Source organism: Micromonospora sp. NPDC050795, assembly GCF_044456785.1.
Taxonomy (GTDB): Bacteria; Actinomycetota; Actinomycetes; order Mycobacteriales; family Micromonosporaceae; genus Micromonospora.
Genome location: NZ_JBITGE010000006.1, coordinates 1 through 111810, shown reverse-complemented (window position 1 = coordinate 111810; position 111810 = coordinate 1). Strand labels below are relative to the sequence as shown.

Below are 111810 nucleotides of genomic sequence, written 5' to 3'. Positions count from 1 at the left end.
AACTCGAGGACGCCGGCTACGTGGAGATCAGCAAGACCCATCGTGGACGGACCCCGACGACCCTGGTCGGGCTCAGCCGGCGAGGTCGGCTGGCGTTCGAGGAGTACACCGAAGCGATCCGCGCCCTGCTCGACCCCACCCCGTCGAAGGAGCAGCCATGACCCTCGCCCGCGCCGACCAGGCCAGCCGCCGGTACGGCGACGTCCTCGCGCTCGACCGTGTCGACCTGGAAGTCGAAGCCGGTGAGCTGGTCGGCCTGCTCGGGCCGAACGGCGCCGGCAAGAGCACCCTGATGAAACTGCTGACGGGCCTGCGCCGCCCCAGCTCGGGGCGGGTCGAGCTGTTCGGGGGCGACCCCCGCGACCCGGCGAGCCGGCGACAGATCGGGGTCACGATGCAGGAGACCGGCCCGCCCAGCACCCTGCGCGTCGGCGAGGTCGTCGACTTCGTCTCCGCGCACTACCCCGACCCGGTGCCCCGGGCGGAGTTGCTCGACCGCTTCGGCCTCGCCGACCTGACCCGACGGCAGACCGGAGGGCTCTCCGGCGGGCAACGCCGCAGGCTGGCGGTGGCGTTGGCGTTCGTCGGCCGGCCCCGGTTGGTGCTGCTCGACGAACCGACCACGGGCCTGGACGTTGCCGCCCGGCGCACCCTCTGGGACGCGATCCGGGCCTTCCACGACGACGGCGGCACCGTGCTGCTGAGCAGTCACTACCTGGAGGAGGTGGAGGCGCTCGCCCACCGGGTGGTGGTCATCGGGCAGGGCCGGGTGCTCGCCGACGACACGGTGGACGCGGTGCGCGGCATCGTGGGCGTACGCCGGGTCAGCCTGGTCGCCGATGACCTGCCCGACCTGCCGGGGGTGGTTCGCACCGAACGGGTCGACGGTCGGCTGCACCTGCTCACCACCGACGCCGACGAACTGGTCCGAGCACTTGTCACGGCCCGGACCCCGTTCACCGACCTGGAGGTACGGCCGACCTCGCTGGAGGAGGCGTTCCTCGCCATCACCAGCGGAGACGCGTCCAGCGAAGACACGCTCGCCGGCACCGACCGTCCCGCCACCGCCGCTGCCGGCGGCTTACCCACCACCGTCTGAGGAGGCGACCGTGCAGCTCGCCCTGGTCCACGCCCGCTACCAGCTCCTGGAGATCATCCGGATTCCGGTGGCCGTCTTCGGCAGCGCGTTCTTCCCGGCCGCCTCCATGATCTTCTTCGTGGTGCCGTTCGCCGGTGACGATCCGGTCGGTGCCACCTACGCCACCGCGTCGATGGTCACCTTCTCGGTGATGAGCGCCAACATCTTCCAGTACGGCGTCGGCGTCGCCGAGGACCGCGACCAGCCCTGGAACCCGTACACCCGGACCCTGCCGACCGGGCCGGCCCCGCGGTTCGCCGGCCGGGTGCTGGCCGGCCTGGCGCTGACCTACCTCTCGCTGATCCCGGTCGTGGTGATCGGCGCGACGCTGACCTCGGCCCAGGTCACGCCGGCGGCGTTCCTGTTGGCTCTCGGGACGGTGGCCGTCATCTCGGTGCCGTTCACGCTGATGGGGCTCGCCATCGGCTACCTGCTGCCGAGCAAGGCGGCGATCGTGGTGGCACAGCTGATCTTCCTGCCGCTGGCGTTCGGCGGCGGACTGCTCTCCGCGCCGGGCGACGCGCCCGGGTTCATCGAGACGATCGCGCCGTACCTGCCGACCCGGGGCGCGGCCGAACTGATGTGGGCGTCGGTGGCCGACTACGACGTGGAACCGCTGGCACTGATCATGCTCGGTGTCTGGGTGGTGCTGCTCGCCGCGCTCGCCGGCTGGGCGTACCGACGGGATGAGGGTCGCCGGTTCAGCTGACGATTCGTCCGTTTCCGCCCCGGGCCGCGGCGGGACGGTGCCAGGATTCCGGCAGGGGGCCGCCGTGGCCGCCGGGCCGAGAGGGGTCTTGACGTGAGCACCGTCCCGCCGGGTACGCCCTGCTGGGCCGACCTGGCCACCCCGGACCTGACCGACGCGCGGCGTTTCTACCCGGAGCTGTTCGGTTGGACCGGCCGGGTCACCCCGGAACCCGAGGCGGGCGGCTACACGGTCTTCCTGCTCGACGGCAAGCCGGTGGCCGGCGCCGGCCCGCCCGCGATCCCGGACCAGATCCCGATCTGGTCCACGTACCTCGCCACCGACGACGCCGAGCTGGTCGCCGGCCGGGTCGAACGGGCCGGCGGGCAGGTCGTCGTACCACCGTTCGAGGTCTTCGACAGGGGCTGGATGGCGGTCTTCGCCGACCCGGCCGGTGCCACGTTCAGCGTCTGGCAGCCACTGGCCATGGCCGGTGCCGAGGTGTTCAACGTGCCCGGTGCGATGAGCTGGAACGAGCTGGTCACCCCCGACCCCGAGGGCGCGAAGGTCTTCTACGAGCTGGTGTTCGGCTGGCAGCCCGACGACCAGGCGGTGGGCGCGATGACGTACACGGGGTGGCGGCTCGGGACGCAGATCGTCGCCGGGATGATGCCGCCGCTGGCCGACGACTTCCCGGCCGACCTGCCCGCGTACTGGACGGTGTACTTCGCGGTGGCCGACGCGGACGCCGCGGCGGCCCGCGCCGCCGAGCTGGGCGGAACGATCCTGGTCCCGCCGCGCGACATCCCCGCGGGCCGCTTCGCCGCCCTCCGCGACCCCCAGGGCGCCCTCTTCTCCGTCATCGACCTGGGCCCCTGACCCAGCGCCCCCCTGCTCAGGGGCGGGTGGGGCGGACGGGGACCACCAGGGGGCCGTGGGCGCCGGGGACCACCCGGACGCTGGCCCGGTAGTGGGTGGCGAGCAGTTCCTCGGTCAGCACCTCGGTCGGAGTTCCGGCGGCCACCACCTGACCGGCGGCGAGCATCACCATCCGGTCGGCGTACTCCCCGGCCAGGGAGAGGTCGTGCATCGTGGCCAGGACGGTCAGGCCGTGCTCCCGGCGCAGCTGGTCGACGAGTTCGAGCACGTCCTGCTGGTGGCCGATGTCGAGCGCGCTGGTCGGCTCGTCGAGCAGCAGCAGCGTCGCGCCCTGGGCGAGCGCGCGGGCGAGGAACACCCGCTGCCGTTCGCCGCCGGAGAGGGTGGCCAGTTCGCGACGGTGGAAGCCGGCGAGGTCCAACCGCCCCAGCACCTCGTGCACGGCGTCGACGTCGGCTGTCGACTCCCGGCCCAGGGTCGGGATGTACGGGGTGCGGCCGAGCAGCACGTAGTCCAGCACCGACATGCCGGGCGGCACCACCGGGGACTGCGCCACAGTGGCCACCACCCGGGCGCGGTCCCGACGGCGCAGCGCGGCGCTCGGCGTACCGAAGAGAGTGATCGCCTTCGGCGCGGGCAGCAGGCCGCCGACGGCGCGCAACAGGGTGGATTTGCCGGCGCCGTTCGGGCCGATCACGGTGACCCACTCGCCGACGGCGACGGTGAGGTCGACGCCGGTCAGGATCGGCGTGCCACCGAGGTCGACGTGCAGCCCGCGCACCTCGACGGCCGGCGTGCCGGCGGCGGGTTCGCGGCTCACGTGAGCGCTCGCCGGGCGGTCCGCAGCACGAGGACGAAGAACGGGCCGCCCAGCAGGGCGGTCACCACTCCGATGGGCAGCTCGGACGGAGCGGCGGCGGTGCGGGCCACCACATCGGTCAGCGCCAGGAACGCGCCGCCGAACAGCAGTGACATCGGCAGGATCACCCGGTAGCTGGACCCGGCGAGCAGCCGGACGGTGTGCGGCACGATGATGCCGACGAAGCCGATCAGGCCGGTCGCGGAGACCGCCGCGGCGGTGCCCAGCGAGGCGGCGGCGATCAACAGGTACCGGGTGCGCTGCGGGTGCAGGCCCAGACTTCTCGCCTCGTCGTCGCCGACCGCGAGGACGTCCAGCTCGCGGCGGTGCAGCAGCACCACCACGGTGGTCAGCGCGGCGTACGGCAGCACCAGCAGCACGTCGTGCCAACCGGCGGTGGCGAGCCGGCCGAGCAACCAGGAGTACACCGGCTGGATGCTGTCGGCGTTGCGTTGCAGGAGGTACGTCTGCCCGGCGGAGAGGAACGCGGAGACCGCCACCCCGGCCAGGATCAGCATGGCCGGTGACCCGCGTCGCCCACCGGCCGCGCCGAGCACGTAGGTCATCGTGACGGCGAGCAGCGAACCGGCGAAGGCGGCCAGCGGAATGGTCATCGGCAACCCGGAGAGCGTGCCCTGCCGGCCGGCGCCGCCGAGGGCGATCGCCGCGGTGACCGCGAGGCCGGCGCCGGCGGCCACCCCGAGCAGGTACGGGTCGGCCAGCGGGTTGCGGAACACGCCCTGGTAGCAACCACCGGCGAGGGCGAGCAGACCGCCGACGAGCAGGCCCAGCACCACCCGGGGCAGGCGCAGCTCGGTGACGATCGCGATCTCACGTTCGGTCAGCCCGCTGTCGAGGTGCACCCCGGGAAACAGGTTGAGCAGCTCGGCGGCGACGCTGCCCGGGGGCAGGCTCACCGGGCCGAGCGACACCCCGACGACGAGCGCGACGAGCACCGCCACCAGGCCCGCGACCAGCCACCGCAGGCGCAGCCCCGCGGGCCGGGCCCCGGACGGCAGCCCGGCGGGCCGGGCCGGAGAACGTGGCTCGGCCCGCGGGGATGACGGCGGCGGCTCGGTCGGCTGACCGGTTGGTGCCGGATCAGACACCTGTCGAGGCCCGGTCACCGACGGACGACGGTCACGCGGGCACCTTGGCGACCGCGTCGATGATGACCCGGAGCAGGTCCACGACCCGTGGGCCCCAGCGGGAGGCGATGTCGTCGTCGAGGGCGACGACCTGGTTGTTCTTCACCGCGGTGAGGCCGGCCCAGCCACTGCGCGCCTTGACGGTGTCGGCGCTCTGCTGGCAGCACTTGGCATCGGCCAGGAAGACGAAGTCCGGGTCGGCCTTGACGATGATCTCCTGGGACAGCTGCGGGTAGCCGAAGTTCTTACCGTCCGCGTCGGCCGGGTCGGCGATGTTGGTCAGGCCGGCCTGGCTGTAGAGCGAGCCGATGAAGGTCTTGCTGGTGGCGCTGTACAGCTCCGGGCCCAGCTCGTGGAAGTAGGTGAGCTTCTCGGCGCGCTGCGGCAGGTCCTTGACCAGCTTGGCGATGTCGTCCTTCATCCGGGTGGCGACGTCGGTGGCCTGGTCGACGTGACCGGTCAGCGTGCCCAGCTCGGTGATCTGCCGGTACGAGTCGTCGAGCGTGACCGCCGCCGGGGTCTGGTACACCGGAATCTTCAGCTTGCCGAGCTGCTCGACGATCTTGTTGCGGTCGTCGGAGAGCACCACCAGGTCAGGGTTCTTGCCGGCGATCGCCTCGGCGTTGGGCTGGAAGGCGGAGAGGTCGGTCTTGGGCGCGTCGGCCGGGTAGTTCGACTGGTCGTCGACGGCGGTCACCTGCGGGCCGGCACCGATCGCGAAGAGCATCTCGGTGGCGGTGGGCGACAACACGACGATCTTCTCGGGGCGCTTGTCGAGGGTGAGCGCGCCGACGGTGACCGGGTACGCGGCAGCAGCGGTGCCGGCGCTCGGCTTGTCGTCGGCCTTCTCGGCGCAGGCGCCGAGGGCGAGCGCGGCGACCGCGAGGGTCGCCGCGAAGATCCGAGGGGTACGTCTGTTCATGGGGGCCTCCTGTCGGTCGAGGAGTGTGGTGCTTCGCCGACAGGGACTTTCGTACGCCCGCCCACGAGGCGCCCTTCCTCGAGAGCGCGTTTCGCGACCGATCCGTAGGCGACCTGGCTCGTCCCCACCGACCGGTGGGGCATCACAGTTGCGGGACAGCGCCGGGATGAGCACCGGCTTCGCTGCGGACTGGTCGCTAAGACGGTAGCGCACCGCCGGGACGTGCCGGATCGATCAAGGGCCGATCAGCGTGGGTCGATCGCAGAGCCCTGGCGCACGAGGGGTTTGTCCCGGATCTGGAGGCTCAGGAGCGGGTGGTGGGGCCCCGCCGGGGCGGGACGGGGCCCCACCCGATCAGGAGGAAGTAATGGTGACGTTGTCCACAGCCGCCTCCACCAGGCTGGCTCCGGACGCGTCCGCCGCCTCGACGAGCACCCGGACCGACTGGCCGGCGTACGGGGTGAGGTTGAGGCTGGCTACCGCCCAGGTTCCGTTACGGTTGCTGGCCATGCCGGCCTGGGTGAGCAGCGCTGTGGTGCCGCCGTTGTGCACCACGCTCACCCGCAGGTAGTCCGCCGACGAGGCGTTCGAGCCGTGCGCCAGGTACCAGGCGAGCGAGAGGGTCAGCGTGCCGGACGACGGCAGGGTCACCGCCGGCGACCGGGCGCTGGTCACTCCGCCGTCCACGTCGTAGTCACCGGCCGCCGAGCCGGCGAGCCGGCCGGTGACCAGGTCGTTGGACCCGGCGTACGGGGTGAGCTGCTTGGCTCCGGAGGACGTGGTCGCCTGGGCGGCGCCCCGCTCGAACGCGCCGAGGGTGGCGGTGTCGGTGCCGGACGGGTTGATGGTCCAGCCGGTGGCGGTCTCGAAGGTGTCCGACCAGACAGTGGTGCCGCCACCGCCGCCGCAGTACTGCGCCTGCTTCCCGATGGCCCGGTACGGGCAGTCGGCGTACTCACTGAGGAGCAGCACCGCGTCCCGGTTGCGCGAGGTCTGCGCCGGGATCACCTCGTCGGGCGGGTAGAAGCCGCCGCCGCCGGACGAGCCCGGGTACATCTCGAAGGTGTACGCCCAGATGTTGTGGGTCGCCCACATCCAGTCGAGGCTGTCTCCGTCGGTGATGTAGAGGTCGCTCGACTGTTCCGGGGTGTAGCCGTTGGTGGCCGCCATCTGCTGACCGATGGTGGCGAAGGTGTTGTACTGGTCCGCGCTCATCCCGGTCGCGGTGTTCGCCGTGGTGTAGCCGTACGGCCAGAGCACCAGCTGCGAGTACGTGTGGAAGTCGATGTTGGCCTTGATCTGCTGCACACCGCCGACGACCCGGCCGTTGACGAAGTTGCGCAGCGCCTGCGTCTCGGGCGCGGAGAACGCCGACGGCCCCCGGTAGGTCTCCGACGAGGTGGTGCCGGACGAGCCGCCGCAGCATCCCCAGTTGTAGGACCAGTTGCGGTTCAGGTCGGTGCCGACGTTGGACGAGCCGCTGTTGGGCTGCCGGTTCTTGCGCCAGGACCGGTACGACCCGGTGGCGATGTCGTACTCGCTGCCGTCCGGGTTGACCGTCGGCACGATCCAGAGCTCCCGGCCGTTGACGATGTTGGTGATCCGGGAGTCGCTGCCGTAGCTGTCGGTGAAGAGGTTGAGCAGGTAGATCGCCATCTCGACGGTCAGGTGCTCACGGGCGTGCTGCTGGGAGTTGAACAGGATCTCCGGCTCGTTCTCGTCGGTGCCGACGTTGTCGGAGATCTTCACGGCCATCAGGTCGCGGCCCTCGTACGACGAACCGATGCTGATCTTGCGGGCGATCGCCGGGTGGTCGGCGACGACCTGGTTCACGACGGCGGTCAGTTCCGCGTAGTCGTGGTAGTTCGAGTCGGCCGGCGGGAAGGCCAGCGCGCCGAAGTCGCCAGCGCCGCGTTCGGCGTTGGGCGGCGGGGCGAGCGGCTCCAACCGGAAGCCGAGCTTGCCGATCGCGGCGGCCTCGGCCGCGGTGGCCGAGATGTGCAGCACGCCGTGTTCGGAGTAGTCGATGGCGGCTCCGGTGCGGGCCACCGCGTTGCGGTCGGCGAGGGTCCGGGGCCCGAGCACCCGGTAGCCGGCGGCGGCCTGCTCGGCGGTGCGGTCCGGTGCCGGTCGGGCGGCGACCGGGCCGGCGGCGACGGTGACGATGCCCAGCCCGGTGACGACAGCGAGCACCAGGACACGGCGGAGGGGGATGGGCGTGCGGAGGGCCATGGACTACCTCCTCGACGGGCGGGAGATCCCGCTCGGTGAAGGACACTTCACCACCTGTCACATGGTCATATCAATATTGATCGTTGCGTTGGCCATCCCAGGCGGATCATCATGGCGGCAATGATTTTCCAGCTATCAACATCTGGCGAAACTTCCCTCCAAGCGGAAAACTGACCAGCGACGATGCCCCCTCGACACCGCGGAGCACCCATGGCCAGACCCCGCCTGTGCGCGGCCGCCCTCGCCGGCGTCACCACGCTCACCCTGCTCACCAGCGCCACACCCGCACTGGCGGCGCACCCGCCCGCCCCCGCCCACGACGAGCAGATCACCTACCAGGACTGGTCCGGGCCCGCCGACTGGCACCGGGGCAGCCAAGCCGGCACCCGCGTCGTGCCCGGCGCCCGATCGGGCGTCACCCTGGCCCGCCCGGCCGGCACCACCGAGTACGCGGACCCGCACACCGGCACCACCCGCACCTGGGAGTACGGCACCTGGACCTCGCCGGTGACCCGGGTCGGGTTCGACGCCACCGAACTGATCGCCTCCTGGAACGCGGAGACGCCCGCCGGCACCTGGATCCAGGTGGAGATGCAGGGCAGCTACACGAGCGGCGACCAGACCCCGTGGTACGTCCTGGGTCGCTGGGCGTCCGGCGACACCGACATCCGGCGGACCAGCGTCAACCGGCAGGGCGACCCCTGGTCGACGATCTGGACCGACACCTTCAGCATCGACGACGCCACCGCCGGGGTGCTGCTGCGGTCGTACCAGCTCAAGCTGACCCTCTACCGCGCTCCCGGGCAGAGCGCCGCCCCGGTGGTCCGGATGCTCGGCGCGATGAGTTCCACGGTGCCGGACCGGTTCACGGTGCCACCGAGCGCCGGACACATCGCCTGGGGCCGGGAACTGCCGGTGCCGCGCTACTCGCAGAACGTGCACTCCGGGCACTACCCCGAGTACGACGGCGGCGGCGAGGCGTGGTGCTCACCCACCTCGACGGAGATGGTCGTCGAGTACTGGGGTCGCCGACCGTCGGCGGCCGACACCTCCTGGGTGGACCCGACCTACCCCGACCCGACCGTCAACCACGCCGCCCGGATGACCTACGACTACGCGTACGACGGCGCGGGCAACTGGCCGTTCAACACCGCGTACGCGGCCAGCTTCCCCGGGCTGGAGGGCCGGGTGACCCGGCTGCACTCGCTGGACGAGCTGGAGCATTTCATCGCCGCCGGCATCCCCGTCGTGACCAGCCAGTCATTCCTCGCCAGTGAGCTGGACGGGGCGAACTACGGCACCTCCGGGCACCTCTTCGTGGTGGTCGGCTTCACCGCCGACGGCGACGTGATCGTCAACGACCCGGCCTCGTCCAGCAACGACGTCGTGCGCAACGTCTACAAGCGTGCGCAGTTCGAGCAGATCTGGCTGCGCACCAAGCGCACCAACGCCAGCGGCGGCGTCTCCGGCGGCTCGGGCGGCATCGCGTACCTGATCAAGCCGATCTCAAAGCCCTGGCCCAAGCTCCCCGGCTCCACCAACTGGTAGGCCCAACCCGGCCGGCCCCACCCCCCGAGCGGTTGATCATGAGGTTATTGCCCGACTACCCGGCGTGTCGTGGCAATAACCTCATGATCAACGCTGGGAGTCGGGGGGCTGGGTGGGGTCGGTGGGGGTCTGGTCTTCGCCGGCCAGGGCGGAACGGAGGCGTTCCTTCTCGGTGCGGCGGCGCTCGGCTGCTTCGGCGATCTCCCCGGCCATCTCGTCCCGCCAACCCCGCAGCAGGAAGAAGGAGAGCGCGGCGGAGAACACCAGCGCCAGCATCAGCTTCAGGAACACGTTCATGTCGACCAGCCAGAGGCCCGCCAGCACGGCGACGAACAGCCCGATCCGGCCCAGCGTGTACTTGAGCGCGGCACTCACCCGCACCACTCCGTTCTCTCCGTCGCCCGCCACTGCCGGCGGGAGGGTCGAGCCGCCCGACGGGCGGTCGCGGTCAGCCGGTCCGGCGGGCCAGCCAGCGGACACCCGGGAACCAGAGGGCCGCGTACGCCACCGTGAACGCCGCCGCCGCCAACGCCCCGGAGAGCAGCGGCGGCAACCCCGCACCCAGACCGGCGATCAGCAACCCCGCGAGCACCCCGACGGCAGCGGCGACCACCGCCGCCACCACCCGGGCCGCGCCGAACTCCCAGGCCCGGAAGTCGTCCCAGAACAGCCAGGCCGGCAGGATCACCGCCAGCCAACCGTTCGTGTGCCCGAAGTCGCCGGCGCCGATCGAGGCGAACGCCCAGTCGAACAACACCAACGCGAGCACGCCGATGACCAGGCCGGCCAGGCACACCCCGAGCAGATCGCCCAGGGTACGGATGCGGCCCTCGGCGTCCCGGCGGGGAAACCCGCTCTGCGGCTCAGGTCCTCGTTGCTCGGTCATCGACTGCGAGGGTACGTGGTGGCTCAGGCCCAGACCTGCTGCGGCTCGGCGCGCCGCTCGGCCAGCGACGGGGCCTTGTCGTACTCCCGGACCACGTTGTAGCGGGTGTCCCGCTCGACGGGCTGGAAGCCGGCGTCCCAGATCAGGTGCAGCAGGTCGTCCCGGTGCATCGTGTTCGGGGTGCCGTACGAGTCGGCGTCGTGGGTGATCTTGTATTCGACGACGGAGCCGTCCAGGTCGTCCACGCCGAAGTTCAGCGAGAGCTGAGCAACCGACAGCCCGTGCATCACCCAGAAGTTCTTCAGGTGCGGCACGTTGTCGAAGAGCAGCCGGGAGACGGCGAACGTCTTCAGCGACTCGGCCGGCGAGGCCATCGTGGTGCGCGCCTGGATCCGGTTGCGGATCTTGCCGTCCGCCGAGTCGACGAAGTCGTGCTGGTAGCGCAGCGGGATGAAGACCGCGAAGCCGCCGGTCTCGTCCTGCAACTCGCGCAGCCGAAGCACGTGGTCGACGCGGTGCCGGGGCTCCTCGATGTGGCCGTACAGCATCGTCGCCGGGGTCTTCATGCCCTTGCTGTGCGCCAGGGCGTGAATGCGCGACCAGTCTTCCCAGTGGCAGGCGTGGTCGACGATGTGCTGTCGGACCTCCCAGTCGAAGATCTCCGCGCCGCCACCGGTCAGCGACTCCAGACCGGCGTCCATCAGCTCGTCGAGGATCTCGTCGGCGCTCAGGCCGCTGATCTTCTCGAACCACTGCACCTCGGTCGCCGTGAAGCACTTGAGCTTGACGTTCGGCAGCGCCGCCTTCAGCTCGCGCAGCACCTTGGGGTAGTAGCGCCAGGGCAGCGTGGGGTGCAGGCCGTTGACGATGTGCAACTCGGTGAGCTGCTCGTCCTCCATCTCCTTGGCCTTGCGGACCGCCTCGTCGATGCGCATCGTGTACGCGTCCTTCTCGCCCGGCTTGCGCTGGAACGAGCAGTACGCACAGGACGCCGAGCAGACGTTCGTCAGGTTGAGGTGCCGGTTGACGTTAAACATCACCCGCTCGCCGTTCAGCTCGGTGCGCTTGTGGTGCGCCAGCCGCCCCAGCCAGGTCAGGTCGTCGCTCTCGTAGAGGGCGACCCCGTCCTCCCGGGTCAGCCGCTCACCGGCGTACACCTTCGCTTCGAGCTCACGCTTGAGTCCGGCGTCCATGGCACGTCCCTTCCACCTGCGGTCCGGATCGAGCGTACGTCGCGACACCGACGGGCCCGGCGGCACGGTCGCTGGCAGCGACCCACCTCACCAGACTCTCAGCCTCCCGTAACCCGACAACACATCGACATGAGTGGCGCGGTGCGGTAGTAACAAGGTGGGGCGGAACACACACACTGGTACCGTCCCGGCGGTCGCGCCCACCGAGCGCGGCGACGAGTGGTTGGACGGGGAGCGGCATGGTCTACAGCGGGCGCGGGCGACGGCAGCGACGACGGAGCCCGGTGATCTCGCCGGTCCTGCGTCCGAAGCTCTGGGCCGCCCTGCTCGGCGCGATCGCCGCAGCCGTGCTGGCCACCCCCGCGTACGCGGAGCCCGGCGTGCCGACCACGGTTCCGGACACGGGTTCGCGCCCGGCGGTCACCGGCTCGCTCCAACTGCCCGGCAGCGCGCCGGTCGCCGGCGTGCCCGCCCCTCCGGTGGTCAACGTTGGCAACGGTCCGCTGGCCACCGCGATCTCCGCCGGCGAGGTCCAGGTCGGGGCGCTCGGCGAGGATTTGCTGGTGAGGCGGCAGAAACGCGTCGACGCGCAGGCGCAGCTCGACGCGGCCGGCAAGGCGCTGGCAACCGCGCAGGACGCCCTGCTCCGGGCCCAGCAGTCGGCCGACACCGCCGCCACCGAGGCCGTCAAGGCCGCCGCCGCGTTGCCGCCGGGCGAGCTCGCCCAGGACATCCGCGGGCTCAGCCGCCTCCAGGCGATCAGCCGTGGCGAGAAGGTCGACGGCGGCACCACCGGCGTGGCCGGGGAGCTGTCCCGGGCCCGCGCGGGCGAGCAGGCCGCGTACCAGAAGCACAGCCAGGCCAAGGATCTGCTGGTCGCCGCCGAGGCGGAGTTCACCGCCGGTGAGACGGCGCTGCGCACCGCCGAGGCGAGCCTGCTCAAGCTGCGCCGGGACAACGCCGCCGCGCTGATCGAGATCGAACGTCAGCAGGAAGCCGCCGAGCAGCAGATCGGCGCCGGCTACGTCTCCAACCAGAGCATCAGCGGCATGGCCGCGCACCCCCGGGCACTGGCCGCGGTCCGGTACGCGCTCGCCCAGCTCGGCGACGACTACAAGTGGTCCGAGGAGGGGCCGAACCAGTTCGACTGCTCCGGCCTGATGTGGGCCGCGTACCGGTCCCCCGGCGCCGACTACTTCGACCTGCCACGGGTCTCCCGCGACCAGTACGCCGCCACCCGGGGCCGTACCGTCCCGCAGAGCGCGCTGCTCCCCGGCGACCTGCTCTTCTTCGCCTCGGGCAGCAGCTGGACGTCGATCCACCACGTCGCCATGTACATCGGCAACGGCAAGATGGTGCAGTCGCCCACCACTGGCGACGTCGTCAAGATCTCGGTCGTCCGCTGGTCCCGGTTGTACGCCGCCACCCGGGTGATCGGCGCGGTGCCGGCACCGGTCGTGACCAACCCGACCCCGCCCGTCTCGACCCCGAAGCCCACCCCGTCGCCGACGAAGACCACCAAGCCGACGCCGACACCGTCGCCGACGAAGACCACCACCCCGAAGCCCACCGAGAGCGCGACGCCCACGCCGACGCCGACGCTGACGACCACCCCGACGCCCACGCCGACCGGCAGCACCACGCCGAAGCCGTCGAGCACTGCGAGCAACCCTCCGACGACAGTGCCCCCGGCAACGACCAGCGCGCCGGCCAGCGCGCCGGCGACGACCACGCCGAAGGCCAGCACGAGCGCGTCGAGCAGTGGCAGCGCGACGGGCAGCCCCAGCGCCACGGGCTGATCCGCCACGACCGGCTCCGGCTGTCCGCTCGGGAAGATCTGTGGCACCGTGACAACCAGGCACATCCGACCCGACGTCACGGGTCCGGGTGCGAGCACGGCGCGGAGGGCGGAAATGGCCGAGCAGAGAGATCCGGCGGAGACTGTCGACCCCGTGGTCGACCAGGCCGGCCCACCAGGGCCTGACACCGTCGACCAGCCCGGCCCACCGGGGCCGGACACCGCCGAGCCGGTGGCTGCCAGCGACGCCAGCCCGGCTGCCACCAGCTCGACAGGCAGCGACACCAGCTCGATGGACGCCGGCTCCGCCGACAGCGACGCCGCCCCGGCGGTCAGCGGTCCGGTCGGCGGTGGCACGGCAGCGGTCGTCGCTGGCGACTCGACCGACGCCGATGACGACGCGGCGGCCGGCGACGAGCGCCAGAGCGCGGCGGCGGCACCGGTACGGGCTCGTGCCAGCGTCGTGACAGCCGGCGCTCTCCGCAGTGACCTGCCGGCCAGCGCTCCGGTCACCGCGACCACCTACCGGGCGACCGGCTCGGCCAGCCCAGCCGACGTGTCGTTGCCGGGCCAGCGCAGCGACTCCTCCGCGCCGGCCCGGGCCAGCGCCACGGTCCCGAGCAGCAGCCGGGGCACTGCCAGCGCCCTGGGCACCCCGGACCGTCGCGAGAGCGCGCCCGCCGTGTATCGAGCCGCGCCGGTGGGTGCCGAGCCGGCCCAACCTCCGACGCCGTCGACTCCGGAGCCGGAGCCGGACCCCACGCCACCCGGCCCCGGGCCGACCCAGCCGTCGCCACCGGAACCGGAGCCCGCGCCGGCCCCGGGTCCGTACCCGCCCGGTCCGGCGCCGACGCCGGGTCCCCGACCGACGCCGCCGCCCGGTCCGGTTCCCCCCGTTCCGGGCCCGCCGTCCCCGCCGCCCTCGCCGATGCCGCCCATCCCCGGCCCGCCGACGCCGCCCGTCCCGAGCCCGCCGCTGCCGCCGCCCGGTCCGCCGGTGCCGGCACCACCGGCCCCGCCCGGCCCGATGCCGGCACCGCCGTTTCCGCCGCCGCCCGCGATGACCGACACGCCCGGCGTACGGGCCAGCGCCTCGGTCTCCGCACCACCGGCCGGGTGGTCGTCCCCCGCCGGGGCGACCCGCCCGACGTCCGGTGCCGGATGGGCCGGTGCAGCCGTCTCCGCGCCGCCGGTGGTGCCCGCACCAGCACTGCCGAGCTGGCCACCGTCCACCGCCGGGGCACCTTCGCCGACCGGGAACGCCGGAAACTCGCGGGTGACCGCGCCACCGAGCGGCCCGCCGGGTGGCTCCGCCGGACGGGACGCTGCCGGCGCCCGTGGTGGACGGCGCGACAACCGCACCGACCTGGCTGGCACCGTCTACGGCAACGGCGAGGGCGCCGGCTTCACCACTGTCGCGATACCCGCCAACGCGGTGGAGACCTCCGGCTCGCTGACCGGGCACATCCTGGCCCAGGGGTGGTCCGACGCGCCGGCCGAGCGGTCCAGTAACGCCCGGGTGATGATCGTCCTGGCCGCCGCTCTGGGGCTGCTGGTGGCGATCAGTGTCATGGTCGTCCTGCTGGCCGGCGACGCCCTGGACGGTCTGGTGGGCAGCGTGCTCAACGGGTGAGCCAGCGAGCGCCGGCGATGGTGAGTCCGCCCACTACGGTCGGTCAGGCGACTGGCGGCTTCGCCAGACCGCCGTACACTGGTTGAGATCACTGACCCGGCGCGCGTGGTGTGCGCCCCTGGGCGATCTTGCGGGCGATCCGGCGGCACAGCCGCGGCAGGCCATCGCGAAGATGCGCCCCGCTCGAAAGGTTTTTGTTGACCACCTCTGCTGACCACAGCACCGTTACGTCCGTTTTCAACTCAGTCCCGGCGGCCGACGCCGCCCGGGAGCAGCTCGACGTCGCCCCGAGCGAGGCCGGCACCCCTGCGGTAGCGACCGCTCAGACCGAGACCGCCGAGCCGATGAGCTTCGCCGTTCTCGGCCTTCCGGAGCAGTTGGTCCGCGCGCTGGCCCAGCAGGGCATCACCAGCCCGTTCGAGATCCAGCGGGCCACCGTTCCGGACGCGCTCGCCGGCCGCGACGTGCTGGGCCGCGGGCAGACCGGGTCGGGCAAGACGCTCGCCTTCGGTCTGCCGATGATCGCCCGGCTGGCCAACCGCAACCGGGCCCGGCCGATGCGTCCGCGCGCCCTGGTCCTGGTGCCCACCCGCGAGCTGGCCATGCAGGTCAACGACGCCCTGGTGCCGTTGGGCAAGTCCGTCGGCATCTTCCTCAAGACGGCCGTCGGCGGCGTTCCCTACGACCGTCAGATCGACGCGCTGCGCCGCGGCGTGGAGATCATCGTGGCCACCCCGGGCCGGCTCGGCGACCTCATCGAGCGGGGCATCTGCCAGCTCGACGACGTCGAGGTGACGGTGCTCGACGAGGCCGACCAGATGGCCGACATGGGCTTCCTGCCCGAGGTGACCGATCTGCTGGCGAAGACGCCCGCGAACGGTCAGCGGCTGCTCTTCTCGGCCACCCTGGACGGTGACGTCGACGCGTTGGTCAAGCGGTTCATGACCGACCCGGTCACCCACTCCACGGCGCCCTCCACCGCCTCGGTGTCCACCATGGACCACCACATGCTGTTGATCCCGCCGCACGAGAAGTTCCCGGTGGCGGCCTCGATCGCCGCCCGGGACGGCCGGACCATGGTCTTCGCCCGCACGCAGCTCGGTGTGGACCGGCTGGTCGAGCAGCTCGCGGCCGTCGGCGTACGCGCCGGTGGGCTGCACGGCGGCAAGACCCAGCGGATGCGCACCAAGACGCTCGCCGAGTTCCGTGAGGGCCGGATGAACGTGCTGGTCGCCACGGACGTGGCGGCGCGAGGCATCCACGTCGACGGGGTCACCCTGGTGCTGCACGTCGACCCGCCGAAGGACCCCAAGGACTACCTGCACCGCGCGGGGCGTACCGCCCGGGCCGGCGAGTCGGGCGCGGTCGCCACGCTGGTGCTGCCCAAGCAGCGCCGTACCACCCTGGCGATGATGGAGAAGGCCGGCGTCGCGCCGGCCGAGACCCGGGTCCGGGTCGGGGACGCGGCGTTGGCCGAGCTGGTCGGCGCCCGCGAGCCCAGCGGCGTCCCGGTCCGCGTCGAGGCGGAGGCCCGGGGCTACGGCGACCGCTCGGGCGGACCGCGCCGGTTCGGTGACCGCCCGCAGGGCGAGCGCCGCTACGGCGACCGGCCCACCGGCGAGCGCCGCTTCGGTGACCGCCCGCAGGGTGACCGGAGCTATGGCGGACGTCCGCAGGGTGACCGGAGCTACAGCGACCGTCCGCAGGGCGAGCGCCGCTTCGGCGACCGGCCCACCGGCGAGCGCCGCTATGGCGACCGCCCGCAGGGTGACCGGAGCTACGGCGGCCGCCCGCAGGGCGAGCGGAGCTACAGCGACCGACCGCAGGGCGAGCGGCGCTTCGGCGACCGGCAGCACAGCGACCGGCCGCAGGGTGACCGGAGCTACGGCGACCGGCCGCAGGGCGAGCGGCGTTACGCCGATCGGGACACCCGGGGGTACGGCGACCGGCCGCAGGGCGAGCGCCGGTACGGCGACCGGCCGCAGTTCGGTGACCGCGACGGTCGGGGCGACCGACCGACCGGCGAGCGGCGCTTCGGCGACCGGCCGCAGGGTGAACGGCGCTTCGGCGACCGGGACGCTCGGGGTGGGTTCCGCCCGGAGAGCCGGGTCCGGGACGACCGGCCCCGCGACGACCGGCCCCGCGAGGACCGCCCGCGTGACGACCGACGCGGTTTCGGCGGGCGACCGGCAGCTCGTACCTACTGACTGATCCACCGAACGCCGTCGTGAAGCCCCGGCTTCGCGGCGGCGTTCGCGCATGCCCTGCCGATACCGAGCGGGTCGCGTAACGTCCGGCTCATGCCGACCATGCCGAAGTCGATCTTCTGGTCCCGTACGGACACCGCCGGCAGCGAGCAGGTTCTGCTCGACGACGGCCACGGGTTGGCGGCCCGGGGCACTCTGCTCGCCGTGGACCCGATCCCGTGGACCGCCCGCTATCAGCTGACCACCACCCCGGACTGGGCCACCACCCGCGTAGAGGTCGAGGCAGAGGGTCTCGGCTGGCTGCGCCGGGTGACCCTGGATCGGGCCGCCGGCCGCTGGCGGGTGACCACCGCCGAGCAGGGCGACCTGGACGCCGCGCTGGTCGCGGCCGGTCATCCCCGGGCCGGTCTGCCGGGTACGGACGACCCGGACCGGCTGGCCGACGCGCTCGACGTCGACCTGAGCGGTTCGCCGCTGTTCAACACCCTGCCGGTCCACCGGCTTCGGATGGCGGCGGAGCCGGCCGATGTGGCGCACCGGATCACGGTTGCCTGGGTGCTGCTGCCCGGCCTGGAGGTGGTGCCGGCCGAGCAGGTCTACACCGGCCGCGGGCCCGGTCGGGTGCGCTTCGCCAGCGGCACCTTCACCGCCGACATCGATCTGGACGACAGCGGCTACGTGGTGCGCTACCCCGGGCTGGCCGAACGAATCGATCCGCGCTGACCAGCGTCGTGGCGGGCCAGGGGCTCGGCCGACCGACCCTGGGTGGGTCAGGCCCCGCTGACGGCCCGGGCTGGCCGGGCTCCGCTGACCGCCTCAGGCGGGCCAGGTCCCACTGGCCAGGAAGCGGTCGATGGTGGCCAGGTGTGGAGCCAGGTCGAGGCCCTGGGCGGCCACCCAGTCGTCGGCGTAGTACGTGTCGGCGTACCGGTCGCCCGGGTCGCAGATCAGGGTGACCACCGAGCCGGTCCGACGCTCGGCGAGCATCGCGGCGATCAGTCCGAACGCGCCCCACAGGTTGGTGCCGGTGGACCCGCCCACCCGGCGGCCGAGCAGCGCCGAGCCGGCGCGCATGGCGGCCAGGGACGCCGCGTCCGACACCTGGACCATCCGGTCCACCACCGAGGGCAGGAACGACGCCTCCACGGTGGGCCGGCCGATCCCTTCGATGCGGGAGCCCTTCCCGGTGCGTACCGACCAGTCGGCGGCCAGCCAGGCCGGGTAGAACGCCGAGTTCTCCGGGTCGACGACGCAGAGCTTGGTGGCGAGCCGGCGGTACCGGGCGTAGCGGCCGATGGTCGCGCTGGTGCCCCCGGTGCCGGCGCCCACCACGACCCAGGCGGGGATCGGGTGCCGCTCCAGCTCCAACTGCGCGTAGATCGACTCGGCGATGTTGTTGTTGCCCCGCCAGTCGGTCGCCCGCTCGGCGTAGGTGAACTGGTCCATGAAGTGCCCGCCGGAGTCCTCGGCGAGCCACCGGGCCTCGACCACCACGCTCGCCGGGTCGTCGACCAGGTGACACCGGCCGCCCTGGAACTCGATCTGCGTGATCTTCTCGGGCGAGGTGGAGGCGGGCATCACCGCGATGAACGGCAGGCCCAGCATCCGGGCGAAGTACGCCTCGGAGACCGCCGTGGAACCCGACGACGCCTCGACGATCGTGGTGCGCGGCCCGATCCAGCCGTTGCAGAGCCCGTAGAGGAACAGTGAACGGGCCAGCCGGTGCTTCAGTGAGCCGGTGGGGTGTGACGACTCGTCCTTGAGGTAGAGGTCGATCCCCCATTCCCTGGGCAGCGGGAACGGCAGCAGGTGGGTGTCGGCGGACCGGTTGGCGTCTGCCTCGACGGCGGCGATCGCCTCGGTCACCCAGGTTCGGCTGGATTCGTCGCACCGGTCGAGATGAGTCACGCTCGGAAACCTAGCAAGCGGGCCGGGGGTGGTCAGCGCGGGTCCGGCGGCGTTGACCTGCGGCGTTGGCGGCGCTGACCGGCACGGCCGGCGGCCCGGACGATCGGGGTGAGTGCGACGGCCAGCCTGGGCAGTGCGTCCAACAGGCGCACCTGCGCTCCCCGCCAGCGGGGCAGGCTGACCACCGGACGTGGCCGGCGGGCCAGCCGGACGGCCCGCGCCGCCACCCGCTGCGCGGTCAGCATCGATCCGGTGAACGAGGCCACGGCCCCCGGGTCGTCCAGCCGGTCGTGCAGCATCGGGGTCCAGATGCCGTCCGGGCAGAGGCAGGAGACGTGCACCCGCCGGTACCCGGCCATCCGTAGGTCGGACAGGGTGCCGAGGCTGAAGGCCAGCAGAGCGTGCTTGCTGGCCGCGTACACCGTCTCGCCGGGGGCGGCGACCAGCCCGGCCAGCGAGACGACGTTGAGCACGTGGCCGTGGCCCTGGGCGCGCATCACGGTCAGCGCGGCGAGGGTGCCGTTCATGGCCCCGTGGGTGTTCACGTCGAGCAGCCGGCGGCGGGTCGCGGCGTCGTGCTCCCACGACGCACCGGTGACCAGGATGCCGGCGTTGTTGACCCAGAGGGCGAGGTCACCCCGGCCTGCCGCGGTCGCGGCGACGGCGGCGCAGGCAGCCTCGTCCCGGACGTCCAGGGCGGCCGACCAGCCGCCGAGCGGCGCGGCGGCGCTCTGGACCGCCACCGGGTCGAGGTCGGTGAGCAGCACCGACCAACCGTCGGTGTGCAGCGCGGTGGCGATGGCACGGCCCAGGCCGCCGGCAGCGCCGGTCACCACGGCCACGGGACGCGCCGGCTGGGTCATCGGCGCACGCTACCGCCGGCCGCCCGGGCGACACCAGGGGTACGCGGCGGTCAGGCCGCGGGCGGGCCGACCGGCTGGGGGCGGTTCTCCCACTTCGTGGAGAGCGCGATGGCGGTACGGGTGGAGGCCACCCCCGGCGTCCGGTTCAATCGCACGATCAACTGCTCCAGCTCGGCGATCGTGCCGACCCGCGCCTTGAGCAGGAACGACTCCACGCCGGCCATGAAGTAGCAGGACTCGATCTCGGGCAGCACCCGCAGCGACTCCAGCATGTCGTCGCTGTCGGCACCGGAGTCCTCGACGATGCCGATCAGCGCCGTGACACCCAACCCGATCGACTCCGGAGCCACGTCCGCGCGGTAGCCCCGGACGACGCCGCTGCCCTCCAGCTTGCCGACCCGCTCGTGCACGGCCGGCGCCGAGAGACCCACCTGACGGGCCAACTCGGCGTACGAGAGGCGGGCGTTGCCGCGCAGCAGGTCGACGAGGCTCAGGTCGATGGCATCCACAGAGAGTCACCTTAACCGCTGACGCGTAACGTGCGGCCTTCAGCACCCGTTGGACTGAGCGGTGAGTCACTGTTCATAAACCGCCGGTCAGGGTCGAGGTAGCACCAGTAACATTACTAACTCCCCACTCAGTGCATTTTTCGCGTTTGGGCGGACAGGCCATGTCCCTGGTGCTGTAATTGCCATACGTCCCTCATGACGGCTCTGGGCTACGCACCAGCCGGGGGCAGTGTGTTCAGCCGGGGGCTTCGTCGACGCGAGGAGGGGGCTGTGGACACTGGAGATCGCCTGCTGACACCGGGTGAGGTCGCCGCGCTGTTTCGGGTAGACCCGAAAACTGTGACGAGATGGGCGGCGGCCGGCCGGATAGGAAGCATCCGGACTCCAGGCGGGCATCGCCGGTTTCGGGAATCCGAGGTGCGAGCCCTGCTTGAGGGGGAGGGCATGCTGGACGAAGTGGATGAGGTCGGTAAGCCACGCAATGTGGGGCCGGCAGCATCCACGGGGCCGGGTCCGGCCAACGCCGGCATGTACTGAACTGGTGCGGACAACGCCACGCGGACCGGACACCAGTCCGGTCCGCGTCCCGCTTCGGCCAACCGCCGGGCGGCAGCACCGCTCGTGCTGAGCAGCACAACCATGCCCAGCGCGAGCGAAACGGCACAGCACGGCCGGGACGGTTCAGCTCCGGGCCGCGCCGAGCTGGCCGGACCACCGCCGGAACAGGGTGTGCGGGACGCCGAGCGCGTCCAGCACCTTGCCGGCCACGAAGTCGACCAGTTGCTGCGCGCTGGCCGCCGCCCCGGCACCGTAGAAGCCGGGGCTGGCCGGCAGCACCACCGCGCCCGCGTCGTGCAGGGCGATGAGGTGTTCCAGGTGGCTGCGGGTCACCGGTGTCTCCCGGGGGACCAGCACCACGGGACGGCGTTCCTTGAGGTTGACCTCGGCGGCACGCTGCAACAGGTCCTTGGAGAGCCCGATCGCGATGCCCGCGCAGGCGGCCGTGCTGGCCGGGACCACTGCCATTCCGCGTACCCGGTAGGAGCCACTGCTCGGCCCGGCGGCCAGGTCGCCGGCCGGCCAGTGCCGCACATCGGCCGCGGTCAGGTCCCGATCCAGCCAGGCGGCGAGGTCCTCGGCCCAGTGCCCGTCACGGAAGGGGCGGCCGGTCTCGTCGAGCACTGTGAGTCGCGCCGCCCGGGACACGATCAGGTCCACCGGCTCGCCCGCGTCGAGCAGTCCGCCGATGACGGCCGCCGCGTACGGCGTGCCGGAGGCACCGGAGACCCCGACCACCCATGGTTCCCGCATGCCCCCAGCCTGCCTGGTCCGGCTGGTCCGCTGGTGGGCACCCCCGTGGTTGGCCCGGTCCGACATGTCGGGCGGGGCACCGGCGCAACCTGTCGACCTGACATGCTGCCGCTGGCGATTCGCACCGGATCCATCTCGAAGAGGAGGCATCGGTGACGACCGGCGAGATCCTCCGGGCGCTGCGTGCCGAATGTCCGATCCCGCCCCGGCTTCCACCACCACACGTCGATCGTGTGCAGGACTGGCTGCTCGATCTGCTGCCCGGGCTCGGCCTTCCACTGGACGACGCCGCGCTGCACCGGCTGTCCCAGGGCGCCTTCGCCCGGTACGCCGCGCGGCTCTACCCGGCGGCGACCGAAGCCGACCTGCGGGTGCTGGCCGCGATGTTCACCTGGTTCTTCCTGGTCGATGACGCCTGCGACGGGCCGGACCGGTTGACGCCGGAGCAGATCCGGGTGCTGCGCAACGGCACCCTGGCGCTCCTGCACGACGGCGCCCGACTGCGGCAGGCGGGGCTGACCGGCCCGCTGCGCCGACTGCTGGTGCTGGCGTGGCGGGAGCCGCGCCGCCGGATGCCGGCACGGTGGCGGCAGCGTTTCGCCGACGCGGTGGCCCGACACCTCGACGGCACCTGGCAGGAGGCCGTCACCAAGGAGGCCGGCCGCCGTCCGAGCGTGGACGAGTACGTCGAGCTACGTCGGTCGACCTCGGCGGCGGAGGTGTCGTACCCGCTCGTGGAGTTCGTCAGCGGCCGGCCGTTGCCCGACCCGGTCTACCACCACCCGCTGCTGCGTCAGATCGCCCGCACCGGCAACGACCTGCTCTCCTGGTACAACGACCTGGCCTCGCTGAAACGGGACCGGGTGACCGCCGGCGGGCACAACCTCGTCCTCGCCATCGAGGCCGAACTGGGCGTTGCGGAGGCGGAGGCGGCCGAGCGGGCTGCCGAGCACTGGCGGGAGGCGATGCGGCGCTTCGTCGCGTTGCGAGCCGCGGTGCCGTCGTTCGGCCCCGCGTTGGACGAGGCGGTCGCCGACCATCTCGACGGGATCGCGAACGCCGTGCGCGGGACCATCGACTGGACCTTCGAGAGCGCCCGTTACCCGGTCAGCACCAGCCCCCCGACCTCAGGGCCGTAGGCCGAGCCGGATCACCAGGTCGAGCAGGGCGAAGAAGAACAGCGCGATGCCGACGAACCCGTTCGCGGTGAAGAACGCCCGGTTGACCTTGCTGAGGTCGGTCGGGGTGACCACCAGGTGCTGGTAGGCGAACGCCACGGCGGTCAGCGCCAGCCCGATCCACCAGAGCCAGCCGAGACCGATGAGCGCACCGAACCAGACGAACAGCGCGAAGGTCACCACGTGCGCGACAGAGGAGGCGTGCAGCGCGAAGCGCCGACCGTACCGGGCGGGCACGCTGTGCACGCCGATCTCCCGGTCGATCTCGGAGTCCTGGCAGGCGTAGATCAGGTCGAAGCCGCCGATCCACAGCCCCACCGCCGCGCCGAGCAGCCAGGCCGGCCCGGACCCGTCCAGGGTGCCGGTGACCGCCAGCCAGGCGCCGACCGGGCCGACCGCCTGGGCGACACCGAGGATGGCGTGCGGCCAGTTGGTGAACCGTTTGGCGTAGGGGTAGACGACCAGCGGCACCACGGCGAGCGGCGCGAGCACCAGGCAGAGCGGGTTGAGCAGGGCGGCGGCGACGAGGAAGACCACGAGTGCGACGGCCGCGCCGGTCCAGGCCGTCCGCACGCTCACCGCTCCGGTGACCAGTTCCCGACCGGCGGTACGCGGGTTCCGCGCGTCGATCTTGCGATCGAGGATCCGGTTGGCGGCCATCGCGAACGTCCGCGCCCCGACCATCGCCACGGTGATCAGCAGCAGGTCGAGCCACCGTACCCGCCCGCCGGACACCTGCATCGCGGCGAGCGCGGAGAGGAACGCGAACGGCAGCGCGAAGACGGAGTGCTCGACGGCGACGAGCTTCAGGAAGGACCTGGTCCGGCCCGGCTTCGCCGCCGGTGCGTCGATGACGGCCATCAGATTCCGTACTCCTTCCAGCGCTTGTCGACCAGGGACGTGACCTCGGGACTCATGCTCATCCCCTCCGGCCAGCCGCGGGTGTAGCCCTCGGTGGGTAGCTTGCGGGTCGCGTCGACGCCCGCCTTGCCGCCCCAGAACTGCTGGTACGACGCGTGGTCGAGGTGGTCCACCGGGCCCTCGGTGAGCAGCAGATCGCGCGAGTAGTCGACGTTGCCGAAGGCGCGGAAGGCCACCTCGTTGTAGTCGTGCACGTCGCAGTCCTCGTCGACGATCACGATCAACTTGGTCAGCGACATCATGTGTGCGCCCCAGATCGCGTTCATCACCTTCTGGGCATGCTTCGGGTAGCGCTTACGGATCGACACGATCGCGCAGTTGTGGAAGACCCCGGCGGCGGGCAGGTTGTAATCGACTATGTCCGGGATCAGGAAGCGCAACAGTGGTGCGAAGATCCGCTCGGTGGCCTTGCCGAGGCCGTGGTCCTCCTGCGGCGGCTGCGACGTGACGATCGAGTGGTAGACGGGGTTGCGCTGCATTGTCATCGCTTCGATGTGCATCACCGGGAACGGCTCGACCGGCGTGTAGAAGCCGGTGTGGTCGCCGAATGGCCCCTCCGGCAGTCGCTCGCCCGGCTCGATGTAACCCTCCAGCACGATCTGCGCGTGCGCCGGCACCTGCAGCGGCACGGTCAGGCAGTCGACCATCTCCACCCGCTCGCCGCTCAGGAAACCGGCGAACAGGTACTCGTCGATGTCCGCGGGCAGTGGTGCGCTGGCCGAGTAGGCGACTGCGGGGTCGGCACCGATGGCGATCGCGACCGGCAGGCGCTGCCCGAGCCGCTCGGCGACCGCGTGATGCGCCGTGGAGTTCTTGTGGATCTGCCAGTGCATGCCGATGGTGTTGTGCGAGTGCTGCTGGAGGCGGTAGAGCCCGAGGTTGCGCTTGCCCGTCTCGGGGTGCTTGGTGTGGGTCAGCCCGAAGTTGTGGAAGATCCCGCCGTCGCCCGGCCAGACCTGCAGCCCGGGCAACCGGTTGAGGTCGACGTCGTCGCCGCGGTAGACCACCTGCTGGCAGGGGGCCGTCTTGACCTTCTTCGGCGGCATGGACTTGAGCTGCATGACCTTGCCGAGCCCGCCCATCATGCCCGAGAAGCCCTGTGGCAGTTCCGGCTTGAGCATCTCGCCGATCCGCGCGCCGATCTCGTCGAGGTTCTCCACCCCGAGTGCCATCGCCATCCGCTTCTCGGTGCCGAACAGGTTGATCGCCACCGGCATCTCGCCCCGGGTCGGACGCTCGAAGAGCAGCGCCGGGCCGCCGGCCCGCACCGTGCGGGTGACCACCTCGCTGATCTCCAGAGTCGGGTCGACCGGGACGTCGACCCGGCGCAACTCCCCCGCGCGCTCCAGCGCCGCGAGGAAGTCCTTGAGATCGGTGTACGGGAAGCCACGAGCCGCCATGTCGCCCAGTCTCCCGCACCGGCTCCCGAACGGCCCAAGCCGGGTGCTGTGACGCTCGCGATCGCCCCCTGCCAGCGGCGGGCGGCGGGCGGCGCGCCTAGATCGACTCGGCTTTCAGGAAGTCGCGGTGTCCCAGGCCGCCGGACACCGCGACTTTAAGGAAGGCGAGTGGATCAACCGGCAGGACCCGAACCTCGCGGGCATGGCGGCCGGTTGAGCGGGTAGCCCGGCGGACGGACGGCGGGCGGAGGCGGCGATGGGCGTGGAACGGGTTCCGGCGGGGTTCACCGAGCAACGGGCACGGGTCGGCCAGATCACCATGAACTACGTCCGTGGGGGCGCCGGCCCGCCGCTGGTGCTGCTGCACGGGTACCCGCAGTGCTGGTACATGTGGCGGCACCTACTGCCCGAGTTGGGGCGCTCCTTCGACGTGGTCGCGCCCGACCTGCGCGGCTTCGGGGGCAGCGACGCCCCGGACGGCGGGTACGACAAGAAGACGGTCGCCGCCGACCTGCACGGACTACTCGACCAGCTCGGCCTGGTCAGTGACCTTCGACTGGTCGGGCATGACCTGGGGACCATGGTGGCGTACGCGTACGCCGCCGCCCATCCGCAGCGGGTGAGCCGGCTGGCGCTCACCGAGGCGCCGATCCCCGACGAGAGCATCTACACGTTCCCCGCGCTCACCTCGGCCGGGCCCGGGGTGTGGAACTTCGGCTACTTCTCACTCGGCAACGGGCTTCCGGAGGCACTGGTCGACGGGCGGGAGTCGCTCTGGGTGGACAGGTTCACCGACGCGCTGATGGTGCGCAAGGGCAGCATCAGCGCGCCCGACATCGAGGAGTTCGCCAGCCATCTGCGCGCCCCGGCGCATCTGCGGGCCAGCTTCGCCTACTTCCGGGCGTTCGAGCAGGACATCGCGGACAACGCCGCGTACCGGGGCACGAAGCTGACCATGCCGGTGCTGGCCGTCGGGGCGGCGGCCAGCCTCGGCGGGCAGGTCGCCGAGCAGGTCCGCCGGTACGCCGACTCGGTGCGCGGCGAGGTGATCCAGGACTGCGGGCACTGGCTGTACGAGGAGCGCCCGGACGAGATGCTCGCCCTGCTGCGCGACTTCCTCCAGGCGTCCTGAGCAGGGGGCCGGAGGTGTCCGCAGGGGTCAGAGGTCAGGCGGCGGGCGTCCAGGCGTGGGCGGCCAGTGGCGGGTCGAGCGGTGCCCGGGTGAGCCGGTTGGCGAAGGCGGACATGGTGTACGCGCCGACGCCGAGCACCACGTCCAGCGCGTGCCGGGGCTGGTAGCCGGCGGCCAGGAAATCGCTCAGTTCGTCGTCCGGAACTGCGCCCCGGTGGTCGAGCACGGCCAGTGTGAACCGACGCAGCGCCTCCAGGCGTGGTTCGGGTAGCGCCGAGCCGGCACGCAGCGCGGTGATCAGTTCGGCGGTCGCGCCGAGTTGGGTGAGCTTGCCGCTGTGCAGGGCGACGCAAAAATGGCATTCGTGCCTGGTGGAGACCGTCAGGATGACCACCTCCCGCTCCAGCGGGGCGAGGTCGGTCTGCTCGAAGCCCACGCTGGCGGTGAGGAAGCCGGTGAGCAACTGCGGCGAGTCGGCCATCAGGGCCACCGGCGTGGGCAGCCAGCCGAACCGGCCGCGTACGCCCTCGATGGCTCGTCGGGCTGCGGGGGGCGCGGTCTCGGCGGTGTGAGCGGTGAAGACGGGCACGGTTACCTACCTTCCACAGTGCATTACGATAGTCAACGTGGTTGACGAAATAGTAAACATGGTTGTCGAAGATGGCAACCGCTGATCCCGCGCGCCCCGGCTTCGCGCTACCGCTGCTGCTGTTGGCCGGCTTCCGGACGCTCATCGACGACCTGCACGCCGAACTGGCTCGGCAGGGGCACCCGGAGCTGCGACCGCTGCACGGCTTCGTGCTCCAGGCCGTCGGCGCGGACGGCACCACGGCCACCGAGCTGGGCCAGCGGCTGGGCATCTCCAAGCAGGCCGCCGGCAAGACCGTCGACCGGTTGGTGGCCGTCGGCTACCTGGAGCGGGTCGACGACCCGTCCGACGCCCGACGGCGGCTGGTCCGGGTGACCCCGCGCGGTGCCGACGGGTTACGCCGCTCGGCCGAAATCTTCGACCGGCTGCGAGCACAGTGGACCGAGACGCTCGGCCCGGAACGGGTCACCGCGATGGAAGACGACCTCGGCACGATGGCCTCGGCCAACTGGTTCCGACTCGACGTGCCCGGCTGGTTCGGCGGCTGACCCCAGTTGCTGCGCAGGCATGAGCCGGTGGCGGGTCGGGACCGGATCGACGCCGTTTCGCCGAGGTGGCGGTTGCCGGGCGACCGTGCCGGATGCGGTGCAGCCTGCGGTTGCCCGGTTCAGCGAAAGGTCAGTGGGTGCGGGCCAGCTCGACGAAGGCCCGCCACGCGGCCGGGGTGAAGGTCAGCAGGTGGCCGTCGCGGTCCTTGGAATCGCGGACGTGCACCCGGCCGGGCAGGTTGTCGGCGACCTCGACGCACGCGCCACTGTTGTTGCCGCTTCGGGTGGACTTGTGCCAGCGGGCTCCGGTCAGATCCATGGCTTCACGATCTCCTCGAGCAGGTCGATCGACTGCTGCCGGGGCAGCGCGTCACTGCGCAGACTCTCCCACCTTCCGAGCAGGGTCGCCACCTCGAAGATGTCGTCCACGGCGGTGCCGCCGGTCTGGTTGTCGAGGAAGCCGAGCCAACTGCCGTCGGCGGTGCGGCCGAGGATGAACGGCCCGAAGAGGCCGGCGTGCAGGCCCACACCCTGCGGCAGCACGTGCACCCTGATGTGCGGGCGGCGGGCGCACGCCACCAGGTGCCGGAGCTGCTCGGCCAGCACCCCGGCGCACCCCTCCGCGAAGCGCCGCAGCGCGGCCTCGTCGATCACGGCGGTGAGCTGCGGTGGGTGCTCCCGGTCGAGGATCGTCTGCCGCTCCAGCCGGGCCGCCACCAACTCCTCCACCCGGTCGGCGGTCAGCCCGAGGTCGAGCCGGAACACCGCACGGGCGTAGTCGGCGGTCTGCAACAGCCCGGGAACCATCGTCGCTTCGAAGCAGCGCAGCTGGGTGGCGACCCGCTCGACCTCCAGCCAGGGGCGGAACCAGACCGGCTCGCCGTCGCGCCGACCCAGCTCGCGGAGCGAGGTCAGCAGGCCGCCGGTGTCGAGCACCTCGTCGGCCCGGGTCAGGTACGCCTCGTTGGGCGCCGTGTGCCCCAACTCGACGGCCGACACCATGGACGGCGAGTAGTGCGCGCGTCTGCCGTACTCCTCCTGAGTCAGCCCGGCCGCGAGCCGGGACCGCCGGAGCTGCTCCCGGATCAGCGCCGCCGTGGACACCATTGTGGTCACCGCACCCCACCTTCCGCCGCGATTGCCGGGTCATGCGACCCATCCGCCGCACGGTAGCGAGCGCCTGACGCTGTGTCATGCCGTGACGCGCATATCGCGGTAACGCGAGCTACGACCCGGCCCGACCGCCCGGCTCAGCCGCCGCCGCCGAGAGATCCACTCGGGTTTCAGGAGGTCGCGGCATCCCGGGCCGCACGACACCCCGACTTCCTGAACGCCGAGTGGATCAACGGCCGAAACCATCGATCGAAAACTGTCGCAGGTGATCTCTAAGATCATGAATGCCGCTCGGGGCCGGAGGGATCGATCCTGGCTTCTTCCGACCGGCTCATCCCTCACCAAGGAGATCCATGAGATCTGTGCACGTTGCGCGTGGCAGGCTCTTGCGCGGCCTGACCGCGCTGGTCGTGGGCACCGCAGGGGTCGCTGTGGCGGCGGGCCCGGCCGCGGCCCAGGACGACCCCGGCTGGGTCGACGGCTCGCTGGGTGACGTCACCCTCGGCGGCCCCGGCGCTCCCGGCCGCACGGTGCCGCTGACAGTGAGCAGCACCGGCGCCAGCCAGCCCCGGGTGACCATCGACCTGACCGGCCTGGCCGGCGTGGCCACCGCCGGCTTCCCCGACTACTGCGTCACCCAGGGCACCTCGGTGACCTGCCCGATGCCGCCGACGGCCATCGACGAGTTCGGCACGCTCACCGGCACCGTGCCGGTGGTGTTCCGGCCCGCGCCCGGCGCGGTCGACGGCGCGACCGGCACCCTCGATTACACGGCGCTCGGTGAGCAGACCGAGGCGTACACGCAGCAGGCGACTGTCACCGTGCGGTCCGGCCCCGACCTGCTCGACACGGTCAACGAATACCTGACCGGCGTCGAGGTGGACGACAACCTCGCCGTACCGGTGTCCGTGATCAACGCCGGTGACCAGCCGGCGGTGGACCTGCGACTCACGCTCCGCTTCCCGGTGGGCCTGGTTCCGCCCAGCTATCGCAACTGCCGATACGGCACCAACCAGTCGCTCGCCACAGTGGTGGTCTGCACCGTGCGGGGCACGTTCGCGCCCGGCCAACTCCACGAGCTGCGGGGTGGGCTCGGCACCACGGTCGGCCCAGCGACGCTCGGCAGCAAGCGGATCACCCAGGTCGTAGAGCCGCTGGCCAGTGCCGGGCCGCTCCCGAGCGGCGTGAAGCTCAAGAGCCGCGACGCCGACCGGGCGCTGCGGCTACGGCCGGTGGGCGCAGCGCTCGACGTGATCCCGGTCGAGGCGACCCGAGCCGACGGCCAGACATACCTGCGCGGGGTGTACGGCGCCTTCGACATCGTCGCCGAGGGCGCAGCCGTCACCGGAGCTGTCGGGGACACCGTGCGGGTCACCGTGGGCCTGCGCAACAGCGGTCCGGGCGTGCCGGACGGCAGCATCTCCGGCGAGAGCGTCGGGGGCTTCCTCTTCACCCCACCCGCCGGGGTCACCGTGCTGGCCACCCCGTCGGGTTGCTGGCTGAACGGTGACGAGGAGGAGCACGAGACCGTCCCGGCAACCTGGTACTGCAACGGGCCGGGGTCGGTCTTCCCCGCTGGCACGACTCACGCGGTCGGGTTCGACCTGCGGATCGACAGCCTGTCGGGGGCCCCCGGCGAGGTCCAGCCGTTCCAGAGCTACCCCCGGGTAGACGACGACCCGAGCAACGACATCGCCCCGGTCACGGTGAGCTGACCGAGGCACGGAGAACGATGCGGGCCGGTCACTGACGAATCCGTGACCGGCCCGCGCTCCACGTCCAGGTCAGTCCAGCCCGCCGTACGAGTGCAGGCCGGTGAAGAAGATGTTCACGCCGAACAGGTTCATCAGCACGGTGAGGAAGCCGAGCACCGCGATCCAGGTGGCCACGTTGCGCTTCACGCTGGGCGTCGCGCGGGCGTGCAGGTAGCCGGCGTACACCACCCAGGAGATGAACGCCCAGGTCTCCTTCGGGTCCCAGCCCCACGGCCGACCCCAGGCCGCCTCGGCCCAGATGGCACCGGCGATCACCGCGAAGGTGAAGATCGGGAACGCGAAGGCGTGCAACGCGAAGGTCAGCCGCTCCAGGCCGGCCGCACCGGGCAGCCGCTTGGCCAGGATGTACGGGAAGCTCCGCTTGCCCTGCTCGTACCCGCTGCGCATCAGGAAGCCGACCGCCGGCACCACGCCGAGCAGGAAGATGCCGGACGCGAAGACGATCGTCGAGACGTGGATGATGAACCAGTACGAGTTCAGTGCCGGGACCAGTGGCACGATCGGCACGTACAGCACCAGCTCGGCGGTGGCGACCAGCAGCACCATCACCAGCGTGAGGAAGAGCCCGAGCTTGCGCAGCGACGGCCGCTTCCAGAGCACCACCAGCCAGGCGGCCACCCCGATGAACGTCACGGTGAGCACGAACTCGTACATGTTGCCCCACGGCATCCGGTCCGCGGCGAGCCCACGGGTGACCAGTGCCCCCAGGTGCAGCGCGGCGGCGACCGCGGTGGCGCCCACCCCGATCAGGCCCGCGAGCCGGGCCCGCCCGGCCGAGCGGTCGACCGTCGGTGGCGAAGGGACCGGCGCGGACGGCGTCGGGACGCCACCGGCACCTACCAACTCGCGCGCCGGAGCCGCCGTGGCGACCCGGGTACGGGCGTTGCCCAGCGCGTACTCGACGGCGTGGCCGATCATCGCGACCAGGTACGCCAGGATCGCGAATGTCACCAGATTGTCGGAGAGTGCGGACATCACTCGGCTCCTTCTCGCACGCCGGCCCGGTCAGCGGAGTCAGCGCCAGCACCAGCCCGTTCGGCACCGCTGACGGCGGCGACCAGCTGGGTGAACTCGTCGGCGAACCCTGGATAGTCGGTACGCGGCAACCCACCGACCTCCATCAAGCTACTACCGCTCGTCGGAGATCCGTTCCCGGGGTCGGCCGGCACCACCCGGAAGAACACCCGGCGGCGCTTTCCGAACAGCGAACCCATCAGCCCGACCAGCAGGACGCCGCAGCTGACCAGCAGCATCGTCGAGCCGGGATCGTGCCGGACGGAGAGGGTGACGTACCGCTCGGTGCCCAGGAACTCGACTGTCGTGCCGTCGTCCAGCTTCCAGGTCTCACCCTTGCGGAGCAGTTTGGTGCCGACCTCCTTGACCTTGCCGGCCCGCACCTGCCGCTGGTCGAGCTGGTAGACCGAGCCGGGGATACCGGCGTCGAGGCCGAGGTTGCCGCGGTAGGCGACCAGGTTCAGCGCAGGGTTGCGCTCGGTCGGGTACTGCGAGCGGACGAACGGCGCCTGCTCGGGCGCGGTGGGCAGGTAGATGCCGGTGAACGCCATCTGCAGATCGGGTGCGCGCTGGCCGGTCGCCGGGTCGACGTTCGCGTCCGGGAAGGCCGCCAGCCCCTCGCTGGTCAGGCCCATGTCGCCGGTGGTCAGGAACGGCTCGTCACTGATCTGGCTGTTGCCGAACCGGTCGGTGTAGCGGATCACCGGGGCGTACCCGTGGCCGAGCAGGTAGACGCTGGCGTCGTTCAGGCGCAGCGGCGAGTTCACCGAGAAGTCGGCGCTGCGGGTCGGCTCGTCCGGACCGTTGACGGTCACCCTGGCGTTGAAGAACTCCGGCTGGCCGGACGCCAGGAACCGGGCCTGGAAGTCGTCCAGCCGCAGGCAGAAGCCGGGCAGGTCGGCGCTGTCCACCTGGGGGCCGAGCTTCGCCTCGGCGTACTGCTGGCGGGTGTTGCAGAACGCGTTGTCCGCGCCGGCCACCAGCAGCCGGTTGCCGCTCCAGCCGTACCAGGAGCCGAGCGCCACCCCGATCAGCACCGCGATCAGCGAGGTGTGGAACAGCAGGTTGCCGGTCTCCTTGAGGTAGCCCTTCTCGGCGGAGACCTCGTCGCCGCGCACCTCGACGCGCCAGCGCCGCTTGCGCAGTACCTCCGCGATCGCCGCCGCCCCACCGGGCGGGGCGGGCAGCACGGTGTGCTGCGGCAGCCGGGCCATCCGCTTCGGCGCGGCCGGCGGACGGGATCGCAGCGTGCGGACGTGGTCGCGCAGCCGGGGCGTGATGCAGCCGATCAGGGAGGTGAACAGCAGCAGGTAGATCGCGGAGAACCAGACCGACCCGAAGACCTCGAACGCGCCGATCCGGTCCAGTCGGGGGGCCCAGTCCGGGTGGTCGACGAAGTACTCGTTGACCTTCTCCGGGCTGATTCCGCGCTGCGGCAGCACCGAGCCGGGAATGGCGGCGATCGCGAGCAGGAAGAGCAGGATCAGCGCCGTACGCATGCTGGTGAGCTGCCGCCACGAGTTGCGCAGCAGGGCCAGCAGCCGGTTCGGCCGGCGGCGTGGCGCGGGCGCCGCGGTTTCCGGTCGGTCGTCGACGACCGTCATCAGATGCTCACCTCGCCCACCCCGACGGTGGTCTGCAGCCAGATCACGAAGCTCTGCCATCCGCCGGTGACCAGGGCCAGACCGATCAGGATGAGCAGGGCGCCGCCGACCCGGGTGACCCAGCGGCTGTTGCGCCGGACGGCGCGGAAGACCCCGAGCAGGCGTTCGAAGCCCAGCCCGAAGACGATGAACGGTATCCCCAACCCGAGGCAGTACGCCACGGCGAGCACCACGGCCCGGTCGCTCTGGCCGCTGGCGGTGGCCATGCCCATCACCGCGCCGAGGGTGGGGCCGGTGCAGGGCACCCAACTGAGCGCGAAGACCGCCCCGAAGACCGGTGCGCCGAGCAGCCCGGCGGACGGCAACCGGGAGATCCGGAACTCGCGTTGCAGGGCCGGGATCATCCCGAGGTAGCTCAACCCCGCCACGATGACCAGCAGGCCGACGCCGATCTGCAACTCGCGCTTGTAGTCGAAGAACACCCGACCGATGCTGGCGAAGAGGATCGCGGTGGCCACGAAGACGACTGTGAAGCCGCCGATGAAGAGCAGCGTCCCGGCGAGCACCCGGCCCTTGACCGCGCCGACCCGCGCGACCCGTTCCTTGACCGCGACACCCCCGCCGGCCGGCGCGGAATCGGCCTGCGGTCGCCGGCCCTCCAAGTCCGCGCCGGCCAGACCGGTCACGTACGACAGGTAACCGGGGACGAGCGGAAGAACGCAGGGAGATAGGAAGCTGACCAGGCCGGCGAGCGCCGCCGCGCCGATGGCGAGCAGCAGCGGCCCGCTGAGGGCCAACTCCCGGAAGGTCTCGCCCATCAGTTCGGCGCCGGCTTCTCGGCGGCGACCCGTTCGACGATCGGCCGTAGCTCGTCCCTGGTCGTGGCGCGACGGATGACCGCGGCGATCCGGCCGTCGCGGTCGAGGACCACCGTGGCCGGTGTGGAATTGGGCGGGATGTCGAAGTTCAGCGCCTGACTGCTGGACGGGTCGAAGATGCTCGGGTAGGTGACCCGCCCCCGCTCGAAGGCGATCGCCTTGTCCTTGCTGTCCTGCACGTTGACGCCCAGGAAGGTCACCCCGGACGCCTTGGTGGCCTGGTAGGTGTCCTCCAGGTCGTCAGCTTCCGCACGGCAGGGCGCGCACCAGGAACCCCAGAAGTTGACGACGACGACCTGACCGCGTGCCTGGGAGACGTCGTACCGGCCACCGGTGAGCAGTTCGCCGACCACCTTGGGCGTCTTCGACCGCTGGTCCGGCGCACAGGTGATCGTGAGGCCGTCGCTGGTGCACTGCTTCTCCCCGCCACCCCCGGACGTGCAGCCGACCAGCGCCACCGCGGCGACGGTGGCGAGCAGACCGGCGGTCCACCTCCGGGCGTTCATCAGGCCCCCTTGGCCGTCCGGGCGGTCGCGGAGAGAGCGATCAGGTGCGCGGCCGGCTCGCTGTAGCCGATGCCCGCCACCTTCGCGCCGTCGAAGTGGAACGAGGTGAGACTCGCCAGGCCGCACTGCCGCTTACGCGGGTCGTGCCAGAGCCGCTTGCGCTCGACGTGACGGCGCAACGTCCAGATCGGGAGCTGGTGCGACACCAGCACCGCCTCGCGTCCCTCGGCGGCGACCCGGGCGGCGTGCACGGCGGCGAACATCCGCTCGGCGATCACCCGGTACGCCTCACCCCAGGACGGGGTCACCGGGTCGCGCAGCACCCACCAGTTGCGCGGGTCGCGGAACGACCCGTCACCCGGGGAGACCTTCTTGCCCTCGAACCAGTTGGCGCTCTCGATCAGCCGCTCGTCCACCCCGACCGGCAGCCCGAACTGGGCGGCGATCGGCTCGGCGGTCTGCTGGGCGCGCTCCAACGGGCTGGCCACCACGTGCACGATCTCCCGCTCGGCCAGGCCCTCCGCAGCGGCCTTGGCCATCTGCACACCCAGCTCGGAGAGGCGGAAACCGGGCAGCCGGCCGTAGAGGATCTGGTCGGGGTTGTGCACCTCGCCGTGCCGCAGCACGTGAACCACAGTCTTGCTCAAGGTTGTCTACCCCCCGTGACCAGCCGCTGCCGCCGCGTTCGCCGCAGTGGGCAGCGCGGCGGCGATGTGCTCCAGAGCGGCGGCGTCGAGCGCCGCCGAGACGAACCACGACTCGAACGCGCTCGGCGGCAGGTAGACGCCGGCGGCGAGCATCGCGTGGAAGAACGCCTTGAACGCGGGCACCTGCTGAGTGCGCGCGCTGTCGTAGTCGACCACGTCGGCGTCGGTGAAGAAGATCGAGAACATGCTGCCCGCGTACGACAGTCGGTGCGGAACTCCGGCGGCGGCCAACGCGTCGGACGCGAGCTTGCCCACCACGGCGGCCGTCTCGTCGAGGCGCTGGTACAGCGCGTCGTCGGCGAGCCGCAGGGTCGCCAGGCCGGCGGCGCAGGCCAGCGGGTTACCGGAGAGGGTGCCGGCCTGGTAGACCGGGCCGGCCGGCGCGAGCCGCGCCATGATGTCCGCGCGCCCGCCGAACGCCGCGGCGGGCAGGCCGCCACCCATGACCTTGCCGTACGTCCACAGGTCCGCGTCGGAGGCGTCGAGGCCGTGCCACCCGGCGCGGGAGACCCGGAACCCGGTCATCACCTCGTCCACCACCAAGAGGGCGCCGTGGGCGTGCGCGATCCGGGCGAGCTGCTGGTTGAAGCCGTCGCGGGGGGCCACCACACCCATGTTGCCGGCGGCGGCCTCGGTGATCACGGCGGCGATGTGCGGGCCCTCGGCGGCGAAGGCCTCCTCGACGGCCCGGATGTCGTTGTACGGAAGCACGATCGTCTCGCTGGCCGCCGCGCCGGTCACACCGGGCGAGTCGGGCAGGCCCAGGGTGGCCACGCCGGAGCCGGCGGCGGCGAGCAGCGCGTCGACGTGGCCGTGGTAGCAACCGGCGAACTTGATGATCTTCGAGCGGCCGGTGAAGCCGCGGGCCAGCCGGATCGCCGACATGGTCGCCTCGGTGCCGGAGTTGACCAGGCGTACCTGCTCGACCGGGGTACGGGCGACGATCTCGGCGGCCAGCTCCACCTCACCGGGGGTGGGCGTGCCGAAGCTGGTTCCCCGGGCGGCGGCGGCCTGGACGGCCTCCACCACCTCCGGGTGGGCGTGCCCGAGGATCAGCGGACCCCAGGAGCAGACCAGGTCGACGTAGCGGCGACCGTCGGCGTCGTACAGCCACGGGCCCTCACCACGGACCATGAATCGCGGGGTGCCGCCGACCGCCTGGAAGGCGCGCACAGGGGAGTTCACCCCGCCCGGCACGATGGCGCGGGCGCGGTCGAACAGGGCCTCGGAGGCCGGCGCATCGGCTGGGTAGCGGCCGGATCCGGCGGAGAAGATGTCGGTCACGATGCCGCCATTGTGACAGCGCCGGACGGTCAACCAGCAGCCACCCCGTGGTGGGGGTTACCCGGCTCACCTGTGACCCGCGCCGGTCAGCAGCACTGACAGGAGGGGCCTCGTGGCCTGGACGGTGACGGCTCGCGGCCTCGACAGGCCAGGTCGGTCGGATCGCGCTAGGCTGACCGGGTGGATCGTGCCGAACTGTCCATCACGCTACACCGGACGGGCGACGAAGCAGTCTTGCGCCTGGCCGGTGAGATCGACATGCTCACAGCGGCTCAGCTCTCCACCGTCGTCAACGAGGTGCTGGCCGACCCACCCCCGAAGATCATCCTCGACCTCGGTGGTGTGACCTTCTGCGACTCGCAGGGGCTGGGCACCCTGGTCGTGCTCAGCCGCAAGGCCAGCCACGCGCAGAGCCTGCTGATGCTGACGCACGTGGGCGACTTCCTGATCCGCGTACTGGACATCACCGGCCTGCGCAGTGCCCTGATGATCCGTAACGACCAGCCCACCGGCTGAGCCGCCCCGCCGCGTCAGGCGGTGTTGCCCCAGCGGGCCTGCTCGAGCAGCCGCACCGCCCGGTCGCGGACCTCCGGGTCGTCCGAGCGGAGCTGGGCGGTCGCCTCGTCGACCGCTTCGGTGAGCCGCCGCCACTGCGTGTCGCGCTCCCGGACCAGATCCGACTGGGCGGCCAACTGCCGGGTCTTCACCCACAGCTCGACGAAGACCGACACCTTGGCCCGGAGCACCCATGGGTCGAACGGCTTGGTGAGGTAGTCCACCGCGCCCACCTGGTAGCCCCGGAGGGCGAGCTGGGCGTCCCGGTCGGCGGCGGTGAGAAAGATGATCGGCACGTGCCGGGTCCGCTCGCGACGCTTGATGTGGCTCGCCGTCTCGAAGCCGTCCATGTCCGGCATCTGCGCGTCCAACAGGATCACCGCGAAGTCGTCCACCAGCAGCTGCTTGAGCGCCGCCTCGCCGCTCTCCACCGCCACGGACTGGACCGGCAGGCCCTGAAGAATCGCCTCCAGGGCCGTCAGGTTCTGCCGCCGGTCGTCAACGAGCAGCGCTTTGGCCATCTGGGTCACGAAGTCTCCTCGGTCCGGCTGCCGTTGATCCAGGACGACATCAGTTCGATCAGGTCGTCCAGGTCGACCGGCTTGGTGATGTAGTCGCTGCCCCCGGCAGCGAGCGCCGACTCACGGTCACCCGGCATCGCCTTCGCGGTCAGGAAGACCACCGGAAGGTCGGCGAACCGGTGGTTGCGGCGAATCTGGCGGGTGGTCTCGTAACCGTCCTGGTCGGGCATCATGGCGTCCATCAGCACGATGTCCACCTCCGGATGCTCGGCCAGCAGACGGACACCGTCCGCCCCGTTGTCCGAGTACAGCACGGTCATCCCGTGCAGCTCCAACGCGCTGGTCAAGGCGAAGACGTTGCGTACGTCGTCGTCCACGATCAGCACCGTGGCACCGTCCAGTTGACGGGTGGCCGGCGCCTCCGGCCGTTCCGGCAGCAGCTCCAGCGGCGGCATCAGCAGCGACGACGGCAGCCCGGCGCGCTGCGGCGACGGCATCTGCGGCACGACCACCGCGTCCGGGGCCAGCACCTGCGGCACGAACAGCGTGAAGGTCGAGCCCTGGCCGGGCGCGGACGAGACGGTGATGGTGCCGCCGATCAGTCGGGCCAGATCGCGGCTGATCGACAGGCCCAGCCCGGTGCCGCCGTACCGGCGGCTGGTCGTGCCGTCGGCCTGCTGGAACGCCTCGAAGATGATCGACAACTTGTCGTCGGAGATGCCGATCCCGGTGTCGATCACGGTGAACGCGATCACCTGCTGAGCGTTCGTCAGCGCCGGCACATCGAACACCGCGTTCTCCGCGGCCGGGGCGATCCGCAGCGTCACCGCGCCGTTGTCGGTGAACTTCACCGCGTTGGAGAGCAGGTTGCGCAGGATCTGCTGCAACCGCTGCGCGTCGGTCACCAACGCCGGCGGCAGATCCTTACTCACCCGTACCTGGAAGTCCAGGTTCTTCTCCTCGGCCTGCGGGGCGAACGCCTGCTCGACGTAGCCGCGCAGCTCGGTGAAGCGGATCTCGGTCGGCTCGACGTCCATCCGGCCCGCCTCGATCTTGGACAGGTCGAGGATGTCGTCGATCAGTCGCAGCAGGTCGGAGCCGGAGCCGTGGATGGTCCGGGCGAACTCGATCTGCTTCGGGCTGAGGTTCTGCTCCGAGTTCTCGGCCAGCAGGCGGGCCAGCAGCAACAACGAGTTCAGCGGAGTCCGCAGTTCGTGGCTCATGTTCGCCAGGAACTCCGACTTGTACGCCGACGCCCGGGTCAGCTGCTGCGCCTTCTCCTCCAGGCCCAGCCGCGCCAGCTCGATCTCACGGTTCTTCGTCTCGATGTTGCCCTTCTGCTCGGACAGCAGAGTGGCCTTCTCCTCCAGCTCAGCGTTGGTGCGCTGCAACTCCGCCGACTGCTCCTGCATCTCGTGCGCCAGCCGCTGCGACTGGGCCAGCAGCTCCTCCGTACGCCGGTTGGCCTGGATGGTGTTGACCGCGATGCCGATGGTGAGCACCAACCGCTCCAGGAACGACAGGTGCAGTTCGGAGAAGGCCGACACGCTGGCGAACTCGATCACCCCGAGCAGCTCGCCCTCGAACAGGACGGGGAGCACCACCAGGTCGGACGGGGGTGTCTCGGCCAGACCGGACCGCAGGGTGAGCCGACTGTTCGGGGAGGCGCTGACCCGGATCGTGCGACGGGAGAGCGCGGTCTGCCCGACCAGCCCCTCACCCGGCCCGAAGGTGACGTCGTGCCCCCGCGCCACGTACCCGTACGAGGAGGTCAGCCGCAGCCGCATGCTGCCGTCGGTGTCGTCGGCCAGGAAGAAGGCGCCGAGCTGGGCGTCGACCAGCGGAGTCACCTCCGTCATGATCATGCGGCAGACCTCGCCGAGGTCGCGCTGGCCCTGCAACAGGCCGCCGATCCGGGCGAGGTTGGAATCCAGCCAGCCCTGCTCGGCGTTCTTCTTGGTCGTCTCCCGGAGGGTGACGATCATCTGGTTGATGTTGTCCTTCAGCTCGGCGACCTCGCCCTGCGCCTTGACCGCGATCCGCTGGGTCAGGTCGCCCCGGGTCACCGACGTGGACACCTGGGCGATGGCCCGCAACTGCGTGGTCAGCGTCGAGGCGAGCTGGTTGACGTTCTCGGTGAGGTCGCGCCAGGTGCCGGAGACGCCCTTCACCTGCGCCTGACCACCGAGCTTGCCCTCGATACCGACCTCGCGGGCCACCCGGGTCACCTCGTCGGCGAACGACGACAGCTGGTCCACCATCGTGTTGACTGTCGACTTCAGCTCCAGGATCTCGCCCTGGGCGTCCACGGTGATCTTCTGCGACAGGTCACCCTTCGCCACGGCGGTGGTCACCGAGGCGATGTTGCGGACCTGGCTGGTCAGGTTCGACGCCATCGAGTTCACGTTGTCGGTGAGGTCGCGCCAGGTGCCGGAAACGCCCTTCACCTGCGCCTGGCCGCCGAGCTTGCCCTCGGTGCCCACCTCGCGGGCCACCCGGGTCACCTCGTCGGCGAACGACGACAACTGGTCGACCATCGTGTTGACAGTCGACTTCAGCTCCAGGATCTCGCCCCGCGCGTCCACCGTGATCTTCTGCGACAGGTCACCCTTCGCCACCGCCGTCGACACCTGGGCGATGTTGCGGACCTGAGCGGTCAGGTTCGACGCCATCGAGTTCACGTTGTCGGTGAGGTCCCGCCAGGTACCGGCGACCCCGCGCACCTGCGCCTGACCGCCCAACTTGCCCTCGGTGCCCACCTCACGAGCGACCCGGGTCACCTCGTCGGCGAACGACGACAACTGGTCCACCATCGTGTTGACAGTCGACTTCAGCTCCAGGATCTCGCCCCGCGCGTCCACCGTGATCTTCTGCGACAGGTCGCCCTTCGCCACTGCGGTGGTCACCGAGGCGATGTTGCGGACCTGACTGGTCAGGTTCGACGCCATCGAGTTCACGTTGTCGGTCAGGTCCCGCCAGGTGCCGGAAACGCCCTTCACCTGCGCCTGACCGCCGAGGTTGCCCTCGGTGCCCACCTCACGGGCCACCCGGGTCACCTCGTCGGCGAACGACGACAACTGGTCCACCATGGTGTTGACGGTGTTCTTCAGCTCCAGGATCTCGCCCTGGGCGTCCACCGTGATCTTCTGCGACAGGTCACCCTTTGCCACGGCGGTGGAGACCTGGGAAATGTTGCGGACCTGGCTGGTCAGGTTGCCGGCCAACTGGTTGACGTTCTCGGTGAGGTCCCGCCAGGTGCCGGAGACGCCGCGCACCTGGGCCTGGCCGCCCAGCTTGCCCTCGATGCCCACCTCACGCGCGACCCGGGTCACCTCGTCCGCGAACGACGACAACTGGTCCACCATCGTGTTGACGGTGTCCTTCAGCTCCAGGATCTCGCCCTGCGCCGCCACCGTGATCTTCTGCGACAGGTCACCGCGCGCCACCGCCGTCGAGACCTGCGCGATGTTACGGACCTGGGCGGTCAGGTTCGACGCCATCGAGTTGACGCTGTCGGTCAGGTCCTTCCAGGTGCCGGCGACGTTCGGCACCTCGGCCTGGCCACCCAACTTGCCCTCGGTGCCCACCTCACGGGCCACCCGGGTCACCTGCTCGGCGAAGAGCCGCAGCGTGTCGGTGAGGTAGTTCATCGTGGCGGCCAGCTCGGCCACCTCACCACGCGCGCCGACGGTGATCTTCTGCGACAGGTCGCCCTTGGCCACCGCCGTCGCCACCTGCGAGATCGACCGCACCTGGCCGGTCAGGTTCGACGCCATGGTGTTCACCGAGTCGGTGAGGTCCTTCCAGGTGCCGGCGACGCCCCGCACATCGGCCTGGCCACCCAACTTGCCCTCGGTGCCCACCTCACGGGCCACCCGGGTCACCTCGTTGGAGAACGACGACAGCTGGTCCACCATCGTGTTCACGGTGCGCCCGATGCGCAGGTACTCACCACGCAGCGGCCGACCGTCGATCTCCAACGCCATGTGCTGGGACAGGTCACCGTCGGCGACCGCAACGATCACCCGGGCGATCTCCGTGGTCGGTCGACCCAGGTCGTCGATCAGCGAGTTGATCGCCCGCTGCCCCTCCGCCCAGGAGCCGTCCAGCCCCTCGTCGTCGAGCCGCTCGGTGAGCCGGCCGTCACGACCGACGATCCGGCTGATCCGGCGCAGGTCCAGATACTGCCGCTCCTGAAGCGAGACCACCTCGTTGAAGGCGTCCGCCACCTCACCGGCCGCGCCGGCCCGGCGGGGAAGCCGGACCTTCAGGTCGCCCCGCCCGATCCGGCGCAGTGCCTCGGTCAACTCACCGAGGAGCGCCTCGTTGTCGAGCGCGGACGGATCCGCCACCGACTGCTTCGACGTGGTCATCATTCCTCGCTCAACTCGGGGGCACCGGTCCGTGCGGACACACCGGCACCCCATATTGTGCCCGCGCGCGCCGTGGTGCCAGGGTGCGCGACCCGCCAGGTGCCATCGATCGCCCCGTCGACCCGCCCGATCGGCGTCGGGCCGGCACGCCGCGCCGCAAACCTCGCCCGGCTCCCGCGCCAGTCGTTTCGACGCGTCCGCCCCCAGCGCCGCCAGCGGTGCCGCTGAGCGACGCGACAGCACCGGATCGTTGATCGGCTTGGCACCCGGCAGTGCGACGGTGGAGGATACGGGGGTGTCAGGCGAGGTTGGGCCCGCGACGGCCGGGGCCCAGGACGGGGCCGTCCGGCGCGTCCGGCTGCCCGCCGACCGGCGCACACCGGCCGCCGCCCGCGCCGTGGTCCGCTCGGTGTTGACCGAGTCACACCTGGACGAGCTGGCCAACGAGGCGCTGCTGCTCACCACCGAGCTGACCACCAACGCCGTCGAGCACGCCCGTACCGAACTGGACATCGAGGTCGTCGCGGACGAGATCGGGCTGACCGTCACCGTCTCCGACTTCGCCCCCGGTTCCGGCGACGAGCTGACCGTCGGCGACCGCAACGACTCCGCCGAGATCAACGAGGTCTCCGTGCGGGGCCGGGGCCTGTTGCTCGTCGACCACTTCGCCAGCCGGTGGGGCACCACGTACCTGCCCACCGGGAAGGGCGTCTGGTTCCGGCTGGACCGCCCCGGCACCGACCTGCCCAGCAGCGGAACCATCAGCGAATCGACACCGGCCAACGCCGGCCCCCGGACGAGCACCGACGGGTCCGCGCCGAGCGCCAGCGCGATGAGCGAACTCATGCAGACCGCCCCCGACCTGCACGGGGACGACCCGTTGCCTGACTTCGCCACCAGCCTGCTCAGCCGGGTCGCCGAGATGGTGGGCGCAGCCGGCGGGACGATCCGCCTGGACCGGGGCGACGGGCAGGGCAGCCAGGTGCTGGCCCGCTTCGGTCGGCCGCCCCGCCCCGGCAGCGAACTGCTCCGGGTGCCGCTGACTGTGCACCGCCCGTACGCCGGGGAGTTGGAGTTGGACGCCGCGCCGTCGGCGTACGCCCAACCGTTGGCGGTGCTCACCGCCGAGCGGCTGTCGCTGCACCTGGAGAACGACCGGCTGCGCCGGGCCGACGTCCGCCGGCAGGTGTGGCTGACCTTCCTGGCCGAGGCGAGCGAGCTGCTGGCCCAGTCGCTCGACGTCGACCTGACCATGGCGCTGGTGCCGCAGTTGGTGGTGCCGCGACTCGGTCAGTGGTGCGCGGTGCACACCACCGACGAGTGGGGTCGGCTCCGGCTGGCGGCGGCCAGCCACGCTGACGAGTCGATGCTTCCGCAACTGCACAAGGTGCTGGCCGAGACCGGTCCGGACTCGATCCAGGCCCGCCTCCGCGAGGCGTCCCGCAGCGCGGCGCAGATTCCCCTGGGCGGGCCGATGGAGGGTTTCGCCGTTCCGTTGATCGCGCGCGGGCAGCGACTCGGGACCCTGGCGGTGGGGCGGCACCAGCGGCACCGGCACGACCCGGACGAGGTGGCCGTGTTGGAGGACGTAGCCCGGCGGGCCGCGCTGGCCATCGAGAACGCCCGGATCCACGCCGAACGCCGTCGGGTGGCGCAGACGCTCCAGCAGTCTCTGCTGCCGCCGGTGCTGCCGCTGGTGGACGGGATCGGTTTTGCCGCCGAGTACGTCCCGACCGGCGACGACGCCGAGGTGGGTGGCGACTTCTACGACGTGGTGCCGCTGCCCGACGGGCGCTGGCTGGTGGTGATCGGTGACGTCTCGGGCAAGGGTGTCCAGGCCGCCGCGGTGACCGGGCTGGTTCGGGACGTGATCCGAGTTCTGGTCGGCGACGGCAAACCGTTACCGGAGGCGCTGGCGCGGCTCAACGAGACACTTGTCGAGCGCGGCGGCGGTCGCTACTGCACGCTGGCGCTGGCAGCGGTCGGGCCGGGCCAGGGTGACCAGCTGGACGTCTCGCTGCACCTCGCCGGGCACGACCGGCCGGTGCTGCTTGCCGCAACGGGCGGTGCCGGGTTCGTCGGCACGGGCGGCACCGCGCTCGGCCTGCTCGACACGATCACCTCGCCGACGGCGGAGATCACGCTCGCACCGGGCGATTCGCTGATCTTCTACACCGATGGCGTCACCGAGCGGAGGCGCGGCCGGGAGCTGTTCGGCACCGACCGGCTGCGGGACGCCGCCGCGCCCCTGGCCGGATATTCGGCCGACGTGGTGGCCGCCCGGCTGCGCGCTGCGGCGATCAACTTCTCGGTCGAGCCGCCCCGGGACGACATCGCCGTCCTGGTGCTCCGCAACGACGCGACCTGACCGCCGCACGGGCCCCCGGATGTCGGCCCGCTGGGTAGATTGACGGCCATGACGAGCGCCGCGCAGGTCACGTCGTACTCCCGGCCGGCGGTCCGGGCCCTGATCGCCGCGCAGTTCGCGACCATCGGCGGGTTCCTCGCCGTGCTGCTGCTCTACGTCGGACGGATGACGAGCGCCGGCGTCGGGCCGGCCGAGATGCTGACCGGCGCGTACGACCCGAAGGACATCGCCTTCTTCGGTGTGCTCCACCCCGTGGTGGCGGTGCTCTACCTGACGGGTGCGGTGCTCGGGCTGCCGTTGGCGATCGTCGCGGGGGCGGTGGTCGCCCGGGAGCGCGCGGTCCTGCCCCGGGTGACCCGGTCACTGCTGCTGGCCGGCGCGGTGGGTGGCCTGCTGGTGATGGCGGCCCGTCTCACCCCGCCGCTGCTGGACATGCACCGGTGGTGGATGGACTGACCCTCTGCCGGCCCGGCCTCAGAGGCCGCCGGGGAGCCGGCCGGGCGCGAGCCGGTGCTCCGGATCCAGGTGCCGCTTCGCGGCCCGCAACTGGGCCAGGCCGGCCAGCTCGCCCCAGAGGTCGACCGCCTGGCGGACCGCCGCCGGAGCGGAGACCACCACGCAGCGACCCTGCCGGGCCAACAGCACCCCTCTGACGGCGGCCAGGATGGACGCCACCCGGTCGGCTGCCAGCGCCCCGGGCAGTGCCGCGTGCACCACGCCCAGCCCGGCGGAGCCGCGCACCGGCACCGGCGCTCCGGCCGCGTCGCGCAGCGCGTAGACGGCCGCGTGCAGGTCGCCGATCGGCACCTCCAGTCGCAGCGCCGTGTCACCGGGAGCGAACGGGTAGCGGCGCCACCACGTCGGCGCGGAGTGGGCGATCGTCGCCTCCCCGTGCAGCAAGCCGACCAGCCGCTCGGCACGCTCCGTGACGTCGGCGGGACCGCCCTCCAGCAGCACCACCAGGCTGCCGGCCCGGGACGGGGCGCCGGCCCGGCCGGACATCGAGGGATGGCGTTCCCGGGCGGTGGCCGCCGGATGGCCGGGCGGGTACGGCGTACGGGGGCGGGGGGTGCCTCCGGGCAGGTCCAGCTCGATGGCCGACGGCTCCAGCCGAGCGGCGAGGATCGTCCGGACCAGGTCGTGCACCTCCAACGGCGTCCACACCGGGCGGGACACCCAGAGCCTGCTCGCCGGCACCGGCTGCACCCGCAGGCTCGCCGACACCAGCACGCCAAGCGCGCCCTGGGAGCCGCAGAGCAGGCGGGCCAGGTCGAGCCCGGGCGCGCCGCCGCCGACGCTGATCAGCTCGCCGTCGGCGGCGAGGTAACGCACACCGAGCAGTTGGTCGCAGGGGCTGCCGTGGCGGTGGCGCAGCGGGCCGGCTTCGCCGGCGGCGAGCACACCGCCCAGTGTCGCGCCGGGTGAGGGGGCGTCCATGGCGAGCCGCTGCCCGGTGCGCTCCAGGGTGGCCTGCACCGCCCGCAGTGGAGTGCCGGCACCCACGTCGGCCACGAGCGAGTCGACCGGCTCGTGACCGATGCCGGCCAGCCGGCCGGTGTCGAGCAGGATGTCGACCTGAACGGGGGCGGCACCCCAGTCGATCTTCGTGCCCGCACCTCGGGGCACCACCGTCAGATCGTGGACGGCGGCCAGCCGCAGCACCTCGGCGGCGGCGTGCGGGCCGCCCGGGACGGCGACCCAGCGCGCCGGTCGCCCCGCAACCTCGTCGGCGGGCCCGGCCAGCCGGGAGAACGGTGGACCGCAGATCGCCGCCAACCGCCGGGTGATCTCGAGGGCTCCGGACCGGCCTAGGGAACTCGCTGCTGCCGCCATGCCGGCCATCGTACATGTGTTCGAAAGCCGTGGTGGCGAGTATCGGGATGCCGCTGGTCCGGCGCGCTGCGGCTGCCGGCCGGTAACGTGGCCGCCGTGACCACCGAGACTGCCCCGCCCGCGGCGAAGCGGGTGCCCTGCGAGCGCACCCACCACGGCGACACCGTCGTCGACGAGTACGCCTGGCTCGCCGCCAAGGACGACCCGGAGACGATCGCCTACCTGACCGCCGAGAACGAGTACACCGACGCGCGTACCGCACACCTGGCCGACCTGCGGGCCGACCTGTTCGAGGAGACTCGCCGACGCACCCAGGAGACCGACCTGTCGGTGCCGACCCGCAAGGGCGGGCACTGGTACTACACCCGGACGGTCGAGGGACAACAGTACGGAGTGCAGTGTCGCCGGGCGGTCCGCGACGGTGAGACCGACCCGCCGGTCAGCGCGGACGGCGCCCCGCTCGACGGCGAGGAGGTGCTGCTCGACGGCAACCTGCTGGCCGAGGGGCACGACTTCTTTTCGCTCGGCGCGTTCGACGTCAGCCCGGACGGTCGCTGGCTGGCCTACTCCACCGACTTCTCCGGTGACGAGCGGTTCACCCTGCGGGTGAAGGACCTCACCACCGGCGAGCTGCTGCCGGACGAGGTGCCTGACACGTTCTACGGCACCGCCTGGTCGTCCGACGCCTCGGTGCTGTTCTACGTGACGGTGGACGACGCCTGGCGGCCGAACCGGGTCTGGCGGCACACCATCGGCTCGGCCGCCGCCGACGACGTGGTGGTCCACCAGGAGGACGACGAGCGGTTCTGGGTGGGGGTGGAGCTGACCCGGTCGGAGAAGTTCATCCTCATCGACGTGCACAGCAAGGTGACCAGCGAGGTGCTGGTGATCCCCGCCGGCAACCCGACCGGCGCGCCGGCGGTGATCGCCCCCCGCCGGCAGGGCGTCGAATACACGGTGGAGCACCACGGCCACCGCTTCCTGATCCTGCACAACGACGGCGCGGAGGACTTCGCGCTGGCGTTCACCTCGGCGGACGTACCGGGCGACTGGGTGCCGCTGATCGAGCACACCCCCGGTACCCGACTGGAGGCCGTCGACGCCTTCGCCAACCACCTGGTGGTGTCGCTGCGCACCGACGGGCTCACCGGGCTGCGGGTGCTGCCGGTGGGCAGTGACGACGGGTTCGACATCGACTTCCCCGAGCCGCTCTACAGCGTCGGGTTGGACGCCAACCCGGAGTACCGCACCGGCCAGGTCCGGCTGCGCTACTCCTCGCTGATCACCCCCGACTCGGTGTACGACTACGACCTGGTCACCCGGCAGATGGTGCTGCTCAAGCAGAAGCCGGTGCTGCCCGGTCCGGACGGGCGACCGTACGACCCGGCCGAGTACGAGCAGCACCGTGACTGGGCGCTCGCCGACGACGGCACGCGGGTGCCGATCTCACTGGTCTGCCGCGTCGGCACCCCCCGGGACGGCTCGGCGCCCTGCGAGCTGTACGGCTACGGCTCCTACGAGGCCAGCATGGACCCGTGGTTCTCGGTGGCCCGGCTGTCCCTGTTGGACCGGGGCGTGGTCTTCGCGGTGGCGCACACCCGGGGCGGCGGTGAACTGGGCCGACGGTGGTACGACCAGGGCAAGCTGCTGGCCAAGAAGAACACCTTCACCGACTTCGTGGCGTGCGCCCAGCACCTCGTCAAGGCCGGCTGGACGGCCAGCGACCGGCTGGTCGCCCGGGGCGCGTCGGCCGGTGGCCTGCTGATGGGCGCGGTGGCCAACCTCGCGCCGGACGCGTTCGCCGGGATCGTGGCGCAGGTGCCGTTCGTGGACGCGCTCACGTCGATCCTCGACCCGTCGCTGCCGCTGACCGTCACCGAGTGGGAGGAGTGGGGCAACCCCCTCGACGACCCCGAGGTGTACGCGTACATGAAGTCCTACACCCCGTACGAGAACGTGGCCGCCGTCGACTATCCCGCGATCCTCGCGGTGACCAGCCTCAACGACACCCGGGTGCTCTACTCGGAGCCGGCGAAGTGGATCGCCCGGCTGCGGGCGGCCGCCCCGGGCGGCGACTACCTGCTGAAGACCGAGATGGGTGCCGGGCACGGCGGCCCGAGCGGTCGCTACGACTCGTGGCGCGAGGAGGCGTTCATCAACGCCTGGATCCTGGACCGCATCGGCCACGCCTGACGGGTCAGCATGATCGCGTTCGGTGGTGGGAGTGGTCCCCTCGGCTGCTCGGGGAGACCACCCGCTCCGACGATCGGGCGGGCTCATGGCCGGGTCGCGCATGCGCGGCCCGGCCTTTCCGGGTCGTGGCGGATGTCGCGGCCTAGACTTCCGGGGTGACCGGGGCTGCGGATAGTGACGGCGGAGCCGCCGAGGACGTCCGCCGACCGAGCGTGGCGGCGGTGGCGCGGGACCGCCGGGTCTGGCTGATCCTCGCGGTGGTCGCCGGCCTGCTGGTCTGCTGTTGTTCGGCAGTGGTCGGCACCTTGATCGCACTCTCCTCCGGCCTGCTCGCCGCCTGACCGGACCGCCTGGGTCAGGCCGGCCGGCGGGGGCAGTTCGGATCAGGTCGTCCGCAGCTCGTCCAACGCGGTGCTGGCACGCAGGAAGAGCAGGCCGACACCGACGGTCACCAGCACCGCCGCCAGGGCGCCGGCGCCGAGCCATGCCAGGTGCTCCAGAGGTACGGGAACGGCTCGCTGCACCGCGGGGTAGTACACGATCCGGGAGTACTGGTCCCGGGTGGCAGGGTCGTCGCAGAGCGCGGCCGGGGCATCGCAGATCAACGTCGAACCACCGCCCTCCGACACGTCCGCGACGAGCCCTCGGCCGAGCAGCGTGCCAACGGTGAGCGCGAGCAGGATCGCCGGCACGGCCGGCACCAACGCCTGCCAGGCCACCGAACGGCCCAGCGTGGCGCGGGGCACCCCGGTGGCGACCAATGCGGCGTAGGCGCGGCGTCGAGCGACGATCCCCTCGACCAGCGCGACGATCAGCCCGCCCGTCGCGATCAGGATGGCCACGGCGATCGCGCCGTCGACGAGGTCCATCGTCGACAGGTAGAAGGGGTTGGCGCCGCCGTCCGCCCCGGCGAGTTGGCTCTGCTCCCGCTCGATCTGGTCCTTCGTGGCGAAGTAGGTGCGCTGGGCTGCCGCACCCGCGCCGAAGATCAGGGCGGCGAGCAGCGCCGCGAACGTGCGGCTGCCCGCCCACGGATCGGCCATCAGCCGGCCCGCCGCGAGCAGGGCAGCCGGCCTGCGGGCGTGCCGACGTAACAACCGCCCGCAGTGGTACGACAGCCAGCCGGTGCCGATCACCACCCCGATCATCGCCGCGAGCGCGCCCACCGCGAACAGCAGTGGCACCAGCCAGCCGGTCACCACATCGTCGTCGGCGACCCGGTAGACGACCGGGCGGATCAGCGCGAACGAGACCACGCCGAACCCGATCAGGAGCCCGGCCCACGGGCCTGGCCCGCGCTCGCGGGCGGCCTTACGACTCACCCCGAGCGGGCTGGTGGTGACCGTACGCAGCATCAGGGCGGTGGCCAGCGCCGCCACGACCGGCAGACCGAGCACCACGCCGGCCAGCGCGCCGGTCGACGGCAGCACGTCGGTGGGCAGGGCCAGTCGACCTTGCGCGTCCGGGCGGTGCAGCAGGTCGCGGCCGACCAGGTACACACCCAGCCCGACGAGAGTGCCGAGCAGCGCGGCCACGCCGGTCTCCAACACCACGAGTCTGGTGACCTGGCCCGGAGTGGCGCCGGCCAACCGCAGCGCGGCCAACCGGCGGTCCCGGGCCGGCGCGCCGAGCCGGGCGCACTGACCGGCCAGCGCCAGCACCGGGACCATCAGCATCAGCAGCGCGAACGCCGTGCCGCCGCGCAACCCGGGCTCCCGCAGCAACGCGTTGCGGTACTGCTCGGACTGCTCCCAGGCGTCGCCAACGGGTTTCTCGATGGCCAGCACGGTGAGCGCCGCGAGCCCGGCCAGGGTGGCCAGCAGGGCGCTGAGCGCGGTGAGCACCACCCGGGCGGTGTCGGTGCGGGTGCCGGCGAGCGCGAGGCGGAGCAGGGTCGTCGGCCTCACCGGGCGCCGCCGGCCAGCGGCACGTCGAGCCCCAGGCCGGTGTGGTCCACCAGGCCGTCGCGCAGCACGATCTCCCGATCCGCGTACGCGGCGATCCGCGGCTCGTGGGTGACCAGCACGACGGCGGTGCGCTGCTCGCGGGCGAGCCGGACCAGTTGGGTGAGGACCTGCTCGCCGGTGAGCGTGTCCAGTGCGCCGGTCGGCTCGTCGGCGAAGAGCACCCGAGGCTCGGTCACCAGCGCCCGCGCCGTGGCGCAGCGCTGCTGTTGACCCCCGGACATCTCACCCGGCCGCACGTCGGCCACCTCGGCCACCCCGAACCGTTCCAGCCAGGTGAGCGCCGCCGTCCGTGCCTCTCGCCGCCCCGTGCCGGCGAGGAGCAGGGGAAGTGCGACGTTCTCGGCGGCGGTCAACTCGGCCACCAGTTGACCGAACTGGAACAGCACCCCGAACTCGGTGCGCCGCAGCCGGGACCGGGCCGCCTCCGACCAGGTGTCGATGCGGTGCCCACGCCAGGTGACCTCGCCGGCGTCCGGCCGGAGAATCCCGGCCAGGCAGTGCAGCAGTGTCGACTTGCCGCAGCCACTCGGCCCGGTGACGGCGACGATCTCGCCCTCGGCCAGGTCGAGCGTCACGCCGCGCAGTGCGGGCGTCGGGCCGTACGCCCGAACCACGCCGCGAGCCTGGAGTTGCGTCACGGATGCACCTCCCGGTGCCAGTCGGCGACCCGGCCCAGGGTGGCGTGCAGCCACCGCAGATCCGCGTCGAGGTGGGCGATCGCGAAATCGGCCGCGACCACGTCGCCGAGGGTGGCGGACGGTTCGCCCTTGACCGCGGTCAACTCACGCAACCGTGCGGTGTGCGCGGCCCGCTGGGCGATCAGGTACGACCGGGCCCGATCGACATCGGCGACCAGCAGCGCGACCACGACCTTGGCAAAGAGCGTGCTGGTCACGTACGGCATGGGGGCTTCCACAGTGGACAGCCACTGGTCGAGCGCGTCCCGCCCCTGGCCGGTCAGCTCGTACGCCGTGCGATCCGGCCCGGCCACCCGGTCCTGGCCGGCGGCAGCCACCAGCCCGTCACGTTCGAGGCGGCCGAGAGTGGCGTAGACCTGCCCGAAGGCCAGCGGCCGAGCGCGGGGCAACCGCTCGTCGTGCGCACGCTTCAGTTCATATCCGTGCCGGCTGCCCCCAGCGAGCAACCCGAGCAGAACATGCGGCGTGGACACCCCGCCCACTATTCACCCAGCGAATACCCAAGTCAACAACCCACCCACCCACCCACCCCGCCCTGCCCCCACCCCGCCCCCACCCCCCGTTGATCATGAAGTTATTGCGCCGACACGCCGAGATCGAGGGCAATAACTTCATGATCAACGAGAGAAGAGCGCGCCCGGGGGGGGTTAGGGGGTTTGGGGCCAGGTGGGGGTGCGGCCGGTCTGGGTCAGGAGGTGGGCCAGGTCGGGGGCCAGGTCGGGGGTTGGGGTGGGGGTTGGGGTGGAGGGCGGGTCGGCGAAGACGCCCATCTTGCGGGCGGTGGGACCCAACCGCTCCACCAGCGCGTGCAGCTCGGCCACCGCCTCCGGGGCTGGCTGGTACGGCTGGCCGGTGGCGACCGCGAGATCCCAACCGTGCACGGTCAGGTCCAGCAGGGCCATGCCGCCGATGACGGGTTGCGGCATGCCCATGCCCGGCGACACACCCTCCAGGTTGGACGGATCCGACCACGCGGTCACCAACCGGCCGGTCTCCGCCTCGAAGCGGTCCCGCCAGCCGTCGCCCAGGTGATCGGGCTTCTCGGCCCACTCCACCTGTCGCTTCTCGGCCAGGTCCTGAAAATTGACCACCACCTGGAAGAGGTGGTTGAGCAGATCACGGACCAGATAGTCGCTGCACGGGGTGGGCAGGTCCAGTTGGTCGTCGGAGACACCCCGTACGACGTCGACGGTTCGCGGCGCGGCGGCCGCCAGCAGCTCGCTAGTCTGAGTGGACATACGGCCAGCGTATGAGGGTGGTCTTGAACAAATGCGACAGCGACCGCGTGGCGACAGCCGGGGAATTCTCGACCCCGGGCGCCTGCTGCGCGAGATGCGTTTCCGCCGACACCTGCCGGCGGAGTCGCTGCGCCAGTGGGTCGAGCACTACTGGTTGATCGACTGGACGTTGAGCGCGCCGTTCGAGCAGCGGGTCGTGCCGCACCCGGCGGTGAACGTGGTGTTCCGACGGGACGACGACGGGCCCGAGTCCGGCGAGGTGGCCGGGGTGGGCCGCGACCTGTTCCGGATCACGCTCAACGGCACCGGCCGGGTGTCCGGGGTGCAGTTCCGCCCCGGCGGCTTCCACCCGTTCTGGCGGCGGTCGGTCAGTGAACTGACCGGCCGTAGGGAGCCGCTGCCCTTCGGCCGGTTGACCCATCCGGACGTCCCGGTGGGCATGGGCGCGTCCCCTACCTCGGCGGCCGGCGACGACGAGCGCTGCCGGGCGCTGGACACCCTCCTCATCGCCTGGCAGCCGGAGCCGGACCCGCTGGCCGAGGAGGCCATCCGACTGGCCGAGGCGATCCGTACCGACCGCACGGTGCTGCGCGTCGACGACTTCGCCGCGCGGCACGACGTTCCGGTCCGCCGGTTGCAGAGGCTGTTCATCGAGTACGTGGGGGTCGGGCCGAAGTGGGTGATCCGCCGCTACCGGCTCCAGGAGGCGGTCGAACAGGCCACCGGTGGCCCGCTGAGCTGGGCCGATCTCGCCGCCGACCTCGGCTACAGCGACCAGGCCCACCTGGTCCGTGACTTCACCGCCGTGGCCGGGGTGTCCCCCGCCGCGTACGCCCGCTCGGTGCGCTGAAAAAGCCGGCAAGCTGCCAGAGCTGGCAGATCAGCGACGCCGCAGGACGACCACGGCGACGTCGTCCTGGATCTCCGGTGGGGCCAGTTCCACCAGCAGGCGGGCGCAGAACTGGTCCAGGTCACCGTCGACGGTCGCGGCGACCCCGGCCAGTGCGGCCAGCCCCTCGTCGATGGTGGCGTCCCGTCGCTCGATCAGCCCGTCGGTGTAGAAGACCAGCGTGGCCCCGGCCGGCACCACGAACTCCAGGTCGGCCGGGCGCGGGGCGCGGACACCGAGCAGCGGTGCGGAATGCTGCACGAACTCGACCTTGCCGTCCATGACCAGCAGCGGTGGAAGGTGCCCGGCACTGGCCAGCCGGACCCGTCCGGTCGGCGGGTGCAGCAGCAGCACGCAGAGCGTCGCCAACTCGTCCGGCAGCAGTGTCCGCATCAGCTCGTTGACGCGGTGCAGGATCTCGCCGGGCTGGTGGCCCTCGACCGCGTACGCCCGCACCGCGTGCCGCAGCTCGGCCATCACCGTCGCCGCGTGCAGCGAATGGCCGGCGACGTCCCCGATCGCGAGCAGCAGGTGACCGTCGAGCATCACCAGCTCGTAGAAGTCGCCGCCCACCTCGGTCTGCGCGCTGGCCGGCTCGTAGCGCACCGCGAGGTCCAGGCCGGCCACTGTGGGCAGCCCCCGCGGGAGCAGGCTGCGTTGGAGGGTGACAGCGATCCGGTGCTCCTCGTCGAACGAGCGCTGCCCCTCCACGGCCGCCGCCACCGCCTGGGCCAGTTGCTTGAGCACCGGGGTCTGCGCGGTCTGGGTGGCGGTCGGAACCACCACGTACAGCGGGGCCCGGTCCTCGCGCAGCCGGGCGGCGGCGACTGTCACGGTGTCGTCCGCCGGCCAGTCGACGAGCGACCAGCTCTCCGGGGCCTCCACCCGTACTGTGGCGCCGGTGGGCACCCCGGTGTCGTCGACGACCCACGGCACCACGGTGGTCGCCGTGCCGGGACCGGCGCAGACGCCCGCGAGGCAGTCACCGTCGAAGGTTTCGGCGACCACCGCCGCCGGGCTCCGGAAGATCTGGGCGGCGCCCTCGGCGGCGGCTTCCAACAGACGCGCGAAGGTCGGCGCGGCGTGCACCGCGACTGTCGTGTCGGCCAACCCGAGCAGCCGCTCGGCGAGCAGTTCGGCACGCTGCCGCGCCTGGTAGTAGCGCAGCACCGCCCGGGTGGTGGCGATCAGCTCCTCGGGCTCGATCGGCTCGGTCAGGTACGCGTCAGCGCCCCGGGTCAGCCCCTGGGCGCGGTCGGACACGTCCACGGCGTGCGCCGACACATGGATCACCGGCATCGCCGGGTGCCGCATCTTGATCTGTTCGCAGACCTCGTAGCCACTCAGGTCGGGCAGCCGGACGTCGAGGACCACCAGGTCGATCCGGTCCACCTCGACCCGAGCCAACGCCTCGGCGCCGTTCTCGGCCTCCTGCACCGTGAACCCGGCCCGGGTCAGCCAGCTGACCAACAGGTAACGCTTGGTACGACTGTCGTCGACCACCAGGATGGTTGTCGGCATGCCGTCCACGCCGTCACGCCCCGCCTGTGGGCAGGGAGACTGTGAACGTGCTGCCCTCGCCCTGCGCGCTGGTCAGCTCCAGTGACCCGCCGAGCAGCGTCACCAACCGCCGGGCGTACGGCAGACCGAGGCCGGTGCCGCCGACCCGGGTGGCGCCGGGGATCTGGTAGAACTCCTCGAAGATCCGGTCGTGCAACTCTGGGGCGATGCCCGGCCCGGTGTCGCTGACATCGAACTGCCAACGGTCGCCGTGTTGGCTGGCCCGCAGCCGCACCTCGCCGCGCTCGGTGAACTTCAACCCGTTGTGCAGCAGGTTGCGCAGCACCTGACCGAGCAGCACCTCGTCGGTCCGCAGCAGGGCCGGCCCGGTGAGCTCCTCCACGACGAGCTCCACCTCCGGGCGGGTGGCCAGCGCGCGCAGGGTGCCGCGTAGTTGACCGAAGAGCGGCCGCAGGTCGACCTCGGTCACGTCCGGCTCGATCCGACCGGACTCCGCCTTGGCCAGGTCGAGGAGTTCGTTGACCAGGTTGAGCAGGTCCGCCGCCGATGAGCGGATCAGATCGACCTGGCGTCCCTGCTCGTCGGTGAGCGGGTCGGAGGCGGAGTCGGTGAGCAGCCGCCCCAGGCCGATGATCGCGGTGACCGGCGCGCGCAGCTCGTGGCTCACGTTGGCCAGGAACCGGCTCTTCGACTCACTCGCCGTGCGGAGCTGGGCCGACTTCTCGTCCAGCTCGGCATAGAGGGCGACGACGCCCCGGTTGGTCTCCTCCAACTCCTCGGTGAGCTGGTTGTAGAGCGCCAGCACGCCGCGGTTGGTCTCGGCCAGTTCCTCGTTCAGCACGGCCAGCTCGTCGCGCTGACTGCGCACCTCGTCCAGCGCGGCGATGAGCTGCCCGTTCTGCACTGTCAACTCGTCCAGCGCACTACCCGGCGCGGTACGGCCGAGTTCGGTACGGAACTCGGCGAGCCGCTCCGGGGTCGGCGTCGGCGCGTTGGCCGGGACTCGTCGGGACATCCGTACGACCGTAACCCCCTCGGCGGTCGACACGCTCAGTGTGTCGACCAGTCGGGACACCGCACCGGACTGCGGTTGGTAGCGGTCGTCCGGCAGCGGGGCCAGCGGGGCCAGGTCGGCGCGCAGGTGGCACCGGCCGTCGGCACCCGCGTCGACGTGGAAGGAGACGTCCGCTCCCCCGGTCGTCCGCAGCAGGTCCCGGGCGACCTCGCTGAGCGCTGTGGCGACCCGCACCTGGTCCTGGTGTTCGAGGCCGACCACCGCGGCCACCTCGCGGCCCCGTTGGCGGATCACGAAGATGTCCTGTTCGACCCGCAGCGCCATCTGCAGCAGCGGCTGGGCCGCAGGTTCGTCGGTCATCCCCAGGACCTTGCGACAAGTACGCAAGCGTCGTCGCGCCGCACACCCGCGTCACGCAGCAGCGTCGCCGCCATCACCAGTGGTGACTTCTCCATCAGGCCCGGGTAGTCGGCCAGCCGCCACCGGTCGACCACCCCGTCGCTGTGCATGACCAGTCGGGCGTCCGGACCGAACGGGTACGTGTACTCCCGGATCGTCGGCCGCTGGTGCCCGGCGATGCCGGGCAGCGAGACCAGCCCGCGACGCTTGTCGTCAGCATCGACGACCACGCCGGAGATGTTGCCCAGGCCGGCGTAGTGCAACACCCCGGTCTCGGGTGCCAACTCGGCGACCGCGAGTGCGGCACCACGGGTGTGCGACATGCTCCGGTGCAGGTGACCGAGCACCGTCGCCGGTGGGCCGGCCGGGGCGTTGCGGAACGCGGCGAGCGCCGCATCGGTGGCGGCCCCGGCCAGCGGGCCGTGCCCCAGTCCGTCGCTGACCAGCACCTGGTGCCGCCCGTCGGCGACCCGGACGGCGTACCCGTCGCCGCTCACCGTCTCGCCGGTCAGCGGTCGGGTGAGAGCGCCCGCCCAGGACGGGGACGGCCGCGCCTCGGCAGGCCAGACCTGCACGGCGAGGACTGTGCCCTTGCCGGGCAGCGAGTATCCGTCGAACCAGCTGGCCTGCCGGACGATGGCACCCAGACCGATGCCGAGTGTGCCGGTGGTGGAGTGCCCGTCCTGGGACGAGACGGTCAGGTCGGCCATGCCGGGCCCGGAGTCGATCGCCACCAGCTCCACGCCGGCCTGCCCGGCCCGCCGTACCGGTCGGAGCAGCAGGACACCGTCGTCGGCGTGCTTGACCAGGTTGCTGGTCAGCTCGGCAGCGACGATGGCCAGGTCGGCGATGCGCGCCCCGCCCATCTCCACCTGCGCGCCGAGCCGTTCGGCGGCACGCCGGACGGCACTCGCGGCGCTGCTGGCCTCCACTCGGAACCAGATGCCACTGTCGGTGACCGCGTCGGCGTTCACCTGGACCACTTGGTGACCGTGATCCGCGTGCCGGTCTCCGCTGACGTCTCGATCTGGAACTCGTCCACCAGGCGTCGCGACCCACTGAGCCCGAGGCCGAGGCCGCCGCCGCTGGTGTAGCCGTCGGTCATCGCCAGGTCGAGGTCGGCGATGCCCGGCCCGGAGTCGGCGAACACGATCTGCACGCCCTTGCGTAGGCCGTTGTCCACGACTGTCACCTCGACGGAACCGCCGCCGCCGTACACCAGGGTGTTGCGGGCCAACTCGCTCGCCGCGGTGACCACCTTGGTCTGGTCGACGAGGGACAGCTTGCTGGCCACCGCCACGGCGCGGACCAACTGCCGGACGCGCACCACGTCCTCATCGCTGCGGACCGACTGCGCCTGTGGCTGGCCGAGGTCGACGCCCGCGGTCATGGCGTGGCCGTCTCGGCGTCCGGATCGTCGTCGAGCTGGTGGTCGAGCTCGTCGGCGTGGGCAGCCGCGATCAGCTCCATGCCGCGCTCGACGTTCAGCGCGGTACGGATGCCGTTCAGCGACAGCCCGAGTTCGACAAGGGTGATGGCGACGGCCGGACGCATCCCGACCACCACCGTCTCGGCGTCGAGCACCTTGGAGATCGACGCGATGGCGGAGAGCATCCGCCCCACGAAGGAGTCGACGATGTCCAGCGCGGTGATGTCGATGATGACGCCGTGGCAGCCGGTGTCGACGATCCGCTCGGCCAGATCCTCCTGAAGCTGGACCGCCGTCTGGTCGGACATGTCGAGCTGGATGGAGACGAGCAGGATGTCGCCGATCTTGAGGATCGGTACGCGTTCCATCAGAAGCCCCGGCGCGGCTGGCGACGGGCGGTCTCCACCCCGTTGAGCCGCAGCACGTGGCGCAACGCGTCGGCGAGGCTCGCCTTGGTGGCGATGTCACCGAACTCGATGCCGAGCGCCACGATGGTCTGCGCGATCTGCGGGCGGATGCCCGAGATGATGCAGTCGGCGCCCATCAGTCGGGCGGCCACCACGGTCTTCAGGATGTGCTGGGCGACCTGGGTGTCCACCGCCGGTACGCCGGTGATGTCGATGATCGCGTACGGCGAGCCGGTGTCGACGAGGGTCTGCAGCAGGCGCTCCATGACCACCTGGGCGCGGGCCGAGTCCAGGGTGCCGACCAGCGGCACGGCGACGACGCCCTCCCAGAGCTTGACCACCGGCGTGGAGAGCTCGAGCAGCTGCTCGGCCTGGTCGGCGATCAGGCTCTCCCGGGTACGGACAAAGCTCTCGAAGGTGAACAGGCCCATCTCGTCGACGAGCCTGGAGAAGGCGACGTAGTCGTTCAGCGCGTTCGGACCGCCGGCCTCCTGCACCAGCTCGGCCAGCACGTCCTTCAGCGCGAAGATGCTGATCGTGGTCTCGGTGGCGGAGAAGCCCTGCCGGGCCCGGCCACGGGACAGCTCGGAGAGCGCGGCGCGCAGTTCGGCGGCGCTGTCGGCGGACAGGTCGATAGGGCCCTGCTCGCTGGTGGTGATGATGGCGCGGTGCAGGTCCTGGACCTGCCGGCGCAGCTCTGCCTGGCTCAGCCGGCCCCGCAACGAACTGGTGACGATCTCGGTCCACCGAGTCGTGACCCGTTCGTCCTGCCCGCTGAGCAGCGCGGCGAGCCGACCACTTTCTTCGGTGCTCAACGCCATTTCGAACCCCCTTGACCTGGACCGGGCGGACTCTATCACCGGGGCCTGATCAACTACTTGCCCCGTAGCAACGGAATGACGATGGCCACCGGAGGACGACTCCCGTTCTACCTCCGACCGTGGTGGTGGGATACCGTTCCCCCGATAACAGGAGGTCTGGCGAATGTCGTTGACGGTGCACACGGAACAACGCGGCGACGTGGTCGTCGTGGCGGTCGCGGGCGAGCTGGACATGGCCACCGCACCGCAGCTGCAGGACCAGATCACCGACCTGCTCGACAAGGGCCGCAACCGGCTGGTGTTCGACCTGGCGGACGTCTCGTTCTGCGACTCGACCGGTCTGTCGGTCTTCGTCCGCGCCAAGAACAGCTGTGACGAGGCCGGCGGCGTGGTCCGGCTGGCCGCCCCGCAGCGCGGCGTGCTGCGCATCCTTGAGGTGAGCGGGCTGGTCGAGGTGCTGCACACCTACCCGACGGTGGATGAGGCAGTCGCCGGCGAACCGACGCCGGCTTCCTCCTGACCTGACCGTCGGCGTGCGTCACTCGTCCTCGACGTAACGGGGACGAGCGATCGCCATGCCCGCCGTCGTCTGCACGGCCAGGGCACCCAGCAGGAACCCGATCGGCGCGGTCCAGCCGCCGGTGGCCTCGTAGAGGATGCCGACCATCAGCGGGCCCAGGGCGGCGATCACGTACCCGGTGCTCTGCGCGAACGCGGAGAGCGCGACGGTGCCCTCGGCGGTGCGGGCGCGGAGGCCGATGGCGGTCAGGATCATCGGGAACGCGCCCTGCCCGATCGCCAGGAGGGCGACCCAGAGCAGCGCGGCGCCGTGCGGTGCGAGCGCCAACCCCAGATAGGCCAGTGCCGAGGCGGTGGTGAGCCCGAGCACCAGCGGCCGCAGGCTCCCGAGCCGACCGGCCAGGGTGGGCATCAGCAGCGCGATCGGCACGCCGAGCGCGGTCACCCCGGCGAGCAGCAGCCCGGCCGACTCCGGCTGGTAGCCGGCGTCGCGGAACAGTTGGGCCAGCCAGCCCATGATCGCGTACCCGCTGAGCGACTGCGCCCCGAAGTAGACGGCCATCGCCCACCCGAGCCGGGTCCGCGCCGGCCGGACCCGCGCGGGCGTGGCGACGACTGCCGTCGGGGTCGCCCGCCGCGCCGCGGCGCGGGCTCGCAGCGCCAGCGGCACCCACGGGAGTACGGCCACCGCGGCCATCGCGGCCCAGACGCCGAGCCCGGCCCGCCACGACCCGAAGGCGTGCGCGATCGGCACCGCGGAGGCTGCGGCCACCGTCGTGCCCACTGTCAACGCCATCGTGTACGCGCCGGTGACCAGGCCGGTGCGGTGCGGGAAGTGCTGCTTGACCAGCATCGGCAGCAGGATGTTGGCGACCGCGATGCCGGACAGCGCCAGCGCGCTGGTGAGCACGAAGATCAAGGCCGAGTCGGTGGCGACCCGCAGCACCTGGCCGACGGCGAGGGCGAGCATGGCGACCACCAGCACCCGGGCCGGCGCCACCCGGCGGACCAGCCACGGGGTGAGCGCGCCGAGGCCGGCGAACGCGATGGTCGGCAGGGTGGTGACGAGGCCGGCGGTGACGCCGGAGAGGCCCAGCCCGTCGCGGACCTCGTCGAGCAGTGCGCCGAGGCTCGTCACCACGGCGCGCAGGTTGAGCGCGACCAGCAGCATCCCGACCAGCACCAGCGCGCCACCGGTCGCCGGGTGCGTCCTCCGGCCGGTGCCGGGGTCCCGCGTCGGACGACTGTCGATGGCGACGGGAGCGGCGACGGGGGCAGGCAGCGCCGGAGCGGCGGTTGGTGGCGGGGTCATGACCGCTAACCTACAATCATGGGATGAGTTTGGGACCGGTGATGTAACCAGTGCCACCGTCGGTTGAATTCCCCTCCGCGCCGCCGGCACCGCCCCGCGGCCAGCCCGCCGTGCCACCGCGCGGCCACCGGGTCCGGCAGACCACCGAGCAGCTGCGCGCCCGCATCCTGGGCGGCGAATGGCCCGTCGGAGGGCGCATCCCCACCGAGCCACAACTGGTCGCCGCGCTGGGCGTCGGGCGCAACACGGTCCGCGAGGCGGTCCGCGCCCTGGTGCACGCCGGGGTGCTGGAGTGCCGGCAGGGCTCCGGCACCTACGTGGTGTCCACCGACGAACTGGCCCCGGTGGTCGCCCGCCGACTCGGCGACGACCGGATGACCGAGGTCATCGAGGTACGCCGCGCGTTCGAGGTGGAGGCCGCCCGGCTCGCCGCGTTGCGGCGTACCCCGGAGGACCTGGCGGCGCTCGACGGCGCGCTCGCCCAGCGCGAGGCCGCCTGGCACGGCGGCCGGGTCGAGGCGTTCGTCGAGGCCGACGCGGCACTGCACACCGCGGTGGTCGCCGCCGCGCACAACGCCATGCTCGCCGAGCTGTACGCCTCGGTGGGCACCGCACTGCGCAGCACGGTCGCCCAGGCCATGGGCGGGGAGCTCACGCCCGAGCGCTACGTCGACCACACCCGGCTGGTCGAGGCGATCCGGGCCGGCGATCCCGGCCGGGCGGCGCTCGAAGCCGGCGCTTTTCTGGAACCCGCCGAACGGGCATAGGTTGTGCCCGACAGAAAAGCGGACACCTCGGGAGTACGAATGCTCAAGGGCTTCAAAGACTTCATCATGCGCGGCAACGTCGTCGACCTGGCGGTCGGTGTCGTCATCGGCGCCGCGTTCACGGGCGTAGTCACTCAGCTCACCAAGTCGTTTCTCGAACCACTGGTCCGCGTGATCATCGTGCTGATCACCGGCAACCAGAACGGTCTCAGCGGCTCGACACCCAAGTTCCGGGGCATCCCGTTCGACTGGGTGGCGTTCGTCAACGCGGCGATCACCTTCCTGTTGACCGCGCTGGCGCTCTACTTCCTGGTCGTCTACCCGATGAACCGGCTGGCCGAGCGGCGCAAGCGGGGCGAGGAGCCGCCGCCCTCGGCGCCGAGCGAGGAGGTCAAGCTGCTCACCGAGATCCGGGACGCCCTGGTCTCCGCCGGCCACACCACCCCTGGCCAGCAGCGTGGAGCACTGGACGACGTGCTGGGCCGTCGTCCGGAACCGCCGACGCAGCGCTGACCGAACGGATGCACATCGGCCCCTGTGGGATTCCCGCAGGGGCCGCACTTTCTCGTACGTGTGTTCGATAGAGTCCCGCCATGGAGCAGCGAAAGCACTGGTGGAACGGGAAGTGGGGGCGGCTGGCCCGGCGGGACGTCTTCCTGCGGGTGGACGCCGACCGCTGGCACGTCGAGCAGCGGGCCGGCGGTGCCGAGGGCATCTCCCGTTTCTACGAGTACGGCAGTGCGGACGAGGCCGAGGACACCGTCCGGGCGCTGCTCGACGGCCCGGACACCTGGCGGGAGCTGTCCCCCCGCCCGCCCGGCGGCTGGACCCTCCCGAACACCTGAGTGTGCGAAACACCGTGCACGCGCGAGGGTGCCGGGCGCTGCGTGCCGTCTGCTGCGTGCCGTCTGCTGCGTGCCACTGGCGCGGCGGCCCGCCGCCGCCACCTCGCGCGGGCCGTGGAGGCGGTATTGCTTTTGGCGGTGATGACTGTGAGGCATCAATATGACTCACAGTCATCACGCTCCCCAAGCCCATCGCCTCCGAGCCCATCGCCCCCGGCCCACCGCCTCCCCGACCCACCGCCTCCGAACCCTTCGCCTCCGAGCCCACCGCCTCATCGGCCCGGCTCCGACCGGCCGCCTCCGAGCCACTGCCCTGGGACGAGGTGCGACTACACCGAGGCCGCGGCTGCCGCTGAGCGGCGGGTGAAGGGACGGGCAGGCGGGCCGGCAGCGGACGGGCGGGGTGAGTGGGCGGCGGCGTTTAGCGGCGCGCTGCTCTGGGAACCGCAGCGGGATGGACCAGCAGGACGAGCAGCAGGCGACCATCTCGCGGATCACCACCGGGATGCCGGTGATCGACTCAGCTGGCACCGAGGTCGGCACCGTGGACCTCGTCCAGCGGGGTGACCCGAACGCGGTGACCGTCCAGACACCGACCGCCGACCCGGGCAGCAGCCTGGACGAGCTGATCGAGGCGACCGCGGTCGAGGAGCCGGACGTCCCGGCCGATCTGGCGGCCCGACTGCTGCACAGCGGCTATCTGAAGGTCTCGACCGACCTGACCCGCACGGGCGCGGTCTACGTCCCGGCCGACCGGATCGGGTCGGTGGCCGACGGCCGGGTCCTCCTGGCCGTCGGGGTGGCCGACCTGCCGCCTGAGGAGTGACCCAACGGCCCTGATCGACTCGGGTTCACGGAAATCGGGGTGTCCGGAGCCTCGGGACGGCCCGACTTCATGAAACCCGAGTGGATCTGCCCGGCGCGGCCGGGGCGGGCTCGTCCGGCGCGGCGGAGGCCGGCGCGGCGGGGGCCGGCGTAGCCGGGGCGGGTTGGCGGCGGTGGAAGAGCAGCAGCATCAGGCAGCCCGCGACCAGGCCCCAGAACGCGCCGCCCACACCGATCAGCGTCACCCCGGACGCGGTCACCACGAAGGTGACCACGGCGGCCTCCCGGGTCGCCGGGTCGGTCACCGCCGCAGCGAGCGCGGTGGCCAGGGCGCCCAGCAGCGCCAGCCCGGCGACCGCCTCGATGAGGATCGGTGGGGCGACCGCCACCAGCGTGGTGGCCACGCCGGCGCCCAGTCCGAGCACGGCCAGCCCGACACCTGCGGTGACCGAGGCGATCCATCGGCGCTCCGGGTCGGGGTGCGCGTCGGGGCCGGCGGCCAGCGCGGCGGTGATCGCCGCGAGATTCACCCCGTGCCCACCGGCCGGGGCGGCGAGCAGACTGGCCAGGCCGGTGGTCCGCAGTGCGGCGCCGAACGGCGGCCGGTAGCCGTAGCCGACCAGCACCGCCATCCCGGGCACGTTCTGCGCGGCCATGGTGACCAGGAACAACGGCAGCGCCACTCCGACGAGTGCGGACGCGTTCCAGGTTGGCGCGGTCAGCGTGACCGACGGGATCAGCGCGGCAGCGGTAAGGCCGGTCGGCGGTGCGGTCAGTGCGATCGCCGCCACGGCCACCACCAGCGCACCGGGCACCGCCCAGCGTCGGGCGAACCGGTGCAGCAGCAGCCAGCCGACCACCACCGATCCGGCCACCACCGGCAGCTCGACCAGCGCGCGGACCGGGGCGGTGCACAGCGGCAACAGCACTCCGGCGAGCATGGCGCCGGCCACCGGCTTGGGGATGGCGGCTACCGCACGGCCGAGCGGCGGGAACAACCCGGCGGCGACGATCAGCACACCGGAGACGAGGAAGGCGCCCACCGCCACCGGCCATCCTCCCGGCGGCGGCCCCGTCGCCACCAGCAGCGCCGCGCCCGGAGTGGACCAGGCCACGCTCATCGGTATCCGGTACCGCCAGCCCAGCCAGGCGGCGGCGATCCCACATGCCACGCAGAGAGCGAGCAGGCCGGAGGCGGCCTGTGCGTCCGACGCGCCTGCCGCTCCGAGCCCGGCCAGCACGACGGTGAACGAGCTGGCGAAGCCCACCAGCGCGGTCACCACCCCAGCCAGCACCGGTTGCACGCGTCCGGCCATCACACCCCTCCCGACTGTTCCGTTTACGGAACGGAAGCGTGTAGCACGATAGCCGGGTGCCGCACCCATCACCAGCCCCGCGCCCGGGCCTCGACGTGGATCCCGTCGTCGTCGGGCGCCGGGTCCGCGCCCTGCGCGAGGAGCAGGGGATCTCGCTGTCCACACTCGCCCGGCTCGCCGGTGTCGGAAAGGCCACTCTCTCCGGTCTGGAGCACGGCACCCGCAACCCGACCCTGGAGACGCTCTGGGCGGTCACCGCGCAGCTCGGCGTACCGCTGACGGCGGTGCTGGCGGAGCCCGCCGCCGGGCCCACCGTGCACGGCACCGCGGTCACCGCCACCCTGCTGGAGGTCTTCACCGACACCGACGCGACTTACGAGCTGTACCGGATGCGGGTCGCGCCCGGCCCCGGCCAGCTCTCTCCCGCCCACCCGGCGGGAGTCACCGAGCACGTCACCGTGTTCGCCGGGGTGCTGCGCGCCGGCCCGGCCGACGCACCGCTGACGGCCACGGCCGGTGGCCACCTCCGCTGGGTGTCGGACGTGCCACACACCTACGCGGCGGTGGGCGACGAGGAGGTCGCCGCGAGCCTGCTGCTGCGCTATCCGCGCCGCTGAGACCCCGCCGATCGGTCACGGACCGTCGACCTCGTCGACGATAATCGCAATCATTTCTCGACCTAGGTAGGAGGCGTAGAGACGAATGCCGGTTGTTCTTGGCAAGCTTGACCCCATGACGCTGATCCTCCGCTCGGTCATCCTCAACGACATCGGCTTGGTGCGCACCAACAACGAGGACTCCGCCCTCGCCGGTGACCGCCTGATCGCGGTCGCCGACGGCATGGGTGGGCTGCCTGCGGGCGAGGTGGCGAGCGAGATCGTGATCCGGATCCTGGACGAGCTGGCTCCCCCCACCGACCCCGACGGCGCCGCCGACGCGCTGCGTGCCGTGGTCAGCACCGCCAACCAGCGCATCCACGCCGCCATCACCGTCGACCCGAGCCGGGACGGCATGGGTACGACGCTCACCGCGGCGCTGCTGGCCGGGGAGACGCTGGTGCTGGCCCAGGTGGGCGACTCCCGCTGCTACCTGCTGCGTGAGGGGGAGCTGACCCAGCTCACCCGGGACGACACGTTCGTGCAGGCGCTTGTCGATCAGGGGACTCTCTCTCCCGAGCAGGCCCGCCACCACCCGCAGCGGTCCCTGGTGACCCGGGCCGTGCAGGGCGCCGACACCCCACCGGCGGTCGGGGTGCTCACCGTGGTCGCCGGTGACCGGCTGCTGCTGTGCAGCGACGGGCTCTCCGACTACGTCGAGGACGAGGCCATCGCCGCGGCCCTGGGCATGTACGCAGACCGCCAGCAGTGCGGGGAGCAGCTGGTGAAGCTGGCTCACCACGCCGGTGCACCGGACAACGTCACTGTCGTGGTCTCCGACGTCGTCGCCCGCTGACCCGTACGGCTCCCTCGGCGGCTCACCCGAACCGACTGGTTCGGGGGCCGCCGCCTGCGCCGCCGTCGCCACCTGCGGCACCTGCCGGTCGGCTGACGCCGGGCCGGCCGTGGATCGGGCCAATCCGGTTGCTGCGACCAGCGCGGCGGGTTGAGATGGGCGAATGACCATTCGCCGGGTGACCGACGACGACCGTCTCACCACCAGCTTTCCGCTTGCCGCGTACGCCTTCGAGTCCTCGCCGCTCAGCGCCGCCCGGACGGCGGAGTTCCGCGACTACCTGCCCTACAACCAGGGCAACCGGACGTTGATCGCCGAGGAGGACGGCACCACGTTGGCCGCCGTCTCGGCCATCCCGATGCGACAGAACCTGCGCGGGGTGGTGCTGCCGATGGCCGGTGTCGCCGGGGTGGCGACCCATCCGCTGGCCCGCCGGCAGGGGCACGTCCGGACGTTGCTGCACCAACTCCTCGACGAGATGCGCGACGAGGGCCATCCGCTCAGCGCGCTCTATCCGTTCCGGCCCAGCTTCTACGCCCGGTTCGGTTACATCGGGCTGCCCAAGCCGCGCCGGGTCACCTTCAGCCCAGCCAACCTGGGTTCGCTGCTCCGGGTGGATCTGCCCGGCGAGGTCAGCTGGGAACGCATTGCCGCCGGCTATCCGGCGTGGCGGGCGTTCACCGAACGCAACCTCCAGGAACGACACGGCTTTGCGATCTTCCCGGACCACCGGGCGGTCGGGATGCGTGACCGCGACGAGTTCTGGCTGCTCACCGCCCGGGTCGGTGGGGAGGTCACCGGCGCGGTGACGTACCGGATCGACGAATACGGCGGCACGCTGCACGGCAACGAGCTGCTGGTCACCGACCCGCTCGCGAGGGCGCTGCTGCTGCAGTTCTTCGCCCGGCACGTCGACCAGATTCAGCGGATCACCGTTCAGGTTCCGCCGGACGAGTTGCCCGAGCTGTGGCTGACCGATCTGGACGTGCACGTCGAGGCCCGTACCCAGGTGCCGGGTGCGTCCGCGCCGATGGCCCGGCTGCTGTCGCTGGACGCGTTGAGCGGGCTGCCCGCGGGCACGGGCCGGGTGCGGATCGAGCTGACCGGTGACCGCTGGTTGGCCGGCACCCACCTGCTTGACGGCACGACCGGGGCGTTGGAGTTGGTCGATGACACCACCGGCCGCGCGCCGACCGCCACGCTCACCGCAGCCGGTCTCTCCGCCCTCGCGTACGGGGTGCTGGACCCGGCCGAGCTGCCGCTACGCGGTCTGGGCGAGGTGCCGGTGGACGCCGCCACGGAGCTGCGCGGCCTCTTCCCCCGCCGGGTGCCGTACCTCTTCGCCGACTTCTGAGCCCTCCTCGCAATCGGGTTTGTCGCCTCGGCGAACGTGGGTACGGTCCCGCGAATGCCGGAGTGGTTACAGGCGGGTGGATGGGGGTTGCTGGCCGGGTCGGCTCTGCTGGTCGGGGCGGCGGTCGGCTGGTTCGCTCGGGTGCCGCAGCGCGTCATCGCGTCGATCATGGCCTTCGGCGCGGGAGTGCTGCTCTCCGCCGTGTCGTTCGAGTTGATCGCCGAGGCGCACGCGCAGGGCGGGCTCCTGCCCACCGCTCTCGGCGCTGCCGCCGGCGCGGTGGTCTACACGGTGGCCAACCTGGCTCTCGCCCGGCACGGTGCTCGGCACCGGAAGCGGTCCGGCGACCAGCAACCCTCCGAGAGCGAGCAGCCCGGCTCCGGCTCGGCGCTCGCCGTTGGCGCGCTGCTCGACGGCGTACCGGAATCGGTCGTGATCGGCGCCAGTCTGCTCGGCGGCGGCACGGTCAGCCTGGTCACGGTGGCGGCGGTGTTTCTCAGCAACGTTCCGGAGGGGCTGTCCAGCGCCGCCGGCATGCGCCAGGCTGGCCGCACCCGACGGTACGTGTTCCTGCTCTGGACCGGGATCGCGCTGATCAGTGGCGTCGCCGCGCTGGTCGGCAACACGCTGCTGGGGGGCGCGCCGCCGGAGGTGCTGGCCGCCATCACCGCGTTGGCCGCCGGCGCGATCCTCGCCATGATCACCGACACGATGGTCCCGGAGGCGTTCGAGAACGCGCACCTGCTGGTCGGTCTGATCACCGTCGCCGGCTTCCTGACCGCCTTCGCCCTCTCCCACGCCTGACCGGCGGGCCGGCCGTGCGGGCGGCCAGCCGCCCGGCGCGGCTTAGCTGCGCATTAAACCGGCCCGGCGGATTCGTCGCGACGCCGTCGCGGCTCCTAGCATCACGGGGTGCGCATGACGTCGCTTGCCGCTCTCCTCGTCCTCGGTGTCGCCACCGCGACCCTGCCCGCCTGCGCGCCCAACGACCCGGCCCCCGTCTTCGAGGCCGGCTCGACCGCCTCGCCGACGGCCCTGCCCACCGGCGGTCAGGGTGAGACGCCGGGGGCTCGCGACGGCCTCGGCGGCCCGGGAGCCAGCGCCAGCCCGAAGCCCGCCAACAAGGTGCTTGCCGCCGGCAACCCGAACGGCAAGGCCACAGTGCCGGCCGAGGCGCGAGCGGCGGACACCTCGAAGCCGACCCGCAGAATCGGCACGGGCACCCCGGCGAGCTGCACCTCCGCGGCGGTGGTGAAGGCCGTCGCGGCTGGCGGTGTCATCACGTTCAACTGTGGACCGGCCCCGGTGACGATCAAGATGGCCGCCACCGCGAAGGTCCGCAACGCCAACGGGCCGAAGATCGTGCTGGACGGCGGCGGCACCGTCACGCTGAGCGGCCAGGGGCAGCGCCGCATCCTCTACATGAACACCTGCGACGAGGCCCAGGGCTTCACCACCTCGCACTGCCAGAACCAGGACCACCCGCAGCTCACCGTGCAGAACCTCACCTTCGCCGACGGCAACTCCACCGGCGAGAAGGCCGAGGGCGGCGGCGGTGGGGCGATCTTCGTACGCGGCGGGCGGCTGAAGGTGGTCAACTCGCGCTTCGTCCGCAACCGCTGCGACCGCACGGGCCCCGACCTGGGTGGCGCGGCCGTCCGGGTGCTGAGTCAATACGAGAACAAGCCGGTGTACGTGGTGGGCAGCACCTTCGACGGCGGCTCCTGCTCGAACGGAGGGGCGCTGAGCAGCATCGGTGTGTCGTGGGTGGTGTTGAACAGCCTGCTCAGGAACAACGAGGCGATCGGCAGCGGCGCCAACCCGGCCAAGTCCGGTACGCCCGGCGGCGGCAGCGGCGGCGCGATCTACTGCGACGGCAACGAGTTCACCGTACGGATCGCCGGCACGATCATCGAGAACAACAAGGCCAACGAGGGTGGCGGCGCGGTCTTCTTCGTGAGCAACAACCGCACCGGCACGATGAGGATCGAAAACTCGACCCTGCGGCGCAACCCCAGCGCCAAGTTCGAGACCCGCGGCTTCCCCGGCATCTTCTTCCTGGGCGCCCGCAACCCCACCCTCATCAACTCCAAGCTCTCCTAACCCACTCCCCGCCCCGCCCCGCGCCGGTGATCAAGAGGTTTCGGTCATCTCGGCGATGCTTTCTGACCGAAGCTCTTGATCAACGAGCTGTGGGGTGGGGTGGGTCAGTAGGGGTTTCCTTCGCCTGGGGGCGGGCGTGGAGGAGGGCGGCGGGGCGTCCGGGCAGGTTCGGTGCGCCGGACATCGGAGGGCTTGACGTGTGGTCGCCGTCGGCCATTCCGGCGAAGAGTTCCTTGAGCGCCGTCAACGCACTGATCTTCGGCTGCCAGCCCAGCTCGGTCTCCGCGCGCTCGCTGGACATCAGCGGGGCGTTCAGGCCCAGCTCCACCCAGCCCGCGTCGACCGGTTGCAGCCGCGCCCGCCAGGTCAGCGCCGCCGCTGCCCGCAGCACCGGCGCGGCAACCGGCACCGTCCAACCATGGAAGTGCCGGGCCACCAGCTCCGGCGTGAGCACCGGGTCCGCGGCGACGTTGAAGGCGCCGCGCGCATCACCCAACACCGCCCGCGCGTACGCGTCAGCCACGTCATCGGCGTGCACCGCCTGCATTCGTAACCGGCGGTTCGTCGGCACCAGCGGGATCCGGCCGAAGCGCAGCAGCCGCACCGGCGCCAACGGGCCGAGGAAGTAACGCGTGATCTCCGCACCGGCGGCCCGCTGGAAGATCAACCCGGGGCGCATCCGTACCACCCGCAGCGTCGGCTGATCCCGTTCGAGCCCGTCCAGCAGCGCCTCCACCTCCGCCTTGTGCTCGCTGTACGACGAACCGGGCACACCGGTGGCCGGCCAGCGCTCACTGATTGGGTGGTCCTTCGGGCCGGGGGCGTAGGTGCCGACCGACGAGGCGTACACCAGGGCCGGCACGCCGGCCTGGACCACCGCGTTGATCACCGCCCGGCTGCCCTCGACGTTGGTCCGGCGCAGCACCCGCTGGTCGTGGCTGGGCTGGATCTGCCAGGCCAGGTGCACCACCGCGTCCGCACCCGCGAACACCTCGGCGAGCTGCCCGGCCGCGCCCGGCGCGCCGATGTCGCAGGAGTGCCACTCCACCTGGTCGTACGGCTCGCCGGCATCCGGGCCGGGCAACCGTCGGACGACCCCGGCCAGCTCAACGCCCCGCTCCCGGCGCAGCCGCCGCAGCAGCGCCGTACCGACGTTGCCGCTCGCCCCCACCACCACGATCCGCATGCCCGACCCCGTACCCGCCCAGCAGCAGCTCAACCACCCACCAGCGCTGCGGGGGCCCGCTCCGCCCCGCCCCGCCGCTTGATCCACTCGACTTCCTGAAAGTCGCGGCATCCCAGCGCCCAGGACAGCCCGACTTCCGGGATCCCGAGTCCCGCCACCTGGGTGCTGCCGACGTCAGGCTCGTGCCGTGGCGGTCGAGCGGTGTCCGCAGGTCGGGCAGGCGTCGTCGAGCACTCGCCGACGTACCGTCTGGTGTCGTGCGGCCTGGCCGGCGACGGCCGCTGCCAGCAGCGCCGCGCCGACAAGAAGGATCGACCCGGTCGTGGTGGCGTAGGCCACCGAGGTCGGTCCCCCTCCCTGGCTGCCCCAGATGCCCTGGCTGAGCTGGTTGGCGCCGAACAGGGCGGCCGGGGTGGCGAGCAGCACTGTCGCCCAGAGGCCGGCGTCGTCCGCTCGCAGGGCGCGACCGAGGCCGACGAGCAGGACCAGTGCGAACATCAACCCCCCGACCATCGCCAACAGTTCGGGGATCGAGCCGTACGAGGTGAACATGTTCCCGCCGTTCTCGGCGGCGCTGAAAGCCACCGATGCGACCGTCACACAACCGGCAGTGAGCGGCGGCAGGCCACGCGCCACCCAGCCGGGATGGGAGGGCAGCGCGAGCGTGGCCAGGCCCAGCGCGACGGCGGGCACCAGCACGAACAGCGGTGGCCCCGGCTGCCCGGTGGCGGCGGCCACGGGCGGCACGACGACGGTCAGCAGGAGACCGCCGGCCGCGACAGAGCGGGCCCAGGCCCCGGGCAGCGCCGTGGCGGTGAGGGCGACGAGCAGCCAGCCCAGCCAGATCACGGCCCCGAGGGTCTGGAACGGGCCGACCGGATCCAGCCCGGCGAAGCGGGGATCTTCGAACTCGACCTGCAGGAGCAGGAAGACGGAGACCGCGACCAGGGTGTTCAGCGCGGCGGTCGCGGCCAGCGGGAGAGCCGCAACCAGCCCCAGTGCGCCGTACCCGCGCAGTCGCTCTCGAAGCCCGGCGCCGAGCAGGTCGACGGCGTCGTGTGGGGATGGCCAGCGCCGCCCCGGATCGACGGTGTCGAGGTACGTCCCGACGATCTCGTCGCCCCGCTCAGCCTGGTAGTCACCCGGGTAGGCCCACAGCAGCCGCCGGTAGCGGGACTCCAACGGCGACCCGGCCTGATCCTGCGCGGGGTTAGGCTGGTTCATGCCGGGCCTCCGGTCGGTCGAAGGATGGGGCGGGCAACCGTCAGAGGGCCGCGTGAGGTGCCATCGGCGGCGCGGGTGCCCGCAGGTCGAGCACGTAACCGCTGCGTGGCGGCCTCGACGTTGCGGCGCAGTCGTTCGGTCTCGGCGGTGAGCACGGACCGGCCAACTTCGGTGAGCCGGTAGTAGCGGCGTAGCCGACCCTCGACGACCTCCTCGCGGTCCCGCTCCACCAGCCCCTCGTCGCTGAGGCGGTCGAGTGCGCCGTAGAGGGTGCCGGGCCGCAGCGCCAACCGCCCACCGGAGAGGGCCGCGACGTCGCTGGTGATGCCGTAGCCGTGCATGGGCTCCCGCGCGAGCGCGGTGAGGATCAAGAAGGTGGGTTCCCGCAGTGGCGTGGGCGTGGGCATGACGTCAACATATCGGTGATGAAGCTATACCGGTGACAAAGCCCTGCGGAAGTGTGCCGGAGATGTCAGGCCGGTGCGCCAGCGGCTCGCTCAGGCCTGCACCGCCGACGGATGTCCGTGGCGCGGGCGTAGACCGGCATCGCTCCGCCGGACCGGGGGCGGACATCAGCCGGGCCGCAGACGGTCGGGTAACCTGAGCGCGCGGGCCGCTAGCTCAATGGCAGAGCTGTGGACTTTTAATCCATAGGTTCAGGGTTCGAGTCCCTGGCGGCCCACTATTCAGCGCCTCTGAGCTGCGGCAACTCCGACCGGAGATCATCGGGCACGGCCAGGGCCCAACTCCGGCGTGACGAGTTAGGCGGCCAGTTCCTCTGCGGCAGACGGAATGGTGGCAGCGTCGTCAGCGGTGCTCGCCGAAGACCGCCGCGGCCACCTGGTAGCTGTCGAACGCCCGGGCCGCCCCGGCGTACGCCTCCAGGTGGATGAAGAGCTCGACGATCTCCTCCTTGGTCACGCCGGACGTCAGCGCGATGCGCAACTGCCCCCGCAGCGGCTCGTGGGTGCCCAGCGCCGCCGCGACGGCCACCGAGATCAGGCAGCGGCTCCGCAGGTCCAGGCCCGGTCGCGGCCAGGAGTCGCCGAAGGTGTGCTCGGTCGCCAGCCGCCGGAAGTCCTGACCGACCGCGGGTTCCCCGTCGGCCAGCGGCAGGGTCAACGGTTGGCCGAGGAGGCGCTCCGCGGTGTCGAGGGCCTGCTGGTATCGGGGATCGTCGGGCATGCGTTGCCACCTCCGCACGTGTCAGCCGATCGACTGCCGTTCGGTTCCAGCATCGCCCCTACCCCGGCGTTCGGTCGGCCGTTCCGGCAGACCGGTGGTCGGCATAGCATCGGGTGCGGTGGAACGCCTGCCCAATCTTGTCGAGCACTCCTCACGCCAACTACCGGCAGAGTGAGCCGATCAGCTCCTCGAAGCCGGGGAACTCTTCGCGCGCTGCGGTAATGACCTCATCCGCCGACCTGCGACGCGACGGTGCCCAGCGTTGGGCGATCTCCGCAAGGCGGGCATCCGTACGAGGCTCGTGTTCGTGCTCGGGATAGGCCGTCGCTTCCCACGGACCGAAACCGTCGGCGACGAGCCACAGGTAGTCCCACAGGGTTTGCGCCACGACGCCCGTCTCGCCCTCCGAACCGAGGAACACCACCGGCTGCTGCTCGATCGGCTCACCGTGACGCACCAGCCAGAACGCGGCGAGGCCTCCGGTGCCGTCCTGCCCGAAGACCCGGAACTCGGAACCGTCCAGCTCCGCGTTCCCGGTCCACGCCCTCCACCACTCGGCAATCTCGCCCGAGTCGAGGAAGTGAGGGTACGGCTCGAATTCGACGCCGACGCCGTCCCGGTAGTCGAAGCCGACTTCGTGAGCTTCGGACAGCGGAGTCGGCAAGGTGCGACCATCGTGATCCACGGCAGCACCCTAGCGAGGAGGACCGACGGACCGGTCTGGTGCCGGCCAACGGCTCGGGCCCCGGGGTTCACCGGTCCAGCGCGCTCCCCAGCCGCTTGAGGGCGTCACGGGTGGCCGCCGACGCGATCACCGCGTAGATCTCCATGGTGCAGGCATATCCGGGCTGACGCTCGACGTCCGAACTCAGATGTGCCGTGTGCTGCTAGCTTGGCGCTTCGGCGTCATCAACATGGAGTACACATGCCCAACGTGGTCCTCATCGCCGAGCCGGTAGTTGACATCGCTTCCGCTGCGCGGGCTCTGGCAGACGCCATCGGCCTACAGGTTGTCAGTGCGGGCAACGTCTTCCGCGATCACGTGCAGCAGCAGACTCCGCTGGGCAAAGAGGCGAACCGGTATGTGCAGGCCGGACATTTTGTACCGAATGAGCTAATGGTCAGAGCCATCGCTGAGGTCCTAACCCACGTCGACGGCAGCTGGGTGATGTACAACTTCCCCCGCAACATCCGCCAAGCTGAGTTGCTGACACAGAGCAGCCATGCCCCCAACGCAGTGATCGAACTTTCCCTGACGGAGGACCAAGGTCGCCTCGCCGCGCAGCGCCGGGTGGAACATCGGATAGAACTGGACTCCAAACAAGCCGCGCGACGCCAGCAACTATTGCTTTTGTACTCGCGATCACAGGAGACCTACCAAGAGCAAATCGATCCGTTGCGCGCCTATTACCGGACCCATGGCCTGTGGCAGACCGTCAATGGCTTCGGCGACTTCGAGGACGTAGCAGGCAGGCTGATCCAAATGGTCTCCGACAACCCCAGGGGGCGTACGTGAACCGGTGCGACGCGTTGAGCAGCTGTGGCAGCCCAACTGCGAAGGCCGAGGACGTTGTCGACAGCGGTCGGGTTCCGCGCCAGCAGCGTTCGGGGTTCGAGCGCTGCTAGCCTGACGCCTTTCGGCGAGAGGCGGAGGCTGCCCGGTGCACAGGATTCTGCTGCGTGGGTTGGTCGCGGTGGCGACCGTCTCCGTGGTGGCCGCCTGCGGTTCGCCAACGGCTCCCGGAGCGGATCGATCCCCAGACGCGACAAAGCAGGCGACGGCCACGAAGTCATCTCCGCCAGCGGTTCCGGCGACCGGCGGGCCCGGGTACTCCGCGGCGCTGTCCGCACGCCTGGTGACCCCGGAGTCGCTACCGCCCGGCTTCACCGTGCAGATCGCGACCACCATGGCACTCGATGCTGGCGATCGACGTCCAGACGTCGGCGCAGCGTGTTCGCGCAGCATGATCCCGCTGCTGTCGGCGAGGCGGCTGACCGGGACTCCGTCAGCGATAGCCGCAGCCACCCTCAGCTTCGACGCGGGTCCCGATGACCTGTGGGTGGGAACGGAAGTCCTCAGGACCTACACCGACGACGGTGCGCGGCGAGCGATGGCGGCCCTGCGGACGTTCATCGGCGGTTGCCCGACCCTTGTGCTGCCTGACCAGGGCGGCAGTTACCGCTTCGCGGTCGCGGCCGGGCCGCAGTTGGGCGATGAGAGCCTTCACGTCATCAAAGCCACGACGTCGGGTCCCGACACCCTGGAGTGGGACGTCATCCTCGTCCGGACCGGCACCACCCTGGTGGTGGTTCAGGCGGAGGGCAACAAGCCTGGCGGTGCCGAACGCCTCACCCGGGTGGCCGAGGCCGCGCTCCACAGATTCCAGACGACCGGGTCCTGAACGCCCCGGAATCCGGCGCGTTGCAGCGGATCAACGACGAGGTTGGCACCTGGCGCGGCGGGCTGACGTAGATATCCTCTTCAGGTGCTGGGTCGTGTGGAGATCGTTGACACGGGTCCGGCACTGCGAAGGGACTATCGAACATGCCCCGTGTGGTACCGGCGGTCATCCGCGCACTCGACGTCCTGGAGCTGTTTCTGGACTGCCCTCAACTGTCGGCCCGCCAGGTGATGGAGCGGCTCGATCTGCCCCGCACGACCGTCCACGAGTTGCTCGTGACGCTTGAGGCTCGCGCGTACCTGATCTCCATTCCGGGTCAGCCCGTGCAGTATCGGCTCGGCATGCCGCTGTTCCAGTTGGGCGCGGCGTTCGCGGGCCGGCTTGATCTGGTACGCGAGGCGCAGGGCGTCGCGCGGGACGTGGCCGCCGCGTGCGACGAGGCGGTTCATGTGGCGGTGCTCGACGGCGCCGATGTGATCTACCTGGTCAAGTTCGACAGCACCCACCCGGTTCGGATGGTTTCCGGGGTCGGGCTGCGGCTGCCCGCTCACTGCACGGCCGTGGGCAAGGTGCTGCTGTCGGCCCTCGATGAGGCGGACCTGGATGCCGTCCTGCTGAAGGACCCCCTGCCGGGCATGACGCCGGACAGCATCACCGATCCGGATCTTCTTCGTGAACATCTGGACCGGGTCCGGGTGGAGGGCGTCGCTGTCGACATCGGTGAGTCGGACACTGCGATGCGATGTGTCGCCGCGGCGATTCGGGACCACACCGGCGCCATCATCGCTGGGATGAGCCTGTCCGCGCCGATCATCCGTTGGACGCCTCAGGTGCAGGTGGAGTGGACCGGGCTGGTTCGCGAGGGGGCGGCCGCCTTGTCGGCTCGTATGGGCTACCGGGCGCAGCCTCGATAGGCAGCCTCCCGCTTTCGGTTCGGAACAACATCGAAACATTGACATCGCTCATCGTGTTGCCCTAGCGTCGCGACCACTCGATACGGTATATCGAACCTAGTTCGAAATCTCGAACGGCGGTGGTCCCGTGACCCGACCGAACTGGAACGTCAGCGCTACTGCCTCGGCCCGGTCGCCGATCGCCTCGACCCCGTCGCGCCATCCGACGAGCGGCACCCGACATGTCTCGGGTGGCTTCGACGAAGCGCGCGGCAGTGGCCGTCCCACGGTGACGGGCGGGCCCGCTCACCACCGTGGCGACCCACCGACGCACTGATCTCGACGGGCGACCCTCGGCGGTCGTCGGCAGAAACCAACTGGAACACAACCGTCGCGGTGTCCGCCAGTGTGCCTTCGGCGTGCCGCCGTGCGCGGGAGATGAAGGAGGCGAGTGTCCATGGAGGACAAGACGGGGTGGTCACGGCGCGGCTTTCTGGGGATGGGGGTTGGGGTGCTCGGCGCGGCCGGTCTGGCCGCGTGCGGTGGCGAATCCGATCCGCCCAGCAAGGTCCAGCCGGAGGTTCCGCAGGAGCTGATCGACGCCGCGGCGGCGATGAAGGGCTCCTCGATGGGCATGCTGTCGCAGAAGCTGTACTCGACGGCGGCGAACGAAGCCGTCGACAGCTCGATCAAGAAGTTCGCCGACACCACCGGCACGAAGATCGAGAACAGTCTGGTCCAGGCCGACGCCGGTGACGTGGTGGCCAAGATCGACGCCGAGGTCAAGGGCGGGGTGGCCCGTGACCTGGCGTTCATGACCGACTCACGGTTCGTCGCGCAGTTCCAGGCGCTGGGCGACCTGGAGGACGTGACGGACGTCGTCACGGCGCTGACCGCCAAGTACGGCGAGCCCTGCGCCGAGGCCAAGAACTTCTGCGTGTTCGACGGCAAGTGGTTCGCCATCCCGTACCACTTCATCGGGATCGGGTCGTTCCTGCGCAAGGACTGGATGCAGGACAAGGGCATCACCCCCAAGGACATCTACAGCTGGGAGGAGCTGCGGGACCTGTGCCTGGAGATCTCCGACCCGGCCAAGCGCCGGTTCGGCTGGGGCATGACGGTGAACCGGTCCGGTGACGGCAACGGCATGATCGAGGCGCTGATCAACGCCTACGGCGGGTCGATCGCCGCCAACGACGGCCGGAAGGTCACCTTCAACTCCCCGGAAACCGTGCAGGCGGTGACCTTCCTCGGCGACATCTACACCAACCCGAAGTACAAGCCGATGTTGCCACCGGGGATCGCGAGCTGGACCGACACCAGCAACAACGAGAACTGGCTCGCCGGGATCCTCGGCTACACCCGCAACCAGTTCAGCGTGTACGCGGACTCCAGGACCAAGAAGAACCCGGTGCACGCCAACACCCACGTGTTCTCCGACTGCATCGGGCCGGCGACCGACAATCCGCTGCTGCTCGGCCAGTCGCAGGGCTTCGTCGTCTTCAAGGGTGCCAAGAACCCGGCGCTCGCCAAGCTCCTGGCGCAGTACCTGGTCAGCGCGCCCGCGCTGCTCGGGGTGGCGAAGGAGGCGCCCGGCCTGGTGATGCCCGCCTGGGAGAAGGTCTGGGACGCCGACCCGTTCTTCACCAGTGGCGACCCGGCGTTCCCCATGCTGCGCAAGATCACTGAATTGAAGCTGCCGCTCAACACGAAGAACGGCCTGACCTTCCCGCAGAAGGCCAGCGCGGGCCAGCAGGCGGTGGGGTCGGCCTACGTCCTCACCGACATGATGCAGCAGGTCGTGCAGGGCACCGCGCCGGCGCAGGCCGTGTCGGCCGCCCACGCGAAGATGGTCCAGATCTTCAACCAGCAGGGGCTGCGACAGTGAGGTCTGTCCGTCCTGCCCGGGTCCCGGCGGCGAGGAGATCTTCGGCGTCGGGGCCCGGCTCCCTCACCGCTGTCCAGCGGCGGCTGGGCCGCGACTGGCGACTCGCGGCCCTGTTCCTGGCACCGATGGCGGTGCTGGTCGGCGGGCTCGTCCTCGTGCCGATCGCCCGGTCGATCATCACCAGCACCACGGAACGGCACGGGCAGGACACCGTCTTCGTCGGCCTAGACAACTACCTCGCGCTCGTCGGCGACGACCAGTTCCACACCGGCGTGGTGAACTCGTTCGTATTCACCGCGTACGCCGAGATTTTCAAGGTCGTGCTGGGATTGGCCGCAGCCCTGCTGCTGCACCATCGCAGACGTGGGCGGGCCGTGCTGGCCGGGCTGCTCCTGGTGCCGTGGGTGGTGCCGACGGTGGTGACGGCGTTCAGCTGGCGCGCGCTGCTCGACCCGATCTTCGGCAGCGTCAACACGCTGCTCACCGCCACCGGGATCGGGCCGCTGCTGGCCAGCGCGCACCTTGTCGACAGCTGGCCCGCGGGCTGGCTGTCCGACCCGTCGCTGGCCATGCCGTCGGTGATCCTCGTCAACGTCTGGAAGGGGGTGCCGTTCTTCACCGTGTGTTTCCTCGCGGGGTTGAAGGCCATCCCGGCGGACCTCTACGAGGCGGCGACGATCGACGGCGCCTCGTCGTGGCAGCGGTTCAGAAGCGTGACGCTGCCCGGACTGCGCCACGTGATCACCGTGACGGTGACGCTGTCGTCGATCTGGACGTTCAACAACTTCGACCTCGTCTGGTTGCTGACGCAGGGCGGCCCGGGCGACGTGACAGCGCCGTACGTGCTCATCGCCTACTCGAAGGCCATCCTGCAGCTGCAGTACGGCGCGGGCGCGGCGGTCACGCTCGTCATGCTGCCGATCATCGGCGGGCTGGTGTTCGTCCTGGTCCGGTTGTTGCGCCAGGACACCACCATCAAACTGCCCCGGCAACGCCGCACAGCGCTGCGGATCGGGGCACAGCGCTGGGCCGGGACGGCGCGGCGGGCACTGCCGTGGGTCGTCACCGCGCTGGTCACCGGTCTGCTGCTCTGGGCGTCACCGCAGATCTTCTGGAAGGCGGCGGTGGTCCTCGGTGTGATCCTGCTGATCGCGGCGGGGGTCGGCCGGGTGGTCTCGACCCTCCAGTCCCGAGGTGGTCGCCGTTCGTCGACAGTTGTGTCGGGCCTGGGTTCCTGGGCCGCGCTGGCTGGCCTGCTCTTCTTCGTACTGGGCCCGCTGTACTGGATCTTCGTCACGGCCTTCAAGTCCGAGGGCCAGGTCGTCATGCGTACCGACGACCTGTGGCCGACGCCGTGGACGCTTGAGCAGTTCGGCGCCCTGTTCGACAACCAACCGTTCGGCCGCTGGTATCTCAACACCCTGCTGGTGTCCGCGGCGTCGACCGCTGTGGCACTGGTCTGCGCCGCTCTGGCGGGCTACGCGCTGGCCCGGCTGCGGTTCCGCGGGGCGCAGGGCTTCACCGTCACGGTGCTGCTCACCTACGTGATGCCGGGCGCGCTGCTGTTCATCCCGCTGTACCAGATGCTCATCGGCGCACGACTCACCGACTCGTTGTGGTCCCTGGTGGTGACGTACCCGACCTTCACGCTGCCGTTCGCCACCTGGCTGCTGGTGGGCTACTTCTCGTCGATCCCGATCGAGTTGGAGGAGGCCGCCCTGGTCGACGGGTGCAGCCGCATCCAGGCGTTCGGCCGGGTGGTGCTGCCGCTGGCCAAGCCAGGGCTGCTGGCGGTCGCGCTCTTCACCCTGACCAACGCCTGGAACGAGTTCCTCTTCGCCTTCGTGTTCATCACGAAGGACGAGTACAAGACCCTCCCGGTGGGGATGCAATCCATGATCGCCGGAGACGTCGTGCCGCAGGGACAACTCGCCGCGGCGTCGCTGCTGGTCAGCATCCCCGTGGTGATCATGTACGCCCTGGGGCAGCGCTTCCTGACCGAGGGGCTCACCGCGGGCGCGGTGAAGGGGTGAGCCGACGGGCAGCCGACGGCTCGCGCTACCAGGCCATGTTGACGGCCCGCTCGAAGTTGACGTAGCCGGCGCGGGCGAAGGCATTCGCCATGGGTACGTTGCCCAGGTCGGTGGCCGCGCGGATACGGGGGACGTCCTCGGCGGCCAGGGTTCGGGTGCCCTCGGCGAGGAGGCCCGCTATTCGGTGCCGACGATGATCGCGCCGCTGACCGTGTCCACATACCACCGCTGGTACTGCTCGATCGCCCATCCGCGTTGCCGGACGAGCCAGTCGAAGTTGCGGACGTCCTGGGCCACCCAGAGGATGTCGGCCACCGCGTCGACGCTCAGGTCGGGGCGTACGCCTCCCGTGCCGACGAGTTCGGCGGCGAACATGGCCATGCCGCGGCGGCGGTCGTCGACGTTCTTGCGCCAGATCTCGGCGGCGTCCGGATCGGCCGTGGCCGCGCCGGCCAGTGCGAGCATCACCTGGGCCTGCCGGGCGTTGACCTCGGCCAGGTGACGGGCGTAGCGGACGAGCTTGGCCCGAGGGTCGGCGAGGGCGCGGATCTCGGCGACGAAGGGCCGGTCCGGCAGGGCCACCGGTTCGTCGTCGCCGGCCAGGGTGACGTCGACCAACTGGGAGAGCAGTTGCCGCTTGCTGCCGAACACCGCGTACAGGGTCTGGACGGCGACGCCGGCTTCCACTGCGACAGCGGTCAGCGGTGTGGCCGCGTAGCCCGGGTCGACGAACAGTCGGCCGGCCGCTTCGAGGATCGCTCGCCGAGTCTGTCGGGCCTGCTCCTGTCGGCGGGAAGACTCATAACGTCTCTTGACAACCACCTCCCAACTGTAGTGCTCTATTGGATAGAGTCTCACTCTATCGAGAGGTGGCGGCCATGCCGTTCGGTGTGTTGCAGGAGATGCCCGGCGTCAGCGAGGCGGAGTACCGGCAGGTGGAACGACACCTCGGACCAGACCGACCGCCGGGGCTTCTCGCGCATGTCGCCGGGCCGACGGAGGACGGCTGGCGGATCATCAACATCTGGCAGGACGAGGCGGCATTCCGCCGGTTCCAGTCCGAACGGCTGGTCCGGGCTGCTGGCTTGGCGGCACAGGAGGACGGCTTCGACCCGACGAAGGCGGCTCACTTCCGCTCGATGAGCGTCGACGGCACCGAGATGCCGTTCTGATGGCCGACACCGCCAGCCTGCGGGCTCGCGGCGCCGCTTTCTGGGCGGGCGCGGCAGCTGGCTGGATTCGCCACGCCGATCGGCAGGACGAGACCGGTCGGCCGCTGGGCGCGGCTGCCATGGATCGACTGGCCGCACGACCCGCCGAGCGAATCCTCGATGTGGGCTGCGGCTGCGGCGGCACCACGGCCGAGATCGCCGCCGCAGTCGGCGAGACCGGCGCGGCGATCGGTGTCGACATCGACGAGGCGATGGTGACCGCCGCTCGACGCCGATTTCCCACCGACGGTTACCCAGGCATCCAATTTCACGTGGCCGACATCGACACTCTCGATGTCGTGCCTGGTGCTCCGTTCAACGCGGCGTTCTCACGAATGACCCTGATGCTGTTGGCGGATCCGGTCGCCGGCTGCCGCACGATCCGGCGATCACTGCGCCCGGGAGGGCGCCTCGCCGCGACCGTCTTCCGCGACAGCGGCGTCAACCCGTGGCTGTCCTCGGCCATACTCGGCGCCGCACCGCATCTCGGACCGTTACCACCACTCCCGGTCGGGGACGAGCCCGGCCCGTTCGCGTTCGCCGACCCGGCGCGGCTCACCCGGATCCTCACCACCGCCGGCTTCACCGCCATCACGATCACACCGTGCGATGTCGCCCTGGAAACTCCTGACGACGCGGACGCGGTGGCCGAATGGCTCATCGAGGTCGGCCCGGCCGGTGCCGCGTACCGGACGGCTCCGCCGGCTGGTCAGGCTTCGGCCCGGGCGGGGGTCGCCCGGCTGCTCGGCCGGTTCCGTGAGCCTGGCGTCGGCTACCGGCTGCCCACCGGCCTCTGGCTCGTCACCGCGAACGCCGCCGGAACCCCAACCCACCACGAACCCTGTGAGGACAAGATCCCATGAGTACGTTCAGACCGCTCGCACCGGCCCTCTGCCTCGTGCTCGCCCTGGCGGCGTGCACCGAGGCCGACGCGCCCGAGCCCGCTGCGGCACCAGACACGACACGATCGACCAGCGCGGCCCGATCCGCTCCGGCCGACGGTTCCCCGGTGTCGGCGAAGGACGTGTGCGCCTACCTGGACGACCAGGTGCCGACACTCAAGGGGATCGGGTCCGAGACGGGCGCGATGGCCAACCTCACAGTGAACCTCTATTCCTGGTACGAGAAGCAGGGCCCTGTACCCAACGGCCGTGACATCGACGACCAGACCCGCAAGGAATGCCCGGCGACTCGGACCGAGGTGCTGAAACTCGCCGGCATGGAGAGCTTCGAGCGGCTGTAGCCGCCGCGAACGCGACGCCCGATCACCGGACGGTTGCGGCCGTCAGTGCCCCAGCTGCTTCTCGAACCAGTGGTGGGCGTAGTGCTCGGTGTTGTACGCCTCGATCTCCCGGTAGCCGGTCGCCCGGTAGAGGGCGATCGCCTCGGTGAGGGCGCGGTTGGTGTCCAGCCGGACCGCTGAGGCTCCGCGCTCGGCGGCGTACCGCTCCAGCTCACCCAGCAGCCGCCGCCCGACGCCGAGCCCGCGTACGGTGTCGGACGCCCACACCCGTTTGACCTCGGCGGGCGCGTCGGGGTGGAGTTTGACGGCCCCGCAGCCGATCGGTTCGCTGTTGAGGGTGGCGAGCAGGAGCACCCCGTTGGGCGGGACGAGCGCTTCGTCGGGGAGTGGTTTGCTCAGTGCGGGGTCGAACCCGCCGTCGAATCGCCGTGCGATGTCGCGGACGTAGGCCCGCAGGCACGCACGGGCTCGCGGGTCGCTCGGTGGGCACGGCTCGATGACGACCATCGAGCCCATGAGCAGCCGTTCGACCTCGGCCATGGCGGTGACGAGCCGTTCGCGGCGGTGTTCGCTGAGCGGTTCGAGGATCGAGGCGGCGAGATTGTCCGACCGCTGGTCGAGGTCGGTCCACTGGGTTCGGCCGGCCTCGGTGAGCGTGGCGACGCGGACCCGGCCGTCGCCGCCGGTCTGGTCGACCGGTCCGACGGTGACGAGGCCGTCGTTCTCGAGGATGCGCAGGAGTCGACTGAGATATCCGGAGTCCAGGCCGAGCCGGGCCCGTAGCGCGGCGACCTCGGCACCGGCGGGGCCGATCTCCCAGAGCAGCCGAGCCTGCCCGAGAGGGCGCCCCTGGGCCATGTACTCGTCGTCGAGCGCGCCCACCCGTTGGGTGACCGTCCGGTTGAAGCGCCGCACGGCGGCGACGAGAGCCGAGTCCATATGGCTGACTTTAGTCAGGCATAGGACTGCACTTCTACTGCCGGCCGAGGACGCCGTGCTCGGTCACCCGCCCGCGCCGGCTGCTGCTCTGCTCCGGTTACCGGTGGCCGGGCCGGGGGCGTTGACCGGCGGGCGGCCCTTCACCCACCGACACGGCGATGGCGGGCAATCCCTCCTTCACGCTTGGGAACCACCGCTGCGTGCCGCCGTAGGCCAGCGGCACGCAGCGGACCTGGTCAGTTGTCCCAGTCGACGATGAAGGTGTGCTCGTTCCAGCCCGACAGGGTGCCGTCGGCGCTCCGGCTGCGGATCTTCAGAGTGTGGTAGCCGGATTGGGTCGGTGTGTAGCTGAGAGAGATCTTTCCATCCGCCCCGGCGGCGACAGTGGTCTCCGGTCCGCTCCGGAAATTCACCTGGAACTGGTAGACGTACTCGGTGACGTTCGGCATCTGTGGCTGAACGTCGAAGGTGCCCTCCACGCCGACACCGCCACTGGTCCTCCACGCGGGGTAAACAGTGGAACTCACCTGCGGCGCGCTTGAGACGTAGAAGCTGGTTCCCGAACCGCCGGAGAGCGCGCCAGTGGCGTTGCGGGCCTGCACCCCGAGGTAGTAGCTGCCGTCCTCGGTCGGGGTCCAGGTGAGCCGACCGACTCCGTCCGGCCCGGCCTGCAGGACATGCTTCTCATCGTCTGGAGACAGCGACCAGACGTACTCCGTCACGCCTGGCATGCGGGAGGTGAAGGTGAAGGTCATCGGCTGCCCCGGCTTGCCCTGCTCGGGGCCGGTGACCTCCGGGCTCACCTCATCGGGTCGGGCGTACGGCTCCGCGACGGCCGACAGGACACCGCCCGCAGTACGGCTGCGTACCTTGAGTTCCAGTGGCCACATCGCCATCGAGGGCACCCAGGTGAAGCTCGCCGTTCCGTCGGACGCCGCGCGCACTGTCGTCTTCTCCGGCTCGTCGTTGAACCAGTACTCGTACTCGATCACGTCGGGCATGCCCGGGCTCAGCGAGACGGTGCTGACCTTCCCCATCATCAGATCCCCGTCGAACTGCACCTTGGGTGCGGTGTCGACGGTGAAGGTGTAGGCACGCCACGCACTGAGCGCGCCAGTCGCGTCGCGGGTACGCACCCGTAGCGTGTTCAGCCCACCCACGCTGGGCGTGATGCTCACCGTGGTCGGCCCTTCCGCGGCGACCGGAGCGGTCTGGTTTTCTCCCTCGTTGACCTGGTAGACGAACCGGGTCGCGCCCTCCTGACTGCTGGTGAACCAGAACTCACCGGGCACCCCGATTCCGCCGGCGGGACCCCCGGGCGTGTAGAACCAGGACTCGACAGTGGGCCGGGTGTCCCGCACCCAGTAGTTGTAGTAATTGACGTCGGAGGTGTTACCCGCACGGTCGACGCTCTGCACCGTCAGGTACTGCTGGCCCGCATCCTCCGGCCGCAGGGTGATCGTCGCCGTCCCGCCCGGACGGTCGGCCTTGACGTCCTTGTCCGGCCAGTACCGGCCCCACCGGAAGGCGACCACGTCATCGTCGTTGGCGCTGAAGGTGAACTTCCCAGCGAGGCCGACGTCACCGGTCGGCTGGTCGGCGTTGGGATACTCCGGCGAGGTCACGGTGGGCGTGCTGGGTGCCGTGGTGTCGACGGTGAAGTAGCACGTCCGCGTCCATGGCGACGTGGCGTCACCCATTGCCCAACGCGAAGATCGACTCGGTCTCGCCGAGCCGGTCCATGTCGGCCTCCGTGCGCCGGATCTGCCAGGTCTCGTCGTCGGCCGTAGGGGCGGTGGACTGCGGTTGATCGGTGGCCGAACCGGTCTGCACGAGGTCTCCTGTCGATGTCGACGTTCTGCGACAGCCAACCAGAGCCGGCTGTGCGGAACCTGGACGAAGGTCGGACAGACCACCCGGCCTTCGACAGCAGCGATGCCCTCTCAGGCGTTCCTAGGGTGTGCCCAAGGTGAACAGGGTATGAACGTGAAGTGAGGTGATGCATGGTCGACAACGGCAGCATTGACGTTCCGGACATCAGCGCCGAGTGGTACAGCGACGTCGTCGACGCCGCCGCCGGCAGCCCAGAGCCGGTGCAGTGGTTCGTCGGGCACGCCACCGAGGGGGTGATCCTGCTACTCGGCGCACTGCTGGTGATGGCCGCGCTGAGCCGCCGGTCCGGCGGCCCGCACGACCGGGCACTCGCCCTGATCGCGCCCGTGCCGGCGGTCCTGGCGTACGTGGGCAGTGAGTTCCTCAAGACCGTGGTGGACGAGGATCGCCCCTGCCGGACGATCGGTCGGGAGATCATCGCGGGGGTCTGCCCACCGCCGGGCGACTGGTCGTTCCCCAGCAACCACGCCACCATCGCCGGCGCGTTGGCGGTCACCACGTTGCTGCTCTCCCGCCGACTCGGCCTGGTCGCGCTGCCTCTGGCCGCGCTCGGCGCCTTCTCGCGGGTCTTCGTGGGCGTGCACTACCCGCACGACGTGATCGCGGGTGTGCTGTTCGGCGCCCTGGTCGCCGTGGTGCTCACCCCGTTGCTGGCCCGCCCGACCAGCGAGGTGCTCCGCCGCCGGGCCAACCGTTCCGGCAGCCCGGCCCCCAAGCTGGCCAGCCGAACCCGCCCCTGACCAGCCGCGAGGCGGGTCAGGTCGCCAGCAGGAGGGCGGCCGTCGTGCCGAGCAGCAGAAACGGGCCGAACGGCAGGTGGGTGCTCCAGTTGGCGCGGCGGGTGGCCAGCAGGACCAGACTCACCACTGCGGAGAGCCCGAAGGTGAGCACCAGTCCGAACAGCAGCACCGGCCAGCCGTACCAGCCGAGCAGCGCGCCGACGCTGAGCGCCAGCTTGGCGTCGCCCAGCCCGAAGCCGCGGCGGCCGAGCAGCACCGCCGTGCTAGCGAAGAAGAGCGCCAGCCCGGCGCCGCCGATGACGGCTCGCAGCCAGTGCCCCGGGTCGGCGTCGAGCGCGGCCACGCCGAGCAGCAGCCAGGTCCCGGCCGCCGCGGGCAGTGTGAGCCGGTCCGGCAACCGGTGCACGGCCAGGTCCACGAGGATCGCCGGGATGGTCCAGCCCAGCCACCAGATCAGCGCCGGCAGCGCCCCGCCCGGCGGACCGGCGATCGCCAGCAGCACCGCCGCCGCGAGCAGTGCCAACTCGACGGTGGCCGGCGGTGGGCCGACCCGGGCGCGGCACTGACCGCACCGGGCCGCCGGGCCCAGCGCCGGCCAGGGGTGGGTCAGGCCGACCGGCGCGCCGCAGGCGTCGCAGCCACTCCGGCTGGGCAGACCCGGGGGTACGGCGTGACGCAGCGCGGCCAACCGCATCAGCGGACTGATCGCGAGGATCGCGAACACTGTCGAGACCCGGGTCCGTGCCACCGCCGAGGCGGGGTCGCCCGGTCGTTCGCGCGGCGGAGCGGGCGTCGCCGGGCCTGCGGGTTCCGTCGTGGCACCGGACGGCCGGGGGGCCGGACTCCGATCGGGTCGGTCTTCCCGACCGGGGGTGGCCGCCGAGGGGCCGGTCAGCGCCATGTCTCCTCCATTTCGGCTGACTGCTCCCCTGCGACGGCGAACACGGATCGTGATTGCACGCTCGCTGCGGTGTAGCGGATGGCGCAGAAAGCGACCTGCCGACCCGAGCCAGCACGGGCGCTTTCGACCAGTTCCGCGTCAGGCGTGCCGCTGGACGAGGCAGCCCGCCGACGGGGTGCCGACGTCGCTCGAATGCCGGGATGAGACCGCGATGTCCCACTCCCGCGACCGGTGACGCGACTGTGGTGAACCCGTCCGGCCCGGCGACGCTCCATCAATAACGACAGTTCGCTCACCCATTGCCCGGGGAGCAGTGTGGACACCTGCCATCACCACCTGTCATCACGCTGAGTGTTCGCTTGAATTGCCTCTGTTGCATCGGCGAGCGTCAGCCTATGCTCGCCCCTTGGGTGTGACGCAAGCCTCACCTTCACCATCGGACGACACAGGACCCCCGATTTTTAGAAGATCCGTAACGGTGAATGCAGAAGCGCAATGAACGCTCCGGATGTGATCCGGGCGCGCTTCCGTATGCCCGGCGGCGGTGAACCCTCACCACCCCGGGCGACCACGAGGAGGCTCGACGGTGCGCGGAAGGCAGCTCAGAAGAGCGGCAATCTGCCTGCTGGTGGGCGTGGCGGCGATGCCGGTCACCGCCTGCGCCAGCGGACGGGAAGCGGCCGAACGGCCGACGGAAGTTCGCGACAACGGACCCCGTACCGATTCCGACGTCGAACGACGCGCTGCCGAAAAGGCGGCACTTGACGCGTACTCCGGTTATCTCGCGGCCTCGCGTACGGCCGGCCTGCGCAGTGATCCGCGTTCGCCGGAACTGTCCCGTTTTCTCGGTGATCCACTTTTGACTCGGGTTCGGGTGTCCATTCGTGAGGCCAAGGAGCACGGCGCTATGCGTACCGGGACGTTCAAGTCCGACCCGACCGTGACCGCCGTCAGCCTGGACGCGAAGCCGGCCACGGTGGAGATCCAGGACTGCCTGGACACGACCGGCTACCGGCTGGTCTACGCCAAGGACAAGCGCGCTGTGCCGGGCAGCGGTGGTGGCAGACACCTCTCCACCGCCACCGCGACCCGATATCCGAACGGTCGCTGGCTGATCAACTACGGCGCGACGCACCGGGACCAGCCGTGCTGAGCCGGGCCGTGACAACCCGACGCGTGCTCGCCGCGATCGGCCTCACGCTCCTGCTGGTGGTGAGTGCGGCCCCGCCGGCCACCGCCGTCCTACGGGCCGACCCTGGAGCCGGCTGCCCGCCCGACCAACCCGACTGCAGCGTCTGGGACGACGAGCCCGGCAACCCCGGTGATCCCGGCGGCGGCGGGGACAACGGTGGGGGCGGGGACGACGGGGGCGGCGGCGGGAGCGGCGTCTGCCAGTGGAACGGGCGGACCATCCCCTGCTACGACGAGGACCTGGGCTGGTTCAACAGCGGCGACGGGTGCTACTACAAGCTGACCGAGGGGCCGGTCGAACCCCCCGAGGGTGAGCAGTGGTACCTGCAGACCTGCAACGGCGGCGACCTGGGTGCCCAGGCTGTGGTCTCGCTGGCCGACCCGCCGGCCGGCTTCGGTGCCCCGCCGGACCCGGAGGAGCTGGCCCGTCGCGCCCTGGCGTCGATCAGTCTGCTGCCGGCCCGGCTGAAGGTGGCACCCCGAAAGAGCATTGGCCCCGGCCTGGTCGGCCTGCCCGTCTGGATGTGGGCAACCCCGGGGAAGAACTACTTCGGCCCGCTCTACGCCGACGAGTCCGACCGTGGTCTGACCGTCTACATCGAGGCGAAGGTCGACCGGATCGTCTGGGACATGGGCAACGGCAGGACGGTCACCTGTCACAGCGCCGGCACCGAGTACAAGGCCACGGGCACGCGGGCGGGTTCCACCTCCCCGGACTGCGGCTACGACAAGGGCTACCCGAAGGCAGACACCTACGACGTCACCGCCACCACGCACTGGACGGTGAGCTGGTGGACCAACAGCGACGCCACAAGGCGGGTGATCCCGCAGACCCGGAGAAGCGGCATCGTGCAGATCCAGATCAACGAACTCCAGGTGGTCACCAGATGAGCCTCGCAACGCGCAACGGGACCCCGTCGGTGGACGCGCCCGTCAACCCGCCCACAGTGGTCCGCCAGCGCCGGGTCCGTCCCGGGCTGCTCGGTCTCGCCGTCCTCCTGATCGCGCTGGGCGGGCTCGGCGCGGCCTTCGCGGTCACCTCCGTACGGGCCACCGGCAGCTACCTGGCGGTGGCGCGACCGGTCGAGGTGGGCCGGGAGATCAGCGCGGCCGACCTGGTCACCGTGCAGGTCGCCGGCGGCCAGGGGTTGCGTCCGGTGCCCGCCGCACGGCTCGACGAGGTGGTCGGCAAACGGGCCGCGGTAGCGCTGCTTCCGGGCACGCTGCTCACCCTGGGACAGGTCACCGACGACCCGCTGCTCGGCCCCGGGCAGCAACAGATCGCGCTCGGCCTGAAGACCGCCCAGGTGCCGGCCCGTGAACTGCACCCCGGCGACAAGGTCCTGCTGGTCAGCACCCCCGACAACGATGCCGACGAAGACACGGCCGCCGCCGGCACCCGGTTCGCGGCCACCGTCATCGACATGGTCAGCCCGGCCAACGACGACAGGGTCCTGTACCTGGCGCTACTGACCCGTGATGTGCCCGCGGTGGTGGCGCTCGCCGCACAGGAACGGCTCGCCGTCGTACTGACCGAGGCGGCCTGAGCATGGCGATCATCGCGCTGGTGTCCGCGAAGGGATCGCCCGGCGTCACCACCTCGGCGCTGGCCTGCGCGCTCGCCTGGCACCGGCGGCTGGTGGTCGCCGAATGCGACCCGGCCGGCGGCTCGATCCTCGCCGGATACCTCGGCGGCCAACTGGACGGCCCACGCGGCATCGGAGAGCTGGCCGTCGGCGAGTTGCGCGACGGCAACCTGGAGACCGCGTTCTGGTCCCAGTTGGTCGACCTGGACGCCCCACGCCGGGAACGACTGCTGCTGCCCGGCCTCGTCGACCCGGCCCAGAGCGGCAGCGTCACCCCGCTCTGGCAGCGCTTCGCCGACTACTTCGACGCCCTCGACCGTGGCACCCCCGGCTACGACGTCCTCGTCGACTGTGGTCGGCTGCACGTGACCGGACCTCCGTGGCCGCTGCTGCGGGCCGCCTCGGTGGTGCTGCTGGTGACCCGGGCGAACCTGCCGGACCTATCCGGCACCCGCGCGGTGGTCACCGCGATCGAACGGGACTTCGCCGAGCACCGGGTGCCCCCGGGCACCCTGCGGCTGCTGCTGGTCGGCGACGGGCACGGGCGGGCCGAGATCAGCCGCGCCCTGAAACTGCCCGTCATCGCACGGCTGCCGCACGATGCGCGTACCGCCGGGGTGCTCGCCCTGGGCGGGACCGTGCGGGCCGGTCGGCCGCTGATGCGCGCAGCGGCGGCGCTGGAGGTCCCGATCGGGTCGCTCCTCGAGCGGCGACGGGCCCGGTTGGCGTGGCCCGTGCAGCAGGGGGTGCCGGATGCGGTTTGAGCCGGTCTCCACCGATCCGCGCCAGCAGCCACCGGCAGTGACCTCCACCGCGCCGCCCCTGGCCCTGCCGAACGGCCGGCACCACCAGTCCGGGCCGCAGCCGCCGCCGGCAACGCCAGCGACCAGCCCGCCGCCCGAGTCGCCACCTCGGGCCCGGATGGACTTCCAGGTGGTCCGGGAGCTGCGCCGGGAACTCACCGAACGGCTCACCGTATGGCAGCGCGGCCGGGAGTTCACTGTCGACGAGGAGGACACCGAGCGGGCCCGGCTCGCCGTCACAGTGGTCGCCGCGTACGCGGACTCGGTGCGCCGGTCCGGCACGCCGATGGCCGCCGGCGACGAACGCATGCTGCTCGACCAGGTGACCGCCGAGCTGGTCGGGCTCGGCCGGCTACAGACGCTGCTCGTCGACGACACCATCGAGGAGGTGCACATCCTCGGCTGCGATCAGGTACGCATCACCCGGCACGGCGGTGGGGTGGACTGGGCCGAGCCGATCGCCGACAGCGACGCCGAGCTGGTGGAAATCCTCCAGGCGGCGGCCCGCCGGGCGGGCGCGACCGAGCGGTCCCTCTCCACAGTGAAGCCCACCCTCGACCTGCAACTGCCCGACGGCAGCCGGCTGGCCGCTGTGTTCCTGGTCAGCCACCGCCCGTACGCGGTGATCCGCAAGCACAACACCCTGGACGTGAGCCTCGACGACCTCGCGGGTGCCCGAGGTGACCTGGACGAGATGATCGATCCGCTGCTGCGTGACTTCCTCCGCGCCGCGATGCGCGCCGGTCTGAACATCATGGTCGCCGGGTTGGCTGGCGCCGGGAAGACCACTGTCATCCGCGCGCTGATGAACGAGATCCCGCAGGATGAGCCGTACGTGCTGCTGGAGGAGAGTCGGGAGCTGCTCCCGGCCCGCCGCCGGGAGCGGCACCGGGCGGTGATGAGCTTCGAGGCCCGGGAGGGGCACGGTGAGCGCGGCTTCGACGGCCGCCCGGCCGGTGAGGTGACCATCGCCGACCTGATCCCGTTGTCCCTGCGGATGGGCGTCCTACGGATCATCGTGGGTGAGGTGCGGTCCCGCGAGATCGTGCCGATGCTCCAGGCGATGACCACCAGCCGGGGGTCGATGTGCACCATCCACGCCCGTACCGCCGCCGGTGTGGGTGAACGGATCGTCGAGCTGGCCCTGGCGCACGGGCGCGAGATGACAGTCGACCAGGCCCGGCGGATGGCCGGTAACGCGCTCGACCTGATCGTCTACGTCACCGTCGAGGACGAGACCGCGATCGGCGGGCGGAAGCACCGGTTCGTCTCGCATGTCGAGGAGGTGATCGGGGCCGGCGAAGCCGGTCGGATCACCACCACCACCGTCTTCGGGCCCGGCCCGGACGGTCGCGCGGTCCCCCGGCACCTGCCGGAGCGGGTCCGCGACCAGTTGCTACGGGTGGGTTACGACGCGCGGCTCCTGACCCGGTGGGTCGAGGCCGGTGCTGGTGCCTGGCGGCGGCCTCGGCAGACCCGACTGGCCCGGCGGTGACCTGATGTTCGACAGCCTGGAGTTGATCGCGGTGGTCTCCGGCGCCGCCTGTGTGGCCGGGCTGCTGCTGGCCGTGGTCGCCCTGGTCGGCACCCGTCGACCCCCCGGGCCAGGGCCGGGCAGCGGGCCGGGGCTGAGCCGACTGTGGCGCGGGCCGGGCAGCACGCCGACCGAGCAGCGGGCCTATCAGGCGCTGCTGGTCGCCGCGCTGGTCGCCGGCGCGTTGGCGTTCCTGCTGACCGGGTTGCCGGTGGTGGGCCTGCTGGTGGCGGTGGCGGTGCCCGGCACCCCGTGGCTGTTCGGGGTGGGAAAGGCCGAACAGCGGGCCATCGCCCGGATCGAGGCGGTCGGCGAGTGGACCCGCCGGCTCAAGGACGTCTCCGGCACCGGGCAGGGCCTCCAGCAGGCGATCATCGGCACGATCGGCAGCGTGCCACCCGGTGTCGAGGACGAGGTACGGCTGCTCGCGGCCCGCCTCCAGGCCGGCTGGATGGCCCGCTCCGCGCTGCTGGCGTTCGCCGACGAGATCGCCGACCCGGTCTGCGACCAGGTGGTCGCGGCGCTGATCCTGCACCTGTCGGACCGGGGGGAGCGGCTGGGTGACGTGCTCGGCTCGATCGCCGGCGCGGCGTCCGCGGAGGTGGCCACCCGGCGGGAGATCGAGGCCAAGCGCACCCAGCCCCGGTTCGCGGTCCGCTTCCTCACCGGGATGACGCTGGCGACCCTGGCGTACGGGCTGATCAACACCGAGTACATCAGGCCGTACGGCACACCGGTGGGTCAGCTGGTGATGGCCGCCCTCGGCGCCGCCTTCATCGGCCTGCTGGCCTGGGTGCGGTCGATGAGCCAGCCGCAACGGCCGGCCCGGTTCCTGCCGGCACCCAACCCGAGCGAGGTGATCGCATGATCGTGAACTGGCAGTTCGCCCTCGCGGTCTGCGGTGGCGCCGGGATCGGTCTGGGTGTGTTCATGGTGGTCCGGGAACTGGTGCCGGCGACACCGGCGCTCGGGCCTGCGCTGCGCCGACTGCATCAGCCGCCGGGCACCGGACGGGTGTCCACGCCCGCGGCCCGGCGACTCGACTGGCTGACCGGGATATCCCGCTGGTTGCGGCCGCCGCAGATGCAGCTCGCCCTGATCGGTCAGACGCCCGAGCAGTACGCGTTGTCGGTGTTGCTCTCCGCGCTGATCGGGTTGGCCACACCGACAGTGCTCGGGGTGGCGCTGTGGGCGCTCGGCATCCCGTTCCCGCTGGTGGTGCCGGTGCTGGGCAGCCTCGGCCTGGCGTTGCTGGCCGCCCTGCTGGCGCACCGCGCCGTACTGACCAAGGCTGCCGCCGCCCGCGACGAATTCCGCCAGGCGGTCTGCACCTACCTCGACCTGGTGGCGTTGCAGCTCTCCGCGGCGCACGGGCCGGTGCAGTCGCTGGAGCGGGCGGCTGCGGTCTGCGACGGCTGGGTGTTCGACCGGCTCCAGGAGTCGCTGCGGATCGCCCAGATGCAGATGCACGCGCCCTGGGACGAACTGCGCGACCTCGCCGACCGGATCGGCATTCCCGAGTTGGGCGACGTCGGCGCGATCATGCGCTCCTCCGGCAGCGAGGGCGCGCAGGTGCACGAGACGCTGCGCAGCCGGGCCGACTCGCTGCGCGACCAGATCCGCACCGACAACCTCGCCCGCGCCGAGGGGGTGACCAGCAAGCTCGACATCCCGGGCGCGCTGCTCGTCTTCGTGCTGCTCGGGTTCGTCCTCTTTCCGTTCATCGCCCGTGTGTGACCCCATCCCCGAAGGAGTACGCAATGTCCATCCTCAGCTATCTGCACGTCGTGGTGACGACGCGCCTGGCCGAGCTGCGCCGCGACAGCGAGCGGGGCGACAGCCCGGTGCCCACGGCGGTGATCATCGCCGGTCTGGTCGTCGTCGCCATGGCCGTCACCACCCTGGCCCTGGCCAAGGCCAACAACTGGATGACCGGCATCCCGAACCACACGGACCCGAAGTAGCCGACGTGCGTCGAGCCGCGTACCCGAGGTGGAGCCGAGCGGTCACCGCCGCCCGGCGCCGCCTCGCGGCCGGCGACCGCGAGCGGGGCGCGAACCCGGTGGAACTCGCCGTGATGATGCCGCTGATCCTGGTGCTGCTCTTCGCCTCGATCCAGGTCGCGGCCGTCTTCCTCGCCCGCTCCACCGCGTTGAACGCCGCGCAGAGTGGCGTCAACGCGCAGCGGACGTACCAGGCGGGCAACGGTGCCGGGGTGGAGAGCGCCTCCCGCTTCCTGAAGGGCGCCGGCGGCTGGCTGGTGGGCTGGGAGAAGGCCGGGCCGACCTGCGAGACCACCACGACCGACGTGACCTGCACGGTCAGCGGCCGGTCCCTGTCCGTGGTGCCAGGCGTCGACTTCGCAATTCAGCAGACCGCCCACGGGACGGTGGAGAGGGTGACCCCGCCATGACCCGTACCGCCGAGCGGGGCTCGGTCTCCATCGAGGTGGCGGTCCTCGCGCCCGCGTTCATCGCGCTGATGGTGCTGGCCGGCGTGGTCGGGCGCAGCGCCGTGGCAGCGGAGACGCTCCAGACCGCCGCGCACGACGCCGCCCGGGCCGCCTCGATCTCCCGGAATGCCGACACCGCCCGGGAGAATGCGCTGGAAGCCGCCCAGGACCAGCTGGACTGGCATGGCCTGGCCTGCGCCAACGACCTGGACCCGACGTTCACCGGCAAGTCGCCCGGCAACGACTCCAGCTTCGACGATGCCTTCAGCAGCTCGGTCGGGTCGAACGCCACCGTGACGGTGAAGATCAGCTGCTTGGTGTCCTTCAAGGACATCACACTCGGCATCCTGCCCGGAATGAAGAGTGATCGGCTGATCACCGCGGAGTTCACGTCCCCACTTGACCGTTACCGGAGTCGGCAATGACGGCGACCACGTCGGCGGCCCGGCCCTCTCGGACAGGTGAGAACGGCCGGGTGAGCATCTTCCTCGCTTTGACGATGATCGGCGTACTGGCCATCATCGGCCTCTCCTTCGACGCCGCCGGGCAGCTCCGCACCCTGCAACACGCCCAGAACCTGGCCGCCGAGGCGGCCCGAGCCGGCGGTCAGGCCATCGACCGGGCCACCGCCATCGAGGGCGGGCCGAAGCGGATCGACGAGCCGGAGGCGCGCAAGGCGGTGGCCAGCTACCTGAACGCCGTGAAAACCGCAGGCCACACCGTGAACTTCCCCGACGTCGACGGCGAGACCCTGATCCAGGTGACCGTCTCCATCACCTACCAGCGCTCCATGATCGGGCCGTTCATCCAGCAGAAGACGGTCACCGTCACCGGCGAGGCGACCGCGCGTGCCATCACCGCAACACCGTAGGAAGGAAGGCAGCCATGCCCGTATCGGGTGGGTCCGTCGTACGGCGGACCGGACGGATCCTCACCGGCATCGGCGCGCTGGCCGTGCTCCTGGTGCTGCTGGTCGGCGCTCCGATCGCGCTGCTGGCCTTCGCCGGTAACCCGCTGCCCGATCACCTCCCCACGATCAGCGAGGTGGGCACCGCGCTGACCAGCCGGGACGACGGTCAGCTCTTCCTGCGGGCGCTGGCCCTGGCCGGGTGGTTCGGCTGGGCCACGTTCGCCTTCTCCGTCGTCGTCGAACTGGGCGCACAGACCCTGCGCCGGCCGGCGCCGAAGCTGCCCGGGATGGGCCGCCAGCAGAAGGCCGCCGCCGCGCTGGTCGGCTCGGTCGCGCTGATCCTGGTCGCCAGCCCGGCCGCCGCCAGCGCCGCAGCGGTCTACAGCACTCCGGTGTACGCGAGTCCGAGCGCAACGTCCGTCACCACCCTGGCCGCGCCGAGCCGAGCCGCGACGACACCAGACACGGCAGCGCCGGTGTACCGGGTGGCCCGGGGCGACTACCTCGGGGAGGTGGCCGAACGGTACCTGGACGAGTTCGACGACTACCGACAGCTCGCCAAGCTGAACAAGCTCGACGACCCGGACCGGATCCGCCCCGGCCAACTGCTCCGACTGCCCACGGAGGCCGCCGACCAGGGGTCCCGGCAGCACGCCACCGGTCGGCTCGTCGACAGGGCCGCGGCACCGAAGCCGCCCGCGCCCCGGCCGGCACCCGAGCGGGCCGCACCGCCGCGGGTGGCCCCGGCACCACCCAGCGGTACGGAGTCAGCGGGCCAACCACCAGCGATGACGGTCGGTGCAGCCCGGGTCGGTCCCGCCGATCGGGTGAACCGCCCGCTGGCGGTCTCTGCCGTACTGGCCGTTGCGAGCATCGTCGGCGCTCAGATCGGCGCAGTCCTGGGGCTGCGCCGTCGTCCAGCCACCGCCGGGGCGTCTCCCCGACTGGCCGCGTCCTCCCGCACATCACGCCGCAGCGCGGGCCGAAACGGTGCAGGCACGGGCCGCAGCAGTGCAGGCACGGGCCGCAGCAGTGGCTCGGGCCAGGGTGGCAGTGGCGCGGGCCAAGGCAGTGGCGCAGGCCGGCGTGGCGGTGGTGGGGCGGCCGGTAGCGGTGCCGCCTGGGCTGCCAGCCGGGCGGCCGCGGCCATCGAAGGCCCGGCGACACCGCACGGCGGCGCGGCACCGGGCGGAGGCGACTTCGCACCTCGCGGCGGCGGGACGACGCCTGTCGGCAGTGGGGTCGCACCTCTGGGCAGTGGGGTGACGCCCGGCAGTGGGGTGACGCCCGGCAGTGGGGTGACGCCCGGCAGCATCGGGGTCGCACCTGCCGGCAGTGGGACGATGCCCGGCGGCAGCGAAGTGGCACCCGCCGGCAGCGGAATGGCTTACCCCGGCAGCACGGCGTTCCCGGGCAGCGGGATGGCACTTTCCGGCGGCACGGCACCCCACGGCGGCGGAATGACGGCCACCGGCCCTGCGGGCTGGGGTGGCGACCAGGGCTGGGCCGGCGCTGGCGGCGAGGGCGGGCTATTCGACGGCGGGCACGGCCTGGACTCGGTACCGGACGGTCCGCCGGTCGGCCGACACCGTCGGACCTGAGCGGCCGGCACGCCACGCCTGCGACGCGATCCGCACGCTACGCCTGCGACGCGATCCGCACGCTACGCCTGCGACGCGATCCGCACGCTACGCCTGCGACGCGACCCGCACGCCACGCCTGCGACGCGGCTGGCCACCCCGGTCGGCGGCGTCCGCCCGGACCCTACACCGCGCCTAGAAACCAGCTGGCCGCCCTACGCTGGACTGATTTCTCCACGTCGCGCCGATCGCGCCCGAGGCGGTCTGGTCACGCCGCCCTGGCGGGGGGCGGCCGGGGCGACGTCCCGGAGAGCGTGATGTCTGTGAGTCATCATGATGACTCACAGACATCAGCGTCGAAGGAGTTACCGCACTGGGGCGCGGAGCATCTGCGTGAGGTGAGGCATCCCGACGCCGGAGGCGCCCGGACCAGGCCGCGACGCGGGCGGGCCAGCGCCAGGCCACAGCGCGGGCGGGCCAGCGCAACTGGGTCAGGGCAGGCGGGTCTGGAGCACGCCGTTCTGGATCCGGGTGGGCAGGGTCTGCTGGTCGTTGCCGGAGGGCCCCTGTACGACCTCACCGCCGTTGAGCCGGAAGGCGCTGCCGTGCCACGGGCAGACCACGCAGGCGTGGCCGTCGATCTCCTGCACCTCACCCTCGCCGAGCGGCCCGCTCTGGTGCGGGCAGCGCTCCAACATCACGGTCACCTCGTCACCGTGCCGGTAGAGGATCACCGAGATGTCGTCGTCCACCTCTCGGGTGATCAGGGTGCGTTGCGGCAGCGTCGCCATGTCGGCCAGTGAGTGCCAGCCATCGGTCATCCGGTGCAGCTCGGAGACGCTCTGGTTGACCTGGGCCCCCTGCTTGTACGCCAGGTGACCCCCGATGTACGCGCCGAGGCTCACCGTGGAGAGCCCGAGGAAGCCGAGGGCGCGGCCCAATCCGTGGCGGCCGGACAGCCGGGCGGCCAGCGAGCCGGCGTAGAGCGTCATGCCGACGGTGTTGGCGGCGGCGTGCACCAGGCCGACCCGGCGCTGGTCCCGGGCGAGTGCCGCCCAGTCGTTCAGACCGGCGACGGCGGCCGGCAGGGCGCTGACGGTGCCCAGACCGACCAGCACCGTGGCGGGCCGGCGCTGCCCGGGCATGAGGTCCAGCACCGCGGCGCTGATCCACGCGCCGACCGGCACCTGCACCATCGCCGGGTGCAGCGGATGCCCGAGGGTTACGCCGTGCAGCAGGTCGCGCAGCCGACGTGGACGTAGCGTCCCCAGGACGACCTTCTGCAACCGGTCACCCGCACGGTCCAGCCGGGAGTCCTGCTCAACCTTCGTCAAAAGTGCTCGCACGAGTACCGACTTCCCGGCGTTCGCCGTCGCAAACCGGCCAGCGGCGACAAACCTGCCACATCACCCACGCCGTCGATCTTGCAGTTTGTGCTCACAGAATCTGGTTCACAAGGGGCGAATCGACATCCCAAAGTGCAAGATCGACGGGGATTGTGGGGGTGGGGCCGGGCCGGCATGCTGGCGGGATGGGTGTACGGGTGGAGCGGGTCGGGGCGGTCACCACAGTGGTGCTGGACCGGGCGGACGCTCGGAACGCCGTGGAGGGTCCTACGGCTCGGGCGCTGGCGGACGCGTTTCGGGCCTTCGAGGCTGATCCGGATGCGTTGGTGGCGGTGCTCTGGGGCGCCGGTGGGACGTTCTGCGCCGGCGCCGACCTGAAGGCGATCGGCACACCGAGCGGCAACCGGGTCGAGCCCGAGGGGGACGGCCCGATGGGCCCGACCCGGATGACGCTCAGCAAGCCGGTGATCGCGGCGATCTCCGGGTACGCGGTGGCGGGCGGGCTGGAACTGGCGCTCTGGTGTGACCTACGGGTCGCCGAGTCCGACGCGACACTCGGGGTCTTCTGTCGCCGCTGGGGAGTGCCGCTGATCGACGGTGGCACCGTCCGGCTGCCCCGGTTGATCGGCGAGAGCCGGGCCATGGACCTGATCCTCACCGGCCGGCCGGTGCCGGCCGACGAGGCGTACACGATGGGGTTGGTCAATCGGTTGGTGCCACCCGGCCAGGCGCGGGCCGCGGCCGAGGAGTTGGCGGCGGCGATCGCCCGGCATCCGCAGACCTGCCTGCGCAACGACCGCGCCGCGCTATTGGCCGGTGCGGGACGACCCGAGCCGGAAGCGTTGGCGACCGAGTTGGCGTACGGGATGGACTCGCTGGCCACTGACGCGGCGGCCGGCGCGGCCCGGTTCGCCGCGGGCGAGGGCCGACACGGCGCGACGCCGCCGGGAGGGTGGGTCCCCCCGACGGCGTCGGCTACCGGGTGAATCAGTTACGGACGATGGTGAACGTCGAGGTGGGGTTCTGGATGTCCACCGCGTTGTTGCTCAACCGGAGGTTGTTGAAGGTGACCGACCCGACGGCCGGCCCCTGCCCCGCCTCCGGCATGGGGTTCGCCCAGATGGCGAAGCCGGACTTCGCGTCGTAGGCGTCCCCGCTCTTCCGGGCACCGCTGATCGAGACGTTCGTGAAGACCGTGTCGGTGATCGGGTTCTGCGGCTGCCCACCGACATAGTTGGTCTGGAACATGATGCCGCTGTAGGTCGGATCGATGATGTCGACATCGCTGACCCTGATGCCCTGGAACACCTTCGAGGCGGAGAAGACCCAGATCGCCGGGAAGGTCTGCCCACCCCAGAAGTGCCCACCGGCCCGAACGATCGAGATGTTCTCGAACCGGGTCGGCGGGTTGGCACCGAAGCCGTTCATCGGGTAGCCGAAGTCGAGCGAGCTGATGGTGATGCCCGAGTAGACCAGGGTGTCCGCGATGTAGATGTTGCGGAACGTGTTGCCGTAGCCGCCGTACACGGCGACACCGGCGGCCCGCCAGGTCAGGGTCGAGGTCAGGTTCTCGTAGATGTTGTCCTTCATGTCGGCGCCGCCCGCGTCGATGGCCGAGAACAGCGCGAAGCTGTCGTCGCCGGTGGCCCGGGCGTCGTTGTTGCTGACCAGGTTGTTGGTGCTCCCGTTAGTCATGTTGATGCCGTCGGCGAACATGTTCCGGATCCGGGAGTTCTTGATCGTCATGTAGTCGGTGTTCGCGCCCCAGTAGAGGCACACCATGTGCTCGTTCCAAATGTTGTCGATCACGATGTTCGACACGTTGGCGAAGTCGAACACCTTGCCCGGACCGTCGATCCGGGAGGTGTAGTTGCCGAAGTAGGCGAAGTTCTTGAAGGAGGAGTTCGCCGCCGAGTTCTCGGCCCGGAAGCCGATGTCGGTGTTGTCCTGGCCCGACGGAGCGTTGAACCGGGTGTACCAGGGGCCGGCGCCGGTCACCTGGACGGCCTTGCCGTACACCTGGAACTTGGACGAGGTGGAGTAGTTACCAGCCGGCAGGTACACCCCGACCAGGTTGCCGGTGGTGTCCATCCGCACCCGGTCCAGGGCGTTCTGCACGTCCTGATGGGTGAAGCCGGCCGGCGTGGTGTAGCGGGAGGAGTCCGGGTTGGCGATCGGCGCCACCTGCTCCGTGTTGATGAAGTCGATGGCGTACGTGGTGGTGTTGGCCGGGTCCTTCTGAAGACGGATCTTGCTGCCGGCCGGGACGGTGGAGTTGAGCATGACGTTGGCTTCGTCGTAGATGTGCCGCGGTCCGCCCGCGCTCGGTGAGTTGCCCGGGCTGGCCTCGCTGCCGTAGAGCCAGGCGTACCGGGACGTCAGGTCGATGGCCTTGTGGAAAGTGCCGTTGACGTAGACGTTCAGGGTCGAGTTGATCCCACCGCCGCCCGGCGCATCCGGGATGGAGAAGCGGGTGACCAGCGTGTTGGTGCTGGCCCGGGTGGTGAACTCGACGTAGCTGCCGGTCGAGTTGAGGGTTACCGCCCGCCGACCGGACGCCTCGCCGGCCAGGTCGCCGATCTCCCGGTTCGGTCCGACGACCGCCGCGCCGCCGCCGACGACGCCGTCCTCGGCCTCGTACATGTCGTACGGCATGTTGGCACCGCGACCGACGAAGAGCGGCCGGTCACTGGTGTTGTTGGCCTGCTTCACCGGCAGCTCGTTGCCGTCCACGGCGAGCACCACCCGGACGGTGTACTTGCCGTTCGCGGCGGTCCAGGTGCCCAGGCTGATCGGGCCGACCGTGGCACCGGCGTTGATCACGCCGGAGTAGGAGCCGGTCAGGGTACGGACCACGGTGCCGGACTCGTTGAGCACGGTCAGGGTGATGCCGTGCGCACCGGAGGCGGAAGCCTGGTTGCCGGCGTTGCGGACGGACACGGAGAAGGTGACCGTGTTGCCCGCCGACGGGTTGCCCGGCGACCAGGCGACCGCCGAGGCGACCAGGTCGGAGCTGGCGACCGCGGCGACGACCAGCGGGCTGGGGTTGGTGTAGCTGTTGTTGGTGTCGTCCTGCTCGACGACCGTGTTCGACTCGTCGACCTTGGCGCTGAGCGGGTAGCTGCCCGAGTCCCGGGTGCCGATGCTGGCGCTGACAGTGGTGGAGGCACCGGCCGCGAGACCGCCGACCGAGGCCGTGCCCACCCGGGTGGAGCCCAGGTAGAAGTTGACGTTGGTCGCGCCGGAGGCCGCCGAGCCCGCGTTACGTACCGTCGCGGAGAGCGTGATGGTGCTGGTCTCCACCGGTGCGGACGGGCTGAACGACATGCCGGTCACGGTCAGGTCCGGGTTCGGGGCCGGGGTGCCGAAGACCTGGAACTCGGCCACCTGACCGGCCGGGGCACCGGTGTTCGAGGCGATCGAGAGCCGTACGTCGGCCGCCGCGCCGGAGACCGGGATGGTCACCGTGTTGCCGCTGCCCGGGTTGAAGCTGTAGTTCGCCGCGCCGACCAGGGTGGTGAAGCTCGACGAGCCCTGGTCCCGGCCGAGCACCGTGATGTTCTGGGTACGCGCGCCCCACGCCGAGTCCGGGTTGAGCTTCACGACGACCTGGCTGAGGGTGGCGTTCGCGCCGAGCTGCACGGTCAGCGTGCTCGGGTTGCCGTTGCCCTCCCAGTAGGTGGCCACGTTGTTGTCGTTGGCGTTCGTGGCAACGAACGTGTGCACGAACCCGGAGGCGCTGATCGGCTTGCCGATCGCCAGGTTGGAGCCGGTCGGCGGGTTGCCGGTGCCGGTCCGGGTCACGGTGTTGCTGTTCGCCGACTGGTTGCCGGCGGCGTCCTTGGCCCGCACGTAGTACGACACCGTGGCGCTGTCCGCCTGGCTGTCGGTGTACGTGAGCGTCGAACCGCTGACGCTGCCACGCAACGCACCGTTGGCGTAGACGTCGTAGCCGGTCACCCCGACGTTGTCGGTCGACGCCGACCAGGCGAGCCGGATCTGCCCGCTGGCCGGCTGGGTGTACGCCAGGTTGCCCGGCACGCTGGGCGCCTGGGTGTCGGTGCTGCCGGTCGCGCCGTACACCTCGACCTCGGACAGCTGGGCTGCCGGCCAACCGGTGTTGCCGGTGACCTGCACGCGTACGTAGCGGGTGCTGGCGGCGGTGAAGCTGACGGTCGCGGTGTTGCCGCTGCTCGGGTTGAAGGTGTAGCCGGCGGACGCCTTCAGGGTGGTGAAGGAAGAGCCGTTCGTCGAGCCCAGGACCGACAGCGTCTGCGTACGGGTCTGCCAGTCCGACGCGGGTGGCAGCTTGAGCACCACCCGGTCCACGCTGACAGTGGCGCCCAGGTCGGCCTGGATCCACTGCGGGAACGCGTTGTTGGCGCTCTCCCAGTAGGTCGAGGCGTTGCCGTCGTTGGCGTTGCCCGCCACGTAGTTCTGGTTGTAGCTGCTGGCGGTCATGGTGGCGGAGAGCCCGGCGAGCATGGCCACGCGGGCGGCCGCTGCGGACGGGTCGGCCGCCGGTGCCGCGCTCGCCATGGGGGTGACGACCGGGGCGGTGGCGAGGAGCACGCCGGCGAGTACGCCGGCGAGCAGACGTCGGTGGCCCGTGCGGGAGACGGGATTGTGCGCGCCGGTTGGCGGCGTGCCTCGTCTGGTGCCGTTACTGGACATGGGGTCGCTACACCTCTTTCGGGGGTGGGTGTGGGTGCGTTGCCCGGTGACGGGTGCAGGGGTACGCCCGTCGTTCCGCGACAGGTGGGGGACGGTGCTGGGTGGGACGGGTTGGACGGCCGGCGCGGCGTTGCGCCGGGACGCCCGGACCGGGTGCCCCCGCCCGGTTCGGGCGGGGGCATCCGACCTAGCTGGAGTAGATCTCGAACTCGCTGAGCCGGCCGGCTGGCCAGCCGCTGTTGCCGGTGACGGTCAGCCGCAGGTACCGCTGGGTGGTCGCCGTGAAGGTCACGGTGACCGTGTTGCCGCTGGCCGGGTTGAAGCTGTAGCCGGCGGACGCCTTGAGCGTGCTGAACGTCGAGCCGTTCGTGGAGCCGAGCACCGCCAGCGTCTGCGTACGCGTCTGCCAGGCCGACGAGGGTGGGAGCTTCAGCACGACCCGGGACACCGACCGGTCGGCGCCCAGGTCCACCGTCAGCGACTGCGGGAACGCGTTGTTGGCGCTCTCCCAGTAGGTGTTCGCGTTGCCGTCCACCGCGTTGGGGGCGGCGTACACGTCGGAGTGGCTGGTCTCGGTGATCGACCGTCCGGCCGCGAGGTTGCCGCTGGGCGGCGGCGTGGTCGGGGGCGGCGTGGTCGGGGGCGGTGTCGTCGGCGGCGGGGTGGTCTGAGTGCCGCCGTACACCTCGACCTCGGAGAGTTGCGCGGCCGGCCAGCCGCTGTTGCCGGTGACGGTGACCCGGATGTAGCGGCGGTCACCGGAGGGCAGCCCGATCGACACCGTGTTGCCCGAGCCGGGGGCGAAGACCCGGCCTGCGGAGGACGCCAGTGTGGTGTACGACGAGCCGTCGGTGGAGCCGAGCACCGACAGGGTCTGGGTGCGTTGCTCCCAGCCGCTGGGCAGCTTGAGCGCCACCCGGTCGACCGACCGGGACGCACCCAGGTCGATGGTCACCGACTGGGGGAAGGCGTTGTTGGCGCTCTCCCAGTACGTCGACGCGTTGCCGTCCACCACGTTGGCGGCCGTGTAGCTCTGGTTGGTGCTGGTGGCGGTCGTCGACCGGCCCAACGCCAGGTTCCCGCTGGTCGGGGGTGGCGTGGTGGGCGGTGGGGTGGTCGGCGGCGTCGTGGTCGGGGGCGGGGTCGTGGTGGGCGGCGGCGAGGTGGGTCCGCCACCCCACTGGGGGTCCGGCCACGGGCCGCAGTACGGGGTCGGGGTGTACCAGCCGGAGTTGCCGGAGCCCTGGGTGATCTGGAAGCCACCGCCCACGCAGTTGTGCATGGGGTTGCTCTGCGCGATGTTGGTGGCCCGCACGTTGGTGAAGGACACCTGGCTGGGTGCCTGCACCTGCAGCGCGTACGTGCCGGCGCCGTCGATCCGCACGTTGGAGAGGTTGATGCCGCTGGTCTGACCCTCGATCCAGTGCAGCGCCGCGTACGAGCTGTCCAGGATGTCGGTGTCGGTGATGTTGATGGTGGCCTGCTGGAACGACTCGTTGAGGGCGGAGAACCAGATCGCCCCGACGCCGAAGTTCCAGTTGTAGTCCGAGTTGCCGTTGCGGATCAACGTGTTCCGGGCGATCGTCCAGGTGCCTCGGACCGCGGTGTCGCCCTGCACACCGGGGTAGCGGTTCGCGACGTGGATGCCACCGCCGTTGGTCAGCGAGTCGGCGGTCACGTTGTCGGTGATCTTGATGTCGCGGCCGCCGTAGCTGACCAGGTGGTTCGCCAGCAGGGTCACACCGATGGTGTTGTGGGTGAACGAGTTGTTGACGTTCGGGACGCTCTGCGCCCACATCGCCAACGCGTCGTCACCGGTGTTGCGGACGAACGTGTTCGTCACCGTCGAGTTCGTCACCCCGGTGTGGAAGTTCACCCCGTCCGCGGTCTGGTCCAGGATCCGGCTGTTGCGGATGGTGAAGTTGTCCATCGGGCCGTCCATCCACGCCCCGACCTTCGTGTTCTCCAGCCAGAGGTTGTCCACCACCGAGTTGGTCATCGCGCCGCCCAGGGCGTTGACCTGGTCGTCGTCGACCCGTTCCCGGATGTCGCCGATGATGGCGAAGTCCCGCAGCGTGACGTTGCGGCTGGGCCCGTTCGCCTCGTGCGAGCGGACCGGGCCGGTGTAGCCGCCACCGGGGACGTACTTGCCGTAGATGCCGACGGACCGGTTCCGCTCGGTGGGGTGCCGGCCGCCGAGCACCGAGTACCAGGGGCCCGCGCCGCGCAGAGTCACCCCGTCGACCACCACGTGATCCCAGAGGGTGAAGGTGCCGGTCGGGATCCAGACCGCGCGGCCCTGCGCCTTGCCGGCGTCGACAGCCGCCTGGAACTTCGCCGTCGAGTCGGTCGCGCCGCTCGGATCTGCCCCGAAGTCGGTGACCACGTCGATGACACCGGAGGGCTTGGCGATCGGTGCGACAAGCTCGAAGTCGGCCAGGTCGATGGTGAACGTGGGCGACTGCGCCGTCGAGGAGACCTGGAGCCGGATCTTCGTTCCGGCCGGCTGGGTGCTGCCGAACAGCGCCCGGGTCTCGTCGTAGAAGTGGTGCGGGTTGGTGTCACCCGGGTTGTTGTTGAACGGGTATCCGCCGTAGTACCAGCCGTACTTCGACGTCACCGGGACCGACTTCAGCAGGTTGCCGTTGGCCCGCAGGTCGATGGCGGCATCCCGGCCGGTGCCGGCCGAGTTGTCCGGCAGGCTGTAGCGGAAGGTGACAGCGTTGGCCGGGGCGGTGAGGGTGAACTCGACGTACTCACCGACGGCGTCCAGGGTGACCGCCTCCCGGCCGGACGCCTCGGACGGCAGCGTGCCGTAGCGCCGGTCCGGGCCGATCTTCGTGCCGTTGTGGGCGACCTTCTCCGCCTCGTGCTCGATGAACGGCACGGTGGCGCCCCGGTTGGGGATGTCGAAGGGGGACAACCCCGCCGCCGAGGCCGGGGTCGCGGTGCCGGTGACCGCGAGGATGGTCACCGAGGTGGCGGCGAGCACGGTGGCGGCGATGGCGGCCAACAGTGCCCTGGTCGGGTGTCGAAGGTGGTGCGGGGTGCCGGTGGTGTGGATGGCCATGAGCTGCGCTCTCCCTTTCGTCAGGCAGGCCAGATCCCCCCGTGTCGGTGCGGTGTCGCGCGTCCCCCCTCGTTCTCCCTTCCTGGGTGGCGTGGTGCCGGCGGCCGGGACGGGCCGCCGGCACCACGGCGAGCAGAGTCAGGTCAGGCCGGGCCGTCCGCCCCGTGCGGCCCGTCGGTGTGTTCGGCGGTACGCAGCCAGACCGCTGTGTCGGACGGCAGCAACCCGTCGTCGAGCGGCCCGCTGGCCAGCAGCAACTCCCCCTGAGCTGGCATCGGCACCGGCGCGGCGGACAGGTTGACCAGGCAGGTGAAGCCCCCGCCACGGCTGAACGCCAACACCCCGTCCGGTGCGGGCAGCCAGGTCAGCTCGCCGTCACCGAGCGCCGGGTCGGCCTTCCGGGCCTGGATCGCCGCCCGGTACAGCTCCAGCATCGACGCCGAGTCGCCGGTCTGCGCGCTGGCCGTCCGCTCCTTCCAGTCGGCCGGCTGCGGCAGCCACGGGGCCGCGGCACCCTCGGGGCTGAACTCGAACGGCGGCTCGTCCCCGGCCCACGGCAGCGGTACGCGGCAGCCGTCCCGACCGGGGTCGATCCGGCCGGACCGCTCCCACATGGGGTCCTGGCGCATCGCGTACGGGATGTCCTCGACCTCGTAGAGGCCCAGTTCCTCGCCCTGGTAGACGTAGGCGGCACCGGGCAGCGACAGCGAGAGCAGCGCGGCGGCGCGGGCCCGGCGGGTGCCCAGCTCCAGGTCGGTGGGGGTGCCCTCGCGCTTGGCGGCGAAGCTGAACCGCGTGTCCGCGCGACCGTAGCGGGTGACGTGCCGGGTGACGTCGTGGTTCGAGAGCACCCAGGTGGCCGGTGCGTTGACCGGCGCGTGCGCGCTCAGCGTCCCGTCGATGCTCTCCCGCAGCGCCGCGGCGTCCCAGGCGCAGCCGAGGAAGTCGAAGTTGAACGCGGCGTGCAGCTCGTCCGGGCGCAGGTAGTTGGCGAACCGCTGCCGGTCCGGCAGCCACACCTCACCGATCAGCGCCCGGTCGGCGTACTCGTCGGCGACCCGACGCCAGCCCCGGTAGATGTCGTGCACGCCGTCGAGGTCGTGGAACGGGTGCGGCTCGTCCTCGCGGACCTCGGGCAGCGTCCCGTCCTTGACCAGGAGCCCGGCCGAGTCGATCCGGATGCCGTCCACGCCCCGGTCGAACCAGAACCGCAGGATGTCCTCGAACTCCTCCCGCACCCGGGGGTGGTCCCAGTTGAAGTCCGGCTGCTGGGGGGCGAACAGGTGCAGGTACCAGTCGCCGGGGGTGCCGTCGGGGTTGGTGGTGCGGGTCCAGGTCTCGCCGCCGAACTCGCCGATCCAGTCGGTGGGTCGCTCGTCGCCGTTGGGGCCCCGCCCGGGCCGGAACCAGAACAGGTCCCGTTCGGGCGCGCCGGGTCCGCCGGCGAGCGCGGCCTGGAACCAGGGGTGCGCGTCGGAGCAGTGGTTGGGCACCACGTCGACGATGGTCCGGATGCCCAGCGCGTGCGCCTCCGCGATCAGCGCCTCCACCTCGGCCAGGGTGCCGAAGACCGGGTCGATGTCGCGGTAGTCGGAGACGTCGTAGCCGGCGTCCGCCATCGGGGACGGGTACCAGGGGCTGAACCAGATCGCGTCGACGCCGAGCGCGGACAGGTGGTTCAGCCGGGACCGGATGCCGGCGATGTCTCCGATGCCGTCGCCGTTACCGTCGGCGAAGCTCCGGGGATACACCTGGTAGATCACGGCTCCACGCCACCACGGACTTCTGTCAGCTGTGGACACGAGCACCTGCTTTCTGCGTCAGTACGTCGGCGGGTCCGCCGGACCTGGTCATGTGTCGGGCGAACGGTCGTTGTTCGCCGCGCGGAAGGATGCGGTGGTGGTTATCCCTTGATGCTGCCCGTGGTCAGACCGGACATGATGTTCCGTTGGAAGATCAGGAAGATGATGACCGTCGGGATCGCGGCGATGACCGACGCGGCGATCACCACGTTCATCGGTGTGCCGCCGGCGAAGGTGTAGATGCCGACGCTCACCGTCCGGGTCTCGGGCGAGGGCATGACCAGCTTCGGCCAGAGGAAGTCCTTCCACACCGCCGTCACGGCGAAGATCGAGACGACGCCGAGGATGGGACGCGACAGCGGCAGGATGATCGACCAGAGCGTACGCAGCGACGACGCCCCGTCCATCAGGGCGGCGGCCATCAGCTCCTCGGGGATCGAGTCGAAGAACCGCTTCAGCAGGAAGATGTTGAACGCGTTGGCGACCATCGGCAGCCAGATGGCGAACGGCGAGTCCAGCAGGTTGATGTGCAGGATCGGCAGGTCGAGCACCGTCACGTACTGCGGCACGATGAGGACCATCGCCGGGATCATCAGCGTCGCCAGCATCAGGCCGAGGATCGCGTTGCCGAAGATCGGCCGGAGCTTGGACAACGAGTACGCCGCCGCGCTGTCGAAGACCAGTTGGAACAGCACCGCGCCGATCGCGTAGTAGAAGGTGTTGAACAGCAGCTTGGCGAGGGCCAGGTTGTTCCAGGCGTCGATGTAGTTCTGCGGCTGCGGGTCCTTCGGGAACAGCGAGGGTGGGGCCTGCGCGATCTCCTGGCCGGACTTGAGCGCGCCGGTGACCATCCAGTAGAGCGGGCCGAGGAACACGAGCGTGAACCCCGCCACGACGATGACCAGCAGCGTCCAGTAGATGACCTTGCCGCGCCCCCGGCTCAACTGGGAGTGGGAGATGAGGGTCCGGGTTCCGGAATCCTGTGCCATTCCTCGCCGTCCTAGTCCTGTTTCGCAGTCAGCCGCACGTACACGGCGGAGAAGCCGGCCAGCACCACGAGCATGATCACGCCCAGCGCGGCGGCGCCGTTGAGGTCGTTCTGGAAGAACCCGTGCTGGTAGATGAGGTACGCCACCGAGGTCGCGGAGTCCTCCGCGCCCGCACCGTTGGCGAGGATCAGGGGCTCGATGAAGAGCTGCATCGTGGCGACGATCTGGAGCATCGCCAGGAGCGCGAGGATGAGCCGGGTCTGCGGGATCGTGACGTGCACGATGCGCCGCCAGATCCCGGCGCCGTCCAGCTCGGCGGCCTCGTAGAGCTCACCGGGGATGTTCTGCAACGACGCCAGGTAGATGAGCACCGCGCCACCCATGTTCATCCAGGTAGACGCGACGACCATGGCCGGCATCGTCATCTCGGGCGACTGCATCCACTGCGAGGTGGGCAGGTGCAGCGCCTTGAGGATCGCGTTGAAGAGCCCGGCCTCGCTGGGGTCGTACGCGTAGAACTTGAAGAGGAACAGCGCCGAGGCCGGCGGCAGCATCACCGGCAGGTAGACCAGGATCCGCAGGTACCCCTTGGCGTGGCGGAACTCGTTGAGCAGGATCGCCACGAAGAACGGCACCACGTAGCCGAGGGCGAGCGCGAGCACCGTGAAGTAGAAGGTGTTCTGCCAGGCCGTCCAGAAGCTCGGGTCGGCGATGATGCGGGAGTAGTTGTCCCAGCCCACCCAGGTGGTCTCGCCGCGCCGGGTCCGCTGGAAGCTCATGACGATGCCGCGGATCATCGGGTACCAGGAGAAGACGACGAAGCAGAGCACCGCGCCGATCAGGAACGCGTGACCGGTCAGGTTGTCCCGTACTTTGCGGCCGAGGCTGGTGCGCTGCGGCCTCGCCGAGTACGGCGACGGCGGGCGGCCCGGTTTCCTGCGGGTCTCCGGGACGGTGGTGATCGCCAAGGCAACTCCTGGGTGAGTCGGTGACGTCGACGGCGCGGGGTGGGGAGTGTGGGGGCCGGGTCGGCGTACCGGCCCCCACACGATCGGTCAGCTCTCGGCGGCGAGGAGCTGGTTGACCTTCTCCTCGGCGGTCTTGAGCAGTGCGTCGATGTTCGAGTTCGGGTTGGTCAGCACACCCGACATCGCGGCATCGAGCACCGCGTAGACGGCCTGGGCGTTGCGCGGCTCACCCTTGATCGGAACCGGGGTCGCCTCGAAGAGCGCGAAGTTCGTCGTGTCGACGTTCGCGTTCGCCTTACGCAGCTCCAGCTCCTGCTTCTGCGCGTCACTGCCGTTGGCGAAGAGCAGCGGCTGGGGCAGACCCACCGGGTAGTTCTGCGGCTTGGCCCGGACGTAGTCGAACTGGCCCTTGCCCGGGGTGAGCTTCTGGTACGCGACCCACTTCAGACCGGCCTTGACCTGCTCGGGAGTGAGGTCCTTCTTGAAGAAGTAGCCCTCGCCACCACCGAGCGTCCCCTTCGCCGCGCCGTCCTGGCCGGGCAGCGGAGCCATCGCCCAGTCCTGGAACTTGCCCTGGAACTGGCTGACGATCGCCTGGGTGGCGTCCGGCGCGCCGATGAACATGCCGACCTTGCCCGCGCCGGCGTTCGTCAGCAGGTCACCCCACTGAAGCAGCTGACGGGCACCCATGCTGTTGTCGCCGTACCGCATGTCCTTGAGGTTCTGCAGGACCTGCTTGCCCATGGGGTTGTTGAAGTCGGCCTTCTTGCCGTCCTCGCTGAGCACCTTGCCGCCCTGCGAGTAGAGCAGGGAGGTGAAGTGCCAGCCGCCGGTGTTGCCGGCGCTGTACTCGGAGTATCCGGCGATGCCGTTGCCGAGCGCGGAGATCTTCTTGGCGGCGGCACGGACCTCGGCCCAGGTCTTGGGCGGGCTGTTCACGTCCAGCCCGGCCTGCTGGAACAGGGCCTTGTTGTAGACCAGACCCATCGAGTAGTTCTTCACCGGCACGGCGTAGAGCTTGCCGCCGTCGGTGAAGACCTCCTTGAGCGCGGGGTCGACGCTGTCCCAGGTCGGGACGGTGTCCTTGTTGGCGTACTGGCTGATGTCCATCGCCTGACCGGAGTCGAGCACCTGCTGGAGATCGGTCATGTACCCGTAGAACACGTCGGTGACGGTGCCGCCGGCCAGGCGGGCGGTGAAGTCCGGCGGGTTGTTGCACTGCTCGCCGACGCTGACGCTCTTGATGGTGATGTCCGGGTTCTGCTTCTGGAACTCGGCGACGTCGTCGTTCCAGTTCTTCAGCAGTTCCTTCTGAGCGCCGACCGGCTGACAGTCGACAGTGATGGTGACCTTGCCGCTGGCGTTCGAGCCCTTGTCGTCGCTCTTCGTGGAGCATGCCGTGAGGCTGAGCCCCAGGCCGGCCACGAGCGCAACCGCCGCAGCCTTTCGGTAGTGCGGTACGGACATCTGTCCATCCCTTCGGGAACGGGTGACTCCAATGACCTTCGCTGATCTGCAGTGATACGACCTGACGCCCAGTAGCTGCGTCGGAGCTAGGTGTGAGTGGAGTCACTGTAACGAGGCCGACTCATTTCGGCAAGGTATCGACGTTGTTCCGAAAGGACACGACGTGGTTACGACAGATGTTGGCAAAACGCTGAAAGACGCCCGACTTGTTGGCTATTGATGGCCTATGACCGGTCATTCGACTCGGTCGATGCCGACGGCAGCGAGCAACGACGAAAACGGCCGCCGACCGCGGGAGGCGGTCGACGGCCGAAGCGTCGTTCGGTGTGGTGCCTAGCCCGTGTTTCATAAAGCTCGGAGGTACTGGTTGATGGCGGCGATGGTCAGGGTGGCTTCGTAGCGGACGGCCAGTTTGTCGTAGCGGGTGGCCATGGCGCGGTGTTGCTTGAGCTGGTTGATGCCGCACTCCACGGCGTGGCGTCGGCGGTAGGTCTCAGGGTTGAAGGCGGGTGGCCGGCCACCGCAGGAGCCTTTCGCGCGGCGGTGGGCATCTTGGTCGCTCTTGCTCGGGATGCAGGCCTTGATTCCGCGTCGGCGCAGGTAGGCCCG

Annotated in this window: 105 protein-coding genes, 1 tRNA gene and 2 pseudogenes (1 of these 108 only partly in view); 53 read left to right on the top strand and 55 right to left on the bottom strand. The window is 71.0% G+C overall.

Annotation, left to right across the window (positions count from 1 at the left end; all coding sequences use genetic code 11):
* From ACIBEF_RS07625 to ACIBEF_RS07610, 4 genes are all read left to right on the top strand, one after another.
* Nucleotides 1-161: the 3' portion of a transcriptional regulator gene (locus tag ACIBEF_RS07625; protein WP_396792096.1), read on the top strand. The gene continues 151 nt to the left of window position 1, outside the view; 161 of the gene's 312 nt are visible here — the last part of the coding sequence; its start codon lies beyond the left edge, outside the window; its stop codon occupies nt 159-161.
* Nucleotides 158-1099 (top strand): ABC transporter ATP-binding protein, encoded by a 942-nt coding sequence (locus tag ACIBEF_RS07620; protein ID WP_396792094.1) that lies wholly within the window; start codon nt 158-160, stop codon nt 1097-1099. Before ACIBEF_RS07625 ends, ACIBEF_RS07620 begins: the two co-directional genes overlap by 4 nt.
* A gap of 10 nt (nt 1100-1109) precedes the next feature.
* A complete protein-coding gene (locus tag ACIBEF_RS07615; protein ID WP_396792092.1) occupies nt 1110-1847 on the top strand; it encodes an ABC transporter permease in 738 nt (245 codons plus the stop codon).
* 93 nt (nt 1848-1940) lie between these two features.
* Nucleotides 1941-2705 (top strand): VOC family protein, encoded by a 765-nt coding sequence (locus ACIBEF_RS07610; protein WP_355004826.1) that lies wholly within the window; start codon nt 1941-1943, stop codon nt 2703-2705.
* Between the two features lie 16 nt (nt 2706-2721).
* Here the strand turns inward: ACIBEF_RS07610 and ACIBEF_RS07605 are convergent, their stop codons facing one another.
* The 4 genes from ACIBEF_RS07605 to ACIBEF_RS07590 all read right to left on the bottom strand — a co-directional run bounded on the left by ACIBEF_RS07605 (nt 2722) and on the right by ACIBEF_RS07590 (nt 7866).
* Nucleotides 2722-3525 carry an ABC transporter ATP-binding protein gene (locus ACIBEF_RS07605; RefSeq protein WP_396792090.1) on the bottom strand — a complete coding sequence of 268 codons (804 nt, stop codon included), beginning with the start codon at nt 3523-3525 and terminating at the stop codon, nt 2722-2724.
* Nucleotides 3522-4583 (bottom strand): FecCD family ABC transporter permease, encoded by a 1062-nt coding sequence (locus ACIBEF_RS07600; RefSeq protein ID WP_396792240.1) that lies wholly within the window; start codon nt 4581-4583, stop codon nt 3522-3524. Before ACIBEF_RS07600 ends, ACIBEF_RS07605 begins: the two co-directional genes overlap by 4 nt.
* Nucleotides 4584-4704: 121 nt before the next feature.
* A complete protein-coding gene (locus ACIBEF_RS07595; protein ID WP_396792087.1) occupies nt 4705-5634 on the bottom strand; it encodes an ABC transporter substrate-binding protein in 930 nt (309 codons plus the stop codon).
* Between the two features lie 354 nt (nt 5635-5988).
* Entirely contained in the window at nt 5989-7866 is a 1878-nt protein-coding gene (locus tag ACIBEF_RS07590) for a M14 family metallopeptidase (protein ID WP_396792085.1), read from the bottom strand.
* Between the two features lie 210 nt (nt 7867-8076).
* Here ACIBEF_RS07590 and ACIBEF_RS07585 point away from each other — a divergent pair, with 210 nt between their 5' ends.
* Entirely contained in the window at nt 8077-9414 is a 1338-nt protein-coding gene (locus ACIBEF_RS07585) for a C39 family peptidase (RefSeq protein ID WP_396792083.1), read from the top strand.
* Between the two features lie 87 nt (nt 9415-9501).
* Here ACIBEF_RS07585 and ACIBEF_RS07580 read toward each other — a convergent pair whose 3' ends face one another.
* The 3 genes from ACIBEF_RS07580 to mqnE form a co-directional block, all read right to left on the bottom strand.
* Nucleotides 9502-9789 carry a DUF4229 domain-containing protein gene (locus ACIBEF_RS07580; protein WP_396792081.1) on the bottom strand — a complete coding sequence of 96 codons (288 nt, stop codon included), beginning with the start codon at nt 9787-9789 and terminating at the stop codon, nt 9502-9504.
* 73 nt (nt 9790-9862) lie between these two features.
* Nucleotides 9863-10300: a hypothetical protein gene (locus ACIBEF_RS07575; protein ID WP_396792079.1), complete on the bottom strand. Its 438-nt coding sequence runs from the start codon at nt 10298-10300 to the stop codon at nt 9863-9865.
* A gap of 23 nt (nt 10301-10323) precedes the next feature.
* Nucleotides 10324-11493, bottom strand: a complete 1170-nt coding sequence (gene mqnE, locus ACIBEF_RS07570; protein ID WP_091395685.1) for an aminofutalosine synthase MqnE — start codon at nt 11491-11493, stop codon at nt 10324-10326.
* Nucleotides 11494-11732: 239 nt separating this feature from the next.
* Between mqnE and ACIBEF_RS07565 the strand changes: the two genes are divergently transcribed.
* The 4 genes from ACIBEF_RS07565 to ACIBEF_RS07550 all read left to right on the top strand — a co-directional run bounded on the left by ACIBEF_RS07565 (nt 11733) and on the right by ACIBEF_RS07550 (nt 17854).
* The gene (locus ACIBEF_RS07565; protein WP_396792077.1) at nt 11733-13292 is read left to right on the top strand and encodes an NlpC/P60 family protein; all 1560 of its coding nucleotides are present in this window, start codon (nt 11733-11735) and stop codon (nt 13290-13292) included.
* 114 nt (nt 13293-13406) lie between these two features.
* Nucleotides 13407-14924, top strand: a complete 1518-nt coding sequence (locus ACIBEF_RS07560) for a hypothetical protein (protein WP_396792075.1) — start codon at nt 13407-13409, stop codon at nt 14922-14924.
* 344 nt (nt 14925-15268) lie between these two features.
* Nucleotides 15269-17131, top strand: coding sequence for a DEAD/DEAH box helicase (locus ACIBEF_RS07555; protein WP_396792238.1), 1863 nt, complete (start codon nt 15269-15271; stop codon nt 17129-17131).
* A 102-nt stretch (nt 17132-17233) separates the two neighbouring features.
* On the top strand, nt 17234-17854 hold the full coding sequence (locus ACIBEF_RS07550; RefSeq protein ID WP_396792236.1) for a putative glycolipid-binding domain-containing protein: 621 nt from the start codon (nt 17234-17236) through the stop codon (nt 17852-17854).
* Between the two features lie 93 nt (nt 17855-17947).
* Here the strand turns inward: ACIBEF_RS07550 and ACIBEF_RS07545 are convergent, their stop codons facing one another.
* Genes ACIBEF_RS07545 through ACIBEF_RS07535 form a run of 3 tightly spaced genes read right to left on the bottom strand, consistent with a single transcriptional unit; the run spans nt 17948 to nt 20411 of the window.
* On the bottom strand, nt 17948-19039 hold the full coding sequence (locus ACIBEF_RS07545; protein WP_396792073.1) for a PLP-dependent cysteine synthase family protein: 1092 nt from the start codon (nt 19037-19039) through the stop codon (nt 17948-17950).
* A gap of 32 nt (nt 19040-19071) precedes the next feature.
* Nucleotides 19072-19902 (bottom strand): SDR family NAD(P)-dependent oxidoreductase, encoded by an 831-nt coding sequence (locus ACIBEF_RS07540; RefSeq protein WP_396792071.1) that lies wholly within the window; start codon nt 19900-19902, stop codon nt 19072-19074.
* Nucleotides 19903-19952: 50 nt separating this feature from the next.
* The gene (locus ACIBEF_RS07535) at nt 19953-20411 is read right to left on the bottom strand and encodes an Lrp/AsnC family transcriptional regulator (protein WP_396792069.1); all 459 of its coding nucleotides are present in this window, start codon (nt 20409-20411) and stop codon (nt 19953-19955) included.
* A gap of 270 nt (nt 20412-20681) precedes the next feature.
* Between ACIBEF_RS07535 and ACIBEF_RS07530 the strand changes: the two genes are divergently transcribed.
* Entirely contained in the window at nt 20682-20948 is a 267-nt protein-coding gene (locus ACIBEF_RS07530) for a BldC family transcriptional regulator (protein WP_007454516.1), read from the top strand.
* Between the two features lie 144 nt (nt 20949-21092).
* On the opposite strand, the gene ACIBEF_RS07525 is transcribed toward ACIBEF_RS07530, so the two are convergent.
* Nucleotides 21093-21722 carry a UbiX family flavin prenyltransferase gene (locus ACIBEF_RS07525; protein WP_355004816.1) on the bottom strand — a complete coding sequence of 210 codons (630 nt, stop codon included), beginning with the start codon at nt 21720-21722 and terminating at the stop codon, nt 21093-21095.
* A gap of 152 nt (nt 21723-21874) precedes the next feature.
* On the opposite strand from ACIBEF_RS07525, the gene ACIBEF_RS07520 reads away from it, so the two are divergent.
* Nucleotides 21875-22861 carry a terpene synthase family protein gene (locus ACIBEF_RS07520; RefSeq protein WP_396792067.1) on the top strand — a complete coding sequence of 329 codons (987 nt, stop codon included), beginning with the start codon at nt 21875-21877 and terminating at the stop codon, nt 22859-22861.
* Here the strand turns inward: ACIBEF_RS07520 and mqnP are convergent.
* Nucleotides 22850-23761, bottom strand: coding sequence for a menaquinone biosynthesis prenyltransferase MqnP (mqnP, locus tag ACIBEF_RS07515; RefSeq protein WP_396792065.1), 912 nt, complete (start codon nt 23759-23761; stop codon nt 22850-22852). The genes ACIBEF_RS07520 and mqnP overlap by 12 nt on opposite strands.
* Entirely contained in the window at nt 23761-25221 is a 1461-nt protein-coding gene (locus tag ACIBEF_RS07510; RefSeq protein WP_124854289.1) for a menaquinone biosynthesis decarboxylase, read from the bottom strand. The genes mqnP and ACIBEF_RS07510 overlap by 1 nt, the downstream gene beginning before the upstream one ends.
* A gap of 256 nt (nt 25222-25477) precedes the next feature.
* Here ACIBEF_RS07510 and ACIBEF_RS07505 point away from each other — a divergent pair, with 256 nt between their 5' ends.
* The gene (locus ACIBEF_RS07505; RefSeq protein WP_396792063.1) at nt 25478-26353 is read left to right on the top strand and encodes an alpha/beta fold hydrolase; all 876 of its coding nucleotides are present in this window, start codon (nt 25478-25480) and stop codon (nt 26351-26353) included.
* Between the two features lie 34 nt (nt 26354-26387).
* On the opposite strand, the gene ACIBEF_RS07500 is transcribed toward ACIBEF_RS07505, so the two are convergent.
* Nucleotides 26388-26942: a carboxymuconolactone decarboxylase family protein gene (locus tag ACIBEF_RS07500; RefSeq protein ID WP_396792061.1), complete on the bottom strand. Its 555-nt coding sequence runs from the start codon at nt 26940-26942 to the stop codon at nt 26388-26390.
* A 71-nt stretch (nt 26943-27013) separates the two neighbouring features.
* Here ACIBEF_RS07500 and ACIBEF_RS07495 point away from each other — a divergent pair, with 71 nt between their 5' ends.
* Nucleotides 27014-27490 carry a MarR family winged helix-turn-helix transcriptional regulator gene (locus ACIBEF_RS07495; protein ID WP_396792058.1) on the top strand — a complete coding sequence of 159 codons (477 nt, stop codon included), beginning with the start codon at nt 27014-27016 and terminating at the stop codon, nt 27488-27490.
* Nucleotides 27491-27620: 130 nt separating this feature from the next.
* On the opposite strand, the gene ACIBEF_RS07490 is transcribed toward ACIBEF_RS07495, so the two are convergent.
* Nucleotides 27621-27809, bottom strand: a complete 189-nt coding sequence (locus tag ACIBEF_RS07490) for a DUF397 domain-containing protein (RefSeq protein ID WP_396792057.1) — start codon at nt 27807-27809, stop codon at nt 27621-27623.
* Complete coding sequence (locus tag ACIBEF_RS07485; RefSeq protein ID WP_396792234.1) at nt 27800-28597, bottom strand: helix-turn-helix domain-containing protein; 798 nt, start codon at nt 28595-28597, stop codon at nt 27800-27802. Before ACIBEF_RS07485 ends, ACIBEF_RS07490 begins: the two co-directional genes overlap by 10 nt.
* Nucleotides 28598-28956: 359 nt before the next feature.
* Between ACIBEF_RS07485 and ACIBEF_RS07480 the strand changes: the two genes are divergently transcribed.
* Nucleotides 28957-30318 carry a hypothetical protein gene (locus ACIBEF_RS07480; RefSeq protein ID WP_396792055.1) on the top strand — a complete coding sequence of 454 codons (1362 nt, stop codon included), beginning with the start codon at nt 28957-28959 and terminating at the stop codon, nt 30316-30318.
* A gap of 69 nt (nt 30319-30387) precedes the next feature.
* Here the strand turns inward: ACIBEF_RS07480 and ccsB are convergent, their stop codons facing one another.
* Genes ccsB through hemL form a run of 6 tightly spaced genes read right to left on the bottom strand, consistent with a single transcriptional unit; the run spans nt 30388 to nt 36371 of the window.
* The gene (gene ccsB, locus ACIBEF_RS07475; protein ID WP_396792053.1) at nt 30388-31353 is read right to left on the bottom strand and encodes a c-type cytochrome biogenesis protein CcsB; all 966 of its coding nucleotides are present in this window, start codon (nt 31351-31353) and stop codon (nt 30388-30390) included.
* The gene (locus ACIBEF_RS07470; RefSeq protein WP_396792051.1) at nt 31353-32996 is read right to left on the bottom strand and encodes a cytochrome c biogenesis protein ResB; all 1644 of its coding nucleotides are present in this window, start codon (nt 32994-32996) and stop codon (nt 31353-31355) included. Before ACIBEF_RS07470 ends, ccsB begins: the two co-directional genes overlap by 1 nt.
* Nucleotides 32996-33814 (bottom strand): cytochrome c biogenesis CcdA family protein, encoded by an 819-nt coding sequence (locus tag ACIBEF_RS07465; protein WP_396792049.1) that lies wholly within the window; start codon nt 33812-33814, stop codon nt 32996-32998. Before ACIBEF_RS07465 ends, ACIBEF_RS07470 begins: the two co-directional genes overlap by 1 nt.
* On the bottom strand, nt 33814-34380 hold the full coding sequence (locus ACIBEF_RS07460; protein ID WP_396792047.1) for a TlpA family protein disulfide reductase: 567 nt from the start codon (nt 34378-34380) through the stop codon (nt 33814-33816). The genes ACIBEF_RS07465 and ACIBEF_RS07460 overlap by 1 nt, the downstream gene beginning before the upstream one ends.
* Nucleotides 34380-35027, bottom strand: coding sequence for a histidine phosphatase family protein (locus ACIBEF_RS07455; protein ID WP_355004800.1), 648 nt, complete (start codon nt 35025-35027; stop codon nt 34380-34382). Before ACIBEF_RS07455 ends, ACIBEF_RS07460 begins: the two co-directional genes overlap by 1 nt.
* A 6-nt stretch (nt 35028-35033) precedes the next feature.
* Nucleotides 35034-36371 (bottom strand): glutamate-1-semialdehyde 2,1-aminomutase, encoded by a 1338-nt coding sequence (gene hemL / locus ACIBEF_RS07450; protein ID WP_396792044.1) that lies wholly within the window; start codon nt 36369-36371, stop codon nt 35034-35036.
* Between the two features lie 180 nt (nt 36372-36551).
* Between hemL and ACIBEF_RS07445 the strand changes: the two genes are divergently transcribed.
* Complete coding sequence (locus ACIBEF_RS07445; RefSeq protein ID WP_355004798.1) at nt 36552-36887, top strand: STAS domain-containing protein; 336 nt, start codon at nt 36552-36554, stop codon at nt 36885-36887.
* 14 nt (nt 36888-36901) lie between these two features.
* Here ACIBEF_RS07445 and ACIBEF_RS07440 read toward each other — a convergent pair whose 3' ends face one another.
* Both ACIBEF_RS07440 and ACIBEF_RS07435 read right to left on the bottom strand, forming a co-directional pair.
* The gene (locus ACIBEF_RS07440; RefSeq protein WP_357197877.1) at nt 36902-37456 is read right to left on the bottom strand and encodes a response regulator; all 555 of its coding nucleotides are present in this window, start codon (nt 37454-37456) and stop codon (nt 36902-36904) included.
* Complete coding sequence (locus ACIBEF_RS07435) at nt 37453-41820, bottom strand: HAMP domain-containing protein (RefSeq protein ID WP_355004796.1); 4368 nt, start codon at nt 41818-41820, stop codon at nt 37453-37455. Before ACIBEF_RS07435 ends, ACIBEF_RS07440 begins: the two co-directional genes overlap by 4 nt.
* A gap of 295 nt (nt 41821-42115) precedes the next feature.
* Here ACIBEF_RS07435 and ACIBEF_RS07430 point away from each other — a divergent pair, with 295 nt between their 5' ends.
* Nucleotides 42116-44188 carry a SpoIIE family protein phosphatase gene (locus ACIBEF_RS07430; RefSeq protein ID WP_396792041.1) on the top strand — a complete coding sequence of 691 codons (2073 nt, stop codon included), beginning with the start codon at nt 42116-42118 and terminating at the stop codon, nt 44186-44188.
* A 48-nt stretch (nt 44189-44236) separates the two neighbouring features.
* Nucleotides 44237-44644 carry a hypothetical protein gene (locus ACIBEF_RS07425; RefSeq protein WP_396792039.1) on the top strand — a complete coding sequence of 136 codons (408 nt, stop codon included), beginning with the start codon at nt 44237-44239 and terminating at the stop codon, nt 44642-44644.
* Between the two features lie 18 nt (nt 44645-44662).
* On the opposite strand, the gene ACIBEF_RS07420 is transcribed toward ACIBEF_RS07425, so the two are convergent.
* Nucleotides 44663-46021 (bottom strand): FAD-binding oxidoreductase, encoded by a 1359-nt coding sequence (locus tag ACIBEF_RS07420; RefSeq protein WP_396792037.1) that lies wholly within the window; start codon nt 46019-46021, stop codon nt 44663-44665.
* A 96-nt stretch (nt 46022-46117) separates the two neighbouring features.
* On the opposite strand from ACIBEF_RS07420, the gene ACIBEF_RS07415 reads away from it, so the two are divergent.
* Both ACIBEF_RS07415 and ACIBEF_RS07410 read left to right on the top strand, forming a co-directional pair.
* Nucleotides 46118-48214, top strand: a complete 2097-nt coding sequence (locus tag ACIBEF_RS07415) for a S9 family peptidase (protein WP_396792035.1) — start codon at nt 46118-46120, stop codon at nt 48212-48214.
* Nucleotides 48215-48369: 155 nt separating this feature from the next.
* Nucleotides 48370-48555, top strand: a complete 186-nt coding sequence (locus tag ACIBEF_RS07410; RefSeq protein WP_396792033.1) for a hypothetical protein — start codon at nt 48370-48372, stop codon at nt 48553-48555.
* A gap of 42 nt (nt 48556-48597) precedes the next feature.
* Here ACIBEF_RS07410 and ACIBEF_RS07405 read toward each other — a convergent pair whose 3' ends face one another.
* The 4 genes from ACIBEF_RS07405 to ACIBEF_RS07390 all read right to left on the bottom strand — a co-directional run bounded on the left by ACIBEF_RS07405 (nt 48598) and on the right by ACIBEF_RS07390 (nt 52117).
* Nucleotides 48598-50121, bottom strand: coding sequence for an FtsX-like permease family protein (locus ACIBEF_RS07405; protein ID WP_396792031.1), 1524 nt, complete (start codon nt 50119-50121; stop codon nt 48598-48600).
* Nucleotides 50118-50819 carry an ABC transporter ATP-binding protein gene (locus ACIBEF_RS07400; RefSeq protein ID WP_355004789.1) on the bottom strand — a complete coding sequence of 234 codons (702 nt, stop codon included), beginning with the start codon at nt 50817-50819 and terminating at the stop codon, nt 50118-50120. The genes ACIBEF_RS07405 and ACIBEF_RS07400 overlap by 4 nt, the downstream gene beginning before the upstream one ends.
* A complete protein-coding gene (locus ACIBEF_RS07395; RefSeq protein WP_396792029.1) occupies nt 50816-51352 on the bottom strand; it encodes a PadR family transcriptional regulator in 537 nt (178 codons plus the stop codon). The genes ACIBEF_RS07400 and ACIBEF_RS07395 overlap by 4 nt, the downstream gene beginning before the upstream one ends.
* Nucleotides 51353-51526: 174 nt before the next feature.
* On the bottom strand, nt 51527-52117 hold the full coding sequence (locus tag ACIBEF_RS07390; protein ID WP_396792027.1) for a TIGR03086 family metal-binding protein: 591 nt from the start codon (nt 52115-52117) through the stop codon (nt 51527-51529).
* 31 nt (nt 52118-52148) lie between these two features.
* On the opposite strand from ACIBEF_RS07390, the gene ACIBEF_RS07385 reads away from it, so the two are divergent.
* Nucleotides 52149-52967 carry a DUF6597 domain-containing transcriptional factor gene (locus ACIBEF_RS07385; RefSeq protein WP_396792025.1) on the top strand — a complete coding sequence of 273 codons (819 nt, stop codon included), beginning with the start codon at nt 52149-52151 and terminating at the stop codon, nt 52965-52967.
* Nucleotides 52968-52997: 30 nt separating this feature from the next.
* Here the strand turns inward: ACIBEF_RS07385 and ACIBEF_RS07380 are convergent, their stop codons facing one another.
* Genes ACIBEF_RS07380 through ACIBEF_RS07355 form a run of 6 tightly spaced genes read right to left on the bottom strand, consistent with a single transcriptional unit; the run spans nt 52998 to nt 58598 of the window.
* Nucleotides 52998-54527 (bottom strand): SpoIIE family protein phosphatase, encoded by a 1530-nt coding sequence (locus ACIBEF_RS07380; RefSeq protein WP_396792023.1) that lies wholly within the window; start codon nt 54525-54527, stop codon nt 52998-53000.
* A 13-nt stretch (nt 54528-54540) separates the two neighbouring features.
* On the bottom strand, nt 54541-55902 hold the full coding sequence (locus ACIBEF_RS07375) for a sensor histidine kinase (RefSeq protein WP_396792021.1): 1362 nt from the start codon (nt 55900-55902) through the stop codon (nt 54541-54543).
* Complete coding sequence (locus ACIBEF_RS07370; RefSeq protein WP_396792018.1) at nt 55899-56924, bottom strand: SpoIIE family protein phosphatase; 1026 nt, start codon at nt 56922-56924, stop codon at nt 55899-55901. The genes ACIBEF_RS07375 and ACIBEF_RS07370 overlap by 4 nt, the downstream gene beginning before the upstream one ends.
* Nucleotides 56912-57331: an anti-sigma regulatory factor gene (locus tag ACIBEF_RS07365; RefSeq protein WP_396792016.1), complete on the bottom strand. Its 420-nt coding sequence runs from the start codon at nt 57329-57331 to the stop codon at nt 56912-56914. Before ACIBEF_RS07365 ends, ACIBEF_RS07370 begins: the two co-directional genes overlap by 13 nt.
* The gene (locus ACIBEF_RS07360; protein WP_355004782.1) at nt 57328-57738 is read right to left on the bottom strand and encodes an STAS domain-containing protein; all 411 of its coding nucleotides are present in this window, start codon (nt 57736-57738) and stop codon (nt 57328-57330) included. Before ACIBEF_RS07360 ends, ACIBEF_RS07365 begins: the two co-directional genes overlap by 4 nt.
* The gene (locus tag ACIBEF_RS07355) at nt 57738-58598 is read right to left on the bottom strand and encodes an STAS domain-containing protein (protein ID WP_396792014.1); all 861 of its coding nucleotides are present in this window, start codon (nt 58596-58598) and stop codon (nt 57738-57740) included. The genes ACIBEF_RS07360 and ACIBEF_RS07355 overlap by 1 nt, the downstream gene beginning before the upstream one ends.
* Nucleotides 58599-58761: 163 nt before the next feature.
* Here ACIBEF_RS07355 and ACIBEF_RS07350 point away from each other — a divergent pair, with 163 nt between their 5' ends.
* Complete coding sequence (locus tag ACIBEF_RS07350; RefSeq protein WP_030332365.1) at nt 58762-59118, top strand: STAS domain-containing protein; 357 nt, start codon at nt 58762-58764, stop codon at nt 59116-59118.
* A gap of 18 nt (nt 59119-59136) precedes the next feature.
* On the opposite strand, the gene ACIBEF_RS07345 is transcribed toward ACIBEF_RS07350, so the two are convergent.
* A complete protein-coding gene (locus tag ACIBEF_RS07345) occupies nt 59137-60429 on the bottom strand; it encodes an MFS transporter (RefSeq protein ID WP_396792013.1) in 1293 nt (430 codons plus the stop codon).
* A gap of 50 nt (nt 60430-60479) precedes the next feature.
* On the opposite strand from ACIBEF_RS07345, the gene ACIBEF_RS07340 reads away from it, so the two are divergent.
* The 4 genes from ACIBEF_RS07340 to ACIBEF_RS07325 all read left to right on the top strand — a co-directional run bounded on the left by ACIBEF_RS07340 (nt 60480) and on the right by ACIBEF_RS07325 (nt 62867).
* Nucleotides 60480-61196, top strand: coding sequence for a FadR/GntR family transcriptional regulator (locus ACIBEF_RS07340; protein WP_396792011.1), 717 nt, complete (start codon nt 60480-60482; stop codon nt 61194-61196).
* Between the two features lie 39 nt (nt 61197-61235).
* Nucleotides 61236-61709, top strand: a complete 474-nt coding sequence (gene mscL / locus ACIBEF_RS07335; protein WP_396792009.1) for a large conductance mechanosensitive channel protein MscL — start codon at nt 61236-61238, stop codon at nt 61707-61709.
* Between the two features lie 80 nt (nt 61710-61789).
* Nucleotides 61790-62041 carry a hypothetical protein gene (locus ACIBEF_RS07330; protein WP_030332357.1) on the top strand — a complete coding sequence of 84 codons (252 nt, stop codon included), beginning with the start codon at nt 61790-61792 and terminating at the stop codon, nt 62039-62041.
* A 454-nt stretch (nt 62042-62495) separates the two neighbouring features.
* Nucleotides 62496-62867 (top strand): hypothetical protein, encoded by a 372-nt coding sequence (locus ACIBEF_RS07325; RefSeq protein ID WP_091395802.1) that lies wholly within the window; start codon nt 62496-62498, stop codon nt 62865-62867.
* A 67-nt stretch (nt 62868-62934) separates the two neighbouring features.
* On the opposite strand, the gene ACIBEF_RS07320 is transcribed toward ACIBEF_RS07325, so the two are convergent.
* Nucleotides 62935-64182: a benzoate/H(+) symporter BenE family transporter gene (locus tag ACIBEF_RS07320; protein ID WP_396792007.1), complete on the bottom strand. Its 1248-nt coding sequence runs from the start codon at nt 64180-64182 to the stop codon at nt 62935-62937.
* Nucleotides 64183-64238: 56 nt separating this feature from the next.
* On the opposite strand from ACIBEF_RS07320, the gene ACIBEF_RS07315 reads away from it, so the two are divergent.
* From ACIBEF_RS07315 to ACIBEF_RS07295, 5 genes are all read left to right on the top strand, one after another.
* Nucleotides 64239-64799 (top strand): helix-turn-helix domain-containing protein, encoded by a 561-nt coding sequence (locus ACIBEF_RS07315; RefSeq protein ID WP_396792005.1) that lies wholly within the window; start codon nt 64239-64241, stop codon nt 64797-64799.
* A gap of 115 nt (nt 64800-64914) precedes the next feature.
* The gene (locus ACIBEF_RS07310) at nt 64915-65634 is read left to right on the top strand and encodes a protein phosphatase 2C domain-containing protein (protein ID WP_355004776.1); all 720 of its coding nucleotides are present in this window, start codon (nt 64915-64917) and stop codon (nt 65632-65634) included.
* A 163-nt stretch (nt 65635-65797) separates the two neighbouring features.
* Nucleotides 65798-66988, top strand: coding sequence for an enhanced intracellular survival protein Eis (gene eis / locus ACIBEF_RS07305; protein ID WP_396792003.1), 1191 nt, complete (start codon nt 65798-65800; stop codon nt 66986-66988).
* A 54-nt stretch (nt 66989-67042) separates the two neighbouring features.
* Nucleotides 67043-67792, top strand: a complete 750-nt coding sequence (locus tag ACIBEF_RS07300; RefSeq protein ID WP_396792001.1) for a ZIP family metal transporter — start codon at nt 67043-67045, stop codon at nt 67790-67792.
* A gap of 114 nt (nt 67793-67906) precedes the next feature.
* Nucleotides 67907-69091, top strand: a complete 1185-nt coding sequence (locus tag ACIBEF_RS07295) for a hypothetical protein (RefSeq protein WP_396792232.1) — start codon at nt 67907-67909, stop codon at nt 69089-69091.
* A gap of 79 nt (nt 69092-69170) precedes the next feature.
* Here ACIBEF_RS07295 and ACIBEF_RS07290 read toward each other — a convergent pair whose 3' ends face one another.
* The 3 genes from ACIBEF_RS07290 to ACIBEF_RS07280 all read right to left on the bottom strand — a co-directional run bounded on the left by ACIBEF_RS07290 (nt 69171) and on the right by ACIBEF_RS07280 (nt 71908).
* Nucleotides 69171-70277 (bottom strand): NAD-dependent epimerase/dehydratase family protein, encoded by a 1107-nt coding sequence (locus ACIBEF_RS07290; protein WP_396791999.1) that lies wholly within the window; start codon nt 70275-70277, stop codon nt 69171-69173.
* 174 nt (nt 70278-70451) lie between these two features.
* Nucleotides 70452-71501: a GlsB/YeaQ/YmgE family stress response membrane protein gene (locus ACIBEF_RS07285; protein WP_396791997.1), complete on the bottom strand. Its 1050-nt coding sequence runs from the start codon at nt 71499-71501 to the stop codon at nt 70452-70454.
* A complete protein-coding gene (locus tag ACIBEF_RS07280) occupies nt 71498-71908 on the bottom strand; it encodes a PadR family transcriptional regulator (protein ID WP_396791995.1) in 411 nt (136 codons plus the stop codon). The genes ACIBEF_RS07285 and ACIBEF_RS07280 overlap by 4 nt, the downstream gene beginning before the upstream one ends.
* Nucleotides 71909-72111: 203 nt before the next feature.
* Here ACIBEF_RS07280 and ACIBEF_RS07275 point away from each other — a divergent pair.
* Nucleotides 72112-72183: transfer RNA gene (locus tag ACIBEF_RS07275), tRNA-Lys, on the top strand.
* Between the two features lie 125 nt (nt 72184-72308).
* On the opposite strand, the gene ACIBEF_RS07270 is transcribed toward ACIBEF_RS07275, so the two are convergent.
* Together ACIBEF_RS07270 and ACIBEF_RS07265 are read right to left on the bottom strand one after the other, a co-directional pair.
* A complete protein-coding gene (locus tag ACIBEF_RS07270; RefSeq protein WP_088986731.1) occupies nt 72309-72686 on the bottom strand; it encodes a carboxymuconolactone decarboxylase family protein in 378 nt (125 codons plus the stop codon).
* A gap of 160 nt (nt 72687-72846) precedes the next feature.
* The gene (locus ACIBEF_RS07265) at nt 72847-73371 is read right to left on the bottom strand and encodes an SMI1/KNR4 family protein (RefSeq protein WP_396791993.1); all 525 of its coding nucleotides are present in this window, start codon (nt 73369-73371) and stop codon (nt 72847-72849) included.
* 240 nt (nt 73372-73611) lie between these two features.
* On the opposite strand from ACIBEF_RS07265, the gene ACIBEF_RS07260 reads away from it, so the two are divergent.
* The 5 genes from ACIBEF_RS07260 to ACIBEF_RS07240 all read left to right on the top strand — a co-directional run bounded on the left by ACIBEF_RS07260 (nt 73612) and on the right by ACIBEF_RS07240 (nt 79902).
* Complete coding sequence (locus tag ACIBEF_RS07260) at nt 73612-74202, top strand: nucleoside monophosphate kinase (RefSeq protein WP_396791991.1); 591 nt, start codon at nt 73612-73614, stop codon at nt 74200-74202.
* Nucleotides 74203-74542: 340 nt separating this feature from the next.
* Entirely contained in the window at nt 74543-75088 is a 546-nt protein-coding gene (locus tag ACIBEF_RS07255; protein WP_396791988.1) for a hypothetical protein, read from the top strand.
* A 143-nt stretch (nt 75089-75231) separates the two neighbouring features.
* Nucleotides 75232-76002, top strand: a complete 771-nt coding sequence (locus ACIBEF_RS07250) for an IclR family transcriptional regulator (RefSeq protein WP_396791987.1) — start codon at nt 75232-75234, stop codon at nt 76000-76002.
* A 436-nt stretch (nt 76003-76438) separates the two neighbouring features.
* Nucleotides 76439-77869: an extracellular solute-binding protein gene (locus tag ACIBEF_RS07245; RefSeq protein WP_396791985.1), complete on the top strand. Its 1431-nt coding sequence runs from the start codon at nt 76439-76441 to the stop codon at nt 77867-77869.
* Nucleotides 77866-79902, top strand: a complete 2037-nt coding sequence (locus tag ACIBEF_RS07240) for an ABC transporter permease subunit (RefSeq protein ID WP_396791983.1) — start codon at nt 77866-77868, stop codon at nt 79900-79902. Before ACIBEF_RS07245 ends, ACIBEF_RS07240 begins: the two co-directional genes overlap by 4 nt.
* A gap of 177 nt (nt 79903-80079) precedes the next feature.
* Here the strand turns inward: ACIBEF_RS07240 and ACIBEF_RS07235 are convergent, their stop codons facing one another.
* A complete protein-coding gene (locus tag ACIBEF_RS07235; protein WP_396791981.1) occupies nt 80080-80724 on the bottom strand; it encodes a TetR/AcrR family transcriptional regulator in 645 nt (214 codons plus the stop codon).
* A 56-nt stretch (nt 80725-80780) separates the two neighbouring features.
* Between ACIBEF_RS07235 and ACIBEF_RS07230 the strand changes: the two genes are divergently transcribed.
* The 3 genes from ACIBEF_RS07230 to ACIBEF_RS07220 are packed head-to-tail and all read left to right on the top strand — an operon-like array spanning nt 80781 to nt 82356.
* Entirely contained in the window at nt 80781-81074 is a 294-nt protein-coding gene (locus tag ACIBEF_RS07230; RefSeq protein WP_088950997.1) for a hypothetical protein, read from the top strand.
* A complete protein-coding gene (locus ACIBEF_RS07225) occupies nt 81074-81976 on the top strand; it encodes a class I SAM-dependent methyltransferase (RefSeq protein WP_396791979.1) in 903 nt (300 codons plus the stop codon). The genes ACIBEF_RS07230 and ACIBEF_RS07225 overlap by 1 nt, the downstream gene beginning before the upstream one ends.
* Nucleotides 81973-82356: a hypothetical protein gene (locus tag ACIBEF_RS07220; protein ID WP_396791977.1), complete on the top strand. Its 384-nt coding sequence runs from the start codon at nt 81973-81975 to the stop codon at nt 82354-82356. Before ACIBEF_RS07225 ends, ACIBEF_RS07220 begins: the two co-directional genes overlap by 4 nt.
* Nucleotides 82357-82398: 42 nt before the next feature.
* Here ACIBEF_RS07220 and ACIBEF_RS07215 read toward each other — a convergent pair whose 3' ends face one another.
* From ACIBEF_RS07215 to ACIBEF_RS07205, 3 genes are all read right to left on the bottom strand, one after another.
* On the bottom strand, nt 82399-83295 hold the full coding sequence (locus ACIBEF_RS07215) for a GNAT family N-acetyltransferase (RefSeq protein WP_396791975.1): 897 nt from the start codon (nt 83293-83295) through the stop codon (nt 82399-82401).
* Between the two features lie 236 nt (nt 83296-83531).
* The gene (locus ACIBEF_RS07210; RefSeq protein ID WP_396791973.1) at nt 83532-84995 is read right to left on the bottom strand and encodes a hypothetical protein; all 1464 of its coding nucleotides are present in this window, start codon (nt 84993-84995) and stop codon (nt 83532-83534) included.
* A complete protein-coding gene (locus ACIBEF_RS07205; protein ID WP_396791971.1) occupies nt 84988-85128 on the bottom strand; it encodes a hypothetical protein in 141 nt (46 codons plus the stop codon). The genes ACIBEF_RS07210 and ACIBEF_RS07205 overlap by 8 nt, the downstream gene beginning before the upstream one ends.
* Nucleotides 85129-85298: 170 nt before the next feature.
* Here ACIBEF_RS07205 and ACIBEF_RS07200 point away from each other — a divergent pair, with 170 nt between their 5' ends.
* On the top strand, nt 85299-85928 hold the full coding sequence (locus ACIBEF_RS07200; protein ID WP_396791969.1) for a phosphatase PAP2 family protein: 630 nt from the start codon (nt 85299-85301) through the stop codon (nt 85926-85928).
* A 16-nt stretch (nt 85929-85944) separates the two neighbouring features.
* Here ACIBEF_RS07200 and ACIBEF_RS07195 read toward each other — a convergent pair whose 3' ends face one another.
* Nucleotides 85945-86622, bottom strand: a complete 678-nt coding sequence (locus ACIBEF_RS07195) for a prepilin peptidase (protein ID WP_396792230.1) — start codon at nt 86620-86622, stop codon at nt 85945-85947.
* Nucleotides 86623-87472: 850 nt separating this feature from the next.
* Here ACIBEF_RS07195 and ACIBEF_RS07190 point away from each other — a divergent pair.
* The 12 genes and pseudogenes from ACIBEF_RS07190 to ACIBEF_RS07135 all read left to right on the top strand — a co-directional run.
* A complete protein-coding gene (locus ACIBEF_RS07190) occupies nt 87473-87982 on the top strand; it encodes a hypothetical protein (RefSeq protein WP_396792228.1) in 510 nt (169 codons plus the stop codon).
* Nucleotides 87976-88911, top strand: coding sequence for a hypothetical protein (locus ACIBEF_RS07185; protein WP_396791967.1), 936 nt, complete (start codon nt 87976-87978; stop codon nt 88909-88911). Before ACIBEF_RS07190 ends, ACIBEF_RS07185 begins: the two co-directional genes overlap by 7 nt.
* Nucleotides 88908-89567: an SAF domain-containing protein gene (locus ACIBEF_RS07180; RefSeq protein WP_357235714.1), complete on the top strand. Its 660-nt coding sequence runs from the start codon at nt 88908-88910 to the stop codon at nt 89565-89567. Before ACIBEF_RS07185 ends, ACIBEF_RS07180 begins: the two co-directional genes overlap by 4 nt.
* A 2-nt stretch (nt 89568-89569) precedes the next feature.
* Nucleotides 89570-90370 (top strand): ParA family protein, encoded by an 801-nt coding sequence (locus tag ACIBEF_RS07175; RefSeq protein ID WP_396791965.1) that lies wholly within the window; start codon nt 89570-89572, stop codon nt 90368-90370.
* The gene (locus ACIBEF_RS07170) at nt 90360-91904 is read left to right on the top strand and encodes a CpaF family protein (RefSeq protein ID WP_396791964.1); all 1545 of its coding nucleotides are present in this window, start codon (nt 90360-90362) and stop codon (nt 91902-91904) included. Before ACIBEF_RS07175 ends, ACIBEF_RS07170 begins: the two co-directional genes overlap by 11 nt.
* Nucleotides 91905-91908: 4 nt before the next feature.
* Nucleotides 91909-92811: a type II secretion system F family protein gene (locus ACIBEF_RS07165; protein ID WP_396791962.1), complete on the top strand. Its 903-nt coding sequence runs from the start codon at nt 91909-91911 to the stop codon at nt 92809-92811.
* Nucleotides 92808-93680, top strand: coding sequence for a type II secretion system F family protein (locus ACIBEF_RS07160; protein ID WP_396791960.1), 873 nt, complete (start codon nt 92808-92810; stop codon nt 93678-93680). The genes ACIBEF_RS07165 and ACIBEF_RS07160 overlap by 4 nt, the downstream gene beginning before the upstream one ends.
* A 23-nt stretch (nt 93681-93703) precedes the next feature.
* Nucleotides 93704-93907 carry a hypothetical protein gene (locus tag ACIBEF_RS07155; protein WP_396791958.1) on the top strand — a complete coding sequence of 68 codons (204 nt, stop codon included), beginning with the start codon at nt 93704-93706 and terminating at the stop codon, nt 93905-93907.
* Between the two features lie 5 nt (nt 93908-93912).
* A complete protein-coding gene (locus tag ACIBEF_RS07150) occupies nt 93913-94356 on the top strand; it encodes a TadE family protein (RefSeq protein ID WP_357203835.1) in 444 nt (147 codons plus the stop codon).
* Nucleotides 94353-94820: a TadE/TadG family type IV pilus assembly protein gene (locus tag ACIBEF_RS07145; protein ID WP_396791956.1), complete on the top strand. Its 468-nt coding sequence runs from the start codon at nt 94353-94355 to the stop codon at nt 94818-94820. Before ACIBEF_RS07150 ends, ACIBEF_RS07145 begins: the two co-directional genes overlap by 4 nt.
* Nucleotides 94817-95266 carry a pilus assembly protein TadG-related protein gene (locus tag ACIBEF_RS07140; protein WP_396791954.1) on the top strand — a complete coding sequence of 150 codons (450 nt, stop codon included), beginning with the start codon at nt 94817-94819 and terminating at the stop codon, nt 95264-95266. Before ACIBEF_RS07145 ends, ACIBEF_RS07140 begins: the two co-directional genes overlap by 4 nt.
* Before the next feature lie 14 nt (nt 95267-95280).
* Nucleotides 95281-96294, top strand: a pseudogene (locus ACIBEF_RS07135) (LysM peptidoglycan-binding domain-containing protein); the annotation flags it as partial.
* A 1082-nt stretch (nt 96295-97376) separates the two neighbouring features.
* On the opposite strand, the gene ACIBEF_RS07130 reads toward ACIBEF_RS07135, so the two are convergent.
* Nucleotides 97377-98231 carry a Rieske 2Fe-2S domain-containing protein gene (locus tag ACIBEF_RS07130; RefSeq protein WP_396791952.1) on the bottom strand — a complete coding sequence of 285 codons (855 nt, stop codon included), beginning with the start codon at nt 98229-98231 and terminating at the stop codon, nt 97377-97379.
* 185 nt (nt 98232-98416) lie between these two features.
* Here ACIBEF_RS07130 and ACIBEF_RS07125 point away from each other — a divergent pair, with 185 nt between their 5' ends.
* Entirely contained in the window at nt 98417-99217 is an 801-nt protein-coding gene (locus tag ACIBEF_RS07125; RefSeq protein ID WP_396791950.1) for a crotonase/enoyl-CoA hydratase family protein, read from the top strand.
* A gap of 1 nt (nt 99218) precedes the next feature.
* Here ACIBEF_RS07125 and ACIBEF_RS07120 read toward each other — a convergent pair whose 3' ends face one another.
* The 7 genes and pseudogenes from ACIBEF_RS07120 to ACIBEF_RS07090 all read right to left on the bottom strand — a co-directional run.
* Complete coding sequence (locus tag ACIBEF_RS07120) at nt 99219-102905, bottom strand: discoidin domain-containing protein (protein WP_396791948.1); 3687 nt, start codon at nt 102903-102905, stop codon at nt 99219-99221.
* 187 nt (nt 102906-103092) lie between these two features.
* Entirely contained in the window at nt 103093-105975 is a 2883-nt protein-coding gene (locus tag ACIBEF_RS07115; protein ID WP_396791946.1) for a discoidin domain-containing protein, read from the bottom strand.
* Between the two features lie 143 nt (nt 105976-106118).
* The gene (locus ACIBEF_RS07110; protein WP_396791944.1) at nt 106119-107738 is read right to left on the bottom strand and encodes a glycoside hydrolase family 13 protein; all 1620 of its coding nucleotides are present in this window, start codon (nt 107736-107738) and stop codon (nt 106119-106121) included.
* A 140-nt stretch (nt 107739-107878) separates the two neighbouring features.
* Nucleotides 107879-108766, bottom strand: coding sequence for a carbohydrate ABC transporter permease (locus ACIBEF_RS07105; RefSeq protein WP_396791942.1), 888 nt, complete (start codon nt 108764-108766; stop codon nt 107879-107881).
* 11 nt (nt 108767-108777) lie between these two features.
* Nucleotides 108778-109734 carry a sugar ABC transporter permease gene (locus ACIBEF_RS07100; protein WP_355004734.1) on the bottom strand — a complete coding sequence of 319 codons (957 nt, stop codon included), beginning with the start codon at nt 109732-109734 and terminating at the stop codon, nt 108778-108780.
* A gap of 87 nt (nt 109735-109821) precedes the next feature.
* Nucleotides 109822-111201 carry an ABC transporter substrate-binding protein gene (locus tag ACIBEF_RS07095; protein WP_387351455.1) on the bottom strand — a complete coding sequence of 460 codons (1380 nt, stop codon included), beginning with the start codon at nt 111199-111201 and terminating at the stop codon, nt 109822-109824.
* 345 nt (nt 111202-111546) lie between these two features.
* A pseudogene (locus tag ACIBEF_RS07090) lies at nt 111547-111810 on the bottom strand (IS5/IS1182 family transposase); the annotation flags it as partial.

Bases quoted from the DNA above. Each gene is read 5' to 3' on its own strand.
- ACIBEF_RS07390 (WP_396792027.1), bottom strand. From the start codon at position 52,117: ATGTCCACTCAGACTAGCGAGCTGCTGGCGGCCGCCGCGCCGCGAACC.
- ACIBEF_RS07095 (WP_387351455.1), bottom strand. From the start codon at position 111,201: ATGTCCGTACCGCACTACCGAAAGGCTGCGGCGGTTGCGCTCGTGGCC.
- eis (WP_396792003.1), top strand. From the start codon at position 65,798: ATGACCATTCGCCGGGTGACCGACGACGACCGTCTCACCACCAGCTTT.
- ACIBEF_RS07590 (WP_396792085.1), bottom strand. From the start codon at position 7,866: ATGGCCCTCCGCACGCCCATCCCCCTCCGCCGTGTCCTGGTGCTCGCT.
- ACIBEF_RS07585 (WP_396792083.1), top strand. From the start codon at position 8,077: ATGGCCAGACCCCGCCTGTGCGCGGCCGCCCTCGCCGGCGTCACCACG.
- ACIBEF_RS07355 (WP_396792014.1), bottom strand. From the start codon at position 58,598: ATGGCGTTGAGCACCGAAGAAAGTGGTCGGCTCGCCGCGCTGCTCAGC.
- mscL (WP_396792009.1), top strand. From the start codon at position 61,236: ATGCTCAAGGGCTTCAAAGACTTCATCATGCGCGGCAACGTCGTCGAC.
- ACIBEF_RS07225 (WP_396791979.1), top strand. From the start codon at position 81,074: ATGGCCGACACCGCCAGCCTGCGGGCTCGCGGCGCCGCTTTCTGGGCG.
- ACIBEF_RS07215 (WP_396791975.1), bottom strand. From the start codon at position 83,295: ATGGACTCGGCTCTCGTCGCCGCCGTGCGGCGCTTCAACCGGACGGTC.
- ACIBEF_RS07375 (WP_396792021.1), bottom strand. From the start codon at position 55,902: ATGACCGACGAACCTGCGGCCCAGCCGCTGCTGCAGATGGCGCTGCGG.
- mqnE (WP_091395685.1), bottom strand. From the start codon at position 11,493: ATGGACGCCGGACTCAAGCGTGAGCTCGAAGCGAAGGTGTACGCCGGT.
- ACIBEF_RS07510 (WP_124854289.1), bottom strand. From the start codon at position 25,221: ATGGCGGCTCGTGGCTTCCCGTACACCGATCTCAAGGACTTCCTCGCG.
- ACIBEF_RS07435 (WP_355004796.1), bottom strand. From the start codon at position 41,820: ATGACCACGTCGAAGCAGTCGGTGGCGGATCCGTCCGCGCTCGACAAC.
- ACIBEF_RS07155 (WP_396791958.1), top strand. From the start codon at position 93,704: ATGTCCATCCTCAGCTATCTGCACGTCGTGGTGACGACGCGCCTGGCC.
- ACIBEF_RS07295 (WP_396792232.1), top strand. From the start codon at position 67,907: ATGACGTCGCTTGCCGCTCTCCTCGTCCTCGGTGTCGCCACCGCGACC.
- ACIBEF_RS07470 (WP_396792051.1), bottom strand. From the start codon at position 32,996: ATGACGGTCGTCGACGACCGACCGGAAACCGCGGCGCCCGCGCCACGC.
- ACIBEF_RS07495 (WP_396792058.1), top strand. From the start codon at position 27,014: ATGGCAACCGCTGATCCCGCGCGCCCCGGCTTCGCGCTACCGCTGCTG.
- ACIBEF_RS07200 (WP_396791969.1), top strand. From the start codon at position 85,299: ATGGTCGACAACGGCAGCATTGACGTTCCGGACATCAGCGCCGAGTGG.
- ACIBEF_RS07175 (WP_396791965.1), top strand. From the start codon at position 89,570: ATGGCGATCATCGCGCTGGTGTCCGCGAAGGGATCGCCCGGCGTCACC.
- ACIBEF_RS07555 (WP_396792238.1), top strand. From the start codon at position 15,269: ATGAGCTTCGCCGTTCTCGGCCTTCCGGAGCAGTTGGTCCGCGCGCTG.
- ACIBEF_RS07460 (WP_396792047.1), bottom strand. From the start codon at position 34,380: ATGAACGCCCGGAGGTGGACCGCCGGTCTGCTCGCCACCGTCGCCGCG.
- ACIBEF_RS07465 (WP_396792049.1), bottom strand. From the start codon at position 33,814: ATGGGCGAGACCTTCCGGGAGTTGGCCCTCAGCGGGCCGCTGCTGCTC.
- ACIBEF_RS07160 (WP_396791960.1), top strand. From the start codon at position 92,808: ATGATCGTGAACTGGCAGTTCGCCCTCGCGGTCTGCGGTGGCGCCGGG.
- ACIBEF_RS07115 (WP_396791946.1), bottom strand. From the start codon at position 105,975: ATGGCCATCCACACCACCGGCACCCCGCACCACCTTCGACACCCGACC.
- ACIBEF_RS07280 (WP_396791995.1), bottom strand. From the start codon at position 71,908: ATGCCCACGCCCACGCCACTGCGGGAACCCACCTTCTTGATCCTCACC.
- ACIBEF_RS07505 (WP_396792063.1), top strand. From the start codon at position 25,478: ATGGGCGTGGAACGGGTTCCGGCGGGGTTCACCGAGCAACGGGCACGG.
- ACIBEF_RS07575 (WP_396792079.1), bottom strand. From the start codon at position 10,300: ATGACCGAGCAACGAGGACCTGAGCCGCAGAGCGGGTTTCCCCGCCGG.
- ACIBEF_RS07180 (WP_357235714.1), top strand. From the start codon at position 88,908: ATGAGCCTCGCAACGCGCAACGGGACCCCGTCGGTGGACGCGCCCGTC.
- ACIBEF_RS07320 (WP_396792007.1), bottom strand. From the start codon at position 64,182: ATGGCCGGACGCGTGCAACCGGTGCTGGCTGGGGTGGTGACCGCGCTG.
- ACIBEF_RS07145 (WP_396791956.1), top strand. From the start codon at position 94,353: ATGACCCGTACCGCCGAGCGGGGCTCGGTCTCCATCGAGGTGGCGGTC.
- ACIBEF_RS07290 (WP_396791999.1), bottom strand. From the start codon at position 70,277: ATGCGGATCGTGGTGGTGGGGGCGAGCGGCAACGTCGGTACGGCGCTG.
- ACIBEF_RS07300 (WP_396792001.1), top strand. From the start codon at position 67,043: ATGCCGGAGTGGTTACAGGCGGGTGGATGGGGGTTGCTGGCCGGGTCG.
- ACIBEF_RS07270 (WP_088986731.1), bottom strand. From the start codon at position 72,686: ATGCCCGACGATCCCCGATACCAGCAGGCCCTCGACACCGCGGAGCGC.
- ACIBEF_RS07595 (WP_396792087.1), bottom strand. From the start codon at position 5,634: ATGAACAGACGTACCCCTCGGATCTTCGCGGCGACCCTCGCGGTCGCC.
- ACIBEF_RS07210 (WP_396791973.1), bottom strand. From the start codon at position 84,995: ATGGGTGACGCCACGTCGCCATGGACGCGGACGTGCTACTTCACCGTC.
- ACIBEF_RS07540 (WP_396792071.1), bottom strand. From the start codon at position 19,902: ATGACCCAGCCGGCGCGTCCCGTGGCCGTGGTGACCGGCGCTGCCGGC.
- ACIBEF_RS07360 (WP_355004782.1), bottom strand. From the start codon at position 57,738: ATGGAACGCGTACCGATCCTCAAGATCGGCGACATCCTGCTCGTCTCC.
- ACIBEF_RS07425 (WP_396792039.1), top strand. From the start codon at position 44,237: ATGACGAGCGCCGCGCAGGTCACGTCGTACTCCCGGCCGGCGGTCCGG.
- ACIBEF_RS07190 (WP_396792228.1), top strand. From the start codon at position 87,473: ATGCCGGTCACCGCCTGCGCCAGCGGACGGGAAGCGGCCGAACGGCCG.
- ACIBEF_RS07195 (WP_396792230.1), bottom strand. From the start codon at position 86,622: ATGCGGTTGGCCGCGCTGCGTCACGCCGTACCCCCGGGTCTGCCCAGC.
- ACIBEF_RS07350 (WP_030332365.1), top strand. From the start codon at position 58,762: ATGTCGTTGACGGTGCACACGGAACAACGCGGCGACGTGGTCGTCGTG.
- ACIBEF_RS07285 (WP_396791997.1), bottom strand. From the start codon at position 71,501: ATGAACCAGCCTAACCCCGCGCAGGATCAGGCCGGGTCGCCGTTGGAG.
- ACIBEF_RS07525 (WP_355004816.1), bottom strand. From the start codon at position 21,722: ATGCGGGAACCATGGGTGGTCGGGGTCTCCGGTGCCTCCGGCACGCCG.
- ACIBEF_RS07620 (WP_396792094.1), top strand. From the start codon at position 158: ATGACCCTCGCCCGCGCCGACCAGGCCAGCCGCCGGTACGGCGACGTC.
- ACIBEF_RS07345 (WP_396792013.1), bottom strand. From the start codon at position 60,429: ATGACCCCGCCACCAACCGCCGCTCCGGCGCTGCCTGCCCCCGTCGCC.
- ACIBEF_RS07140 (WP_396791954.1), top strand. From the start codon at position 94,817: ATGACGGCGACCACGTCGGCGGCCCGGCCCTCTCGGACAGGTGAGAAC.
- ACIBEF_RS07490 (WP_396792057.1), bottom strand. From the start codon at position 27,809: ATGGATCTGACCGGAGCCCGCTGGCACAAGTCCACCCGAAGCGGCAAC.
- ACIBEF_RS07260 (WP_396791991.1), top strand. From the start codon at position 73,612: ATGCCCAACGTGGTCCTCATCGCCGAGCCGGTAGTTGACATCGCTTCC.
- ACIBEF_RS07250 (WP_396791987.1), top strand. From the start codon at position 75,232: ATGCCCCGTGTGGTACCGGCGGTCATCCGCGCACTCGACGTCCTGGAG.
- ACIBEF_RS07330 (WP_030332357.1), top strand. From the start codon at position 61,790: ATGGAGCAGCGAAAGCACTGGTGGAACGGGAAGTGGGGGCGGCTGGCC.
- ACIBEF_RS07230 (WP_088950997.1), top strand. From the start codon at position 80,781: ATGCCGTTCGGTGTGTTGCAGGAGATGCCCGGCGTCAGCGAGGCGGAG.
- ACIBEF_RS07550 (WP_396792236.1), top strand. From the start codon at position 17,234: ATGCCGAAGTCGATCTTCTGGTCCCGTACGGACACCGCCGGCAGCGAG.
- ACIBEF_RS07560 (WP_396792075.1), top strand. From the start codon at position 13,407: ATGGCCGAGCAGAGAGATCCGGCGGAGACTGTCGACCCCGTGGTCGAC.
- ACIBEF_RS07565 (WP_396792077.1), top strand. From the start codon at position 11,733: ATGGTCTACAGCGGGCGCGGGCGACGGCAGCGACGACGGAGCCCGGTG.
- ACIBEF_RS07420 (WP_396792037.1), bottom strand. From the start codon at position 46,021: ATGGCGGCAGCAGCGAGTTCCCTAGGCCGGTCCGGAGCCCTCGAGATC.
- ACIBEF_RS07125 (WP_396791950.1), top strand. From the start codon at position 98,417: ATGGGTGTACGGGTGGAGCGGGTCGGGGCGGTCACCACAGTGGTGCTG.
- mqnP (WP_396792065.1), bottom strand. From the start codon at position 23,761: ATGGCCGTCATCGACGCACCGGCGGCGAAGCCGGGCCGGACCAGGTCC.
- ACIBEF_RS07480 (WP_396792055.1), top strand. From the start codon at position 28,957: ATGAGATCTGTGCACGTTGCGCGTGGCAGGCTCTTGCGCGGCCTGACC.
- ACIBEF_RS07120 (WP_396791948.1), bottom strand. From the start codon at position 102,905: ATGTCCAGTAACGGCACCAGACGAGGCACGCCGCCAACCGGCGCGCAC.
- ACIBEF_RS07105 (WP_396791942.1), bottom strand. From the start codon at position 108,766: ATGGCACAGGATTCCGGAACCCGGACCCTCATCTCCCACTCCCAGTTG.
- ACIBEF_RS07245 (WP_396791985.1), top strand. From the start codon at position 76,439: ATGGAGGACAAGACGGGGTGGTCACGGCGCGGCTTTCTGGGGATGGGG.
- ACIBEF_RS07170 (WP_396791964.1), top strand. From the start codon at position 90,360: ATGCGGTTTGAGCCGGTCTCCACCGATCCGCGCCAGCAGCCACCGGCA.
- ACIBEF_RS07310 (WP_355004776.1), top strand. From the start codon at position 64,915: ATGACGCTGATCCTCCGCTCGGTCATCCTCAACGACATCGGCTTGGTG.
- ACIBEF_RS07165 (WP_396791962.1), top strand. From the start codon at position 91,909: ATGTTCGACAGCCTGGAGTTGATCGCGGTGGTCTCCGGCGCCGCCTGT.
- ACIBEF_RS07385 (WP_396792025.1), top strand. From the start codon at position 52,149: ATGCGACAGCGACCGCGTGGCGACAGCCGGGGAATTCTCGACCCCGGG.
- ACIBEF_RS07380 (WP_396792023.1), bottom strand. From the start codon at position 54,527: ATGCCGACAACCATCCTGGTGGTCGACGACAGTCGTACCAAGCGTTAC.
- ACIBEF_RS07365 (WP_396792016.1), bottom strand. From the start codon at position 57,331: ATGACCGCGGGCGTCGACCTCGGCCAGCCACAGGCGCAGTCGGTCCGC.
- ACIBEF_RS07325 (WP_091395802.1), top strand. From the start codon at position 62,496: ATGGACCAGCAGGACGAGCAGCAGGCGACCATCTCGCGGATCACCACC.
- ccsB (WP_396792053.1), bottom strand. From the start codon at position 31,353: ATGTCCGCACTCTCCGACAATCTGGTGACATTCGCGATCCTGGCGTAC.
- ACIBEF_RS07220 (WP_396791977.1), top strand. From the start codon at position 81,973: ATGAGTACGTTCAGACCGCTCGCACCGGCCCTCTGCCTCGTGCTCGCC.
- ACIBEF_RS07485 (WP_396792234.1), bottom strand. From the start codon at position 28,597: ATGGTGTCCACGGCGGCGCTGATCCGGGAGCAGCTCCGGCGGTCCCGG.